Origin of the sequence: Pseudomonas sp. AKS31 (assembly GCF_023634765.1) — a bacterium.
GTDB lineage: Bacteria > Pseudomonadota > Gammaproteobacteria > Pseudomonadales > Pseudomonadaceae > Aquipseudomonas.
In genome coordinates this window covers 263178-378520 of sequence record NZ_JAMLFX010000003.1, presented here as the reverse complement: position 1 = coordinate 378520, position 115343 = coordinate 263178, and the positions used below count along the sequence as shown (strand labels likewise).

The following is a 115343-nucleotide window of genomic DNA, read 5'->3' as shown; positions in this document are numbered from 1 at the left end:
TGGAGGTGGCGGCGATTCAGTCAGTTGCCAGTGGCGCGCCGCTGACCCATTGGCCCCAGCGCCCCTTCCGTCAACCGCACCACTCCGCATCCGGGCCGGCGTTGGTCGGCGGCAGCTCGAAACCGCAACCCGGAGAGATCACCCTCGCCCATCACGGCGTGCTGTTTCTCGACGAACTGCCGGAGTTTGATCGCAAGGTATTGGAAGTTTTACGCGAGCCTTTGGAGTCCGGACATATCGTCATCGCGCGAGCCAAGGATCGCGTACGTTTTCCCGCACGGTTCCAGTTAGTGGCAGCAATGAACCCCTGCCCCTGTGGATATCTTGGCGAACCGAGCGGCAAGTGTTCGTGCACGCCGGACATGGTGCAGCGCTATCGCAACAAGTTGTCAGGGCCGCTGCTGGATCGGATCGATTTGCACCTGACAGTGGCGCGAGAAGCGACAGCGTTGAACCCGCAGGTCAAGCCGGGAGAGGACAGCGCCAGCGCCGCAGCCTTGGTGGCCGAGGCACGCGAGCGCCAGCAAAAGCGCCAAGGCTGCGCCAATGCGTTTCTTGATCTGCCGGGGTTGAAGCGGCACTGCAAATTATCCACAGCCGATGAGGCATGGCTGGAATCGGCGTGTGAGCGGTTGACCTTGTCGCTGCGCTCAGCGCATCGCCTGCTCAAAGTCGCCCGGACGCTGGCAGATCTTGAGCAAGTCGATGCAATCAAGCGTGAGCATTTGGCCGAAGCGCTGCAATACCGGCCGGCGACACCTTAATGTTCGGTCAGATCAACCAGCGGCGTCTGCCGCACTTCAGTTTCGCGTCCGGCCTGAATCTCGGTCACGCGCTTCAAGGCGTTATCCACAGCGCCTTTGTCTGCGAGCAGGCTGTAGCTGATCTGGAACTGTTTGTGTTCCTTGGATGCGATGGTCGGCACCAGATTCAGCGGGCGCTGATAGCGACGGTTGTAGGAAAAGCTGGTGCCCGGCTCCAGCCCGGTGACGTAGCCCTGGCCTTGAGTGTCGGTATTTTTCCACAGGGAGAACACCGGCAACTGCTGGGTATTGAAGCCAACAGAAACACCGAGGCTGCCGGCCTTATTGTGCAAAACAGTCAGGGTTTCGCCTTTGGCGTCGGCATAGGGCACGACGTTGTAGACGGTTTCGTCGTAGTCCTTGGTCGGCGCGCGGTAAGTCTGCCAGTCAGCCAGATCACCCTTGGCCTTGTCGTTGAACGGCGACACCTGTTTTACCGGCGCAGCGAATCGTGCGCCTTGCTCGAGGAACGGCGTACTGAAGTTGCTGTGATACAGCGCCTGGTATTCCTTCGGATAATCGCCGTTGTTGGTCAGCGTATCGTTGAGGGCAAAGCGCACGCTGCCGGGCTCGGTGACCAGCTCAGTGACGACCGAGAAGTCGACTTTCTTGAACGCTTGCTCTTTCAGCTCGCCGCGCAGGCTGATGGCGTAGGGCGGCTTTTCGTCGATGTGCAGCGTGACCGTACTAGCCGGGATGTTGGCGGCGCGTCCGTGCAAGGTCAGCAACTCACCATTGTCCATACCGGGATGGCCGACCCACTCGTAACCGCAGCGGGTCACCAGCTCGTTGAAACCTTCCAGCCAGCCCAGCCCACCGCGTCCGTTAAGTTCAATGAACGCCGGGTTGACCACTTCCTTGACCGGCGAATCCCAACCCATGCGTACATTGCCAACAGAAGCTTGCAAGACATTCATGCCTCGGGTCGGCACCACCGAGAGTTTCATCGTGCCGTTATCGATATCCACGATGCTGACACCTTCCTGCCGCCCACCGTGCAAGGTACGCAGGCTCACAGAGAAGGGTTTGTCGGTTTTCACACCGAGCTGCGCACTGGTGATGGTCCAGTTTTGCGCGGGCTTGTTGGCATCGAGCAGCACGTAATCCCAAGCCATGGCGTGGGAAGCAGCAGTGAATGCGCCGAGGGCGACGGCGAGTTTGAGCGGGGTCATGGCAGCAGCCTTTATTGGAGTTGTGCCATTTTTATAGCGCTGCGGAAACGTTTCAGCAAGTGTATTAGATTGATCGATGGCATGTCCTGCCGGAGATCTTCATTGATGCATTCGCGAGCAGGCTCGCTCACACAGGGAATCCGGGTCTTCACAAAATCTGTGATTTGCACCGGAATCTGTAGGAGCGCGCCTGCTCGCGAAAGCTATATCAAGGCTGTATCAACGGAAGCGATCAACCTCGGAACGCAGATCCGCCGCCAGCTTCTCCAGTTCTTTAGCCGTAACAGCCAGGTTCGACACAACCTCACGCTGCTCACTGTTGGCCAACGCAATGCTCTGCAAATTGCTGCTCAACAACGTCGCGGTGCTGCTCTGCTCCTGAGTCGCCGTGGTAATCGCAGCAAACTGCTGCCCCGCCGAACGGCTCTGCTCATCAATGCGCGCGAGTGCCGAAGCGACATTGGCGTTGCGCGACAAGCCTTCCTGCATCAGCACATTGCCCTGTTCCATGGTGCTGATCGCGTTGCCGGTCTCCTGCTGGATGCTGTGGATCATGCTGGAAATTTCGTCGGTCGCCTGGCGGGTACGCGAGGCCAGGCTGCGCACCTCATCGGCCACTACGGCAAAGCCACGCCCCTGCTCACCGGCACGGGCGGCTTCGATCGCAGCGTTAAGTGCCAGAAGGTTGGTCTGCTCGGCAATCGAGGTAATCACACCCACGATGCCGCCGATTTCCTGCGAGCGCTGACCGAGGGTGTTGATCACAGTGGCGGTGCTGTTCAAGGCACCAGCGATTTGCTCCAGCGAGGACGACGCTTCTTCCATCGAGCTGCGGCCAATCTGGGTTTGCTGGGCATTTTCCTGCGCCAGACGCTGGGTTGCGCCCATGTTGTCGGCAATGTTCAGCGAGGTCGCGCTGAACTCTTCCACCGCGCCGGCCATGCTGGTGATTTCACCGGACTGTTGCTCCATGCCTTCGTAGGCACCGCCGGACAAACCGGACAGGGCCTGGGCACGGCTGTTGACCTCTGCCGAGGAGCGGCGGATGTGCTCGACCATGGTCGACAGCGCCTGGCTCATCTGGTTGAACGCACGGGACAGCTGACCGATTTCGTCGTTGCTCGACACATTCAACCGAACGCTCAGATCACCGGCGCCCAAGGCCTCGGCCTGACGCACCAGATCGCCCAGAGGCGCCAGTTTGCTGCGCAGCAGCCAGACCACCGATCCGACCGCCAGCAGCATCGCCAACAGACTGCCAATGGCCAGTTGCGTACCGACGCTCCAGGTCACCGCACGGATCTCGGCTTTCGGCATGCTCGCCACCACCGACCATGGCCCGCCATCGAACGGCACGGCAATGCTGTAGAAATCTTCCGAGGTGTCGCTCCAGAACTCACCCTTGCCCGGTTTCGCCGCCAAACCTTTGATCACCGGAACGGCTTGATCCAGCGCCTGCACCCCCGCCGGCGCAACCAACCATTTGTTTTGCTCGTCGAGCAACGCCAGCGAACCGCTCTGGCCGATGCGGAAGCGCTTGAGGTTGTCGAACTGGATGTTCTGCGCGTCGGTGTAATCGAAACCGACGAACAGCACCGCAATCACCTTGCCGCTGCCATCGCGCACCGGGGTGTATTGGGTCATGTAGGAGCGATCGAACAGCAAGGCGCGACCGACGTAGCCCTGCCCCGCCATCAACTTCGCGTAGGCCGGGTGCGCATGATCGAGCAAGGTGCCGATGGCGCGCGTGCCATCCTGCTTGGTCAGCGAGGTACTGACCCGGACAAAGTCTTCGCCGCTGCGCACAAACAACGTGGCGACGCCCGCAGTCATCTGCTTGAACTCGTCGACTTCCTTAAAGTTGTTGTTCAGCACTTCGCTGCCCAGGTGCAGGCCTGGAGTCTGGGTGCCGGCGACTGTCACCGGCTCATCCGGATAAATGCTCAGGCCCGCGCTGAAGCGCTTCTCGAACAACCCGCTCAGGCGCTGGGTGCTTTCACGCAACGTGCCGTGAAACGTGCTCAGTTGGTCGGCCAGCAGCCGCGCCTCACTGGCCAGATGCTCTTCACGGGTGGCGAGGTTGGCGGAGTCCAGCGAACGCAAGGCGAACACCGTACTGCCACTGATAACTATCGCCAGTATTACAGCGAGCGCGAGGCCCAGCTGCGAGGCGATCCGAGCGCGAGGTTGAGACATGGACAGCTCCTGGCCGAGCCACGGGATCCTCCTTGATCTCGACTCGGAAATTTTTCTGGTTGTGGGGGTGAATCGTGGGTACCGGCACGACGGTTCCACAAGCACGTATTCGGCGGTGGATCCAAATACTTGAGCGGAAAACAAGGTTATGGCACAAGGCCGGCATTGTGGCGGCTCGAACGTTTCAGCTCAAGCGCGCAACCGCCGGCAGTTCCATGGCGCGGACCTCGCTTTGCAGAAAGTCGCTGAGACGGCGCAAACGTTCGCCTCCCGGGCGGGTCTTTGGCCACACGAGGTAGTAATTCAAGCCGCTGGCGACCGCGGTTGGCCACGGCAGGCTCAGCCTTCCTTGCGCCACATCTTCGGCGACCATCAACAGATCGCCCATCGACACACCGTAACCGCGCGCCGCCGCGATCATGCCCAGTTCGAGGGTATCGAACACCTGCCCACCCTTGAGTGACACCTGATCAGACAACCCCATGTGTTCCAGCCAACTGCGCCAATCGCGACGATCGGGGGTCGGGTGGAGTAATTCGGTGCAGGCCAGTCGAGCCACATCCCACGGCTGATCATTCAGCAGGTTGGGCGCCCCCACCGGAATCAACTCTTCAGGAAAGAGCAGGCTGGCCTCCCAGTCCGGCGGAAAATGCCCGTCACTCAACAGCACCGCGCAGTCGAACGGCTCATCGTTGAAGTCCACCGAATCGACGTCCATCCAGGCGCTGGTCAGTTGCACTTCGTTGCCCGGCTGCAAATGACGGAAGCGGCTAAGCCGCGCCAACAGCCAGCGCATGGTCAAGGTCGATGGGGCCTTCATGCGCAAGATGTCGTCCTCGGCACGCAAGGTATTGCAAGCCCGCTCCAGCGCACTGAAGCCTTCGCGGATGCCGGGCAGCAGTAACCGCGCAGCTTCAGTCAGTTGCAGATTGCGCCCGCTGCGATGAAACAGCCGACAGGCGAAGTGATCTTCGAGGGTACGAATATGCCGACTCACCGCACTCTGAGTGATCGACAGTTCCTCGGCAGCACGGGTGAACGAACTGTGTCGCGCCGCCGCTTCAAATGCGCGCAGGGCATACAAGGGAGGAAGACGACGAGACATGCAGAAAGCTCCTGTAGCGGGATGCAGCCGGCCCCAAAGATTTTACTCAAGATGAGTTTTAGTCATGCCACCCATCCTTTTTATCCCTTTGTGCAAAGCCTGCCAAGCGCCGAGAATCGACGCTCTTCTGTTCCCTCTTAAATTGAGTGGTGATGACCATGCAGCATCCTGTGCGTACCGAACTCTGGGCCATCCTGCGGCTGGCAGGGCCGTTGATTGCTTCACAGTTGGCGCACATGTTGATGGTGCTGACCGACACCCTGATGATGGCGCGCCTGAGTCCCGAAGCGCTCGCAGGTGGCGGACTGGGAGCAGCAACCTATTCGTTCGTATCGATTTTCTGCATCGGCGTGATTGCGGCGGTCGGCACGCTGGTGGCGATTCGCAAGGGCGCCGGCGACATCATCGGTGCTGCGCGCCTGACCCAGGCCGGGTTGTGGCTGGCGTGGCTGATGGCGCTGGGCGCCGGGTTGCTGTTGTGGAACCTGAAACCGGTGTTGCTCCTGTTCGGTCAGACCGAAACCAACGTCAACGCGGCCGGGCAATTCCTGATCGCCCTGCCCTTCGCCCTGCCTGGCTACCTCAGTTTCATGGCCCTGCGCGGTTTCACCAGTGCAATCGGCCGGGCGACGCCGGTGATGGTCATCAGCCTCGCCGGCACGGTGGCCAATTTCCTGCTCAATTACGCGCTGATCACTGGCATGTTCGGTCTGCCGAAAATGGGCCTGACGGGCATCGGCCTGGTCACGGCGATTGTCGCCAACTGTATGGCGTTGGCGCTGGCCTGGCACATCCGTCGGCATCCGGCTTATGACGCTTATCCATTGCGCGCAGGTTTATCGCGGCCGAATCGGCAATATCTCAAAGAGTTGTGGCGGCTCGGCCTGCCAATCGGTGGCACCTACGCGGTAGAAGTCGGTTTGTTCGCCTTTGCGGCGCTGTGCATGGGCACCATGGGCAGCACGCAGTTGGGCGCGCACCAGATTGCTCTGCAAATCGTCTCGGTGGCGTTCATGGTGCCGGCGGGGATGTCATACGCGATCACCATGCGCGTCGGCCAGCATTACGGCGCCGGGCAATTGAGCGATGCGCGGATGTCCGGGCGGGTCGGGATCGTCTTTGGCGCGGTGGTGATGCTGGGTTTCGCCATGGTGTTCTGGTTGCTGCCGAATCAGTTGGTCGGGTTGTTCCTCGATCACAATGATCCGGCATTTGCCGAGGTGATTCGTCTGGCGGTGAGCCTGCTGGCGGTGGCAGCATGGTTCGAGCTGTTCGACGGCACGCAGACGATTGCCATGGGCTGCATTCGTGGGCTCAAGGATGCGAAAACCACGTTTCTGGTCGGGCTCGGCTGTTACTGGCTGATCGGCGCGCCGGCGGCATGGTGGATGGCGTTCCATTTGAACTGGGGGCCGACAGGCGTCTGGTGGGGATTGGCGCTGGGCCTGGCGTGTGCGGCGGTGAGTTTGACGCTGGCATTCGAGTGGAAGATGAAGCGGATGATTCGGCTGGAGCCGCAATCTCGGGGCTTCAACATCCCTCAGCCTGAATGAGATTGCCCTTGTGGGAGCGAGCCGGCTCCGGGCGGCGTTCCGACGAATGAGATCGATCAGTCAAATCATCTTTGCCTGACACACCGCTTTCGCGAGCAGGCTCGCTACCACAGGGGTTTACGCCTAACCCGGAGATTGTGTTCAGCTGACGATTTCGAGGGCTGGCTGTTGGCTTGAGCCGAAGGTGAGATATTCAACCAGCTCCGCCAACGGCAGTGGCCGGCTGATCAGATAGCCCTGCACCTGATCGCAGCCAAACCCGCGCAGCAGCTCCAGTTGCTCCGGGGTTTCCACCCCTTCCGCTACCACTTCCAGATGCAGGTTGTGCGCAAGATTGATCATCGCGTGCACCAGTTTGCGGTTCTCTTCGCGCTGCTCCATGCCGCCGACAAAGCTCTTGTCGATCTTCAGCAAGGTGATCGGCAGGCTGTTGAGGTGCACGAACGACGAGAACCCGGTGCCAAAGTCATCCAGCGAAAAGCGCACACCGAGACGCCCCAGAGCATCCATGGTCTGTTTGACCAGATCGCTGCGGCGCATCACCGCGGTTTCGGTCAGTTCGAACTCCAGCCATTGCGCTTCAACACCACGTTCGGCGATCAAGCGGCTGAGCGTCGGCAACAACTGACTGTCCTGAAACTGGCGGAACGACAGGTTGATCGCCATGTGCAGCGCCGGCAGCCCGCGCTCGCGCAACGCCTGCATGTCGCGCAAGGCTCGGGAAATCACCCAGTAACCCAGCGGCACGATCAAACCGCTCTGCTCGGCCAAAGGCACAAATTCACTCGGCGGCAGCAGACCGCGCTCGCCATGGCGCCAGCGCACCAAGGCTTCGAGGCCGACAATCTGGCCGTCCGCAAGATTCAGGCGTGGCTGGTAATGCAGCTCGAGCTCATCGCGACGCAACGCCCGACGCAGCTCGCTTTCGAGGTCGGCCATGCTTCGAGCATTGCGATTGATGCGTTCGTTGAAGATATGGAAGGTGCAGCCCTGGGTGCTCTTGGCCTGCTGCATGGCGATGTGGGCGTGCCACATCAGCGGATCGGCGCCGCCCTGCGCGCGGGCATGGGCGATGCCGAGACTGGAGCCGATCAGCAGGCTTTCGCCATCGACCCAATACGGTTCGGCGAGTGCTTCGGTGATGCGTTCGGCCATCCACTCGGCGCGCTGCGGTGCACGGCGGGTGTCGATCAGCAGGGCAAACTCGTCGCTGCCCAGCCGCGCCAGTTGATCACCTGCCTCCAGCTGACTTTTCAGCCGCGCGACAACCTGCAGGATCAAGCGATCGCCCGCCTGATGGCCAAGCGCGTCGTTGGCGTGGCGGAAGTTGTCGAGATCGAGATGCCCGAGGGCCAGGCCGCGACCGTCGTTTTCCGCGAGGCGCGCAGCGAGCAAGGTCTGAAAACCCTGGCGATTGGCGATGCCGGTCAGCGGATCCTGTTCGGCGAGGCGTTGCAGGGTGTTTTCGAGAACGCCGCGTTCGCGCACATGGCGCAGGCAACGCCGGAGCATGCCGGCGTCGAGGGCGTCGAACACCAGCCAGTCACTGACGCCAACCGGCGCGGTGTCCGGTTCATGTTCCAGCAGCAAGACCGTCGGCAGGCTGCAACGGCCCGGTGCCGGTTGCAATGCCGGAATGGTCAACAACACCGCGTGGCGGTTGTCTTCGAACAAACTGCTGACCGACTCCCAGCTCGGCGCGCTGATCAGCACCGCCGCGCTCCCCATCGGAGCCAGACACTCGCGCAATAACGCTGTCCACGCCGGCTCTTCGGCCAGTAGCAGCAAACGCAAGGGTTCGACAGGCGTAGACAAGCTAGCTCCCTAGACTCTGCAATGATGTGGGCGGGGCATTATGCCGTTGCGCCGTTCAATGACCAAATGACAACGGTTATCAAAACGTTATTTTGTGTCACGAATGAGTACATTAGCCGCAAAATCACCGCGCATCCTCCGCGAAAGTAACAAAAGCGGCAAATTTGAATCGCGTGGTACGTCACAAGTCGGAGAGAGCAGCACAAATCTCTGAGCCTGTTAAAATGCCGGCCCATTTCGTCAACGACTCCCGAATTTTCGTATGTCCCGACTCAATCCCCGGCAGCAAGAAGCCGTGAACTACGTCGGCGGCCCTCTATTGGTGCTCGCCGGTGCTGGCTCCGGCAAGACCAGCGTGATCACCCGCAAAATCGCGCACTTGATCCAGAACTGCGGCATCCGTGCCCAGTACATCGTCGCCATGACCTTTACCAACAAGGCCGCGCGCGAGATGAAAGAGCGGGTCGGCACCCTGCTGCGCGCTGGCGAAGGTCGCGGCCTGACCGTCTGCACGTTCCACAACCTCGGTCTGAACATCATCCGCAAGGAACACGTGCGGTTGGGCTACAAACCCGGTTTCTCGATCTTCGACGAGACCGACGTCAAAGCCCTGATGACCGACATCATGCAGAAGGAATACGCAGGCGACGACGGCGTCGACGAGATCAAGAACATGATCGGCGCCTGGAAAAACGACCTGATCCTGCCGGCCCAGGCCCTGGAAAACGCGCGCAATCCCAAAGAACAGACCGCTGCCATCGTCTACACCCACTATCAGCGCACGCTCAAGGCGTTCAACGCGGTGGACTTCGACGACCTGATCCTGCTGCCGGTAAAACTCTTCGAAGAGCACGCCGACATCCTCGAAAAGTGGCAGAACAAGGTGCGTTACCTGCTCGTCGACGAATACCAGGACACCAACGCCAGCCAATACCTGCTGGTAAAAATGCTCATCGGCAAGCGCAACCAGTTCACCGTGGTCGGCGACGACGACCAGTCGATCTACGCCTGGCGCGGCGCGCGGCCGGAAAACCTGATGCTGCTCAAGGACGACTATCCGTCCCTGAAAGTGGTGATGCTCGAGCAGAACTACCGCTCCACCAGCCGCATCCTGCGCTGCGCCAACGTGCTGATCTCGAACAACCCGCACGAATTCGAAAAACAGCTGTGGAGTGAGATGGGCCACGGTGACGAGATCCGTGTGATCCGCTGCCGCAACGAGGACGCCGAAGCCGAGCGCGTGGCCATGGAAATCCTCAGCCTGCACTTGCGCACCGACCGTCCGTACAGCGATTTCGCGATCCTCTATCGCGGTAACTACCAGGCCAAGCTGATCGAATTGAAACTGCAGCACCACCAGGTGCCGTACCGTCTGAGCGGCGGCAACAGCTTCTTCGGCCGCCAGGAAGTGAAAGACCTGATGGCCTACTTCCGCCTGATCGTGAACCCGGATGACGACAACGCTTTCCTGCGGGTAATTAACGTGCCGCGCCGGGAAATCGGCTCGACCACCCTGGAAAAACTCGGCAACTACGCCACCGAACGCAAGATCTCCATGTACGCCGCCACCGACGAAATCGGTCTCGGCGAACACCTGGACAGCCGCTTCACCGATCGTCTGTCGCGCTTCAAGCGCTTCATGGACAAGGTCCGCGAGCAATGCGCCGGCGAGGATCCGATCTCGGCGCTGCGCAGCATGGTCATGGACATCGACTACGAGAACTGGCTGCGCACCAACAGCTCCAGCGACAAGGCTGCCGACTACCGGATGGGCAACGTCTGGTTCCTCATCGAGGCGTTGAAAAACACCCTCGAGAAGGACGAAGAAGGCGAGATGACCGTCGAGGACGCGATCGGCAAACTGGTCCTGCGCGACATGCTTGAGCGTCAGCAGGAAGAAGAGGATGGCGCCGAAGGCGTGCAGATGATGACCTTGCACGCCTCCAAGGGTCTGGAATTCCCCTACGTGTTCATCATGGGCATGGAAGAGGAAATCCTCCCGCACCGCTCCAGCATCGAAGCCGACACCATCGAAGAAGAACGCCGCCTGGCCTACGTGGGCATCACCCGCGCGCGCCAGACCCTGGCCTTCACCTTCGCCGCCAAGCGCAAGCAGTACGGCGAGATCATCGACTGCGCGCCGAGCCGCTTCCTCGATGAGCTGCCGCCGGACGATCTGGCCTGGGAAGGCAACGATGACACACCGACCGAAGTCAAAGCCGTGCGCGGCAACAACGCATTGGCCGATATACGCGCGATGTTAAAGCGCTAGAATTGACCCCTTTTTACTAGACCTTCGGCGCACAAAGCGCCAAATGAGGACAGCTTCATGGAAGCATTGCAGCAGAAAATCCGCGAACAAGGCATTGTGCTTTCCGACCAGGTCCTGAAGGTCGACGCCTTCCTGAACCACCAGATCGACCCGGCCCTGATGAAGCTGATCGGCGACGAATTCGCCTCGCTGTTCAAGGACTCGGGCATCACCAAGATCGTCACCATCGAAGCCTCCGGCATCGCCCCGGCGATCATGACCGGTCTGAACCTCGGCGTACCGGTGATCTTCGCCCGCAAACAACAGTCCCTGACCCTGACCGAAAACCTGCTGTCGGCGACCGTTTACTCGTTCACCAAGAAGACCGAGAGCACCGTGGCCATCTCCCCGCGTCACCTGACCAGCAGCGACCGCGTGCTGATCATCGACGACTTCCTGGCCAACGGTAAGGCCTCGCAAGCGCTGATCTCGATCATCAAGCAGGCCGGCGCCACCGTTGCCGGTCTGGGCATCGTCATCGAGAAGTCGTTCCAGGGCGGCCGTGCCGAACTGGATTCGCAGGGCTACCGCGTTGAGTCGCTGGCTCGCGTGAAATCGCTGAAGGATGGCGTCGTTACCTTCATCGAATAACAGCTGAAAGCCGCAAGCACATTGCAATACCTGTGGGAGCTGGCTTGCCAGCGATGGGGCACTATCCTTCAACATCCAAGTTGACTGATACACCGCCATCGCGGGCAAGCCCGCTCCCACAGGTTTTTTTGTCGTTTTTTATTGCGCAGTGACCTTCAGGCCAGTGAGCAGCAGGCGCTGGAACAAATCTTCCTTCAGGCCTTCCGGGTTGGTCAGTTGCATCCGCTCCAGATGCTCGGGATACAGCGATGCCTCCGGTGCATCCAGCGCAGCCTTGCCCAGTTCCAGAATCTCGGTCAGCTTGAACTTACTCTTCAGCCAGTTCAGCGCGCGCAGCAAATCCCGTTCGATCGCGGTGAAATCACAGCCCAGCGGATATTCCGGAAACAGGTTCGGATGCCGGGCGGCAATCGCTTGCAGACGCTGCGGTGTGTTGTCGGCAAAACGTGGGTCGAGGCGGAAATCCTTGGGCAGTTTGCCGACTTTTTGCGCTTGTTCGATCAGGCCCTGCTGGAAACGGGAATCGCTGATGTTCAGCAGCGACTCGATCACCACCGCATCGGACTTGCCACGCAAATCGGCGATGCCGTACTCGGTGACCACAATGTCACGCAAATGCCGTGGGATCGTGCAGTGGCCGTATTCCCAAACGATGTTGGAACTGACATCCCCGCCGGACTCACGCCAACTGCGCAGAATCAGAATCGACCTCGCATCGTGCAGCGCATGCCCCTGGGCCACGAAGTTGTACTGCCCACCGACGCCACTGAGCACCCGCCCGTCTTCCAGTTGATCCGCGACGCCCGCACCCAGCAACGTCATGGTGAACACGGTGTTGATGAACCGTGCATCAAGGCGCTGCAAGCGCTTCAATTCTTCCTGTCCGTAAAGCTCGTTGATGTAGCTGATGCGGGTCATGTTGAATTCGAGGCGTTTACTCTGCGGTAACTCGCGCAGGCGCTCGTAAAAACTGCGCGGGCCAAGGAAAAAACCGCCATGCACCGAGATACCGTCAGTCTGCGCGGCCTCATCGAGAGTGCCTGCGTTGGCCTGTTCCTGCGTCTGCACGTCGGGATAGACCTTGCGCCGGATGATGCCGGCATCCGCCAGCACCAGCAGACCGTTGACGAACATTTCGCTGCAGCCGTACAGGCCTTTGGCAAACGGCGCGGTCCCGCCTTCGCGTTCGATCAACTGCGCCCACTGACTGACGTTGATGTCATCAAGTAACGCTGTGTATCCGGCGTTATCTGCCTGACGTGCAAGCAGTGCGGCGGTCAGCGCATCGCCCATCGAGCCGATGCCGATCTGCAACGTACCGCCGTCGCGAACCAGCGTACTCGCGTGCAGGCCAATGAAATGATCTTGGAACCCCACCGGCATGTTCGGCGTGGAAAACAGCGTGCTGCTGTCCTTCGCGTCGATCAGCAGGTCGAAGGTGTCGATGTCGACTTCAGCGTCGCCGGGCATGTACGGCAGATCGGTATGCACCTGACCGACCAGCAAAATGGTTTCCCCGGCGTCGCGGCGCTTGGCGATCATCGGCAACAGGTCGAGGGTAATGTCCGGGTTGCAGCTCAGGCTCAGGCGATCCGGGTGTTCGCTGCTGCTGGCCAGCAGTTGCGCCACCAGGTTCAGCCCGGCGGCGTTGATGTCACGGGCGGCATGGCTGTAATTGCTGCTGACGTAATCCTGCTGGGCCGGCGCGCTGTTGAGCAGGCTGCCGGGCTGCATGAAAAACTGCTCGATACGGATGTTGGCGGGCAGGCTGTCACGGTGCAGGTCGGCGAGGAAATCAAATTCCGGGTAATCACCGAAGACGCGCTCGACGAAGGGTTCGATAAAGCGCTTCTGCAAACCATCGCCCAGATTCGGACGGCCAAGGCACAGGGCTGTGTAGATCGTCAGCTGCCGCTCGGGAAGGCCTTTGATCCGCCGGTACAGCGCGTTGACGAAGTGATTGGGTTTGCCCAGGCCCAGCGGCATGCCCATGTGGATATGCGCCGGCAACCGCGCCAGCACGTCGTCCACTGCTTGTTCGATCGAACACAACTGCACCATCTGAAGCCTCCTGCCCGTTCCGTGAATAGGGGTAGACCGAGCTTGCCGGGGATTTACTTCCGAGGGAAGGCAATTAATGCGAAAAAAACGTGAAGTAGGCGAGTGCAGTGCTTGGCGCAACCACACCCAGAGAACTTTCAACAATAACAACGAATTAACAACACCAAAAGAATCATCGCACAAGCCCGTGACTTCTTTCCTACATTGGCTCGAATTTAATCACGCAGAACTTCAGGAAACTTCTGAATTGAAGTTATTTGAGTCACAGCTAGCATAAAAAACGTAACACTTCATTAGCAATCAATACATTTAGGCCAAACATAAACTTATAAGGAAAAATCATGGAAATCGACTTCTTAGTAATCCGTAGTGCGAGGGCACGCATTCTAAATTCAAGCGCACCTATTTCAACGCTGGCAATTCAAGCATTCAGCAACTTAAGCGCAGCCAGCAGCGGTTCGCGCCCATGCACTAGTTGTTGCTCACAATGTTGGCAAGGATGCTGCTACGCGACTTACATGTAGTTATGAGCCAGGGGCTGGTTAATCCGTGCCGCCCCTCTCACTTACTTTAGGATTTTTACATTGAAAACGCCGATCGAGTTTTTAACTGAACCCTTGAGCTCCCACCGAAGACTGACCACAGACTGCCCGCTATGGCCATACCTGTCTTACTATATCTACCATATCGAAAATAAACTTCCAAAAGCATCCGGAAGCGCCCTGAAAACTCAATCAGTTATTATCAGCGGTTTCGCAACAAACCTGGCAGCGAGAATTACCAACGCAGCTAGTAACGTTTTAATCACCGAAAAACAAATATTTGAAAAATCCATCATCGGCAGAGAGATGGAAACCTCCTCTTACTACAAGTTAGTTAGCGAAAATAAAAGCTATCTCACCGACATCATTAAAGCTTATCCAGAGCTAGATCGAGTCCTCACCAAAATATCACAAAATCTTGTCGAATTTACATTACAGTTTTTTACTCATTTGATAGAAGACAGACAGGAGATTAACGAAGTATTCAATATTGGGTCTGACGTCAACCTCTCCGCAATTGATGTCTCGGCTAGCGAAACGCATTATGGATCCAGGACCGTTTGGAACGTTACCCAAACAAGTATTCTTCCGAATTGGACTTGGAAAGGCACCGATGGTATCGGTGTAGACTTGAGTGCGCTGGGTAGATTATCAGAGCAATATGTCAGTCTAAACCTGTATCAACACTTAGAAGACGAAACTGGTCACAGTCAATTTGGCATGGACGGAGTTAAAATATTTCCAAATCAGAATGTTTTATATCTTAACGGGAAACCGGCGCAGCCGTGGGACTACGAAAATCAAATCATTGATGGCCTAACCACTCTATTTTCTATATTGAACAATGCGCAACCGTCAATTATCGAAACAATTAAATCTTTTAGAGGCCGACAAAACAGGTATATCCCCAGACCGACCGCGACATATCACTACGCCATTCAATGTTCCCTGCATGCAACCTTAATGCGTTGCACTGACAAACGAACGGCCTTCCTGGAAAATATCCTTAATAACGACACAGCTCCCGCGATAGGCTTTCTCAACGCGGAGGTCTCAGCCTGCTTGGATCTGGACATACCTTTTGCTCGAGGACAAGCCGGTGCTCTTGAGTTCTACGAACCCGGTTACAGCGGTTCAGGGCACCTCGATAGTAAAGATTATATAAACGGAATAGACAACAGTATCCAATACATCAAAACCTTGGACAAAAACAGAATTGCATTTGAAGAGAAACTAACTTCAAACACCCTTTTAGCAATGAAAAACATGTATGAACACGGAAATAAACTCACGGACCACTCCTTCAAACAACACGACGACTTGAGAGACCCCCGTTATTCAAATACAGACGAGATCATTAACAAAATCAGGACATCATCGGAAATCAACGCATGCTTGATCAATGAACTGTTACGCACCGAAATTTCGAGTAATGGGCTCTGGCTAGGATTTCACTCATCACCAGGTGGCTATATGGAGTTCTCGGAGTTAGGAGATGACTTCTACTACGGATTGTCTGGTATTCTTTATGGCTGCGTAGTGGCGGCCAGTCATAGCAGCGCCATAGATAAAGCTCTGGTAACTGAACTACTAAATCATTGCCACAGTAGAACAGTTAAAAAACTGACAAATAAGGGCACGCACTTAGGGGGCTTTCACTTCGGTCTATCGTCCGCAATCGTTCCGCTCCTGACAGGCTTAAATTATTTCGACGATGAAAGGCAAAGCCAACTACTACAGCTGTATAAAAAATATGTTGAAGACGTACTGGGAGAACCATGGTGGCAAAAATATTTTTGGGGCTCTGACTTTCTTTCTGGAATGTTCGGCACTCTAAATGTACTCACGCTGTTATTCGATCTCACTAAAGATTTATCGTTTTCCGATTTAGCCAACTCCTTATACAAAAAAATAGAGACCGAACTCACCTTTATATCTGGAAGCAAACTACCCACATTCGACAATGCAATCACAACGAGAAGCGACGCTTTATTGAGTGGCCTGTCTCACGGAATAATGGGGTGCGCATACTCATTATTTTATTTTAATAAACTTATCGCAAAAAAAGATTCAATCCACGAATTATTCCTAGGCTTTTTGTCTTGGGAGCTTAACGAATATGATGAGTCAATTGAAAATTGGCGCGACTACAGAAAACGCTCGAAATCAAGCGCCGGTGAGTTTGCGTGGAGCCACGGTTTACCTGGTAATTATTTGGCGATCAGTTATTTCGCAAACAATGGAGTACAGCCTGCGCTAGATTTCTTGGAAAAGCACCCACCAAAAGCCGCATTCTCATATTCAAATCTCGAAAAACGAAAGAGACCCGTCAATGACTCTTTATGTCATGGCGCTTATGGGATTCTGAATATCATGAAAAAGATCTCACCGGAATCGTTGCTCGACCCACAAGTTTTTCTATGGTCGAATATCGTTAACTTAAGTGAACAAAATTCGAGAACCTTGAGAACAAAAACTGCCGATCCATTAGGATTATGGATCGGACGCGTGGGATCACTACTTGGCTCTATTGGTTTGATTGACCGTAACTACGAGTTTCCATTTCTTCCGCACCAAATGGAATTTATCAAACCATGAAAAGCAACCTAATACTTTGCTGCTTTGGCCTGGGCATCTCAGTTCTAACAAGCGCATCGCCCTACCTAATCGGCAATTCAATTAATTTTTACCTATCCCAAGACCGCTTATATTTATATGCACTCGCAGGCGCTTCGCTTCTTATCATCGCGACGCCTCCCTTGAAACTAGCAGCCAACATTTATCTACAAAGGACTGCTGCCAAGACAAGATATATCCTGAAAAGGACAATTCTAACGCACCTGAGAAGCAGGGTACCCACATATAAGGGAAACCCAGGTGAGCAGATCGAACTTATCGACGGTGATGTTGACGGCTCGATATATCTATACCATTCGGTATTCTTTGACACTTCACTCAACTTCAGCATCATAATCTTCGCGCTGATTATAACGGCTCAGTATCATCCTCTTCTGGCGCTCGCCCCCCTTAGCGGCCTGCTATATGCCTCAGCTGCATATTTTATAACCCGGAGAAAGAGCGACACCCTTTTTGAAGAATACGTCCAAGAAAACACCGTTATAATCGGGGCAATCTGTGCGCATGTATACGATGCCAAACCGTACAACGACAGAGTCAAGCTGGACATCAAAAAAATTGAGCGCCTCGCTTTTCGTTCAAACCTGAAGACATCTTTTTTCGAATCAATTTCAGGCACATGTTACTTGGTAGCGATAGTTGTCTTGTTCTTGATATCCGCTCATTTAATAAGTGAAAGCGCTCTGACAACAGGCGCTATCTTTGCCTCAGCCATCTACCTTGAGCGTGTGCTCAGCCCAACAATGTCACTTATATCCATTTACTACTCAAGCAGAGAGGCCTCTTATCGCCGTAATCGAATTCTGAGCTATAAACTACAGCACGGGGGGCGTTGAATGATGCTTATGTGCTTGCGAAAAAACGGGGCATTATTTTTGTTTTCAACAGTATGCCTGAGTTTAGCAGCTGCATGTCAGTTGCTAATACCTTCGATCGTGGCAGAGGGACTTACAGCTCTCGGTAGTGGTGCTGTCAGCAATAATCTGTATTTCCTTCTCACCGCTATTTTTTTATCCAAACTCGCGACTCAAACTCTGGGCAGCTCAATGGCGGCGCTCATGGAAGCGAAATCTCGCTTCTCACTCATCAATTTCATTGTGCATGATGAAAGACCTCTCCCGTTAAGCTCTCGCGTGACGATGATCAAAGAAGATGCCGAGAAAATTGCTTCAGTCCTTCATGACTTAATTCATCTGGCAGGATCTTGTATTTTGACATCTGCCACAGCCTATATCTTACTTCGTGAAAACGCTTACTTTCTCATCCCCTTGATATTTATTACGACATTGACTTGTGTGCAGTTGAAATTTGCAAAATTACAAATCCAGAGTCTGTATAAAGACGAAATGAGCAATGAAGACCTGTACAAGGAATCGTTAATCAGCACTTTCAGCTCACCCACAATTGATGAGCAAAGTTTTCAATCACTTATCAGCAATAGTAATGGATGTTTGAGCAACACAATACAAGCACGTTACAAATATCAAAAAGCCAACGCCATTCTGTACTTCTGGCCGGAAATGGCTATCTCGGCCGGGACAGTATCAGTCATCATTTTTAGCGCCACTGCTACGCCGGAGTTATTCGGCGAGCGTCTTATTGCTTATCTCGGTTACGTCGGAATTTTTACCATGGCCAGCACGAGTTCGATAAGACTTGGTATAACAATGATTGGAGTAAAGGTATCCGTCGGTAGAGTATTCAGGGGGCACCATTATGAATGATTTATTCATCCAGCAGATACGCCTTAAGTCAGACAGAGTTGTGGCTCATTTTCTACGCAGCCTTTTTCCGCTTCAATTCAATAACAGAATTACCGTATTTATCGGAGAAAACGGTTCTGGAAAATCCACCCTGCTTGAAGCACTTGCCATTAAATTGGGATGCAATCCAGAAGGCGGTGGGAAAAACTTCAATTTCTCGACTGAGAACACCCACTCGAAACTGCACGAAACCCTGACGCTTTCAAAAGGCTACCGAAGGGAGAAGGACGTTTTTTTCTACAGAGCAGAAACCTTCTATAACTTGAACACTGCGATCCGCAAGCTTGATGCAGAGGGGAGCTTTGATCCCGAAATAAAGACATATTACGGCGGCGTGGATATGCATTGCATGTCGCACGGTGAAGCAATGGAGGCGCTGTTTCAAAACCGATTCAAAGCCCAGGGACTGTACGTTCTCGATGAACCGGAAGCGTCGTTATCCCCATTGAGGCAATTAGTGTTTATCAACCGAATGATGGAGCTGGCACGCAAGGGCGCACAGTTCATCATCGCCACTCACTCACCTCTCATTATGTCGATCCCGGGATGCGATCTGAGACAGATATCGGAAGGGCGCTCCGAACCAATAACTCCGGCAGATACTGATGCTTATGCTGTGTACAAAGCCGTACTTAATTCTTCCGGTGCCTTTATCGCGAAAAGCATGCAGTGATGCTGCAGACACAAAAAAACCGTCCGAAGACGGTTTTTTTCATCAGAAACACGCCTTACTTCAGGCCGGACATCTTCTGGATTGCGCCTTTCAACTCGTCATCCGAGCAATCGGCGCAGGTGCCTTTCGGTGGCATCGAGTTGATACCGGTGATGGCCTTGGCCAGGATGCCGTCGAGGCCACCTTGATGATCAGCGCGCTCTTGCCAAGCCGCCTTGTCACCAATTTTTGGTGCGCCCAGCAGGCCAGTGCCGTGGCAAGCATTGCAGTGCTTGGCAATCACGTCATCAGGGGACTTCGCCCCGCCACCACCGCCTGCGGAAGCGGCAACTTCCATCCCCTTGCATTCCTGACCTTGCACACACACCTGGCCGACCGGCTCGAGGCGTTTGGCAATGTCGTCATTCGTCGCAGCTTGAGCGCTGACAGCCCAGAGGGCCAGTACGGTTGCTGGTGCGGCCAGCATTTTCATAATTAGGTTCACGCGTTCACCCTCAATGGTGGCTATTCACGCCTGCGGCCACGGTTCGCAGGCGGGCGGAAGTATAGCGGGTAGCCCGCCACACTGAAACAACCCCATAGTCGAAGGGGTTATACCGCACGGTAGATAAACGGTCCGGATGCCTTTGCCATCATGGCTTGGCACCTCTTTGTTAAAAATTCGCCGGCGTGGCTGCGCTGATTAGTCGCGCAGGCGCGTCGAACGGATTACGAAAACGGTGCGGTTTGGTACTTTCAAAATAGTAGCTGTCGCCGGCTTCGAGAATAAAAGTTTCCAGACCCACCACCAGTTCCAGACGACCTTCCACCAGAATCCCGGTTTCTTCGCCTTCATGGGTGAGCATTTCTTCGCCGGTGTCGGCGCCCGGTGGGTAGATTTCGTTGAGGAAGGCGATGGCGCGGCTGGGGTGCGCGCGGCCGACCAGTTTCATGGTCACGGCGCCGTCGGAGATGTCGATCAGCTCGTTGGCCTTATAGACGATCTGGGTCGGGACTTCCTGCAGGATTTCTTCGGAAAAGAACTCGACCATGGACATGGGAATGCCGCCCAGTACCTTTCTCAGCGAACTGATCGAAGGGCTGACGCTGTTCTTTTCGATCATCGAAATGGTGCTGTTGGTGACGCCCGCGCGTTTGGCGAGTTCACGCTGGGAAAGCCCTTTGAGCTTGCGGATCGATTGCAGTCGTTCACCGACGTCCAAGGCGGGAGCCTCCAGATGTTGTAAGAATATTGAGCGTTATCATGGCGACAGCGTTCAGTATTTACAACACTTGGCCCCCGCAGCGGCGTTAACCCTCGGAATAGAGCCTTGGCACCCGACGCAGGTTGCAGAAGATCTGGTAGGGGATGGTGTCGGCCCACTGCGCCACTTCGCTGGCGAGGATGTTTTTGCCCCACAACTCGACAGTCGAACCGAGGTCGGCTTGCGGCACGTCGGTGAGGTCAATGCAAAGCATGTCCATCGACACGCGACCGAGAATGCGGCTGCGTTTGCCGGCCACCAGCACCGGCGTGCCGGTCGGCGCCTGACGCGGGTAGCCGTCGGCGTAACCCATGGCAACCACACCGACGCGCATCGGCTTGTCAGTAATGAATTTGGCACCGTAGCCGATCGGCTCGCCGGCGGGCAGCTCACGGACGCAGATGACTTTCGACTCCAGGGTCATCACCGGCTGCAGACGATCGGCCACGGTGTTGGCCTCTTCGAACGGCGTTGCACCGTAGAGCATGATGCCCGGGCGCACCCAATCGCTGTGAATCTGCGGCCAACCGAGCACGGCGGGCGAGTTGCGCAGGCTGACTTCCGCCGCCAAACCCTGACGCGCCGCTTCAAACACCGCAACCTGCTCGGTGCTGCTCTGCGCGTGCAGCTCATCGGCGCGGGCGAAGTGGCTCATCAAGACGATCTTCGCCACTTTGCCGCTGGCCAGCAGCCGTTGGTAGGCTGCCGGGTAATCCTTGGGATGCAGACCGACGCGGTGCATGCCCGAATCAAGCTTCAGCCACACGGTAATCGGCTTGCTCAGTGTTGCCTGCTCGATCGCTTCGAGCTGCCACAGCGAGTGCACCACGGTCCAGAAATCATGCTCGACGATCAGCGCCAGTTCATCGGCTTCGAAGATGCCTTCGAGCAACAACACCGGGGCCTTGATGCCGGCCGCGCGTAACTCCAGCGCTTCTTCGATGCAGGCGACGGCAAAACCGTCGGCTTCGGCTTCAAGCGCCTGGGCGCAGCGCACCGCGCCGTGGCCGTAGGCATCGGCCTTGATCACCGCAAGCGCCTTGGCGCCGGTGACTTCGCGGGCAATTCGGTAGTTGTGACGCAGGGCTTGAAGGTCGATCAGGGCACGGGCAGGACGCATGGCGGCAAACTTCTAGGCGGTCATGGGAAGAAAAACCGGCGCCGACTGACGACGTGAACCGCCAACAGCGCCGGGAGAGGGATCTTTGAAACTGTTACGGCAGCGCGGCGACGATGGAAATCTCCACCAGAATGCTCGGCTTGGCCATTTTCGCTTCGACGGTGGCACGGGCCGGGGCGGCGCCTTTGGGCAACCACTGGTCCCACACCGAGTTCATTCCGGCGAAGTGCGCTTCGATGTCGTTCAGGTAGATCGTTGCCGACAACAGATGCTGTTTGTCAGTGCCGGCCAGATCAAGCAAACGCTCGATATTGGCGAGGACGTCGCGGGTCTGCTGTTCAATCCCGGCGTCGAAGTCGTCGCCGACCTGCCCGGCCAGATATACGGTGCCGTTGTGGCTGACGATCTGACTCATGCGCTCATTGGTGAGCTGGCGCTGGATTGCCATGTTTTGCGGACTCCTGGGTCTTGTTGCCGTAACGGGAAATATCGAGGCCTTCGGCGCTGATCTGTGGCTTTTTCTTCGCCATCAGATCGGCCAGCAAACGACCGGAACCGCACGCCATGGTCCAACCGAGCGTGCCGTGACCGGTGTTGAGAAACAGGTTCTTGAACGGTGTGGCACCCACGATCGGCGTGCCGTCCGGGGTGGTCGGACGCAGGCCGGTCCAGAAACTTGCCTCGGCCAGATTGCCGCCCTGAGGATAAAGGTCGTTGACGATCATCTCCAGGGTTTCGCGGCGGCGCGGGTTCAACGACAGGTCAAAACCGGCGATTTCGGCCATGCCGCCAACGCGGATGCGGTTGTCGAAACGGGTGATCGCGACCTTGTAGGTCTCGTCGAGAATGGTCGAGGTCGGGGCCATTGCCGGGTTGGTGATCGGTACAGTCAGCGAGTAACCCTTGAGCGGATACACCGGGGCCTTGATGCCCAGCGGTTTGAGCAGTTGCGGCGAGTAGCTGCCGAGCGCCAGCACGTAGCGGTCAGCGGTTTCCAGCTTGCCGTCGATCCACACACCGTTGATGCGATCACCGGCGAAGTCGAGTTTCTGAATGTCCTGGCCGAAGCGGAATTCGACGCCGAGTTTCACTGCCATTTCGGCGAGACGGGTAGTGAAGATCTGGCAGTCGCCAGTCTGGTCGTTCGGCAGGCGCAGGGCACCGGCGAGGATGTCAGTGACGCCCGCCAGGGCCGGTTCGACGCGGGCAATGCCGGCGCGGTCGAGGACCTCAAACGGCACGCCGGATTCTTTCAGCACGGCAATGTCTTTGGCGGCGTTATCCAGTTGTGCCTGGGTGCGGAACAATTGTGTCGTGCCGAGGCTGCGGCCTTCGTAGGCGATGCCGGTTTCAGCGCGCAGTTCGTCGAGGCAGTCGCGGCTGTACTCGGACAGACGCACCATGCGCTCCTTGTTCACCGCGTAACGGCTGGCGGTGCAGTTGCGCAGCATCTGCGCCATCCACAAGTACTGGTCGATGTCAGCGGTGGCCTTGATCGCGAGAGGGGCGTGGCGTTGCAGCAGCCACTTGATCGCCTTCAGCGGTACGCCCGGCGCAGCCCACGGCGATGCGTAGCCCGGCGAGACCTGGCCGGCGTTGGCGAAACTGGTCTCCATGGCTGCGGCTGGCTGCCGGTCGACCACCACCACTTCAAACCCGGCACGGGCCAGATAGTAAGCACTGGCGGTACCGATGACGCCGCTACCCAAGACCATAACGCGCATTTTGTTTCCCTCATCGCGGCTTTTTGCCGAGCTGTGTTGTTAGAGCAATGATGGGCGCAGTGTAAAAAAGAAATGCCAGTGCTTTTCACTATATAAGCGCCTATATTTGGCGACAATTCTCGGCAAAAACCCTTTTCACGGAGGCGCATCCCCTATGCGTACCAACACTCAGACCAAACGTGAGCTGGACAAGATCGACCGCAACATCTTGCGGATCCTGCAAGCGGACGGGCGGATTTCCTTTACCGAGCTCGGCGAAAAGGTTGGCCTCTCCACTACGCCGTGTACCGAGCGGGTGCGGCGTCTGGAGCGCGAAGGAATCATCATGGGCTACAACGCCCGGCTGAATCCGCAGCATTTGAAGGGTAGCTTGCTGGTGTTCGTCGAGATCAGTCTCGACTACAAATCCGGCGACACTTTCGAAGAGTTCCGACGCGCGGTGCTGAAACTGCCACATGTGCTGGAGTGCCACCTGGTGTCAGGGGATTTCGACTATCTGGTGAAGGCGCGGATTTCCGAGATGGCCTCGTACCGCAAGCTGCTGGGCGACATTCTGCTGAAGCTGCCGCATGTGCGTGAGTCGAAGAGTTATATCGTGATGGAAGAGGTGAAGGAGAGCCTGAGCTTACCTATTCCGGATTGAATTTTTGAAGATCAAAAGATCGCAGCCTTCGGCAGCTCCTACATGGGAATGCATATCTCTGTAGGAGCTGCCGAAGGCTGCGATCTTTTAAACCAACACCTGCCGATTTGACGCCATGTACTCGAATATCTGCTTCTCCACCCGAGGATGAATCAGCTCGACCGGCCGTCGCTCATTCGGGCAAGGCAAGGTCTTGGTCGTCCCGAACAACCGGCAAATCAACGGCCGCTCTTCATACACCGTGCAGCCATTCGGCCCCAGATGCACGCAGTTCAGTTCTTCCATCGCCGCATCCTGCTCGGCGCGACTCTTGCGCGGCAGGCGCGCCATTTCTTCCGGCGAGGTGGTTACCGGGCCGCAGCAATCGTGACAGCCGGGCACGCACTCGAATGAGGGAATCTGCTGGCGCAAGGTGCGGATTTTCTGGCTGTTGCAGCTCATCGAAGCGGTGACCAAGGTGAAATAGACGGCAATTGTGCCGCAAAAGCCGCGATCCAGACACCGCAGGCCGACCAGTGTTGCCCACGTTCGGGCGTGCGGCTTATGCTCCGTCAAATTTTCTCGACACTTAGCCGTTGGATGACGCCCATGACTGCCCGCGCCTTCACCTCCGCGAGCCAACCCCACGTTGCCTCTTATTACGCCGCCAGCAGCCTGCCGCAGCCCGATCACCCGGTGTTGCAAGGTGACATGCTGGCCGACGTCTGTGTGGTCGGCGGCGGTTTTTCCGGGTTGAACACGGCGCTGGAACTGGCTGAACGCGGCCTCAGCGTGGTGTTGCTGGAAGCGCACAAGATCGGTTGGGGCGCCAGTGGCCGCAACGGCGGGCAGCTTATTCGCGGGGTCGGTCACGGTCTCGATCAGTTCGCCAACGTCATCGGTGCCGACGGCGTGCGCGAGATGAAACTGATGGGCCTGGAAGCGGTGGAAATCGTTCGCCAGCGCGTCGAGCGTTTTCAGATTGCCTGCGACCTGACCTGGGGCTACTGCGACCTCGCCAACAAACCGTCCGACCTCGAAGGTTTTGCCGAAGACGCCGAAGAACTGCGCAGTCTTGGCTATCGCTATGAAACCCGCTTGCTGCAAGCCAACGAAATGCACACGGTGGTCGGTTCCAAACGCTACGTCGGCGGCTTGATCGACATGGGTTCCGGCCATCTGCACCCGCTGAACCTGGCTTTGGGCGAAGCGGCAGCGGCGCAGCAGTTGGGTGTGAAGCTGTTCGAACATTCGGCAGTAACCCGTATCGACTACGGCCCCGAAGTGCAGGTGCATACAGCCCAAGGCTCGGTGCGCGCGAAGACGCTGGTGCTTGGCTGCAATGCCTATCTCAACGATCTGAACCCGCAGCTCAGCGGCAAAGTCCTGCCTGCCGGCAGCTACATCATCGCCACCGAGCCGTTGAGCGAGGTGCAGGCGCACAACCTGCTGCCGCAAAACATGGCGGTCTGCGACCAGCGTGTGGCGCTGGATTACTACCGACTCTCGGCGGATCGCCGCTTGTTGTTCGGCGGTGCCTGCCATTACTCGGGACGCGACCCGAAAGACATCGCGGCATATATGCAGCCGAAGATGCTGGAAGTATTCCCGCAACTGGCTGGCGTGAAGATCGATTATCAGTGGGGCGGCATGATCGGCATCGGCGCCAATCGCTTGCCGCAGATCGGCCGCCTCGCGGATCAACCGAATGTGTATTACGCCCAGGCGTACTCCGGGCACGGGGTGAATGCCACACACCTGGCGGGCAAGTTGCTCGCCGAGGCGATCAGCGGGCAGCACAGCGGTGGCTTTGATCTGTTTGCCAAGGTGCCGCACATCACCTTCCCGGGCGGCAAGCATTTGCGTTCGCCGTTGTTGGCGTTGGGGATGTTGTGGCATCGCCTGAAAGAATTGGTCTGATTGATCGGGGAGCGTCCGGGGCGGCGTTCCCACGCACAGCGTGGGAACGATCAGTGGTTATCAGATCCGCCAGAACGGCTTCAACCCCTCCTCCAGCGCCTGCTCACGGGTCAGCCCGATGTCCTTGAGCTGATCCGCCGTCAACGCCAGCAACGCCTTGCGCGTGTGCAGACGATGCCAGAACAGATCCCAGCGACTCAGGCCGGACGGCGCATTGCGCATGAGATTGCGCGCACTGTCCTTCTGCCCTGCCGCCAGTTCCTGACTGTGTAACGTCAGCCGCACATCGCTCAAGCCGTTCATTTTCAATGCTCCTGTTTACTTGGGTAGCCAGAGATTCCATGATGCGCGGGCGAGCAAAACCATTACAGATCCAAAGTTACTGTATTAACTCCATACAGAATTGCCGCTATACCGACTGAATTGCCGGTTTTTGCTGCATCTGTACTGGTTTATCGAATCACCGCACCGAGGCAGCGCCATGACCCTTTATGTAAATCTCGCCGAATTGCTCGGCACGCGGATCGAAAACGGCTTCTATCGCCCAGGTGACCGGCTGCCATCGGTGCGCGCCTTGAGCGTCGAACACGGGGTCAGCCTGAGCACGGTGCAGCAGGCCTATCGCATGCTCGAAGACAGCGGCCTGGCCACGCCGAAGCCCAAGTCAGGCTACTTCGTGCCGGTCGGCCGCGAGCTGCCGGAGCTGCCCGCCGTAGGCCGTCCGGCGCAGCGCCCGGTGGAGATTTCGCAGTGGGATCAAGTGCTGGAGTTGATTCGCGCGGTGCCGCGCAAGGATGTCGTGCAACTGGGCCGCGGCATGCCGGACATCAGCTCGCCGACGATGAAGCCATTGCTGCGTGGGCTGGCGCGAATCAGCCGCCGTCAGGACATGCCCGGTCTGTATTACGACAACATTCACGGTACCCTCGAACTGCGCGAACAGATCGCTCGACTGATGCTCGACTCCGGCTGCCAGTTGAGCGCCAGCGATCTGGTAATCACCACCGGCTGCCATGAGGCGCTGTCCACCAGCATCCACGCGATCTGCGAGCCGGGGGATATTGTCGCGGTGGACTCGCCAAGTTTTCACGGCGCCATGCAGACCCTCAAAGGCCTGGGCATGAAAGCCCTGGAAATCCCCACCGACCCGCTCACCGGGATCAGCCTGGAAGCGCTGGAACTGGCACTCGAACAATGGCCGATCAAGGTCATCCAGCTCACCCCCAACTGCAATAACCCGCTCGGCTACATCATGCCCGAGTCACGCAAACGCGCCCTGCTCAATCTCGCGCAGCGCTTCGACGTGGCGATCATCGAGGACGATGTGTATGGCGAACTGTCCTACACCTACCCGCGCCCTCGCACGATCAAATCCTTCGACGAAGACGGCCGCGTGCTGTTGTGCAGTTCGTTTTCCAAGACCCTGGCGCCGGGGCTGCGCATTGGCTGGGTAGCGCCAGGTCGATACCTCGAGCGCGTGCTGCACATGAAATACATCAGCACCGGATCGACCGCGCCGCAGCCGCAGATCGCCATCGCCGAATTTCTCAAGGCCGGTCATTTCGAACCGCACTTGCGGCGCATGCGCACGCAATACCAGCGCAGTCGCGACCTGATGATCGACTGGGTGACCCGCTATTTCCCGGCGGGCACCCGCGCCAGCCGGCCGCAAGGCAGCTTCATGTTGTGGGTCGAGTTGCCGGAAGGTTTCGATACCCTGAAGCTCAATCGTGAGTTGCACGACCAAGGCGTACAGATTGCCGTCGGCAGCATCTTTTCCGCTTCAGGCAAGTACCGCAATTGCCTGCGGATGAACTACGCTGCCAAACCGACAGCGCAGATCGAAGAAGCGGTGCGCAAGGTCGGCGCGACGGCCATCAGATTATTGGCCGAAGCCGACTGACTTTTTTCCAGAGAACCGCGTCCATATGCCGACCCTTGCCGCCAACCGGAATGATCCTACGTGAGCTTCAGACAGCCTCTACTCGCTTTGCTGTTACTCGCCTCGTTCCTCAGCGGCTGTGCCAGTCTCGATGTTCCGCGTGAGCCCAGCCAGGCGCTACCGGCGTCCGATTCCAGCTTCGGCCGGTCGATTCAGGCGCAAGCGGCGCCCTACCAAGGTCGCTCGGGTTTTCGCCTGCTGTCCAACAGCAGCGAAGCGTTCACTGCTCGCGCCGAGCTGATCCGCAACGCCCAGACCAGTCTCGATCTGCAGTACTACATCGTCCACGACGGCATCAGCACGCGGATGCTGGTGGAAGAACTGCTCAAGGCGGCCGATCGTGGCGTGCGTGTACGCATCTTGCTCGACGACACCACCAGCGACGGTCTGGACCAGATCATCGCCACCCTGGCGGCGCATCCGCAGATCCAGATCCGTCTGTTCAACCCGCTGCATCTGGGCCGCAGTACCGGCGTCACCCGCGCAGCAGGCCGCTTGTTCAATCTGTCGCTGCAGCATCGGCGCATGCACAACAAGCTGTGGCTGGCGGACAACAGCGTGGCCATCGTTGGCGGGCGCAATCTCGGTGACGAGTATTTCGATGCCGAGCCGAACCTGAATTTCACCGACATCGACATGCTCAGTGTCGGGCCGGTGGCCGAGCAGCTCGGGCACAGTTTCGACCAGTACTGGAACAGCGCCCTGAGCAAACCGATCGACGAATTTCTCTCCACCCGACCGACCGCCAAGGACCTGCAGAACACCCGTACACGCCTGGAAGAGTCGCTGGAAGACACGCGCAAACAGAATCACGCGCTGTATCAGCAGTTGATGACATTCAAGACCGCACCGCGCATGGATATCTGGCGCAAAGAGCTGATCTGGGCGTGGAATCAGGCGCTGTGGGACGCGCCGAGCAAAGTGTTGGCCAAGGATGAGCCGGATCCGCAGTTGCTGCTGACCACGCAATTAGGGCCGGAGCTGCGCGGCGTCAGCAAAGAGCTGATCATGATTTCGGCGTATTTCGTACCGGGCCAACCGGGCTTGGTGTACCTGACCGGCCGTGCCGATGCAGGGGTATCAGTGAGCTTGCTGACCAACTCGCTGGAAGCCACCGATGTTCCAGCGGTTCACGGCGGCTATGCGCCGTATCGCAAAGCGTTGCTGGAGCATGGCGTGAAGCTGTATGAACTGCGCCGTCAGCCTGGGGATAACTACGGCAGCGGTCCGCATGTGTTTTACAGCAAGTCGTTTCGCGGTTCCGATTCAAGCCTGCACAGCAAGGCGATGATCTTTGATCGGCAGAAATCGTTTATCGGCTCGTTCAACTTCGACCCGCGCTCGGTTCTGTGGAACACCGAAGTCGGGGTCTTGGTCGACAGCCCTGAGCTGGCCGAACATGTACGTGAGCTGGCATTGCAGGGCATGGCGCCGGCGCTGAGTTACCAGGCGAAACTGGAGAACGGGCATATAGTCTGGGTGACCGAGGATAACGGCCAGATGCATACGCTGAGCAAAGAACCGGGGAGCTGGTGGCGGCGGTTCAACGCGTGGTTCAGCACCACTGTCGGGCTTGAGCGAATGCTTTAAAAAAGCAAATGATCGCAGCCTTCGGCAGCTCCTACAGTTGAAATGCATTCCTCCTGTAGGAGCTGCCGAAGGCTGCGATCTTTTGATCTTAGGCAGGCTCGGTTATCGGTCCGAATGCCCCTTGGCGCAAGAGCAGAATCACCAATCCAAACGCCCCGATCGCCATCAACAACGGCAACGCATGCCCGTTGATCCACTGACTGCCCGCGCCCGCCGCGAGCGGCCCGACCAGACACCCAATACCCCACAACTGTGCGATGTGCGCATTCGCACGCACCAGCGCATCGTCGCGATAACGCTCGCCGATCAGAATCAGCGACAGGGTGAACAAGCCACCAGCACTCGCCCCGAACAACACCCACAGTGGCCAGATCAGCAACGTATCGAGCAACAGCGGAATCGCCAGACTCGACAACATCAACACCAGCGCGCAACCGGCGAACAACGTACGCCTCGACAGGTAATCGGCCAACGCGCCAATCGGCAATTGCAGCAATGCATCGCCCACCACTACGGTGCTGACCATGGCCAGGGCGATCTCGGCAGTGAAGCCCTGCTGCAGGCAATAAACCGGCAGCAACGTCAGGATCATCGCCTCGAACGCGGCGAACAACGACACCGCCCAGGCAATCGCCGGCAACTCGCGGGCGAAGCCCCACAACTCGCGGAACGTTACGCTGCTCGCCTCACTGCTCGGCGCACCACTGCGGCCCAATAGCAGCAATGGCGACAGCAACAGCAAAGCGACACCGACCCAAAAACCATAATCATGCTCGGTGCCCAGCGCGCCCAACAGCAACGGACCCGACAGTTGGCTCAACGCATAGCTGCTGCCATACAGCGCCACCAGTCGCCCGCGCCAGTTCTCGACCACCAGTTGATTGATCCAGCTCTCGCCGAGGATGAACACGATGGTCAGGATCACCCCGATCATCAGCCGTAACACTAACCAGATCGGGTAGCTCGGCAGCAACGCCAACAGACCGATCGACAGCGCCCCTGCCCACAGGCACAGGCGCATCAGATTTGCCGTGCCGAAACGTGCCGCCAGATGGCTGGAAATCTTCGCGCCCAGCAGCACGCCAATCGCCGGCATCGCCGCCATCACGCCGATGGCGAAGGCGCCGTAGCCCCAACTTTCGAGGCGCAACGACACCAACGGCATGCTGACCCCCAGGGCCAGGCCGACACTCAAGACAGACGCCAACACGGCGAAATACGTCGCCCACCGCATGTTCCACGCTCCTGTGGATAATTATTTTTAGAGGCCACATCAAACAAATGTGGGAGCGAGCCTGCTCGCGAATACGGCTGCACATTCAGCACATGGGCTGACTGATACACCGCTTTCGCGAGCAGGCTCGCTCCCACAGGGGATCTGCTTGGCCTGGAGGATCTGCTCTCGCGAACAGACCCTCCTAACGACTTACAGCTTGATCCACGTCGCTTTCAGCTCGGTGTACTTGTCAAACGCGTGCAGCGACTTGTCGCGACCGTTACCCGACTGCTTGAAGCCGCCAAACGGTGCGGTCATGTCGCCGCCGTCGTACTGGTTGACCCACACGCTGCCGGCGCGCAGCGCCTTGGCGGTCAAGTGCGCCTTGGAGATGTCCTGGGTCCATACCGCAGCGGCCAGGCCATACGGCGTGTCGTTGGCGATCTGGATCGCTTCTTCAGCCGTATCGAAAGCGATGACCGACAGCACTGGGCCGAAGATCTCTTCCTGAGCGATCTTCATCGCGTTGCTCACGCCGTCGAAAATAGTCGGCTCAACATAGGTGCCACCGGTTTCCTGCAGAATGCGCTTGCCGCCGGCGACCAGTTTGGCGCCATCGCTATGACCGGATTCGATGTACGACAGCACAGTGTTCATCTGCTGGGTATCGACCAGCGCACCGACGTTGGTCGCCGGGTCCAGCGGGTTGCCCGGCTTCCAGGTTTTCAGTGCCTCGATCACCATCGGCAGGAATGTGTCCTTGATCGAACGCTCGACCAGCAGACGCGAACCGGCGGTGCAGACTTCGCCCTGGTTGAAGGCGATGGCGCTGGCGGCAGATTCAGCCGCAGCCTGCAGATCCGGCGCATCGGCAAAGACGATGTTCGGGCTCTTGCCGCCGGCTTCCAGCCAGACGCGTTTCATGTTCGATTCGCCAGAGTAGATCATCAGTTGCTTGGCGATCTTGGTCGAACCGGTGAACACCAGTGTGTCGACATCGTTGTGCAAAGCCAGCGCCTTGCCGACGGTGTGACCGTAACCCGGCAGCACGTTGAGCACGCCTTTCGGAATGCCGGCCTCAACAGCCAGCGCAGCGATGCGGATGGCGGTCAGCGGGGATTTTTCCGATGGTTTGAGGATCACCGAGTTACCGGTCGACAGCGCCGGGCCGAGTTTCCAGCAAGCCATCATCAGCGGGAAGTTCCACGGCACGATAGCGCCGACCACACCCACTGGCTCGCGGGTCACCAGACCCAGTTGGTCGTGGGGCGTGGCCGCCACTTCGTCGTAGATCTTGTCGATCGCCTCACCGCTCCAGCTCAGCGCCTGCGCCGCGCCCGGAACGTCGATGTACAGCGAATCGCTGATCGGCTTGCCCATATCGAGGGTTTCGAGCAGGGCCAGTTCTTCGGCGTGCTGCTTGAGCAGGCCGGCAAATCGGATCATGGTGGCTTTGCGTTTGGTCGGCGCCAGGCGCGACCAGACGCCGGAATTGAACGTGGCGCGAGCGTTTTCTACAGCGCGCTGGGCGTCGGCGGCGTCACAGCTGGCGATCTTGCCGAGCAGGCGGCCATCGACCGGACTGATGCACTCGAAAGTCTCGCCGGAGACGGCGTCGGTGTATTCGCCATTGAGGTAGGCGCGGCCCTCGATTTTCAGGTCGCGGGCGCGTTGTTCCCAGTCGGCACGAGTCAGGGTGGTCATTTGAGTGTCCTCCTCTTGTTCAATACGAGCGCCGCGCGATCGTCGCCAGCGTCCTCAAAAATTCTGCCCGGCCAGCCTGCATTTCGGCCCGAGGCACCCGCCACCCTAAACCAGCGGCCGGGGTTGTTTCAATATATTTGACATAAGCCGGCTATACGGCCTTGCGGTGTTCATTTTAATAAACATAGACTTCCGTCAATTCCAACCATCGCGCCGTCATCACGGGAGAAAACAACAATGAACATCCAGAACGTCGTCGACATCAGCCTGACCAGCAGCGAAGCCGAACGCTATCGCCCGGACCCGGCCAAAGTGCTCAAGGGTGATCCTGAACAAGCGGTGTTTCATCAATACGAAAGCCCTTGTGGGCAGATGGGCGTCGGCGTGTGGGAAGGTGCGGTGGGTCAGTGGACGGTGAATTACACCGAGCATGAATACTGCGAAATCCTGCAGGGGATTTCGGTGCTGCGTGACAGCGATGGCAATGCCAAGACGTTGCGCGTTGGCGACCGCTTTGTGATTCCGGCGGGGTTTCGTGGCACTTGGGAAGTGCTCGAAGCTTGCCGCAAGATCTATGTGATTTTCGAACAGAAGGCTTGAGGATTTTCGCCGACTGACCTGGCCCTATCGCTGGCAAGCCAGCTCCCACAGGGATAATTGGCGTTCACAAGATTTGTGCACACCGCCGAAACTGTGGGAGCTGACCTTGCCAGCGATGAGGCCCGACCAGACACCACAGAAACCGAGGCAACAAAAAAGGCCCGTATCGTGAGATACGGGCCTTTTTCGTAAGTCGGGAAAAATCAATTACTTGATTTTGCCTTCCTTGTAGATCACGTGCTTGCGAACAACCGGATCATATTTCTTGATCTCGATTTTGTCCGGGGTAGTACGCTTGTTCTTGTCGGTAGTGTAGAAGTGACCAGTACCGGCGCTCGAGATCAAACGAATCAATTCACGCATGATTAGCTCCCTTAAATCTTGCCATCGCGGCGAAGTTCGGCGAGCACGACAGTGATGCCACGCTTGTCGATGATACGCATGCCTTTGGCAGATACGCGCAGACGCACAAAACGTTTCTCTTCTTCAACCCAGAAGCGGTGATGCTGCAGGTTCGGCAGGAAACGACGACGGGTTTTGTTGTTTGCGTGGGAAATGTTATTCCCAGTCACCGGACCCTTACCGGTAACTTGACATACTCTCGACATGCCTCAGCCCTCTAAAACCACATGCCCAACCCGGCATGGGTTGGCCGCTTAATCTCTCAGTCATTTGGCGCCAGGCGCCGCGTTTCTTTAGAGGTCTTACCGGCTACACCTACAGTGAAGGAACCGGGCCCCTAGAAAAGAGCGCTGCTTTATACCAGAAAGACTTCGCAGCAACAACAATCGGTGTGCAATCAATCGGCAAAAAGGCGCTTTTTCAGCCTGCGAACGCTTTGGATAAAGGCTGGCATTGATTTTTACCACTCGTCGCAGAAAATCGTCCCTACGGACGATTCAGACTTTTTACCGCGCGCCGCGGTCTGAAAAACCGCCATCACTGTGCCCCGAAAATGCAAAAAGGGGATAGTCATTTGTAATCCAGACCTCTAGGGTAGGCCTTTTCCAGACTGCGCTTGCAGATGGGCCTTCGATCTGTAAAAGGAAACCGACCATGCGCCTCGCTGCCCTACCCCTCTTGCTCGCCCCGCTCCTGCTGAGCCCCCTGGCCCAGGCCGCCGCGCTGAGCGTCTGCACCGAGGCCAGCCCTGAAGGGTTCGACGTGGTGCAGTACAACTCGCTGACCACCACCAATGCCTCGGCCGATGTGCTGATGAACCGTCTGGTGGATTTTGACACTGCCAGCGGCAAAGTCGTGCCGAGCCTGGCCGACAGCTGGGAAGTCAGTACCGATGGCCTGACGTACGTCTTCAAGCTACACCCACAGGTGAAGTTTCATACGACTGACTACTTCAAGCCAAGCCGTGAACTGACCGCAGAAGATGTCAAATTCAGCTTCGACCGCATGCTCGACCCGGCCAACCCGTGGCACAAGGTCGCGCAGAGCGGCTTCCCGCACGCACAGTCGATGCAATTGCCTGCACTGATCAAGAAAATCGACGCGCTCGATCCGCTGACCGTACGTTTCACCCTCGATCATCCGGATTCGACATTCCTCGCCACCCTGAGCATGGGCTTCGCTTCGATCTACTCCGCCGAATACGCCGACAAACTCATGAAGGCCAATGCCACGGACAAGCTCAACAGCCAACCGATCGGTACCGGCCCGTTTGTGTTCAACCGCTTCCAGAAAGACGCGGCGATTCGCTACAAGGCCAACCCGGATTACTTCGGCGGCAAGCCTTCGGTCGACCCGTTGATCTTCGCCATCACCCCGGACGCCAACGTGCGCCTGCAAAAACTGCGACGTAACGAATGCCAGATCGCCCTGTCGCCAAAACCATTGGACGTACAAGCCGCGCTGAAAGAGCCGACGCTGAAAGTCGAAAAGACTGACGCCTTCATGACCGCTTTCGTTGGCATCAACAGTCAGCACCCACCGCTGGACAAGCCTGAAGTGCGCCAGGCCATCAACCTTGCCTTCGACAAGGCCAACTACATCAAGGCCGTGTTCGAAGACACCGCCGAAGCGGCCAACGGCCCTTACCCGCCGAACACCTGGAGCTACGCGAAGAACCTGCCGGGATACCCGCACGACGTGGCCAAAGCCAAGGCATTGCTGGCCAAGGCCGGTTTGAAGGACGGTTTCCAGACCACAATCTGGACGCGCCCATCGGGCAGCCTGCTCAACCCAAACCCAAGCCTCGGTGCACAGCTGTTGCAATCGGATCTGGCAGAAATCGGCATTCAGGCGGAAATCCGCGTGATCGAGTGGGGCGAACTGATTCGCCGCGCCAAGGCCGGGGAACATGATCTGCTGTTCATGGGCTGGGCCGGCGATAACGGCGACCCGGACAATTTCCTCACGCCACAGTTTTCCTGCGCAGCGGTCAAATCGGGCACCAACTTTGCGCGCTACTGCAACGCCGATCTGGACAAGCTGATCAGCGCCGGCAAGACCACCAGCGAACAAGGCGTGCGCACCAAATTGTACGAGCAGGCGCAGACGCAGATTCAACAGCAGGCGTTGTGGCTGCCTCTCGCACATCCGACGGCCTACGCACTGACGCGTAAAGACGTGCAGGGTTACTCCGTGAGCCCGTTTGGCCGGCAGGACTATTCGAAGGTAAACCTGAAATAACCTGCCCTGCACAGTTCCCAATGTGGGAGCGAGCCTGCTCGCGAAAGCGGTCTGTCAGCAACAAAAATGCTGACTGATACACCGCCTTCGCGAGCAGGCTCACTCCTACAGGGGTTCAGTGTTTGTCCTTGAGAGTTACATCCAGCCACATTCCGCCATCGACAGCGGCTCGCCGTCACCGATGATGAAGTGATCCAGCACCCGCACATCAATCAGCTCCAGCGCCTTTTGCAGACGCTTGGTCAGCAACCGATCGGCCTGGCTCGGATCGGTGTTCCCCGATGGATGGTTGTGGCAGAGGATCACCGCTGCGGCGTTGTTGGCCAACGCACGCTTCACCACTTCCCGAGGATGCACGCTGGTGTTGTCGATCGAACCGCGAAACAGCGCTTCGAAGGTCAACACTTGATGTTTGGAGTCGAGAAACAGGCAACCAAACACCTCGTGCGGCTCGTGACGCAGCATCGCTTTCAGGTAATCGCGCACGACCTGAGGGCTTTCCAGTGCCGGTTTTTGCCGCGATCGCTCGGCCAGATGGCGCTTGCTCATTTCCTGAGCTGCTTGCAGTTGCGCAAACTTTGCGGGGCCGAGCCCCAATTGTTTACTGAATGCGTTCTGATCGGCTTCAAGCAGCAATCGCAGGCTGCCGAATTGTGCCAACAGGTGTCGCGCCAGATCCACGGCGCTTTTCCCAGGCAACCCGGTGCGCAGAAAAATCGCCAGTAATTCAGCGTCCGAAAGGCTCGCTGCGCCGTGTTCCAATAACCTTTCCCGCGGCCGTTCCGCCGCAGGCCAATCGCGAATACTCATACACATTCCCTGTCTGTGGGCGCCGCTGTTCCGTAGCGGTCGCTGTGATATCGTAGCCCATCTTTTTTGCGGGCGAATTCACCCTGGGGAGGGGGGTTCGCCACGTATGTCACCCACGAAATGAAAGGCAGACCTATGCAGCGGCTGTATCGGAAACGCATCGTTCTGGGCGTCGGCGGCGGCATCGCGGCCTACAAGAGCGCCGATCTGGTTCGTCGCCTGATCGACCAGGGCGCCGAAGTGCGCGTGGTCATGACCCATGGCGGCGCCGAGTTCATCACCCCGCTGACCATGCAAGCGCTGTCCGGCCACCCGGTGCACCTCGACCTGCTCGACCCGGCTGCCGAAGCCGCGATGGGCCACATCGAACTGGCGAAATGGGCCGACCTGGTGCTGATTGCCCCAGCCACCGCCGACCTGCTCGCCCGCCTGGCCCAAGGCATCGCCAACGATTTGCTGACCACCCTGGTGCTGGCCACCGACGCCGTTGTGGCAGTCGCGCCGGCAATGAATCAGGCGATGTGGCGCGATCCGGCGACCCAGGCCAACCTGCAACTCCTGGAAAGCCGTGGCCTGAAGACATTCGGCCCGGCCTCGGGCAGCCAGGCCTGCGGCGACGTCGGCATGGGCCGGATGATGGAAGCCACCGACCTCGCACAATGCGCGGCAGACTGCTTCCAGCGCCAGGCGCTGACTGGCAAACACGTCGTCATCACCGCCGGCCCGACTCAGGAAAACATCGACCCGGTGCGCTACATCACCAACCACAGCTCCGGCAAAATGGGCTTTGCCCTCGCCGAAGCAGCGGTGGAAGCCGGCGCCCGCGTCACGCTGATCAGCGGCCCGGTGCACCTGCCGACGCCGGATCGCGTCACGCGCATCGACGTGGTCAGCGCCCGCGACATGCTCGCGGCCTGTGAGTCGGCGATCCCGTGCGACGTATTTATCGCCTCGGCAGCAGTCGCGGACTACCGCCCGGAAGTGGTTGCCCCGCAAAAACTCAAGAAAGATCCTACGAGCGGTGACGGCTTCGTCCTGCAAATGGTGCGCAACCCGGACATCCTGGCCACCATCGCGACCCGTCCTGACCGCCCGTTCAGTGTCGGCTTCGCCGCCGAGACCGAACACCTGCTCGACTACGCTGCACGCAAGCTGAAGGACAAGAATCTCGATCTGATCGTCGCCAACGACGTCGCCAACCCGAGCATCGGTTTCAACAGCGAAGAAAACGCCTGCAGCGTAATTGACCGTGCGCTACACGCCACTGTTTTCGCCCAGACCAGCAAGAGCAAGATCGCTCGCCAACTGGTCACTTTTATCGCCGAACGTCTGAACCAGGTTTAATTTACATGCACGCTTTGCAAGCCAAGATCCTCGACCCACGCATCGGTACCGAATTCCCGCTGCCGCAATACGCCACGCCAGGCTCCGCCGGCCTCGACCTGCGCGCCATGCTGGAACAGGACATCGTGATCAAACCGGGTGAAACCGTGCTGATCCCCACCGGGCTGTCGGTTTACATCGGTGATCCGAATCTCGCCGCGCTGATCCTGCCGCGCTCGGGCATGGGCCACAAACACGGCATCGTGCTCGGCAACCTGGTCGGGCTGATCGACTCCGATTATCAGGGCCCGCTGATGGTGTCCTGCTGGAACCGTGGCCAGACCGATTTCACCATGACAGTCGGCGAACGTCTGGCGCAACTGGTGCTGGTGCCGGTGGTGCAGGCGCACTTCGAAATGGTTGAAGAGTTCGTCGAAACCGAACGCGGCACTGGCGGGTTTGGCCACACCGGCACCAAGTAACCGGATGAATCTCCTGTAGGAGCTGCCGCAGGCTGCGATCTCTTGATCTTGATCTTAAAAAACAAAGTCAAAGGATCGCAGCCTTCGGCAGCCCCTGCAGGGGAAATTTGTGCATTTTCAACGACAGGTTTTAACACCGTAAATCAAGGTTTTGCCGGCCGAAAGCCACGCCCGCCGAGGCATCATGGCCCTTTCATACCACGAACTCTCCGTGGAAAACGCCGTCATACCCTTCAGTTTGAGCCTGCCGTCGAACGATTCGTCGGTCTGTCCCGCCACTTTCGAGATGGAGCATTTCCGTAGATGAGCACCCCAGCCAAGATCGCCCCGAAGCTGCCTGACAGCATTTTCCGCGCCTATGACATTCGCGGCACCGTGCCGGAATTCCTCAATGCCGAAACCGCTTACTGGATTGGCCGCGCCATCGGTTCGCAGAGCCTGGCCCAAGGCGAGCCGAATGTATCCGTCGGCCGGGATGGCCGCTTGTCCGGTCCTGAGCTGGTCGCAGAACTGATCCGCGGAATCGCCGAAAGCGGCTGCCACGTCAGCGATGTCGGCCTGGTGCCGACGCCGGCGCTGTACTACGCCGCCAACGTGTTGGCCGGCAAGTCCGGGGTGATGCTCACCGGCAGCCATAACCCGTCGAACTACAACGGTTTCAAGATCGTCATCGCCGGCGACACCCTCGCCAACGAACAAATCCAGGCCCTGCACGAGCGCCTCAAGACCAACAACCTGAGCAGCGGCACGGGCAGTGTCACCCAGGTCGAGATCCTCGACCGCTACAACACCGAAATCGTCCAGGACATCAAACTGGCGCGGCGCATGAAGGTCGTGGTCGACTGCGGCAACGGCGCGGCCGGCGTGATCGCCCCGCAACTGATCGAAGCGCTGAACTGCGAAGTCATCCCGCTGTTCTGCGAAGTCGACGGCAACTTTCCGAACCACCACCCGGATCCGGGCAAGCCTGAGAACCTTGTCGACCTGATCGCCAAGGTCAAGGAAACTAACGCCGATATCGGTCTGGCTTTCGACGGCGACGGTGACCGCGTCGGTGTGGTGACCAACACCGGCAGTATCGTTTACCCCGACCGCCTGCTGATGCTGTTCGCCCGCGACGTGGTGGCGCGCAACCCGGACGCGGAAATCATCTTCGACGTCAAATGCACCCGCCGCCTGGTGCCGTTGATCAAGGAATACGGTGGTCGTCCGCTCATGTGGAAGACTGGTCATTCGTTGATCAAAAAGAAAATGAAACAATCCGGTGCTCTATTGGCCGGTGAGATGAGCGGGCACATCTTCTTCAAGGAGCGCTGGTTCGGTTTCGACGACGGCATCTACAGCGCCGCACGGCTGCTGGAGATCCTCAGCAAGGAAAAATCCACCGCGGAAGAGCTGTTTGCGACCTTCCCGAACGATATTTCTACGCCGGAAATCAATATCCATGTGACCGAGGAGAGCAAATTCAGCATCATTGATGCACTGCACGACGCGCAGTGGGGCCCAGGCGCTGACCTGACCACCATTGACGGCGTGCGAGTCGATTACGCCAAAGGCTGGGGCCTGGTGCGCGCATCCAACACCACTCCGGTGCTGGTGCTGCGTTTCGAGGCCGATGACGAGGCTGAATTGCAGCGCATCAAGGATGTGTTCCACGCCCAACTGAAACGCGTTGCACCTGATCTCCAACTACCGTTCTGATTCACCCGGAGCCCTGAATGACCCTCGAACGCGAAGCCGCCGCCCACACCGCCCAGGTCCTGTCCGAAGCGTTGCCTTACATCCGACGTTATGTCGGCAAGACTCTGGTGATCAAATACGGCGGCAACGCGATGGAAAGCGAGGAGCTGAAGACCGGCTTTGCGCGCGACATCGTCTTGATGAAAGCCGTGGGCATCAACCCGGTGGTCGTTCACGGCGGCGGCCCGCAGATCGGCGATCTGCTCAAGCGCCTGTCGATCGAAAGCCACTTCGTCGATGGCATGCGCGTCACCGACGCCGCGACCATGGATGTGGTGGAAATGGTCCTCGGCGGCCAGGTCAACAAAAGCATCGTCAACCTGATCAACCGTCACGGCGGCAGCGCTATCGGCCTGACCGGTAAAGATGCCGGGCTGATTCGTGCGAAGAAGCTCACGGTGACTCGCCAGACCCCGGAGATGACCCAACCGGAAATCATCGACATCGGCCAGGTAGGCGAAGTGGTCGGTATCAACACCGAGCTGCTGAACCTGCTGGTCAAAGGCAACTTCATCCCGGTGATTGCACCGATCGGCGTCGGTGAAAACGGCGAGTCGTACAACATCAACGCTGACCTGGTGGCCGGCAAGGTTGCCGAAGCGCTGAAAGCCGAGAAGCTGATGCTGCTGACCAACATCGCCGGCCTGATGGACAAGTCGGGCACCGTGTTGACGGGTCTGAGCACGCAGCAGGTCGACGACCTGATCGCCGACGGCACCATCTACGGCGGCATGCTGCCGAAGATCCGTTGCGCACTGGAAGCGGTTCAGGGCGGTGTGGGTAGCTCGTTGATCATCGACGGTCGTGTGCCGAACGCGATCCTGCTGGAAATCTTCACCGATACCGGTGTGGGCACGCTGATCAGCAATCGCAAGCGTCCGTAAGCGCAGACGCGAACAAAAAGACCCCGCTCAGCCAGGCTGAGCGGGGTCTTTTTTTGCACTGCAATTCCTGTGGGAGCGAGCCTGCTCGCGAAAGCGGTCTCTGCATCACATCAATATTGAATGTGAAGGCCTTCCACAGTGCTCCGCCGTTAAACGCCGAACTGTGCGCGGTAGGCTTCCACGGCTGGCAGGTGCTGCTTGAGCTGCGGATCGTCAGCCAAGAACTCCAGCACCTGATTCAACGAAACAATGCTGATCACCGGAATGCCGAAGTCGCGCTCGACTTCCTGGATCGCCGACAACTCACCGTTGCCACGCTCCTGACGGTTCAGCGCGATCAGCACACCGGCCGCCTTGGCGCCGTCCTGAGCCGCGATGATCTGCATCACTTCGCGGATTGCCGTGCCGGCGGTGATCACGTCATCGATGATCAGCACGTCGCCAGTCAACGGCGCCCCGACCAGACTGCCACCCTCGCCGTGGGCCTTGGCTTCCTTGCGGTTGAAACACCATGGCAAATCACGGTCGTGATGCTCGGCCAGCGCGACAGCTGTGGTCGCTGCCAACGGGATGCCTTTGTAGGCCGGGCCAAACAGAACGTCGAAGGGGATGCCGCTCTCGACAATGGCTGCAGCGTAGAAACGCCCCAGCTGCGCGAGGGCCGAACCCGAGTTGAACAGGCCGGCATTGAAGAAGTAAGGACTGGTGCGCCCGGACTTCAGGGTGAACTCACCGAAGCGCAAAACGCCGCGATCGATGGCAAAACGAATGAAATCGCGCTGATACGCTTGCATGAAAAAAACCCCAAATACCACGGATTTAGCTAATTAGCTTGACGCCGTGTATCATACACGCACGCGATTTTTGGGGCCATTTATGCGGATCATCAGTGTGAACGTCAATGGTATTCAGGCTGCAGTCGAGCGTGGTTTGCTCAGTTGGCTGCAAGCACAGAATGCCGACGTCATCTGCCTGCAGGACACCCGTGCCTCCGCCTTTGAACTGGATGACCCAGCCTTCCAACTGGATGGCTACTTCCTTTATGCCTGCGATGCTGAAGTCCCTGCCCAAGGCGGCGTGGCTTTGTACTCGCGGTTGCAACCGAAGGCTGTCATCAGCGGTCTCGGTTTCGAGACGGCCGACCGCTACGGGCGCTACCTGCAAGCAGATTTCGACAAAGTCAGTATTGCCACCTTGCTGCTCCCTTCGGGGATGAACGGCGATGAGGACTTGAACCAGAAGTTCAAGCTCATGGACGACTTCGGCAAGTACCTGGACAAACAGCGGCGCAAACGTCGCGAGTACATTTATTGTGGCTCGCTGTACGTGGCGCAGCAGAAGCTCGACATCAAGAACTGGCGCGACAGCCAGCAATCCCCGGGCTTCCTGGCGCCAGAACGCGCCTGGATGGACGAGATTGTCGGCAACATGGGCTACGTTGATGCGCTGCGCGAAGTCAGCCGCGAAGGCGACCAGTACAGCTGGTGGCCGGACAACGAACAGGCCGAGATGCTCAATCTGGGCTGGCGCTTCGACTATCAGATCCTGACCCCAGGCCTGCGGCGCTTCGTGCGCAGTGCGCGCCTGCCACGTCAGCCACGGTTCTCGCAGCACGCGCCGCTGATCGTCGACTACGACTGGACGCTGACCATCTAAGCGTCGATTCGAACGTTAAAAAATGCCCGTATCGCGAGATACGGGCATTTTTTGTGCCTGCGCTCGAAGCGAATCGAACTCAGACTGCGACGAAGAAAGGCAGCATCAGGTACAGCTTGATCACGATGACATTAATAATGTCGATGAAAAACGCTCCGACCATCGGCACCACCAGAAACGCAATCTGCGAAGGACCATAGCGCTGCGTCACCGCTTGCATGTTGGCAATGGCGGTCGGCGTCGCACCCAAACCGAAACCGCAATGTCCCGCGGCCAGCACGGCTGCATCGTAGTTGCGACCCATCACCCGGAATGTCACGAAAATCGCGAACAACGCCATAACCAGCGCCTGCACTGCCAGGATGATGAAGATCGGCAACGCCAATGCCGCCAGGTCCCACAACTTGAGTGACATCAGGGCGATTGCCAGAAACAGCGAGAGACTGACATTCCCCAGCACCGAAACCTCACGTTCAAACACTTGATACAAACCCAGCGCTGAAAGGCTGTTGCGCAGCACCACGCCGACGAACAAGACGCAGACGAATGTCGGCAGTTCGAACGCAGTCCCTTGCAGCAAGCCATTCAACAGATTGCCGGCCAGCAAGCTCACTGCAATCAACGCGAGGGTTTCAACAAACGAAAATGGCGTGATGGAGCGCTCCTTGTTCGGCTGCTCAAAACCTTTTGGCAAACGTGGCGCATCCTCTTGCTGGCAACCCGGCACTTCCACACGCTTGATCAGCAACCGCGCGACCGGTCCGCCAATCAAACCGCCCAGCACCAGGCCAAACGTCGCAGAAGCCATCGCCAGTTCGGACGCCGAGGCCAGACCGTACTTCTCGCTGAATACCGTACCCCACGCAGCACCGGTGCCATGACCGCCCGCCAGGGTGATCGATCCGGTCAGCAGGCCCATCAAAGGGTCAAGCCCGAGCATTGTTGCCAGGCCAATACCCATCGCATTCTGCACGACCAACAACCCGGCGACCGCCAGAAGAAATATCCCCACTATCCGGCCACCTTTCTTCAGACTGGCAAAGTCTGCACTCAAACCAATGGTGGCGAAAAAGGCCAGCATCAACGGTGTCTGAAGAGAAGTATCAAAGCGAACTTCAATATCGAATGTTCGCAGCAGCAATAAGATCATGGCAACTACCAGGCCGCCCGCTACAGGCTCGGGGATATTGTAACTGCGCATGAACCCAACACGCCTGACCAGCCCGCGCCCCAGTAGAAGCACTAAAGACGCGGCCACAAGCGTTCCGTAAAAATCGAGCTGAATCATTGGAATTATTCTTGACTATATATTCAGAGGCGAACTTTTTACCTGCATCCGCCCATGAACCGGCTGATTGTCTCAACACTGATTGCTGTGGAATTCAAGAACCTTCGATGGCTTGAATATATCTTAATATTTCAAGAGAAGTATTAACCCGGCAACTTTAACAATCACCCACTCTGATTCCAAGGATATAGACCCTAACCAAGGCAGTGCAGTTGTGACTAAAAGTGTAATCAGACCATTAATATAAAATGTTACTTGTCACTCATCGCAAACAGATTATCCCTACATACGGCGAAACTTAATTTTGCTGCACAAACAAAAATGCCCTGACATGTCAGGGCATTTTTTAAACGTTGTGAGATGTTTATTTGATCAACCGCCAGGTGAATGGATAACGGTATGGAAAACCTTCATTGGCCTTCACCCCTGCAATGATCGTCAAAACCAACGCGCCGATAGCCAGTATCCCCAACAGAAAAAACCCGATGATCAGCACCATCAGCAGGAAGCAGATCAACGAAGCAATGGCGACGGTGATCTGAAAATTCAGCGCCTCCTTGCCTTGAGCGTCGATGAACGGGTCCGTTTCACGCTTCATTTGCCAGAGGATCAGTGGCCCGATCAGATTGCCGAAAGGAATCCAGATCCCCAGCAAGGCGGACAAGTGACAAAACATTGCCCATTGGCGAACTTGCTGGCTCGGCTTGGGCAGCAATTCTTGCTCTTCACTCATCGCGTCCTCCTTGCGGTTAACAACCTGCTCAGTCGGCCAGTGCAGCCTTTTGCAGTTCGAAGATTTCGTTCATGCCTTGCTTGGCCAGCTCCAGCATGGCGTTCAAGTCTTCAGGCTGGAACGGCGCGCCTTCGGCCGTGCCCTGCACCTCGATGAAACCACCGGTGCTGGTCATCACTACGTTGAGGTCAGTCTCGGCGGCGGAATCTTCAAGATAGTCCAGATCCAGCACAGCCTCGCCCTGATACATACCGACCGATACGGCACCGATCATTTGCTTGAGCGGATCGCCGCCCTTCAGGCCGCCACGTTTCTTGATCACTTTAAGCGCATCAACCAGTGCAACCATGGCGCCGGTGATCGAAGCCGTGCGCGTACCACCGTCAGCCTGGATCACGTCGCAGTCGACGTACAGAGTCACGTCGCCCAGCTTGGACATGTCCAGCGCAGCGCGCAGGGAACGGCCGATCAGACGCTGGATTTCGAGGGTGCGACCGCCCTGTTTGCCACGGCTCGCTTCACGCTGGTTACGTTCGCCGGTAGCACGCGGCAGCATGCCGTACTCGGCGGTCAACCAACCCTGACCCTGGCCCTTGAGGAAGCGCGGCACGCCGTTTTCGACGCTGACGGTGCAGATGACTTTGGTATCACCGAATTCGACCAGTACGGATCCCTCGGCGTGTTTGGTGTAGTTGCGGGTAATGCGGATCGAGCGGAGCTGATCGGCAGCGCGACCACTTGGACGTTTCATAGGAGATACCTGTACTGGGGACGGAAAACTGCCGAGCATTATAGAGCGCTGCACCGCGCCTGGGCACTCGTTAAAAACCCGAGCGACGACCGAAGGCCTTGCAACACCCATTACCGACGGGCTGCAGCCCTTTGTCACACCGTGTGTTTGGGCGCATTCGCCGCACTGCGCTACAATCCTGCGCCTTTGCTGCCAGTCGGCTTAAATTCATTGATATCGAGCCTGCGGAACATCCTGCTGCGCCGATCTGCATTGCGAGGTCACCGCCATGGTGCACAGCATGACCGCCTTCGCCCGCGTCGAAAAAGCCGGCGCACAGGGCACCCTGAGCTGGGAGCTGCGCTCGGTCAACAGCCGCTACCTTGAACCTCACCTGCGTTTGCCCGAGTCGTTTCGCGACCTTGAAGGCGCGGTGCGTGAAGCGCTGCGTCAAGGCCTGTCACGGGGCAAACTGGAATGCACCCTGCGTTTCACCGAAGAAAGCACCGGCAAAACCCTGCAAGTCGATCGCGAGCGCGCCGCGCAACTGGTCGCTGCGGCCGAGACCGTTGCCGGCCTGATCAAGAACCCTGGCGCCCTCAATCCACTGGAAGTGCTGGCCTGGCCCGGCGTACTGGTGGGCGATGCAACCGACCCGCAGGCGCTGAATGCCGACGCACTGGCGCTGTTCAATCAAGGCCTGAAAGACTTGAAGGCCGGCCGCGAGCGCGAAGGCGCGGAGCTGGCACGGCTGATCAACGAGCGCCTGACCTCCATTGAAGAAGACGTCGTGACCCTGCGTGAACTGGTACCGCAGATGCTCGCCACCCAGCGCCAGAAAGTCCTCGATCGTTTCACCGACATGAAGGCCGAGCTGGATCCGCAGCGTCTCGAACAGGAAATGGTCATTCTCGCGCAAAAAAGCGACGTGGCCGAAGAACTGGATCGCCTGAGCACTCACATCATCGAAGTGCGCCGGGTGCTCAAGTCCGGCGGGGCCGCCGGTCGGCGCCTGGACTTCCTGATGCAGGAACTCAACCGCGAAGCCAACACACTGGGCTCCAAGGCCTTCGACCCGCGCAGCACCCAAGCCGCCGTCAACCTCAAGGTGTTGATCGAGCAGATGCGCGAACAAGTGCAGAATATTGAGTAAGGCTACCCCGACATGACCCACAGCACCGGCACCCTGTACATCATTTCCGCGCCTTCGGGCGCAGGCAAGAGCAGCCTCGTCAAGGCGTTGACCGACACCAATCCGGAGATCCGCGTTTCGATCTCCCACACCACCCGCGCGATGCGTCCGGGTGAAGTGGACGGCGTGAACTACCACTTCGTGACCCGTGAAGAGTTCGTGAAGATGGGCGAGCACGGCGACTTCCTTGAACGCGCCGAAGTCTTCGGCAACTTCTACGGCACCTCGCAAAGCCGCCTGCAGCACACGCTGGACGAAGGTCACGACCTGATTCTGGAAATCGACTGGCAAGGCGCCGAGCAAGTACGCAAGCTGATGCCGCAAGCACGCTCGATCTTCATCCTGCCGCCGTCGCTGCAGGCCCTGCACCAGCGTCTGACCAATCGTGGCCAGGACAGCGACGAGATCATCGACGGGCGGATGCGCGAAGCCGTCAGCGAGATGAGCCATTACGTCGAATACGACTACCTGATCATCAACGACGATTTTGCTCATGCACTGGACGATCTGAAGGCGATTTTTCGCGCCAATCAACTCCAGCAGAAACGCCAGCAAGTACGTTTCGGCAAGTTGCTGGCCGAATTGCTCGGATAATCAGCACTTCCCAAAACAGCTGCAAGCGCTTTACATTGGTGCTTGCAGCGCGTTGAAGGGCTTGGTCAAAAAATCAGCGCTTCCCTAATCGCTGGTGATTTTTTAAACTGTTGAGTCCGCTCGCCCAACCGGGCAGCGCGCATATTGCATTCGCTCCGAGGAATACCATGGCCCGCGTAACCGTTGAAGACTGCCTAGAACACGTGGAAAACCGCTTTGAGCTGGTCATGCTCTCTACCAAGCGTGCCCGTCAACTGGCCACCGGCGGCAAAGAGCCACTGGTCCAGTGGGAAAACGACAAGCCGACTGTTGTCGCCTTGCGTGAAATCGCTGAAGGCCTGATGAGCTACGAGTTCATCGCCGAGCAGGAAATCGTCCACGAAGACCCGATCTTCGCTTCGTTCGAGGACGAGTCCAACGAGGCCGTCTAAGCCTATGCCTGGTCGACGTAGCACGGCGCGGGATCACAGCTTGCGGCAGGATTTATCATGCCGAGCATAGACGCCCTCGCCGATCGCTTATCGACCTACCTCGGCAACGACCAGGTCAACCTGGTCCGCCGAGCGTATTTCTACGCCGAACAAGCCCATGACGGTCAGCGCCGTCGCAGCGGCGAGGCGTATGTCACGCATCCTCTTGCCGTGGCCAATATTCTTGCCGACATGCACATGGACCATCAAAGCCTGATGGCCGCAATGCTGCATGACGTGATCGAAGACACCGGTATCGCCAAAGAAGCACTGCAAGCGCAGTTCGGTGAAACCGTGGCCGAACTGGTCGACGGGGTCAGCAAACTGACCCAGATGAACTTCGAGACCAAGGCCGAAGCCCAAGCCGAAAACTTCCAGAAAATGGCCATGGCCATGGCGCGCGACATTCGCGTGATCCTGGTCAAACTCGCCGACCGCCTGCACAACATGCGCACGCTGGAAGTGCTGTCCGGGGAAAAACGCCGCCGGATCGCCAAGGAAACTCTCGAAATCTACGCGCCCATCGCCAACCGGCTGGGCATGCATGCGATCCGCATCGAATTCGAAGACCTCGGCTTCAAGGCCATGCACCCGATGCGTTCCGCGCGGATCTACCAGGCGGTCAAGCGCGCCCGGGGCAACCGCAAGGAAATCGTCAACAAAATCGAAGAGTCCCTCGGCCATTGCCTCGCTATCGATGGCATCCAGGGCGAAGTCAGCGGTCGCCAGAAACACCTCTACGGCATCTACAAGAAAATGCGCGGCAAGCGTCGGGCCTTCAACGAGATCATGGACGTCTACGCGTTCCGGATCATCGTCGACAAGGTCGATACCTGCTACCGCGTGCTGGGCGCTGTACATAATTTGTACAAACCGCTGCCGGGTCGCTTCAAGGATTACATCGCGATCCCCAAGGCCAACGGCTATCAATCGCTGCACACCACGCTGTTCGGCATGCACGGCGTACCGATCGAGATCCAGATCCGCACCCGCGAAATGGAGGAGATGGCCAACAACGGCATCGCCGCCCATTGGCTGTACAAGTCCAGCGGTGACGAACAGCCGAAAGGCACCCATGCCCGCGCCCGCCAGTGGGTCAAAGGCGTGCTGGAAATGCAGCAACGTGCCGGCAACTCGCTGGAATTCATCGAGAGCGTGAAGATCGACCTGTTCCCGGACGAGGTCTACGTGTTCACGCCCAAGGGCCGGATCATGGAGCTGCCGAAAGGCTCCACGGCGGTCGACTTTGCCTACGCGGTGCACACCGACGTCGGCAACAGCTGCATTGCCTGCCGGATCAACCGTCGTCTCGCACCGTTGTCCGAACCGCTGCAAAGCGGCTCCACAGTGGAGATCGTCAGCGCCCCCGGCGCACGGCCGAATCCGGCGTGGCTGAATTTCGTGGTGACCGGCAAGGCGCGCACGCACATCCGCCACGCGCTGAAACTGCAACGTCGCTCCGAGTCCATCAGCCTCGGCGAACGCTTGCTGAACAAAGTGCTCAACGGTTTCGACAGCGCGCTGGAGAAAATCCCGGCCGAACGCGTCAAAGCCATGCTCACCGAGTACCGCCTCGAACTGATCGAAGACCTGCTCGAAGACATTGGCCTGGGTAACCGCATGGCCTATGTGGTCGCCCGCCGCCTGCTTGGCGAAGGCGAACAGTTGCCAAGCCCGGAAGGCCCACTGGCGATTCGCGGCACCGAAGGCCTGGTACTCAGCTACGCCAAGTGCTGCACGCCGATCCCGGGCGACCCGATCGTCGGGCACCTGTCGGCGGGCAAAGGCATGGTCGTGCACCTGGACAACTGCCGCAACATCAGCGAAATCAGGCACAACCCGGAAAAATGCATCCAGCTCTCGTGGGCCAAGGATGTCACCGGCGAATTCAACGTCGAACTGCGCGTCGAGCTGGAACACCAGCGCGGCCTGATCGCCCTGCTGGCCAGCAGCGTCAACGCAGCCGACGGCAATATCGAGAAAATCAGCATGGACGAACGCGATGGTCGCATCAGCGTGGTCCAGTTGGTGGTCAGCGTCCACGACCGTGTGCACCTGGCCCGCGTGATCAAGAAGCTGCGCGCCTTGACCGGAGTGATCCGCATCACCCGCATGCGTGCATAACCTGCCTATTACAAGGAGTCATATATGACCAAAACCGTAATCACCAGCGACAAGGCCCCGGCCGCCATCGGTACTTACTCCCAGGCGATCAAGGCAGGCAACACCGTTTACATGTCGGGTCAGATTCCTCTGGACCCAAAAACCATGGAACTGGTTGAAGGCTTCGAAGCCCAGACCGTCCAGGTGTTCGAGAACCTCAAAGCCGTCGCCGAAGCCGCTGGCGGTTCGTTCAAGGACATCGTCAAACTGAACATCTTCCTCACCGACCTGAGCCACTTCGCCAAGGTCAACGAGATCATGGGCAAATACTTCGACCAGCCATACCCGGCCCGTGCCGCCATCGGCGTGGCTGCCCTGCCGAAGGGTTCGCAGGTTGAAATGGATGCCATTCTGGTCATCGAGTGATGCGCACGGCGCGGCCTTCAAACGCCGCGCCGACTGCTCAGCAAGAAAAGGTTTTGAAAGGATTCCACCATGCGCAAAGCGCTAGCTCTCCCGCTGCTCGCCATTTTCCTCGGCGGCTGCGCCAGCAACCCTGCCGACCGTGACATCAGCGGCACCTGGATCAACCAGGTGGCAATCGATGCCGCAGCCAAGGGCGGCCCGCTGCGCGAAGCGCTTCAGGCTTACGGCCCGAACCTTGAGTGGGACGTCAACACCAAGGCCGGCCAGGCCCGCTACACCAACGGTTTTGAGAACGTCGAAGGACGGCTGCTGGGTGAGGAATCCGGCGCCTGGAAAGTCGACTTCTATGGCAGCTCCGCCAGTGAGCTGAAACGCGACGGCGGGCAACTGCAGCAAGCCGCCAGCGAGAACGAACCCGAGCAGGTCTTCGACCGTGCGCAGATTCCGGTGCCGGAAGGCGCACCGATCGGCGCCAGTTTCGAACGTGCGCTGTATTCCGCCTACATGGGCGGCAACTGGACAATCGCCAGCGGTCAGGGCGAAGGCGGCACCGTGCAGTTCCAGGCTGACGGTCAAGTATCCGGCCTGCCGGGCGCCGACCGTTATGCCTTGTGTCTGGCGGGCGATTGCGCGTCGATGAGCAGCACCAACGACAACATGTGGTTGCAGCTCAACGGTCAGGGCAATGCCTATATCTTTGCGCGCAAGGGCAAGGAACTGGAGATTTTCCAGGCAGTGAACACGGCGCTGGCGGATGAAATGCCGCAATACACGCCGGGCGAGCGCAAGTGGTTGCTGGAGAAGCAGTAACCCGCTTCTGAAACCACTGAAGATCAAATGTGGGAGCGAGGCTGCTCGCGAAAGCAGTGTGTCAGTCAAAGTAATATTGCCTGATACACCGCTTTCGCGAGCAGGCTCGCTCCCACAGTTGTTTTTGTGTTGTTAAAAAGTCAGCATTTACCTTCGAGGATCGCGGCATAGCCCTCGCGATAGCTTGGGTACATTGGCGTCCAGCCCAACGCTCTAGCCCGGGCATTGCTGCAACGCTTGCTGCCGGTGCGCCGAACGCTGGCGTCTTCCGCCCATTCGGTTACGCCCAGGTACTCACGCAACCAGGCCACCACTTCGGCCAACGGCGCCGGTGCATCGTCGACACCGATGTAAATCTGCTCCAATTGCACGCCCTGTCGCGACTTTTCCAGCAGAAACGCCAGCAATCCCGCCGCGTCATCAGCGTGAATCCGGTTGCCATACAGCGGCGGATCAACCGCCACGCGATAGCCGCGACGCACTTGGGTCAGCAGCCATTCGCGGCCCGGGCCGTAAATCCCGGTCAGGCGCAGGACGCTCGCCGGGATGCCGCTGTTGAGCGCCACCTGCTCCGCCTCCAGCATCAAGCGCCCGGAATAACCGGCAGCGACGGTCTCTGATTTCTCATCCACCCACGCACCATCCTGCTGCCCATACACACTGCTGCTGGACACAAAGAGCAGCCGCTCAGGCACCTGACCATAATCCTCCAGCCAGCTCAGGACATTCTGCAAACCCTGCACATAAGCGGCGCGATAACCGGCTTCATCGTGATCGGTGGCTGCCGCGCAATACACCAGATAGTCCACGGCACCCACTGGCCAGGTCGCCGGGCAGTCCTCATTGAACAGGTCGCCGGCAACGCCGATCACCCCCTCAGGCAGCTTCGAAACATCCCGGCGCAAGCCATGAACTTCCCAGCCAGCCGCCAGCAATTGCTTGGCCAGACGACTGCCGACATCACCACAACCGGCAATCAAAACAGAAGGCGCGGACATCAAAAAACTCCTATCGGAAAGACACAGACTAGCGCTGGCAAAGGACGGACGGCTAGCAATGAAGGAAAAAAAGATACTCTATTACTTTTGTTAACAAGAATTACTTGCAATAATGCACGCCACTTTTGTTCTCGGCCTTACGAGGCCTGGAAGAGCATCAACGTTTTTCTATCTCAGGTCCGGCCAGCATGACACGCAATCAAATCCCCGCTTCGCCAACCAATCGACCTCGCGCCTGGAGCGCAGTGGCGGCTCTGCTGCTCAGCCTGATGCTGGCACCGACCGCCGCTTTCGCCGACGCTCAAGCACCCGCCACTCCAGCCGCCACCGAGCAAAGCGCACCGGCCGCCACTCCGGCTGCCCCGGCCGCTACCGATCCGGTACAGGCTGTCGATGCTGCCGACGTCCCTGAAGTCCTCGAAGCCGACAACTCCCTGGGCATGGCCCACGACCTGTCGCCGTGGGGCATGTACCAGAACGCCGACATCATTGTGAAAATCGTGATGATCGGTCTGGCCATCGCGTCCATCATCACCTGGACCATCTGGATTGCCAAAGGCTTCGAGCTGATGGGCGCCAAGCGTCGCCTGCGTGGCGAAATCGCTGCTCTGAAAAAAGCCACCACCCTTAAAGAAGCCAGCACCACGGCGGCGAAGGAAGGCACCCTCGCCAACCTGCTGGTGCACGACGCGCTCGAAGAGATGCGCCTGTCGGTCAACAGCCGCGAGAAAGAAGGCATCAAGGAGCGCGTCAGCTTCCGTCTCGAGCGCCTCGTAGCAGCCTGCGGTCGCAACATGAGCAGCGGCACCGGCGTCCTCGCCACCATCGGTTCCACCGCGCCGTTCGTGGGCCTGTTCGGAACCGTGTGGGGCATCATGAACTCCTTCATCGGCATCGCCAAAACCCAGACCACCAACCTTGCCGTTGTGGCCCCCGGTATCGCCGAAGCACTGCTGGCCACCGCACTGGGTCTGGTTGCAGCGATTCCAGCCGTGGTGATCTACAACGTCTTCGCCCGCTCCATCGCCGGTTACAAGGCGCAGGTTTCCGATGCCTCGGCAGAAGTTCTGCTGCTGGTCAGCCGCGACCTCGATCACCAGCCTGAGCGCAGCTCGCAACCGCACATGGTGAAAGTGGGGTAATCGGCCATGGGCCTGCATTTGAAAGAAGGCGCAGACGACGATCTGGCCGAGAACCACGAAATCAACGTCACGCCCTTCATCGACGTGATGCTGGTGCTGTTGATCATCTTCATGGTGGCCGCTCCATTGGCCACCGTGGACATCAAAGTCGACCTGCCGGCCTCGACCGCCAAACCGGCACCGCGGCCAGAGAAACCGGTGTTCCTCAGCGTCAAGGCTGACCAGCGCCTGTACATCGGCGACGACGAAGTAAAAGCCGAAACCCTTGGCGCCGTGCTCGACGCCAAGACCCAGGGCAAGAAAGACACCACCATCTTCTTCCAGGCTGATAAAGGCGTGGACTACGGTGATCTGATGAGCGTGATGGACAAACTGCGCTCCGCCGGTTACCTGAAGGTCGGTCTGGTCGGACTTGAGACGGCAGCCAAGAAATGATCACGACGCGCCATAAGCTGACGCGTTACAGCGGTAGCCTGGCCGTGGTGCTGGGCGTGCATGCGCTGGCCATCGCGCTGGCGCTGAACTGGACTGCCCGCCCGCCCATCGAATTGCCACCGCAGGCAATGATGGTCGAGCTGGCCCCGGTTCCGGCCCCGCCACCGCCTGCTCCGCCGAAAGTCGTCACACCGCCGCAACCACCGGCTCCGGTTGAAGAATTGCCGATTCCGAAGCTGGCCGAAGCACCGAAAGCTGAGATCGCGGTGCAGAAACCCAAACCGAAGCCAAAGCCTAAACCGCCGAAGCCGGTCGAGAAGAAGCTGCCTGATCCGCCGAAGGAAAAACCTTCCGAGGAGAAACCGGCCGACACGCCACCGACTCCAGCGCCGACGGAGAAATCCGCTGCACCGGCGCCCGGCCCGTCGCCGGCACAGTTGGCAGCCAAGGCCAGTTGGCAAGGCACCCTGCTCGCGCATTTGGCCAAGTACAAAAAGTACCCGCAAAGTGCACAGGCACGCGGCAAGGAAGGCTTGAACCGCCTGCGCTTTGTTGTGGATGCCGAAGGTAACGTATTGTCGTTCGAACTGGTGGGCCGCTCCGGCAACGCCGATCTGGACCGGGCCACCCTGGAAATGATCCGCCGCGCACAGCCGCTGCCCAAGCCACCGGCCGATATGCTCAACAACGGCTCGATCGAAATTGTTGCGCCGTTTGTGTACTCACTCGAGCGCCGCCGCTAAGCAACACCGCAATACCTGTGGGAGCTGGCTTGCCAGCTCCCACAAGGTTCTCCGCCAGCCGAGAGAGCCAAGCCAAAAAGGCACCGAAAGGTGCCTTTTGCATATCTGGCAACGGCAAACTCACATTGCCCGGTGTCACATTCCACACTCAGTCTGATAACGTGCGTCTATCGATTGCAGCCGGTATGCTTGGCCCGCATCTTCATGGACGCTTGCTATGACCCTCACAGAATTACGCTACATCGTTACCCTCGCCCAAGAGCAGCATTTCGGCCACGCCGCCGAACGTTGCCACGTCAGCCAGCCGACCTTGTCGGTGGGCGTGAAGAAACTTGAAGACGAACTCGGTGTGCTGATTTTCGAGCGCAGCAAAAGCGCCGTGCGCCTGACCCCGGTCGGCGAAGGCATCGTCGCCCAGGCGCAGAAAGTCCTGGAGCAGGCGCAAGGCATCCGCGAACTGGCCCAGGCCGGCAAGAACCAGCTGACCGCGCCGCTGAAAGTCGGCGCGATCTACACCGTCGGCCCGTACCTGTTCCCGCACCTGATTCCGCAACTGCACCGGGTCGCCCCGCAGATGCCGTTGTACATCGAAGAAAACTTCACCCACGTGCTGCGCGACAAACTGCGCAACGGCGAGCTCGACGCGATCATCATCGCCCTGCCGTTCAACGAAGCCGATGTGCTGACCCTGCCGCTCTACGACGAGCCCTTCTACGTCTTGATGCCGGCGCAGCACCCGTGGACGCAAAAAGAAACCATCGACGCCGGCCTGCTCAACGACAAGAGCCTGCTGCTGCTAGGCGAAGGCCACTGCTTCCGCGATCAAGTTCTCGAAGCCTGCCCGACCCTGACCAAAGGCAACGACGGCGCCAAGCACACCACGGTCGAATCCAGCTCACTGGAAACCATCCGCCACATGGTCGCGTCCGGTCTGGGCATCTCGATCCTGCCGCTGTCGGCCGTCGACAGCCATCACTACGCCCCAGGCGTGATCGAAGTGCGGCCACTGTCGCCGCCGGTGCCGTTCCGCACCGTGGCGATCGCCTGGCGCGCGAGTTTCCCGCGGCCGAAAGCCATCGAGATCCTCGCCGATTCCATTCGCCTGTGCTCGGTTGCCAAACCTGCAGCACCGGTCACCGCCGGTTAAGCGAGCGTCATGACGGAGCTGTCGCAAGTGTCGGTGACGGCACTCAAGGGTGTCGGCGAAGCCATGGCCGAGAAATTGGCCAAGGTCGGCCTGGAGAATCTGCAAGACGTGCTGTTTCACCTGCCGCTGCGTTATCAGGATCGCACCCGCGTGGTGCCGATCGGCGCACTTCGGCCGGGACAGGACGCCGTGGTCGAAGGCACCGTCAGCGGTGCCGATGTGGTCATGGGCCGCCGCCGCAGCCTCGTCGTGCGCTTGCAGGACGGCACCGGCGGTCTGAGTCTGCGCTTCTACCATTTCAGCAACGCCCAGAAAGAAGGCCTCAAGCGCGGCACACGGGTTCGCTGCTACGGCGAAGCCCGGCCCGGCGCGTCAGGCCTGGAGATCTACCACCCGGAATACCGCGCCATCACCGGTGACGAACCGCCGCCAGTGGATGAAACCCTGACCCCGGTCTACCCGCTCACCGAAGGCCTGACCCAGGCGCGTCTGCGTCAGTTGTGCATGCAGACACTGACCATGCTCAAGCCAGACACCCTGCCCGACTGGCTGCCGACCGAACTGGCGCGCGACTATCAACTGGCGCCGTTGGCCGATGCGATCCGCTACCTGCACAACCCGCCCGCTGACGCCGACGTCGACGAACTCGCGCTCGGTCATCACTGGGCCCAGCATCGTCTGGCCTTCGAAGAACTTCTGACCCATCAACTGTCGCAACAGCGTCTGCGCGAAAGCATGCGTTCGCTACGCGCGCCAGCGATGCCGAAAGCAACCAAGTTGCCGCCGAAATACCTGGCCAACCTCGGCTTCAATCCGACCGGCGCGCAACAGCGCGTCGGCAACGAAATCGCCTACGACCTCAGCCAGCACGAACCGATGCTGCGGCTGATTCAGGGCGACGTGGGCGCCGGTAAAACCGTGGTCGCCGCCCTCGCTGCGCTGCAAGCACTGGAGGCCGGTTATCAGGTCGCGCTGATGGCGCCGACCGAGATCCTCGCCGAACAGCACTTCATCACCTTCAAGCGCTGGCTCGAACCGTTGGGCATTGATGTCGCGTGGCTGGCCGGCAAGCTCAAAGGCAAAAACCGTGTCGCCGCGCTGGAGCAGATCGCCAGCGGCACACCAATGGTGGTCGGCACCCACGCGCTGTTTCAGGACGAAGTGCAGTTCAAGAACCTCGCGCTGGTGATCATCGACGAGCAGCACCGCTTCGGCGTGCAGCAGCGTCTGGCGTTGCGGCAGAAAGGCGTCGGCGGGCGCATGTGCCCGCATCAACTGATCATGACCGCCACGCCGATTCCACGCACACTGGCGATGAGCGCCTACGCCGACCTCGACACCTCGATCCTCGATGAACTGCCGCCGGGTCGAACCCCGGTCAATACCGTGCTGGTCACCGACACCCGCCGCGTCGAAGTCATCGAACGAGTGCGCAGTGCCTGCGCCGAAGGCCGTCAGGCCTATTGGGTGTGCACGCTGATTGAAGAGTCGGAAGAGCTGACCTGTCAGGCCGCCGAAACCACGTTTGAAGACCTCACCCTCGCCCTCGGCGAACTGAAAGTCGGGCTGATCCACGGGCGCATGAAGCCTGCCGAAAAAGCCGCCGTCATGGCCGAATTCAAGGCCGGCAACCTGCAACTACTGGTCGCCACCACAGTGATCGAAGTCGGCGTCGACGTGCCCAACGCCAGCCTGATGATCATCGAAAACCCTGAACGCCTGGGCCTCGCGCAACTGCACCAGTTGCGCGGCCGCGTCGGCCGGGGCAGCGCGGTCAGCCATTGCGTGCTGCTCTACCATCCGCCGCTGTCGCAGATCGGTCGCCAGCGCCTGGGCATCATGCGCGAGACCAACGACGGTTTCGTCATTGCCGAAAAAGACCTCGAACTGCGTGGCCCCGGGGAAATGCTCGGCACCCGCCAGACCGGCCTGCTGCAATTCAAGGTCGCCGACCTGATGCGCGACGCCGACCTGCTGCCCGCCGTACGCGACGCTGCGCAAGCGCTACTGGAACGCTGGCCGACCCACGTCAGCCCATTGCTCGACCGCTGGCTGCGTCACGGGCAGCAATACGGCCAAGTGTGAGCACCGTCGCAGTTTGTGCAGGATCGTTCCTACAGAGCTGGTTATACTCCTGCCATTGTTTCAAAAACGGATACAGACCATGACTGACGCAGCTCTCGCCCCCGAACTCCCGCACGCGCCGTCTGTAATTCGGCTGCTGCTCGGCAAGCTGGGTATCGCCTACGAAGAAGTGCTCGACCACCACGGCCTCAATGCCTCGCGCAAGGTACAAGCCGTGTTGCTGGACGACGCCGTCGGCGCGCTGATGGTGCTGTTTCCGCAGAGCCAGTTGCTGGATCTCAATCGCCTCGCCGAACTGACGGGCCGTCGCCTGACCGCCGTATCCACCGAGCGCCTGGAAAAGATGCTCGGCAAACACAGCCTGAGCCTGCTGCCAGGCCTGCCGGCGCTGACCAGTTCGCCGTGCCTTTACGAAGAAAGCCTGCTGCGCGAACCGAAGCTGCTGATCAACTCCGGCGAGCCGGGCCTGCTGCTGGAAATCACCAGCGAAGCCTTCAAGAGCATGCTGACCAAGGCCAGCGCCGCCAACTTTGGCGAAGCCCTGAGCAGCATCCGCCCGAACCTCGACCGCCCGGACGATGACCGCGAGGAAATCACCCAGGCCGTGCAGGCGTTCACCGCGCGGCGCATTCAGCAGCGTCTGGAAGCGACCATCGAGATTCCACCGCTGGCCGAAACTGCACAAAAAATCATCAAGCTGCGCGTCGACCCCAATGCCACCATCGACGACATCACCGGCGTGGTCGAAACCGACCCGGCGCTGGCGGCGCAAGTGGTGAGCTGGGCGGCGTCGCCGTATTACGCCTCGCCGGGCAAGATTCGTTCGGTGGAAGACGCCATCGTTCGCGTGCTGGGTTTCGATCTGGTGATCAACCTGGCGCTGGGCCTGGCCCTCGGCAAGACCCTGAGCCTGCCCAAAGACCACCCGCAACACACCACGCCGTACTGGCAGCAGTCGATCTACACCGCCGCCGTCATCGAAGGTCTGACCCGCGCCATGCCGCGCGCCCAGCGTCCGGAAGCCGGCCTGACCTATCTGGCCGGTCTGCTGCACAACTTCGGTTATCTGCTGCTGGCCCACGTCTTCCCGCCGCACTTCTCGCTGATCTGCCGCCACCTGGAGGTCAACCCGCACCTGTGCCACAGCTACATCGAGCAACACCTGCTCGGTATCAGCCGTGAACAGATCGGCTCGTGGCTGATGCGCTACTGGGACATGCCCGATGAACTGGCCACCGCCCTGCGCTTCCAGCACGACCCAAGCTACGACGGCGCCTATGCCGAATACCCGAACCTCGTCTGCCTGGCCGTGCGCCTGTTGCGCAGCCGCGGGATTGGCTCCGGGCCGGATGAAGACATTCCGGATGCGTTGCTGGAGCGCGTGGGTTTGACTCGCGACAAAGCCAATGACGTGGTCAGCAAAGTGCTTGAGGCTGAAGTGCTGCTGCGCGAACTGGCATCGCAGTTCAGCCAGGGTTGAAAGCAAAACGGGCAAGCGATCTCCAGTTGGAGCGACGCTTGCCCGCGATGTGCCAATCTGCGGCCTAAGCCGACTTGTCCAGGTAACGGATCACCCAGCCTTTCTCATACCCCGAGTCCGTGAAAAACACTCCGCCCACTACGATTCGACCATCGTCCATCACGGCCATACCATGAGGGTATTCGAAACCATCGCTTTCATTGAAAACGGTAAATCCCGTATCAAAGAAAGAGGGGTCCGGAGAACCGTCAGCCAAAAAGCGTGCGGTAACCGCGCTGAGACTCTCATCAAACGTGCCGGGGCCACTGCCGCCGCAAACGATGACTGAACCGTCCGTACGCGGCACACAATGCAACCATCTGACGCCTTGGGACACAGGTAAAGAAAACAGTGGCTGACCACCATTGAACACCCGGTTGTAGGAGCCGCTGAAATTGAGCACCGCAATCAAGCCCTGAGGGACACCCTCCACCACCGCACCGCCGGCCACAACGATTTTGTCGTCGACGATTGCCGCAACGTCCAGGCTGATCCATTGATCGTGGGGTACGACCACCGCTCCGTTGCTTCCAAAGCCTGTGTCAACCTTGCCCGTAACGTCGAAACGAGTAACGAAGGCACCCTGCGCACTGACCGCGAGGTAAGTGCCGCAGATCACCACGGCGCCGTCAGGCTGGGTCGCGGCCGCTAGCGCAACAGTGTCCGAAGACGAAATACCTGCAAGCTCTACAAACGCAAAGCCAGTGCCGTTGAAGGTCATATCGGGAGAGCCATTCGGCTCGAACCTCAGAGCGATGCCTTTTGTCCGTCCGGCAGCATCCATGACATTACTGACCACGACGATTTTTTCGTTCAGTTGTTGCGCGACCACCCCTGCTGCGCCAGCCTCTGCGGCTCCGCTGGCAGACGCGTGCGCCACCCCGGTATATCCGCCACCGCCCATCTTCTCGTAGGGAAGATAAAGCACACCTTGTTCCCCAAAGGACGTCTGCAGTTGTCCGTCATCGCGTTGTCTGACCAGCACCAGGCCCGTCGAATTATTTGCGCCTTCGTCCGTGTACTGAGCACGAACCAGCCAGCCGCCATCACTCAGCGGTGTGAACCCGAGAATCCGGCTCATGTAAAAATTTTCTTTCAGCCTGATCTCGACGTAGCCTGAGTCTTCTCCACCGAAGGCTGAGTCGAGAGCACCGTCTTCAAGCAGACGAGCGATCCGCGTTGGCGCACCGGGCGTTGAAAGGCGGACGGCAACCAGCAATTTGTTTTGCGGCAGCGCCAGCAGCGCCCTGACGTCATATCCCGAAAATCCGGGGAACGGAAACCTGAGGACGCCACCGTCGCCAAAAGTCGGATCGTTATTTAAAGACGGCACGCCCGCCAGATAGCGCACGATACGGCCAGGGATTTTGGAAGGATCAGCGTAGACGGAGAGCTCAATGCAAACCACGATCCGGCCGTCCGTCATACCGGCGACACCTCGCGCATAGGCAGCCCCTGCGCTGTCTTCAAACAACGCATGACCCGTACCGTTGAAAGCCGTATCCGGTTTTCCATCAGCAAGGAAACGCGCCGTCACCATGGCTGTTTCACCCTGACCAACAACAACGATCGAACCCCCCACCTGCGAGGTATGCGTCCACGCCAACCCTTTTATTAACGGCGAAAACAGCGGCTTGCCCCCATTGAACACAAGGTTGGACGCGCCGCTGGTCGTGAATGCAGCGATCAACCCACCTTGGAGGCCACTGCGAAAGGCTCGGCCCGCGACAATAATCCTGCCATCGCCTTCACGTACCGAAATCGATTGCGGAAAATTCTCGCCTTCATCATTGGGAATCAACAACGGCAGGCCGTTGTTGAATTGCCTGTCCAGTGCGCCACTTGTGTCCAGACGCGCCAGAAAAAACCCACGGCCTCCCGATCCGTCCAGGTATGAACCGCAGACCAGCACCTTGCCATCGGCTTGAACGGCGATACCGGAGACGTTATTCGATGTGGCGACATTCACAACCACATAGCCCGAACCGTTGAACGATCGATCGAGGGAGCCATCCGCTTGCAGACGTATCACAACTCCCACTGGCAATGGTGCATCATCAAAAAACACGAAATGGAGCAGGACGGTTTTGCCGTCAACCTGGGAAGCCGTTGACCGTAATGAAGCGTGCGCAGTCTGAGAGGATCTGCCGGTCGGGCGACTGGTCTTGCGCGGCACGCTAGCGGGGTCGGGGTTGCCATAATGGGAAATAAACAGCATGCCATTGGTGCCAAACGTTTCGTTCAGTTCACCGGTTTTTTTCAGGCGGACCAGTGCGAGGCCGACGTCATCGGAGGTAGTCGAGAAATACTGAAGGTGTATCAGCCAACCATCATCCTCAAGCGCATCGAGACCGGAGACATAGCTGATCCGAGCACCCTCCAACGCTATTTCAACGAAACCTCTGCGCGCCGGACCGAAGGTCTCGTCCAGAGAACCGTCGTGATCCAGCCTCGCAATGGCAACCGGGGCATTCGCTCCCGTTAAGGGTATCGCCACGAGAAATTTTGAATCGGGGAGCGCCAGGACCGCCGCCGCTTCGTCGCCCGCGATGCCGGGTATCGGTAAGGTCAGCACGCCATCCTGAGCAAATGTCGGATCGAGAGACCCAGGGATCGAAATACTGTGCGTCTGCGTCATGAGCTTGTTCCATCAAGTCGGTGAAGTCCCTTAATGCCGGAACTGGAACTTGAGTAGAGCATCGCGACGGTACACAAAACACCTGATAGAAATGACAGTTCGGCTGTCTTTGCGAGCCTGAGTAATGGCCTTGCAAGACAAGCACACCGTTATTCAGTGCGCTGCATGGATTGATTGGAATTGGCCTCACAGTTCAGTCAGGCATAAAAAACCCGCTCTCACGAGATCATTCTTACTCGTGAGAGCGGGCAATTAGAGCGTTGTTTATTGATCAGGCAATAAAGCGTGCTATCCATCCGCTTGTAGCAAGACTCAACCGGTCTTTCCAAGACTCACCGCAGATGACGATTTTATTTTGCGCAGTGACGTGCAGATCCAAACTATTTTCCAGTTTCTCAGCCTGATCAAAAGTTACCCACCCACTACCGTTGAACGTCGAATCGAGCTCGCCGGTAAGGCGATAACGTGCACAGACGGCGTGCATCTCATCAGTAGCAAACCCTCCACCACTGGTGCCGGCGACAATCAACTTGCTTTCATCCAAGTCGCCAAAGGCGCAGCTCGACCAATTTTGGCCAATCTCAGGCACAACTTTGGTACATAACGGTTGGCCATTGTTGAACATAGGGTGAGGTGAGCCATCCGCACTGAGTACGACAATCACCCCTTCACCCTCAAGGAAGCCGTCACCGGCCTGGCCTCCTATCAACGCAATCATTCCGTCCTTTTTCCTCACGGCAATATCGCGAAAAATCGGCAGCCGATCAGAGGACACAATGGCTGTCTTGAACTTGTCGTCGCGCATTCCATCTTTTGTGAAGCGCACGGCATAGGTACCGAAGGTGCCTTCATCATGAAAGTCGCCATACACCACCAAGCCACCGTCCGCTTGCACAGCCACTCCACGGGCGGCGTTATCACCTGCCGGGCTCAACTCAGCCAATTCGACAGTGGCTGAACCGATCTTGTTGAAGGTGTCGTCAAAAGAACCATCAGGATTGAGTCGCATGACCAAGCCTTTGGTTTGCTGTGCCACATGATCAAAGCCAAAGAAGACCAACGCTATTTTGCCGTCTGGCAACTCGATACCGGACGCTCCAGAATTGGCGCTGCTCTGAACAGCGGGCTTCACATTCCGAGCGACATTCTGGCGCGCGCGCGCATTCCTTGCCGTTGCGCTTAGCGTGACGGGCATTGAACCGTACGGGAACGTGACCACACCGCCTTCACCAAACTTATCGTTGAGCCGACCGTCCGGCAGCAACTGGATGGCAACGAAACCACTTTCATAACTCGGTGGCCCCATCATGTAATCGACCGTAATCAGCAAGCCATCATTACTCAGCAAGCTTGCGCCCAACTTTCCTGATAAAAGCTTTTCCCCGGTCAAAATCCGCGCAAAACCTTGCTGGTTCTCGCCAAACCCGGTGCCTACATCAAGCTGCCCCTTTTCAGTAAGCCGCGCGACTACGAAGCCAGGGAACACACCTGACTCATTTGCCACGACCAGCAGCCGACCGTCAGCCAGAGGAAGGACCACTTGCGGGGCAATGCTGACAAACTCAGGAAACTCCCAATTGAGTTTGCCGTCATTGGCGAATGTGGAATCAAGTTCGCCTGCTTGTACGGTCATGTTGATAACTCTCCAATCCGGATAAGTCCCTTTACTGCTGGACGATCCCTATGAGGCCTCAACATCCAAACAAAAACACCTGTCACTTCTGACAGGTGTTCGTGGTACTACGAGCCAATTGAGCGACTTACCGAGCCAAACCAATTACCCACCGGGTTCTAAAAAATGGCGCTTCACGCCTTAGGCTTGGCCTTCCTCGGCTTCAAATATTTCATCAAACCCTGAAACCACATCACCAGCGCCGGGTTGCCCTTGAGCTGGATCGACTTGTCCTGAATGCCCTGCATGAACGCCAACTGCTTGTTCTTCGCCTGCATGGTGGCAAAGCCATAACCCGCATCTTTAAACGCAATCGCGAACGCCGGCTCTGCCACGGTTCCGGACTTGCTGGTGATGCGCTGATTCTTCACCACGAAATGCCGCGCCACTTTCCCATCCAGCGTCTGCAGCTGAAACACCAGATCCTTGTCACCCAACTGCTGCTGGAACGCAGGATTTGTCCGGCTGGCCTTACCCATCAACAAACCCATCATCCACAGAAGAAAACGAAATTTCATGCGCACAGCCTCAAAAGGAAAATGAACGGCCGGGGCAGTGTAAGGGATTCGGACGATAACGCCAGTATCTGACGCTGTTGGAAGATGATGCAGACCAATTCCTGCACGATGACCGCCAAGTCACGATTCCGCAGGCAACGTCCTACACCAGTTGAAACACATCCCTGTAGGAGCTGGCGAAGCCTGCGATCTTTTGATCTTCCGGCCCGCGAATCTATGGGAAATGTCCTGCAAAGTGTGGTGCTGTCCATGAACTAGGCGAGTTGGCTGGCTATCGATAGGCTCTGTTTGTCGCCGCAAAATCGGTGGCCGGATGTGCAAGTCCGAACTCGGGGAGATCAACTAACTGCTCAGGATTTACACCGATGACCGATGAAACATTCAGCACTGAAGCAATCTCGCCCTACGAATCCCCCAATTCGAAGAAATTCCACGAAGCCGCCGAGCGCGCCCTCGACCACCATTTCAAACCAGCCGTCGAACCACATCCCAAACGCGAGAACGGCCTCTTCAAACTCTCCCCCGGCACCGACGCCGAAGCCCTCATGGCCAACGCCTCCGAAGACCTCCTGTCCATCAGCGTCATCGCCTGCGACCTCGCCGACGACCTCCACGGCTCCCGCCGCTCGGTAGCGCTTGCCCTGAGCAGAATGGCGGACGGCGTGAGATTGATGGTGGAAGGGACGCTCGACCAGATTGAAGTGCGAAGCGTGGCGGCCAAGCCGTAGCGAGATTTGCGGATGAAAAAAGGGGACGTTAAGTCCCCTTTCTTGAAGATTTCATCCCCACTGACAACCCGTCTCCGGAGAGGCTTCGATACTGAAGTCCTCGTCGAACGAATACTGCTTGCCGGATTTGTAATTCGTGTAGCGCATCGAGTTCACCCGAGCGCCTTGCGTTGCAATGACATACTGCCCCGTCACTGCACCGTCTGAAACTTCCACCCAAGTCGTCGTGAATTCGTAGGGCCCGCTCTCCGTCATGACGTACTCTTCGGTTCGGTGATGAACCAAAGCAATAGCTTTCTTCGACTTGCTGTACCTGACACTTGCGCCGCTCCATTTGGCAACCACGTCGTAATAGGTTCTGAACTCAAAATTGATGTTTTTGCCTTCCAGCGAGTGGAAGCACCTTACCTGTGTAGAAACTTCGCTGTGGGCCGCCAACGGCAACACCAACAACAGCACTGAAAATAACTTCTTCACAAATCCCTCTGAACCCGTTCTGTTGAATGCGCTTATGCCGATGAACGCCGGCGTTTCTAAAGCGAATAATCCGCCACTTCTTCCAGCCGCCAACACTGCCCACGAACAAACCGATATTCGAAGACATAGTCGGTATCCGGCTTCTGCAGGATCGCGATCGCTTTTTTGTCCCGCGCTTCCTTGACGGTCAACGTCAGGCCCTGGGCCTCTCGCTTTGCTTGATCCGGAATGACAGGAAACTTAAGTTGATCGCCGCTGAGACTGCGCTTTTCCATCTCGGGTTCGGGATCGCCGGCCACGGTCGTGACCATTTTCAGCGGTTGTTGTACGAAGGCTTTTTGCACATCTGCGCGTTCGGAGAAAGCTGAGAGGAACGCTGAAAAGTCGGTCGAAGGGCAAGCAACATTGGACGTATCAACCTCGGCTTTGAGTGGATTCTGGCCGATGTCCTGATGCAGTTTTGAATCCGCAATTATCTTTGCATCCAAGTCTGCCAAGCGCTTTTTAATGCTGGTCGCATCCTTGTAAGCACATTCGACCTTTACATCATCCGCCAGATTTAGACCGTCGAGGCAGTTCTCAAGCTCGGGATCTGGTGGGTCGCCGCTAAAAAACCGCAAGGCCAACTGATCGCCGTCCTTCACCAAAGGCAATTCCAGCACCGAATAGGAATCACCTTCGAATTGACTGTGCGAGACTTTTTGTTTTGTCAGAACAAACATGGACTTCCCCGCTTGCTCCGGAAATTTGCGCTCGAAGAAGAACACCGAGGCGATCTGCTCACCTTCGACCTTCCACACATAATTCAGCGAAGGCTTCACGGCGTTCATTGAGGTGTAGAAGATCTCAGCGTAAGGAACATGTCCTTCCTTTACCTGACCTTTGAGGTTGTTCTTCAAAAAGAACACTGTGATCTTTTGATCACCGAGCGATGCAACCACAGGCGGATGCAGCTCACCGATGGTTTGTGGGTCACTCGCTAATGCCTGCTGAGCCAACAAGGCAACCATGAATCCGAGCGCACTCATACAACTTAAGAGCTTGGCCAATTCCACTCACTTCCCTGTTGATCAATCTTCGAATGTTAATGCTGATGGTTTCACGATGATTCAGGTGCGTCACATTTAAGGCTGGCCATAGACGATCCTCTTCACCGCCGGGCTTTCTGACATTAACTGTCTCTTCGTAACGCCATAGGCCTTGATCAGCTCTTCCCGAGATCCCTTCGAGCCAAAAGAGCGTTGGTTATTATCGAAGCTGTATTGCTCCAATCGCCCTGCTGTCGAGTAATACCCATGCCACTCCGCGCAGGCACCACAACCGCCATATCCGCCTATGGAAACAAGGCTGCCATGGGTGCCTTCCACGCAATCCATCGCCACAACAACATTGCTCAACATGTTCGTCTTCGCACCGTCGGAAGTGAGTTGTGAAACTTTGTTGATATCGCGACGAAGCACTTTGCCGCCGATGTTGATGGTTTGGTCAGAGCAAACCGGGATGACGTGGGTTTGCGCACCATCCACCGTCACCGATCGGCAGGACGACACCAACACCACTTCAACACCGCCGCACTGCATGACATCGCGTTGGGTGTAAGCATCCGTCGGCGTGGCGAAGGCTGGGGAAGAGAACAACCATGCCAGGCTCCCGGCGAACAAAAGCTGATTCATTTAGAAATCCTTTTCGCCGTTAGCCGGCCTGTTGTTCCGCCAAGCACTTCGCATAGCCGTCCGCAAACTTGGCATCGAATGACAATGCCACCGGCTTCTCCAACTCCGCCGAGCTATTGAGCAATACACGGGTAGCCAGGGTGTATTTGATCCAGCCGATCGTGCCGGTGCCGTCGGTATCGAAAAACAGCTGAGCGCGCACTACTTCACCGTCGTCCTCGTCGATCAGCAAATTGACCTTGTCCTTGCCGACATAACGAAACGGAAAATCGCTGCTCCTGACAAGCTCAGTAAGGTAGCCGTAGCAACTCCCTTCGCTGGCAGTCGCGGGCAGTGAATGAGATAAAAGCGAAAGCGCAATCAGCACCGACCGAATGAAAAACCAGTTCATCCACTCACTCCTCATCCATCGGCGACGATTCCACGTCGGTCATGCTCAGCAGCCGGAATTCGTTGTTCACAAATTCGTAGTAACGGTCCCGGTTACCACTTTCCAACGCATTCCCCTGTACATCTTCTTCACCGTCGAGCGTGATGCCGGAGACGATGATCAAGCGGCTGTCGGGCTGGTAAACCATACCGAAGGTGCTGCCGTCGTAAGCATTCGGTAGACCGCCAACCACTTCACCGGTCTGAGCGTCCAGCACTTCGCCGCAAATGGCGCTGCCGCCACAGCCGAGCCTGTGCAGGATGTAATGGCCGGCGAAGTTGACCTTGCCTTTCAGGGCTTGCACCCGTGCCTGATCCATCATTGGGCTGCTGTTTTCTTGCGGCACCAGCTTATGGTTAGAGCCGGTGAAAACTGGCGTGACGGCGTAATCCTTGAAGGTTGGATCGGCAGCGAATGCCATGGACGCGGCAGCCAATATCAAGCTGCCGAGAACAATCGAAAATCCTTTCACGTAATAACTCCGTAAATGCCGTGGGGACCGTCGGCTTACTCAGCCTGCCCTTCGTAACGCTGTGTCTGCGGGTCGAATTGCCACAGATGTGGCCGGGTCATGGCCTTTTCACCCTTGTAGCGAATCCGCCCGCGCTTATCCCTGATGTAGGAGTAGATCTCGATGTCCTTGAACTCACCTCCCCCCTTGGCTGGGCCGTCCAGAACTTTGACCCCGGCGAAGTAACCGCCGCCCGAATACCTCAAATAACCACGGCACTGGATCAGGAAGGCGAATGTGCTATCCATTGATGAGCCAATACCGACGCGGGAATTGAAGATGAAGTCTTCGATGCCATCGCCATTTAGATCGCCGCGAAAAACCACGTGGCCCGGATCGATAGAAAACTCTTTTCCATCGAGACTGGAAAGTATGTCTTCCGGATGTTCACTGCTCTGCGACCATTGCGATAAGAAATATTTTGAGTCAGCTTCCTGATTGCAAACACTTGCCGCCATAACCGCTATCGGGAACCAGCTCACACATAACACCAGCAATCGTTTCACTTCGTATCCTTCGAATTAATCAATTGCAACTCACCATCCCGATACAACACCTCACACCCCACCCACGCCGAATCCACCTGCGGCATCACCGCCGACGGTTTGCGCAATTCGCGCAACAACGTCGAGCCATGGGACAAGCGCCCGCCCATTCGCGCAATCACCGCCCGCGCTGTTTGATAGTGCGCATGTCGCCCCGGATCGAGGGTGTCTTCGAGCAGAATGTCGGCGCCGAGGATGCCTTGCACCTGCCCCGGATAAATCATGAACCCGGTGGCCTGTTCCGCACCTTCGCGACCGTCCTGCCAGAAGCTGCCATCGCGGGTGCGCACGTCGGGATGCGGCGCAAACCAGTGTTCGCGATCCGCCAGCGGCATGGCGTGGTGCAGACGAAAGAAGATTCGCATGAGGTTGTCGCGATACCACTCGCGTACTTGCAGGTAGTAGCCGCGCAAGCCCGGCAGGCCGCTCGAATGGGCGAGGCGGATCAGACCTGGCCATTGCGGGAATGGCTGTAGCGGCAGTTCGCTCGACGCGGGTCGAGGGGTGGCCGGATCGGTTTCCCAAGGCAATCGATGCGGACTGTTTTCAAGGTTGTCGTAAGCGGTTGGCGGGCGGCCCAGCCAGTCACCGCCGCTGCTGGCCAGCGCTGTAGCGATGCACAGATTGCCTTGCACCACGAACACGTAAAACCGGGTGAACCAGTCCGCGAGTTGTTGGCCATCGGCAGCTTGGGCGACGAGTTCGGCCAGTTCCCGATCGAAGCGCTGCAAGCCGTTTTCAAGATTCAGCAAATGACCGCGAGCCTTGCGTTGCATAAGCAAAAACAGCGGCAACGAACGCAGCATCTTCAGCGGTTGCCACGGCAGATGCGGCGTCGCACCGCCGACTTCACCGGCGTAGTTAGCGGCGCTGATTCCCCAGTCGGCCAGCCTTGCGAGGAACAAATCATTGTTGATGTAGGACGCGCCGCCGAACACCGCGGTGAACGGCTCGTTGTCCTGCAGCACCCGCGCATCCCAACGCGCCATGATCGCCGGAATACTCGCGGCGGCTCGGCGTTGGGCGTATTCCACCAACACGCTCGGTTGCGGCGGCAGGATCTCGGCGATGTTGGCGGCGGTGAGGTGCCGGCGCCAGCCGTAGTCGCTGATCGGCCGGTATTGCAGCAACCACAATTGCGCGCCATCCCAGGCCCATTCGACATCGCCGGGCACGTAGTGGAACACGCGCAGCACCTCTTGCAGAAAGCGCCAGAGCAGGTCTTCGGTCAAGCCGTGGAATGGCGTGAACGTGCCGCTGCGCCAGGCATCGCTGAGTCGTGAAAGCGTTGCCCGCGCGGGGCTGACGTGACCGTCGGCCAGCGATTCGAGATGGCCTTCAACCCACTCCAGTTCTACCGAGAGATGTCGCACAAAAGCGATCCCGGACACTACCGGGGTGATGAAGCGCTGTACCACCACTTCCTCGACACCTTCGGCCGTGAGTTCGGCGATGCGTTTCGGCACATTGGCGGACGGCTCGCGCAGATAGGTCGTGCTCAAACCGGCATTCGCCGAATCGGCCTGATCCTCGCCATAACTGGAGGAGCGCACCGCCCAGGTCACATCAGGTTGAGCAGCGAGAAATGCCGGCAGACGCGGATCGGTGCAATCGTTGAGCGTCAGCGCTGCCGGTACCGCTTGCCGGGCCAGTTCAGCCAGGCGCAAACGCCCACCCTTGGTGTGCGCGACAAACCCGCGCTCGCCCGACTCCAGCCACTGCGCGAACTGCGCAGGCGAGTCGATCCACGGGTAATGACCCCAACCAGATTTGAGGCTGATGGTCAGATCAGCGCGCGCAAGAATCGCCGACCACGCCGCCGCTTGCTCGATGCCGAGCACCGCGTCCTGATCGCCCCAAACCAGCTCGACCGGATCGGTGATCCACTCCAGCAGTGGCAACGCGGTGTCGGCGCGAATCAGATCCCAGTGCGGCACGAACGCACGGCAGCGCGCATAACCGGCGCCCATGCGCAGGTACTGCGGGGGCGTCCAGGTCTGGGTGGAAAACTTGCGCGCGAACACCGTGGGTTTGTTCGACAGCAGCCAGTGGATGGTCTTGCGGATCGGCAGCGGTGACATCAGCGCCGGCAATCGACGCTGCCACAAAAATGCCCCAACCGGCGCCAACAGAACACTGCGCGAAAAGTGCCCGGGCCGACGCTGCAACGCGTGCAGCACCAGCAACGCATTGACCCCGACTGCCATGATCGCACTGCCCTTCTGCGTCATCGCCAACAAGGTCTGCGCGTAGTCCGCCAGATCCTCGCAGGGTGGCAGCGGATTGGCGCCGAAGCCCGGCAACTCCAGCGGCACCACGTCGTAGCGCTGAAAGTGCGGCAGTGCGTCATCCCACCAATCGGCAGCGCTGCCGTTGCCGGCCAGCAGGTACATCAACGGCTTGCTCATGAGCGATCCTCAGGTCAGATCGCGCAGAGCGGCGTCGAGGGTTGGGTAGCGGAATGTGTAGCCGGCCTCGGTCAAACGCTGCGGCACCACGCGCTGACCATCGAAAAACAGCTGCGCCATCTCCCCCGCCATTGCACGCACTGGCGCGGCGGGAATGTGCAACCATACCGGACGCTTGAGGACCTTGCCGGCCTGCTCGGCGAACGCTGCCTGACTGACCGTTTCGGGCGCGACCATGTTGTAGGTGCCACGCAGAGTGTCGTCGTTGAAAGCCCGCGCGATCACCTGAAGCACATCGTCACGATGCACCCAGCTCATGATCTGCTGGCCGTCACCCATCCGCCCGCCGAAACCCAGACGGAACGGCAGCAGCAACGGCGTCAACGCACCGCCGGGGCCGAAGACCACGCCAAGGCGCAGCACCACCTGACGCACGCCAAACTCCGTGGCCGGTTGCGCGGCGGCTTCCCAGCGCGCACAGAGTTCGGCCATGAAACCGTCGCCCTTGCTGGCGTGTTCGTCGAGGCTTTCGCTGGCATCGCGCACGCCGTAGAAGCCGATGGCCGAGGCTTGAATCCATAGCGTGGGTTTGTGCTTGGTGTTCTTCAGCCAGGTCATCAACGCTTCGGTGGTGCCGACTCGGCTGGCGAGCAATTGCGCCTGACGTTTGGGAGTCCAGCGTGGGCCGGCGACGGGTGCTCCGGCGAGATTGATCACTACGTCGAAGGCTTCGTCGTGGCTGAGTTCGCTGAGCGAATGCACACAGCGAACGCGGCCGTTGAACAGATTGGCCGCGTTCAACGGATCGCGCGTTAGAACGCTGACCGAATGGCCCGCGTCGAGTAATTGATTGACCAAGGCTTGACCGATGAACCCGGTACCGCCAGTGATCAGCACACGCTTGAAAGCGCCGCCGGCAAACGGGCTGGATTGGCTCGGTGCCTTTACTGAAGTAGCCTTCCGGCGGTCATGCCGATACAGCCAGAACAACGGAGGCAACAACACCAGCAACGCAAAACCGTCGAGCCACAGGTGCGACCAGACCTGTTGTTGCGCCGAGAGCCACATGTCCTGCGGCGCCCATAACAGGATGCCGGCGCTCAACCAGCCCCACACTGCCGGGGTTTTCAAGCGATTGCCCAAATGCACCAGCGCGAGCATGTACAGCGAATAACTCTGCAGCGTCGCGCCGAACAGCGCGAGCCACCAGACTTGTTGTTCGTGGCCGGCAGCGGGTACTGCGTCGGCGCCCCAGAACGCGAGTTCGAGAACTTCAAGATAGCCGTCGAGTAAACCGGAATGACCAGCCCAGGTCAGGGTGAGGCCGGCGAGTATGTGCACGATTGCGGCGGCGTATAGCCAGAGCACGAATGCTGGGCGAAGCGAAGTCGAGGGGGCTGGCATTCCGTGTCCTGAGCGCATTCCTTGGGGGTGGGGAGTTTAAAGGAAAATCGCGGTCGTCAGATGCTCAAGAATTAAACCTTTAAGCGCTGCGGATTCTGGCTCAGCGCATATGAAAACGCGTTAGCCATGATGGCGGAACGCGTTTGATCACATCGAGGTGAAAAGGCGTCGGGCGCTGTAAACGCCCTTTTTCACTTAACCGCGCTAAAAGCAGCTGCTGGCCACTATCGGTTCGGCCACTTCGGACTGAAGTCGCTTAATCGCATTGATGCCCGAGTCGTTACCTTTGTCGGCAGCAAGCTGATAACAGGCCAAGGCGCGAGGAGTATCTTTCTTTCCTAGATCGCCGCTTTTCCAATAATCGCCTAACGAAACGAATGCATGCGTTGATCCCATGGTGGTAGCACGAATCAACTCTTTTTCAACGTCCAGCGGACGCTGGCAGGGTCCTGAACCGGCCAATTCATTGCCAAAACAATAGAAGCCAGCCAACGACTCAGCACCGCTCGGTGAATCAACGGCTGCTGCTTTGAAAAGAGCCTCAACTTTGCCGTATTCCAATTGCGGGGCCATACCCGACAGACTTAGCCCGGCCGCAGCCGAACTAGATATAGGATCGCCTGAAGCGGCCGCGCACAGGTAATTTTCCAAAGTCGCCTCAAAAAGTTCTCCTGTCAGCCGGTATTGCTCAAGGCCGCCCAAGCCAGCAAATCCTTGTCCGCGCTGCCAACAGAAATTCTCCGCACGACTCATTTTCCGCGTACTGGCTACAGAAAGCTCTTTATCAGGAATCGACCAGTCCTCAACCCCATCAAGCGTCCAGCAGGACTTCCGCGAAAAGTTGAAAATCTTGATATTGCTGTTGCCGGCGCGTTTATCCACAACGTTAACGTGGCGGTCATCCACCTTCTCGACTTCTATTCCTTCGACTTTCCCATCTGGCACCGCAGCCATTAAGGGAAACGCCATCTCGCGCCCCACCACTGCAGTGACGTGAGTCACTATCCGTCCTATATCCGACGTCCCCTTCAACACCAATAGCTTCACGGCCTGCGCAGTTAGTCGCTTCTGCGATTCGGCATTAGCGGAGAATGCTGGAAGAAACTGTGCAAAGTCTTGCGTAGGGCACGAGCCACGTCCAATTGTCGGGCCACTCCCGGTATCGGACGCGATATTGTCCAAAAACACTGAACGGTCACGACTCATACTGGCGATGCAATTGTTCACCGCTGCCACATGCGCCGAAGAGCCCGGTTCCGTCTCCAACGCATCGACCTGGCAATCGGTATCGCGCAGTTTGATCCAGGCGCGCTGAGCCTCCTGAACCGTTGCCTTTTGGCTCGCCGCAAGAACTGGATCAGTTTGATACCCACCCTCGAGCCGAACCATCAGTTCTTGATAACTGGTATTCAACTGCTTATCTGCAGCAACCTTGGCACTCACAGAACATCTTTCCCTCTGAGAGCTCGTAGTGATATCGGCACATGCATCGTCAGCAAATGCATGTCCCCCCAACAGAGATAAACCACCAATCAGCACGGCGGGCAGCACCGGAATAAGATATTTACTCAAGGCAAATTCCAACAATATTTTGCGAAAGTGTATTTTTAAGTCGTGCCTATTCTTCAAGGGAGATAGCCATTTTCAGAGTAGATCCATTCAGATAAACGACAGCTTCGCGCCCATTAATATCGACAGGGGTAGGATTCTGGATCATTCCTTCATCACTAGCCTTCGCAATTTTTGTTAACGTCTTATCCGCAACATTGGCACGCCAAATAGTTTCATCACCGTTCTTGAAATAAAACGTCGGCCGTGACTTGCTCCAAATCGGAGCATATATATTCCAACCGGCCTCGGGCCGACCAGCCTGCGCTATCGTTTCATACCCTGAGGTGTGCGAGTAGTACGCTTGCAATTTTCCATAATCACCACCCCAACCGAATGTCAAACCACTAACAGCATTTTCATCAGTATTTGGCCACTGCTGGAACAGCAAACTGCTTTCCAATGGCGGAGATTTTGAACCGAGCTTATAAACCATCCCCCGCAGCTGATTCTTGGAGAGCTGCTGTCGATAGTAAAACGCCCCATCCAAGATTCCCGCGAATCTTTTCCCTTCGTCGTTTGAACCCAAACTCAAAGCACCGTCAAAACCGATATCTTTCGCAATCGTGTGCAATATTGGCCTGTCGTTGCGATCAACGTACTCATATAGATTACCCCGGTACGCAATCATTGCCGCATCAAAATGCCCTTCAAACACGATGACATGCAACATGCCTGAAGTTGTTTCAGCGGAGATCAAAAATCGTTCGACAGCCCCTTTTTCATTGGGAAGCCATGCTAAATCAATGACCTTCCATGAGCGCTCAAACTGTGTGTACGGCTTATCACCCAACATTAACTTAATATCTTTCTGAGTTGGTCTAGGCGCAATAGAAACCGGTGTGAGAAAGCTTATCTGCTGAACATAAGCTTCCTCTAAACACTCTACTGACTCACAAGAATTACGCTCCGACTCAAGCCAGTCACTTTCGATTAATTGAAAAACCCGCCGACTTTTTATCGACTTGAAGACTTCACTTAGCTTTTCATCCATTGCGGACAAGGAAGGAGAACGACAAATTTTCCTCTCTACTTCCGTCGAAGCTTTGCCACAGTCGAAACTCGCAGAAAATGCGACCGAACTGAATAGCAAAAAGGTTAACGATAAAAAGCAAGGGAGCGAATGTAAATTTTTCATTGAATCAGCCATCAAAGAAATTTTCCCACCATCGAAACGGATACGTTTACGCTCCGCCTCAAAATCAAATAATTTTGGCGCAACAAATAAATCCGTCCCCTCTCACAAGCGTCGAGCCTTCGAGAACCACCGTTGCATCGACGCCTTTGGCTGGACTGAACGTAGTGGCTTCGGCCACCCCCCGGGATCGTCCACATCAGCCCGAGCAGTAATACAGCCAGAATTTTTAACTGCATTTGCTCGCCCTTACTCCCACTTGCATCCGGACTCTGGAGAGGAGTCGATGCTAGTGTTGATTCTGAAGCTGTACACCTTGCCGTTGGACTGCTTTGTGTAAGACATCGAGACGATCTGCGAGCCTTGAGTCATAAATTGATAAGTCCCCGTGACCTTCAAACGCTCTATTTCACTGCTTGCTCTTGTTGTCCGGAGCCATAGCCAATTGACGCGCTCGCTCTATCGTCGCGCGGATCAAGCAGGAGTTCGACCATTCCCCAAACACCGATTTATACGATTTCGCCTCAGGCAAGCACTCCGCATCGCGAAACTTCATCCAGGCTCTTTGGGTTTCTCTCAGCTCTTTCTGTGCTTTTTCGTCCAACCGCTCCATGCGCTCCCGGTAAACCAGGTTGAGCAGTGCATCCGTATCCGTCACGACCAGATCAAGCGTCCCACTCGGCAAAGTTGGCCACACAACGTCCGCCAATGCCTGCTTGGTTTCGTTGTTCCAATTGTAGAAACCGTTCTCTTCAATTTTCAGCCGGGCAGACCGCCCATAGTGATTGGTCGGATCGCTCTCGCTGACTTCCGATTGGTAAACAATTTCCAGATAGATCGGGTCACTTGAGCGCTGAGGATCATTCAGCAGCGTTTGTCGAACAATGGCGCGTTGCTTTTTGCTCTCGGTTATTTCAATCGAAAAGCAAGGATCCGGGCCGGGACGGTCAGACGATTTCACCCTCGCCAGACAATCTTTACGAAGGGCCATGGACGGAGCATCCGGCCCCCATCCTACGTCTACAACCCTCACGAGCAGTCGTATTTCCGGATCTTTGGAAAAATCCGCCTGAAGCACCGTTGCGATCATCGTGCCTTCCGCATGGGCGAGGGACGATAGCAAGGACAGTAAAAAAACGACGCCGAATCTGAAAATCTTCATTCCCTGGTTTCCTTGAAAAACTATAAAAGTCTGCAATTCACACGATCTGAATTTGACCCACTCAACCTCAGAATCAGATACAGGTGTCCTGCTGTAAGACCCTTCCACTTTCTGACGCAAACGCTTAAACAGAACTTACGATCCTCCGATCTTCTGCTAAACGGATGTCATGTTTGTCGGACATTTCCCGCAAGACACCGAGCCATCCATGAACTATCCGACCTCTCCGTTCGCCGCTAACCTTGATTTGTCACCGCAAAAAACGGTGACACGGACGTGCAAGTCCGGGTAAAAGACGACGCGCAACGTCATTGGTCGCTGATCAGGCATATCCCTGCTCGCGGTATCGACTCTATGGCGGCTGTGCGTGGGAGATCCTTCTTTCGAGAGCGATCTGCCGGGTCCGTCTGCCCGGTCTTGCACACCTGCGCACAGCTGCCACCTTATTTGCGTGCAAGCGAACGGTGGTGGCTCCTTACCTACAGACGGAGATACGCCCATGTTCAAAGTAACGCCCAACCCGCCAGAAAGTACTGGTGCCCCCGCCGAAGAATCCCTCGACACTGCGACGCTCGACAAAGAAGCCGCCGACCGCGCCTTCGCCCACTACTTCCCGCCCCCCAACGACAAACAGTCCAAACGCCGCAAAGGCATACTCTTCACCGTCGCCAATGACATCGACTCGGAAGCCCTCCTGGCCAACGCCTCCGAAGACATGCTGTCCATCAGCGCCATCGCTGCCAAATTAGCCGACGATGTCGAAGGCTCAAACCGCTCGGTGGCATTGGCACTGAGTCGAATTGCCGATGGTGCGCAGCTCATGGTGGAACGTGCGTTGGATCATCTGGAAGAGTTGATAGCGGCGCGGCAGGAAGCGAAAACGTAAACGGAACGAGGGGGACGGATTAAATTGACAGTTCGTCCCCCTACCCCCCTGTATCTACTAATTTTTGCTCGGTGTCATAGCCTCAAATGAAGATCTAATATCAGATAACTTAGGATCACTTTTCAGGTTCGACCTAGGCACACATGCAGAAAACTTGACAGTTGCATCTTTCACGCCTTTTAACCCATAGAAACAGTCGAACCACAGCCCCTTTTTTCTCACCGAGTACTTACTCTCAGCTGCAGCTCTGTCTTTTTCAGAGTCCCAAAGCATAAAAGGGGACATTAATACTCTGACTGCGGCGGAGCCCGACGCTGACGAATGAGCAAGATCCACCTCTCCCGTTTCTGACCCTTGTTGCAAAGCGTCATCAGCAGCATAGCTGTATTTATATTTACCATTGCTATCAAAGCGGCCAGATGCAGCCAGGCTTTTCTCAAACTCCACAGGCTCAATTAAAAAAACATTCTCCTCTGTCAAAATATCTGGCCTTAAGCTTACGTTCGAGACCAGTTCTCCATAGCAAATACCATCTTCAAGTTTAACGTTCAATTTAAAACCTGGGATATCTGGGATTGAAACTCCACATATATTTGAAGGCTGTGACTGAGCCATCGAAAAAACCGACATTAAAAATAATCCAAAAGCAAAAATAGGGATAGACCATGATTCACTGTCCAACACTAAAACGTAGTCTGCCCCTGTATCACTCATTACCTATCCACCTTCATATTCAACATGATAAGTTTTTGAGCCTTTAAGTAACGACAACATACGCTTTCTGGTAGTTTTAACATCTTCTTCGTCGCCACAGGCCTCTATCATAAAAACATGATCAGTGCCAGCCTCCAATACGGCAGTAAAGCAGTATGAGTTAGAATAATATATTCCTTCCCAGCCGGACCAATTAACCCCAGAAACACGACTAGCCTTTGACAGCGGCTGCATTCCCGTACCAATCTTCAATCCGTCGGCCTCCTGTACAAAGCCGCTAGCTACCGCGTCTGGAAAACTCATCGCTACGCAGTTCATCTGTACATTTTCTGTTCTACCATCTTTATATTTGTACTTAACAAATGAAATATCATCATCAGTCTTGAAAAACAAAACACCAGGAGATTCATTTACCTCCATGACACAACCTTTACTTTGCACAACTACGCTATCACTAGCATGCACAAACAAAAACGAACTTAACAGATACAAAAAAATAAATTTATTCATTTTTTCTGCCTTTTTACAAATGATGGCATTGGCAACAACTCTTCTCCAGCATCAGCGTTTTCATATAATAGATTCATAACTACAGCTTGAACATTAGTAAAAACGTCTCTGCGCGCGGGAAGTCCGTTCATTTTTTTTGTCGATGTAGGACTTCCAGCATTGATATGTAGCCCAACTCGGTCTAGTGTCGGATTGCTAAACCGCGTTTCAGTACTTAGTGCGCTATTACATTTTTTTGCTTTCCAATCATAATCGTTGCACACATCAAGCTGCAATTTCTTATTATCGGCAACTGGATCACTTGTTCTATTAGCACCGTTATCCGCCCACCAAAATCCCGCACTTTCGGCTCTATCATACGACTCCACTCCAACTTTATCTCTCCAAACTACATTCTGAGCTTCATTATTAGTCTGCCGCCCTCTATGCTTGAAGTACTTTATATAAGCATCCTTATGAGTTATCTGAATAATACCCCGCCCATACCAATCACCATATGGCTTTCCTTTTCCCGCCCCATCTTCTGCAAACTTTGAAAAGTATCCTGACTCAGCAAGCCCGTTCGCTACAAACTGACTCACACGCTGCCCGGTAACAATTAAATATTTCCGCATCACTTTATTGAGCGAGACTTTTATAAGCGAAGCCCTTGCAAAAGCATTTACATAAGTAATACTTGATCGAGCTAGAATTTTACTTTTATGGTCCTCTTCAATAAAAGATCGAGGGATACATTGCACCAACTCATTATCACTTAACCACAGGCACTTACCGAAAGCCTCCACAAATTCCTTAGGTGGAAAATGCCAGTGTTTTGACCCGATTCCCGTCAATCCTGCCTCTTCCCAGAAAGCCATGGCTTCTTGGTGAGCCTTAAGCTTCTCGTAATCTCCCTTTGGCATCGGAGGCCCTAATTCTGAATCCTGCAACAACCATCCGTAGCGGACTTCAAAATCACTCTTGCCCCATTCGCTTGGAAACTTGAATATGCACCTCTTAAGTTTCCGCTTGGAGCTATCTTTTTCAATAATCTCTTGATTATTCTTTTTAATACGATAACTTTTGCTTAAAACATGTTCCTCCTCAGGTTTAGCGGGAGTGTATTTTAAGTCAGGAGACTTGGATGCTTCGAAAATACCTTTGGATGGAGGGAACAACGGATCCTCATCCAGTTTTAACAACTTACGTAAATACGGTGACTGACAATGACTGTCTTCATCGGTATCGTCGTCGATTAGTTTCCAACCCTGCCACTGAGGGAAATCGGCATCACTAAAACAAGTAACAGTACTGCTATTTAAATTAAACCATCCCACACCGTCAGGGAATGCAACCTTACGCCAATGTGCGGCGTTAGCCGGCACTAGCTGATCAGGCCCAAGAACACGACCAAAACGAAGTAACTCATAGCCTGCACTTGGGCAATCAGCAAAACGAGCCATTGCTTTTTTATAGAGGTCGTACTCGAAATCTTTTTCTTCTTTTTGCTCACCGATGCATTCACCATCGAGTGTGTACGTTCTCAGTATGCATTGCCCTTGGCTATAACTCATACGTACAAACAGATCCTCTGCGGGACGACGCACACAACTCGACTTATTATTCGTATCTGCCCATAAACCAGGTCGATCTGAATAACCTATGACTTCTGGAGGCAAATAAAAATACATATCACCCCAGCAACTATCTTTTCGTCCAGGTATCGTTTGATATGACAGCTCTCTGTCGGTCCGACCTATAAGATTCTTAACGTGGATATCATCTGCAATAATTTCAAAATGAATTTTATTTCCAGCGCCGTAGATTTGCCCTGCTTCACCAATCGCTTCCTTACGATAAACCTGCATTCCCTTTTTCGGATCTTTCACCGTTATTTTTGAAAGATGCATATAGATTGAGAAGAAAACCACCTTCGAACTTGCACCCTCCCCAATCTCGGTTTCGTGCCGAAGAACAATGCAACCATTGTCCGTCCAACCGCTGTAATTCAGAGGAGCATCTTCACTGGTGTCCACAGGTGCTGGCTCGCGAAAGTAGGCCAGCGTTCCATCCGCAATCGCGCGTACCGGCAGGGCACGCCCAGCCTCTTTAGGCGCTTTCAGGTGAGTACCACCATGCCAGTTCAAATCAAAGCTAATCGGGAAAAAGCCATCACCCGGCTCTCCGCACAGCATTGCTCGATTCAAATACGCTTCGTCAGTCTCTCCGGCCGTCGGAGCTGGAAGAAATGGAGGGCTAATCAACATAGGTGTGATCCATATTTAATAAATTCTTCAAATCCATTGAGCGCTGACGTCACAGCGATAACAGGTACTTTGTTTTAGGTTTTGGCTCTTCTGGTGCATTCGCCAACGCCTGATCCATCAAACTCCCCGCCTTATCCTTATCCGCCGCCCCCGGCAGCACCGGCGGTTTAATCCCGATCCCGGTGCCGGAGCCAGCCGAGCCCCCCGCATTGATCTTGATCACCGGCCCAACCACCGTAACCCCACCCCCATCAAGCTTGATAAAGCTCCCACCCCCAAGAATGGTCAGCTCCGTCCCCGCCTCGATAACAATCTTGTCCCCAGCCTTGAGATGAATCTCTTTCCCCACACTGGTCAATTGCGCAGTCCCCAGCTTCACATGCTGGTTCTGCCCAATCGTCAGGTGATCATCCAGCTTCGCTTCAATCTTGCGGTCGGCAATCGTGGTGCGGTGTTCCTCAGCCTTCAGCTCGGTGTAGGTGTTCTTCACCACCGTGTCGTGACGTTCATTGCCGACCCGAATCTTCTGGTCGTGCTCAACGTTTTCATCCCAATCGCGCTGCGCATGGATGTAGATCTGCTCTGCACCTTTCTTGTCTTCAATGCGCAGCTCGTTATAGCCACCGCCCCCCGGCGAGCTAAGCGTTTTGAACACGCTGCGAGTCTTGTTCGCCGGCAAGGCGTACGGCACCGGGTTTTCCTTGTGGTACAGGCAGCCGGTCACCAGCGGTTGGTCGGGGTCGCCTTCGAGGAAGGTGACGAGGACTTCCATGCCGATGCGCGGGATGCTGATCGCACCGTAGCGGTCGCCGGCCCAGGAGCTGGAGACGCGCAGCCAGCAGCTGGTTTTGTCGTCGGCCTGGCCTTCGCGGTCCCAGTGGAACTGGACTTTGATGCGGCCGTACTGGTCGCAGTGGATTTCTTCGCCTTTGGGGCCGGTGACCATGGCGGTCTGGCTGCCGAGTACGCGTGGTTTCGGGTGTTCGAGGGCCGGGCGGTAGAACACGTCCCACGGGGTGGCGAGGAAGGTGTTGCGGTAGCCCTGGTGGAAGTCGTCCTTGTTGTCGGTGGTGTCGCTGGTCACGCCTTCTTCGAGGACTTGCGGCTGTTTGCCTTCGTGGAAGATTTCGGTGAGCAGCCACAGGTCGTTCCACTCGCTGCGCGGGTGGTCGGACATGGCCATGAAGTGGCCGCTGACCAGTTTGGTCTGGTCGCCGCGGCCTTCGGCCTGGCGGTAGTCGGCGCGGTGGCGTTCGAGGGCGCGCTGGCTGAGGAACTTGCCGCGCGCGCGGTCGATGAAGCGGCCGGGGTAGTCGTAGTCTTCCAGATCCGGCTCGGTGCTCTCGCCTTCAGGTTTGTACGCCGCTTCCATTTGCAGGCGCGGTTTTTCGAAGTCGTAGTCGCGGCGCGTGGTGCGGCTGGTGCGGGTTTCGAGGCGCAGTTTGAAGCCTTTGATCACCGGTTCTTCGGCGACCATGCCGCTGCCTTGCACGTACGCGGTCGGCTGGCCGAGGTCGGGGAACACGGTCTGATCGTCGCCGAACACCAGCAGGTGGCCTTTTTCGCTGTGCTGGAAGTGGTAGTGAATACCTTCCTCTTCGCACAGACGCTGGACGAAGTGCAGGTCGGTTTCGTCGTACTGCACGCAGTAGTCGCGATCCGGGCACGGCTGGCTGAGCTGGAAGCTGTAGGCGTTGCCCTTGATCCCGTGTTCGTCGAGGATCAGCGCGATGATTTTCGGCGCCGACATCTGTTGGTAAATGCGCTGGTTAGTGCGGTGATGCAGGTATTGCAGTTGCGGCACCATCGACACTTTGTAGCGGGTCAGGCGCTTGCCGGCATCACCTTGGGCGACGCGGTAGATCTGGCCGTGAATGCCTGAGCCTTGTGGATCGAATGCGAGAAAGGCTTGCTTGTGCAGCAGTTGTTCGAGGTCCAGGTCAGGGTTTTCGCTGACCAGTTCGAGGTCGAAGCGATACGGCTGGCTGATGCCTTCGGTGCCGGTGAACGACAGTACTTGCAGGTCGCCGACGTAGTCTTCGACCTTGAGGCTGAAGTGGGTTTCGTTAGCTGGGTTGAACATAAAGTGCTCCCTGTTCGAATGTCATCCGTTACGCCCGAAGTCGCAACCGTTGCAGCCAGGACGAAGTGGCGCCCAAGGCGTCACGCAATTGTTGGGCAGTGATGGTGCGTTCTGCCGGGTCGAAGCTCAGCGCGGTTCGCAGCGCTGGCCAGCCGTGTTTCGGTAAATTCGCCGGGGCTTGCAGCTCAAGCTCCAGGTGCTCGTCGCGGGCCTGGGTCGAGGGCAAGCGGCGGAACGGGTGTTTACCGCCCGCCAGTTCATAGATCACGCAGGCCACGCCGTACACGTCCGCGCTGGCCGACAATGGTTGGCCCTCAAGCAGTTCGGGGGCGGCGTAGCCCGGGGTCCAGGCGTTGAAGCGTTCGCGGCTCAGGTGCGGCAGGCCGGGCAACACGCCCTCCTCTGCCTGACCGAGACCGAAGTCGAACAAGCGCAAGCCATCTTCGCTGAGCATGACGTTGCTCGGTTTCATGTCACCGTGCAGCACGCCGCGACCGTGGGCGTAGGCCAGCGTGTCGAGCAGCGGCAGGACGATGTCGCGCAGTTCTTGCCACGGCAGGCCGAGGGGCCGCTCGCAGAGCAATTTGTCCAGGGTCAGGCCACGCATGTATTCCATGGTGATGAAGGCCCGCTGGCAGTCGGTGTCGACTTCAAAGGTGTGTGCACGCACGACGTTGTCGTGGCGCAGGCGTCGGGTCAGGGCGAACTCGCTGTAGAGCAAGGCACTGGCGTCCGGCGATTCGGCAAATTCTTCGCTGAGGATTTTCAGCGCGATGTAAGGGTCGGGATCGCCGAACTGTTCGTGCAGCAGATCCCGCGCCCGGTAAACGGCGCCCATGCCACCGGCCCCGAGCAGACGCTCGAGGTGGTAGCGACCGGCGAGTACATCCGGCAGTGCTCCGATGCTGGCCTTGGTCGGCGCCAGCAACGGCTCTGCTTTGTTTTCCTTGGCGAAGGCGAAGTAGGTCAGGTTGTTGGCCTGTTCTTCGCTCATCAGCAAGTCATCGATGGGTGATTCGATTTTGGTCATTGGCGGATCACCACGGCTGTCAGGTTGTCGCGCGCGGCGCCACGCAGGGCGCCGTCGAACAAACGTTCCAGCGCCACGTGCGGCGCGCTGAGGCTGAGGGCGTTGCCGAGGGCATCGCTGCTCAGGCCTTGATACAAACCATCGCTGCAGAGCAAAAACGCATCGCCCGGATAGACCTCGAGTTCCAGTACATCCAGGGTCAGTGTTTCGGCCGCGCCAACAGCTCGGGTCAAGGCCTGAGCCGCTGGGTGCGCTGCCGCTTGTTCGACGCTCATTTGCTGTTCGTCGATCAATTGCTGCTGCAACGAATGATCCTTGGACAGCTGATACAGCCGCTGCCCGCGCCACATGTAGCAACGGCTGTCGCCGGCCCAGATGCAGGCCGCGCGATTGCCTTCCACCAGCAGCGCCACAACGGTGCTGCCCATGATGCTGTCGTGACGGCCGGCGGTGACGGTCAACTCCTGCCCCAAACGCCGGTTCAGCCAGTGCAGGCACTGGCGAATGGCTTTGAGGCGTTCGTCGAAGTCTTCGTGTTGCGGCAGTTCAGCCAGGCTGGCGACGATCAACTGGCTGGCGATGTCGCCCCCCTGATGACCGCCCATGCCGTCCGCGACCACCCACAGCCCCTGCTGTGGCGAGTCGAGGAAGGCATCTTCGTTGCGCGCCCGCACCTTGCCCGGGTCGGTACGCGCCGCGCTGCGCCAGGCACTGGCCACCAGCATCAGAGCTGCACCGGCATACGGAAGGTGCGCAGCACGCCCATGTCGAACGGGTTCGGTGTGCGCTGGCTGGTCAGCAGGTAGTTGGCGCGCAGGCCACCTACGTCGGCTTTGAGCACCAGCACGTCGCGACCGGTCAGGTACTCGGTCTGCATCAGGTCGAACAGACGGAACAGCGACCATGGGCCGGAGTTCTTCTCGATACCGATCGGACGACCGGCCATTTTGTCCATGACCAGACTGGTGCGACCGTCTTCAGCATCGGTCGGCCATTTGAACGACATTGGCAGGATCGGACCGTGGCGGTATTCCATGGTCTTGTCGCCGAACTTGAACTCGGAACGGCTGACCGCCGGATCGAGGGTGTACGGCTCAAGCTTGAACTGCACGGTCGGCTCGGCCGGGTTGATCGAGAAGAAGCTCTGACGAATCGTCAGCGCCGCCGCCATCTGGTCGAGATACATCTTCGATACCGGCAGGCTGTGACCGTCGACGCTGCGCATCCGGTAGTTACCCGGATCACCGCTGACGAACGGACGCAGGTAGCTGTCGAAGAAGCGGTCGACGGTGCCTTGAGCGCGGAAGAACTCGCGGAAATCGCTGATCGCCACGTCGCTGGTGCTGCTGGCGCTGAACGGGTAACGCTTGCTGATGGTTTTGCCATACACGCTGTACAGCTCGTTCTGATAACGACCGTTCAGGTATTGGTAGGCATCGTTGAGCACCAGACGCCAGGAGTCTTCGGCCAGCACGTTGAACCACACGCTGAGCGGACGCGGCAGACGGCTAGACGCATTGCGCAGGTTGGTCAGCGCATCACGCTGGCCGCTCATGCGGGTTTTCGCCATTTCGAACGCGGCTTGTTCCGGCGTGCTGGAACGGGCCAGACCGGCCAGTTGCAGTTGCAGGTCGTTGAGCGCGCTCAGTGCAGGGGTCAGATCTGCAGCCGGGCCGTTGTTGTCATCGAGCAAACGATGCAGCGGTTCGAAGCGACGTTGCAGCGATTTCTTCGCGGTGTCTGGCAGGGTCTTCGCCACGTTCAGGGCCGAAGCTTTGTCCGCTGCGGCGGCTGCAAGTTTGCCAACCTTACCCAGTTTGCCTTTCTGCCCAGCCAGCGCATCAGCAGCGTCGCCAGCTTCTTCGACAGGGTCTGCAGCAGCCTGGAAGCGCGTGTTCTCGCGTACTTCGGTGAGCAATGCCAGCACCGGCGAGTTGGCCGAGGTCAGACCCGCAAGTTGCTCGGCGCCTTCACCGGCGTCGCTGATCGGCGGCAATGCAACCTGGCCGACGGCTTCACTCCAGTAGTTGGCGTAGTCGCGGAAGTACAGCTGCTCCAGCTCGACCATCAGGCGACGCAAGTCCATGTCGCTGATGCCCGCGCCTTCACCCAGCACCCAGTTGTCACGCAGGATGTCGGTGACCAGCGCCGAACCCTGTACCGAGAAATACTGCTGATAACCGGATTGCGTGTAGAAGCCCGGGATCACGTATTCGGTGCCGATAAACAGCGAGCCTTGTGGGCCGAGGTGTTGGCTGAAACGATAGTCCGGCAGGTTGCGCGCTTGCTCACGGAGCATGCGGTAAACCACGGTGGCCAACGATTCGCTGCGCAGTACCTGACGCGCCTGAGTGACCAACTGGTCGTTCAGCGGGTAGATAAACGGCTGCTTCAGCAGGCGATCGAGGTGCGCATTCAGACCATTCTGTACGGCGGTGTTGCCGGTGTAGCGCGTCGACCAGTCAGTGGCGACCCAGTCCTTGAGCCACGCGGCATCGCGACGGTCTTTCATGTTCAACATCAGGTACGCGCGCAGGCTGTTGAGCAGGCGGTCGCGGTCCTTCATGTTGGCGCGGATCTGCCCTTCGAGCATGGTTGCAACCCGTGGCAGCAGTTGCTTTTCAAGCTCGCGCTCGTAAGCCTCTTTGACCACTGGATTGACGTCTTCGCCCTGATACAGACCGCCACGCTCGTGATACGAAACGTCGCCCTTCTTCGGGAACACCTGGGTCGCGGCGTAGCTGGTGTCGAGGGTTTTCAGTACACCCATGGCGTCGTCACGCGGCGACAATGCCGTGCGTTGCTGCGACCAGTTCTGCGCCAGATTGCGCAGGTTTTCCAGACGCTCGTAGTTCGCCGAGAAACCGCCCGCCCAGAGCATGCCAAACAGTGCCAGCGAGGCCAGTGCGCCGACATACAGCGCACGCTGGCCCCAATGGATGCGGCTGCGTTCACGCTTGTCCAGACCGGCCAGATCGGCTTCGGGGAAAATCACTTGGCTGAACAAGTGATGGATGAACCGCGAACGACCGCTGCGCAGGGTCGGCAGCACGCCGGCGCTCATGCCGAGGCTGGCGCCGATGCCGGCGGTGGTCGCATCCATCTCTTGGGTCAGGTGCGGCGCGCTGGTCAGGTAGAAACCACGCAATTGCGTGGCACGCTGATAACGGTTGCCAGTGAAAGCCATGTCGACGAACAGGCACAGGCGCTCGCCGATCTGCCCCAGTTGATGCGGGAAGTCGAGGATGCGGCCACGGCGCTGAGTGTCGCGCTCGGAGTGCATGCGCATGATCACTTGGCTGTTGAGACGACGCAGCAGTTCTTCGAACTCGTTGCGCAGCACAGCGACGTCAGTGCCGACCTGTTCCTTGCGGAAACTGGTGCCGAGCACTTGATCGCTTTCTTCGCGGGTCAGTTGATCGAAGAACTCGTCGAAGCCCAGCAGCTTGTCAGCCTTGCTCAGGACCAGATACACCGGCACGTCGACGTGCAGTTTCTGATGCACGTCTTGCAGACGGCCGCGAACCTGACGTGCGAGGGTGTCGATGTCCTGCTCACTGCCGCCGAGCAGGGTTTCCACCGGAATGGTCACCAGCACGCCGTTCAATGGACGGCCACGACGACGCTTGCGCAGCAGTTCCAGGAGTGTCGTCCAGGCGCTGCCGTCGACTTCCGCGTCAGGCTGGGTCATGTAGCGCCCGGCGGTGTCGATCAGCACACCATGGTCGGCGAAGTACCAGTCGCAATGGCGGGTGCCGAGGGTATCGCGGGTCAGCTTGCGGTCGATCTTGTTGATCGGGAATTCCAGACCGGAAAAGTCCAGCAGACTGGTCTTGCCCGAGGCCTGCGGACCGATCAGCAGGTACCACGGCAAGTCACTGCGCCAGCGCTCGCTGCGGCCGCGATACAGGCTCGAGGTCTTCAGGGTTTTCAGCGCGTCTTTGAAGCGCGCCTTCAACTCTTTCTGTTCTTCGTCGATCAGCTCTTCGCGACGAATGCGGTCCTGGCCGTCCTCGCTTTCTTCCTCGGCTTTCTTGCGGATACCCGCGCGCCAGCTGACGAAGACCATGGTCAGGCCCCAGATCAGGAACAGCACGCTGATGGTCAGCAGACGCGAGGTCGCGCTCTCCCAGAACTTGTAATCATCAACCGCCAACAACGGGCCGACGAACCACACCAGCAGCGCCACGAACAGCACCAGCAGCAAGGTCCAGACCCAGGTCTGGCGCAGGAAGGCGCCGACTTTCTTGAAAAACTTTTTCATCACACGTCCCTGTTTACGGCTGCGACTGCGGTTGCACCGCGGCCGGATCAAGCGGCTGATAAGGTTGCAGAACGGTGTCGCGCTGCTCGCCCAAGACCCAGGCGAACCCCGAATACATCACCACCAGGCAGACGAGAGTGAACAACACCACCATCCACGCCGGCACGATGCGCACCAGATTGCGACGCTGATCGTTGAGACCTTCCCAATGCGGCGACAACTCGCGCGGCACGTCGCCACGCAACTGACGGATCTGCCGGTACAAGGCGTCACGGATGCCTTCGAGTTCGAGCATGCCGCGCGCCTGTACGCGGTACTTGCCCTCGAAACCGAGGGACAGGCACAGGTACATCAGCTCAAGCATCGGCAGGTGCTTGACCGGGTTCTTCGACAGGCGATCGAGCAACTGGAAGAACTTCTCGCCACCGAAGGTTTCGTTGTGGAAGCTGCTCAGCAGGCTCATCTGCGACCATTCGCTTTCGTTGCCCCACGGCGTGGTCACGACGGCTTCGTCGACCACGGTGCAAAGCACGTAACGCGCGGCCATCACCTGGCTGCTTTCGGCACCGTTATGCAGGGCGCGTACTTCAAACAATTTCAGCCCGGCAGTCAGGCGCTCGTTGAGTGCGTACAAGTCTTCGCGGGTTTCGCTGTGCTTGAGACGCACCACTTCCGAAAGCAGCTCGGACGAGGCGGCGACCAGCGAATTGAGGCTGATGTTGAACGCTTCCGCCGGGCGCAGGCGCGCGGCGTAGATCATGCGCTCTTCCAGTTGCTCGAAACGCGGCGGTGCGGCGAAGTCGGTCAGCGGACTCGATGCCGGTCCGTGGCCTTGACGATCGAGCAGGACGGTTTTGTCGTCCTGGTTGTAATCCGTTTCCTTGATCATGTCGGTCAGTTCCTGATGGCCCAGAATTTCAGTTCAAGCTCGGCGAATTCGCCGGACACGTGGAACGCGAAACCGCCGGAGCGCTCGAGTTGTGCCAGGTCTTCGGAACTGAGTTCGAGGATGAAATAGGTTTTGTTCGAATGGAACGCAATCTGCCGCGGGGCCACCGGCAACGGTTTGACCTTGATCCCCGGCAAGTGCAGGTTGACCAGTTGGCGGATGCGCTCCACCGGGCCGACCTTGAGGTGCGCCGGCAAGCGGTGGCGCAGTTCTTCGGAGTCGCAGTTGGCACTGGCTGCCAGCACGAACGACGCCGAGCCGAGCAGTTTGTGGTCGTGCAACGGCGAGACGATGATGCCGTACTGACGTGCTTGCAGGATCAGTTCGATGGCGTGCTGTTCGAGCACCATCGACAGCACCTGACGAATCGCTTCCATCAGTTTGCGGAAGCTGCCGCCCTGGTCGGCGTGGGAGTAGCGGCTGTCCAGACGCGGGCGTTTGCTCTCGCCGGAGAAGGTCGCCAGATCGCCGAGCATGGTCAGCAGCGTGCGGTACAACTCTTCCGGATGTACCTGTTCCAGACCGAGGTAGTGACGCAGCAGCAGCTCGGTGCGGTTGATCAGTTGCAGCATCATGAAGTCGCCGACTTCGGCACCGCCGACCTTGCCGTTGGAGCGGATGCGCTCGGCGATGGTGTCGCCACGGTGGCTGAGCATGCTGATGACTTCTTTCAGGCACGACAGCAGATAGCTGGAGGCGTGGGCCTGAATGTAGGTCGGCACGAAATCCGGGTCGAGGCTGATCACGCCGTCGGGCGTGGTGTCGAGTACGTCGCAGATCTTCAGCTTCACGTAGGCCTGATCGCTCTGCTGCTCGCCGAGCAACAGTTTGAAGTCCGGGCGACCGCAGCTGACCTGACTGGCGGAATCGTCGCCGGCGTTGGAGTCGGCCACTTCGGCGTCGTACGCGGTGTAACGCGCGAGCACATCGGACTGCTCCGGACGGCGCGACTCGATGTGGTTACCGGTGACCAGTGGCAGCGCCAGGTAGATCGGTGTGTTGCCGGTGTTCGGCGGTACGTCCAGCGCCAGCGGCTCGGTGTTGCCACCGAGTTCGAACAGGCTGCCGTCCGGCAGAATTCCCGAGGCTTCACTGATCACCAGTTTGCCCATGTTGAGGAACTGCAAGTCGATCTCCAGATTGAGGAAACCCCAGGTGTAACCACCCAACAATTGCGTGCGGGTTTTCATCTGGTGATCGTAATAGCGATCGTTGTGCTGGAAGTGCTGCGGACGCAGCAGCATGCCTTCCTGCCAAATGACTTTATGGGTATTCATGATCAGTCATCCGCCTTGGCGAGCACTTGATTGGTGTTGCGGATGCCGGTCTGGTCCAGAGTCAGATCGACTTCGGTGACTTCCAGCGGAGTGATCTGAACGGTGTGGCGCCATTGGGTGTCCGGCAAGTCGCGGTAAGCGGCGAGAACGCCCACATAAAGGCTGCCCTCTTCCACCTTGAGCTTCATCTCCACGGTTTCACCCGGGCGCAGTTCGAGTTCTTCGCTGGCCACCAGATCCGGGTTGAGGGATTCCTTGGCGCGTTCGTACAGGCTGAAGAAATCAGCGTTCTCGAAGGTCACCGGGTGCTTGAGTTCGAACAGGCGCACGACGATCGGCGACGGCCGACCGTTGAGGTCCGGGTTGAGCTGATCGCTGCCGGTCAGCTTCAGGTTGATCTTGGTCACTTTCGAGTACGGCGACAGCGACGAGCAACCGGCGAGCAGCACCAGCACGGTGAGCGCAGTCAGCGTCTTGAAAAAAGCGGTCGAGCGGCGAGACATGCGCATCATCCTTGGTGGTCGGTGTGGAGGGTGGAGATCAGGCGGATCTGTTCTTCGTAAGCCTGGGCGAAGTCGCGGGCCAGCAGACGCTCGCTCCAGTCATCGTCCTGACGCAGCGCCTGGTGATAGCGGCCGAACGCTCTCCAGCGCCCGCCCGATGTCGCGATCAACGGCTTGTTGTCACGTTCGAAACGCAGGGTCAGCTGCTCCGGCGAGAAGTGCTCCAGCGTACCGCGCACTGCGGCGCGGCTGGCAGTCAGCAGCGCCACCTGATGCGCCTGCAGATCGCGGAACGCGCGGGAGATGGCTTGCTCGGCCGGCAGATGGCCGGGCTTGCTTGGCTGCAACAGAATCTGCAGCGCTTCGCTCGGATCGACGGCGAATTTCAGCGGGTTCTTGTTGGTGCCTTGCACGGTGGTCTGGGCCAGACGCAATTCGTTTTTCAGCTCCGAGCGGGTACGCAGGCTCTGCTGCAGACCGCCGATGCTTTGGCGCAGCAAACGCGCCGCGTTCAGCGCCAGGGCTTCGCGTTCGTCGTGGCTGAGGCCTTTGACGTCGACACCCAGCGCCGCACCGAAGTGCTCCCAGAAACCTTCGCTCTGACGCTCAACGGCTTTCGGTGCCGGAGCGGGCTCGGGTTCGGCGGGTGCTGCAATCAGCTCCGGCACCATCAGGCTTTCCATGTCGATGCGCGCGTAGTCGGCACGCTGACGGGAATCCTCAGGCTTGGTGTTCGGCGCCAGCAGTTCGTCGATTTCCGAGTACACACGCTCTTGCTGTTCGAGGGCATTGAGCGGGTCGAGATCGAGGAACGCGTCGTCCGGGATGATGCTGCCGGCAGCGCGCGGACGGCCGACTTCACCGTCGAAGGTCGCCGGGTCGCGCACCAGGCGCGCGCGAATTTCGAAGTCACCCAGCACGTAGGTGCTGCCGTGCTCGATACGCACCGGTTCGCCTTTGTGCAGACGTGCGCCGCTGTCACCATCCTGGACACCGTTGCTGCTGGTGTCGGTGAGGAAAAACGTGCCCTCGCGGTAGCTGACAATCGCGTGGTGATTGGACAGGTGACGCTTGCGGTCAGGGATGATCCAGTCGCAGTCCTCGCCTCGCCCGATTACGCCGCCGGCCTGTTTAAAGGTCTTCTGGCACAACTCGGTGGGCACGAACTGCTTGGTGTTCAGCATTTCGAAAACCAATTCCATGTTTGATGCTCCTTGCGGTCACTTGCCGCGATTGACCGCTTGCGGATCACCCAACGGGCGATAGTCGTTGTCGTTGAATTTGTAATTGCCGCTACAGCCGCCAAGGCCGCATAGAACGACGAGGGTCAGCAGGACAGCGTGCCAGTGACGAACAGACATCAGAGGGTCTCCAGGTGTAGACAAAGCACAAAGCGCCGACCCTTGCGGGCGGCGCTGAAATGGGGTTTTGCGGGAAAATCGAGGATGTTTTGCCTACCCATCGAAATCTCCCAGATTGATATTCAGACGGCCGAGCCGATACAGCAGCGTGCGCCTCGGCAGCCCGAGCTCGCGGGCGGCGAGGGTCTGGTTGCCGTCGTTCTTGCGCAGGCAATCGAGCAACAAAGTGCGTTCGACCTGCTCCAGGCGTTCGCGCAGATTGAGGTGGCTGTTGTCTTCCGGCATCGGCTCCATGCGCAGGGAGAAATGCTCGGCGAGCAACTCGCCGCCTTCGCACAACAGCACTGCGCGCTCGACCAAGGCCTTGAGTTCACGCACGTTGCCGGGGAAGTTGTAGCCGGACAGGTGTTCCAGCGCCGCGCTCGACCAGCGCACCGGATCGCGTTGCAGATACGTGCAGGTCTTCTCGGCGAAGTGCTCGGCCAGTTCAAGGATGTCGCCGTCGCGCTGACGCAGCGCCGGCAGCTCGATCGGGAATTGCGCGAGGCGGTAATACAAGTCCTCGCGGAATTTGCCTTCGCTGACCAGCGTCGACAGATCGCGGTGCGTCGCAGCGATGATGCGTACGTCGATCTTGTGGGTGTCGTTGGAACCCAGCGGACGAATCTCGCCTTCCTGCAACACGCGCAAAATCTTCGCTTGCAACGACAGCGGCATGTCGCCGATCTCGTCGAGCAACAGCGTGCCGCCATTGGCCGCATCGAACAGGCCAGCGCGGTCGCGGTCGGCACCGGTGAAGGCGCCTTTGCGATAGCCGAACAACTCGCTTTCCAGCAGGTTTTCCGGGACCGCCGCGCAGTTCTGCACGATGAACGCCTGGGAACGGCGCGGGCCGCAGTCGTGAATCGCCCGGGCGACGACTTCCTTGCCGGTGCCGGTTTCGCCGCGCAACAGCACGGTGTACGGGCTGTGCAGGACTTTGCTGATCAGCGAATGAGTCTGGCGCATCGCCGCGCTTTTGCCGATCAAGCCATAACCACTGATGCTCGGCACGCTGCGCACAACCGTTGCCGACTCTGCCAACGGCTGACGCAGGCGTTGCAGCAAATGCAATTGGCCGAGCACGAACGAGCCGAGCTGGCCGAGGGAGTCGGCGAAGCCTTGCAGGTGGGTGCGACGACGGCTGGCGCACAGCAGCAGGCCTTCGACAGCCTTGTGCTGATTGACCAGCGGCACACACAGCAGCGACTGCCATGGCGAAGCCGCCGCCGGCAGAAAACTGGTTTCGTGCAGGCTGCCACTCAAGTCGTCGAGGCACACCACGCGGTTCTGGCACAGGGCGAATTGCAGCAGTTGCTCACCGTTGTAATCCGCCGGCAGGCTCGCCGCTTCACGCGGTTGCAACGCGCCGTCGAGGCATTCGGCGTTCATTCCCAGGCACGTGTGGGTCGCGTCGAGCAAATACAGCTGCGTCAATTCGCAACCGCTCAGCTCGGCCAGACCGCGCACGAAGTCACCCAGCAGCGCAGCACCGTCCGCCGCCCGCGACAGACTGGCGAACTGCGCCAGCAACGCTTCGGCATAGACCAATGGCTGCGGCACCTGAGTGAACATCACACCCACCTCAGGCGAACTCGCAGGTCACACTGGCTTCGCCGTCGAGCGTGGCATGCACACGCTTGAGGCTTTCGCCGGTGGCCATGGCGTCGAGCAAGCGGTCAGCCACCAGCGGCAACACGTGTTGGTCGAGCAGATGGTCGATCAGACGTGCGCCGCTTTCGCTCTGCGTGCAACGCTCGGACAGGTGATCGACAAGGCTCTGGCACCAGCTGAAATCCAGCTGACGACGGTTCAGGCGTTCGCCGAGACGACCGAGTTTGATCTCGATCAGCTCGCGCAGCACGGGGCCACCGACCGGGTAGTACGGCACCACTTTCATCCGCGCCAGCAGCGCCGGTTTGAAGTGCTTGCTGAGTACCGGGCGAATGGTTTCTTCGAGGACTTCAGCGGTCGGCCGTGCGCCGTTTTCGCAGAGGTCGCTGATCTTGTCGCTACCGAGGTTCGAGGTCATCAGGATCAGCGTGTTGCGGAAGTCGATCTCGCGACCTTCGCCGTCGTTGGCCACGCCCTTGTCGAAGATTTGGTAGAACAGGTTGAGCACGTCCGGGTCAGCCTTCTCGACTTCATCGAGCAGGACTACCGAATACGGTTTCTGGCGTACGGCTTCGGTGAGCATGCCGCCTTCGCCGTAACCGACGTAGCCTGGCGGTGCACCGATCAGGCGCGAAACAGTGTGCTTCTCCTGGAACTCGGACATGTTGATGGTGGTGATGAAACGATCGCCGCCGTACAGCAGGTCAGCGAGGGCCAGAGCGGTTTCGGTTTTACCGACGCCGCTCGGGCCGACCAGCAAGAACACGCCAACCGGTGCGTCAGGTTTGTTCAGGCCGGCAGCGGTGGCGCGCATCGAGCGATCCAGTGCGTGCACAGCCTGTTCCTGACCACGAATGCGCGTGCGCAGGTCGGTGGCGAAACTGGCGACTTTGGCGTTGTGCTCACGGGCCAGTTGCGCCAATGGCACGCCGGTCCAGGCGCTGATCACTTCGGCGACCAGACGCGGGCACACTTCGAAGCTGACCAGACGCTCTTTGACTTGGGCAGCGGTCAAGGCGCTGTGGGTTTCGTTGAGCTGGGCTTCCAGCGCTTCGACGCTTTGGCCTTCCTCGACCTCGGCAGCGATGGTTTCGATCACGGTGCCTTCGGCGTCTTCTTCAACACTGACGGTCGGCTCGACGGCGGCGGCTTCACGGGCCTTGGCCAGTTGCTGACGCAGTTCCAGCAGGCGCTCAGCCAGTTGCTTTTGCTCAGTCCACAGGGTTTCCAGCGCAACCATTTCAGTTTCGGCTTCGTCCAGACGCGCTTCCAGTGCCTCCAGCGCTTCGTGGTCGATCAGCAGACCGGCCTCGGCATCGCGACGCAGCGCCTGACGCTGACGACCACCTTCGGCCAGTTCGCCACGCAGGCGCTCAAGGCTTTCCGGAGCGGCAGCGAGGCTGATGCGTACGCGGGCGCAAGCGGTGTCGAGCACATCGACGGCTTTGTCCGGCAGTTGCCGACCGGCCAGATAACGTGCGGACAGTTCAGCCGCCGAGACCACCGCGTCATCACGCAGATAGATGCCGTGGCTCTTCTCGTAAACCTGGGCCAGACCACGGAGGATGGTCACCGCTTCGCTGACGGTCGGTTCGTGCAATTGCACCGGTTGGAAACGACGGGCCAACGCCGGGTCTTTCTCGAAGTATTTCTTGTACTCGGCCCAAGTGGTCGCGGCGATGGTGCGCAGTTCGCCACGGGCCAGTGCCGGTTTCAGCAGGTTGGCCGCGTCGGAACCGCCCGCGTTGCCGCCCGCACCGATCAGGGTGTGGGCTTCGTCGATGAACAGAATGATCGGTTTTGGCGAGGCTTTGACTTCGTCGATCACGCCTTTGAGGCGACGCTCGAACTCACCTTTGACGCTGGCACCGGCCTGCAACAGACCCATGTCCAGCGACAGCAGCTCAACGCCTTTGAGCACTTGTGGCACTTCACCGGCGGCGATGCGCGAAGCCAGGCCTTCGACGATAGCCGTCTTACCCACGCCAGCTTCACCGACGACGATCGGGTTGTTCTTGCGGCGACGGGCGAGGATATCGACCATCTGGCGGATCGCGCCGTCACGGCACAGCACCGGGTCGAGTTTGCCGTCGCGGGCCTGTTGGGTCAGGTTGTGGGTGAAGCGCTGCAACAGCGATTCGCCCTGCGCGGCCGGTTTGCCATTGGCCGCCGGTTGCTCCTGTTGCGACAGGGCAAATTCTTTCAGGCGATCGATGTTCAGCTTGGCGAGCAGCGGCTGATAACGGCTGCCGGCGTAGCGCATCGGATTGCGCAGCAGGGCGAGGATCAGCGCCGCGTCTTCGACCTGGGTCTGACCGAGTTCGAGGTTGGCCACCAGCAGCGCATCTTGCAGCCACTGAACCAGTTCCGGGGCAAACACCGGGTTGCGCGATGCACTGTGCTCGACGCGCGATTGCAGCGCGGCGCTGAGTTCACCGGCGTCGACGTCTGCATCCTGCAGGGCACGCGACAGCAAGCCGTTCGGACGCTCGAGAAGGCCGAGCAGCAAGTCTTCGACGAGGATCTTGCTGCCGCCACGGGCCACGCAACGCTCGGCGGAACGTTCCAGATCACGACGGGTTTCGGCGTCCAGCGCCTGGATGAGTTGTTGCAGGTCTACGTTGATCATGGCTCACGTCCTTAATGAATTTTGCTGCCCAGGGTCACCACGCCGTCCGCTTTTTCGCGGCCCAGCCAACTGGTCCAACCGAGGCGACAGGCGTTCTGCTCACCGATGCGCAGTTCGCGGATTTCTTCCTGGCGCAGGACCAGGCGGATGTCGTAATCGAGCGGGTCACGCAAGGTGAACCGCACCAGCGCGCAGAGCGGCTGGTAACCGAAACCGATCGGCAGGAATTCATGGAATCGCTGCCAGTCGAGTTCGGTGATGTGAATGCGGAATTTGCCGCTGCGGTCGCGCACGTGTTCGCCGAGCACCAGGTCTTCACCGAGCAGGCTGTTGGCGCGGCCCAAACGATTGCGCTGCTCTTCGAGAATTTCCACGCGGCGCTCGATGCATTGCTCGATGACCAGGTCTTCGTGCTTGAAGTAGTAACGCAGCACGGCTTCGATCAGCGCCGCCGAGTGCGCCCGCAAGCTGAGCAGGCCGAGGTACGGCAGCAGGCGTTTCCAGTTGAGTTCCTTGGCCTTGCGGATCTCGTCGCCGCCCAGACCGATCAGGGCGAACAGCTGCGAGGAGAACGGGTCGATCGCGCCGCTCTGGAAGCTTGCGCGATAACGGTACTTGCGCCAGATCGGCAGCATCAGCCGTTGCAGGCGGTGGTGGAACAGGTCGAGGAAATTGCGTGTCGGGTTGCCGTCCTCGCTGTCGCCCAGGGCTTGTTCGCCGTAGAACGCCGGCAACGGCGAGCCAGAACCGACCAGGCCGATCAGGTTGAAACGCATGCGCGCGCGCATCTGCCCGTGCTCTTCGAAAAACTCCACGCGATCGACGTCGCTGCGCGGAAAGCCCAGGCTCGGGTTGGCCTGGAACTCCACGTGGTCGTACAGATCGTCTTCGCTCAGGTACGGGTGTGCCTCGCGCAGCCGGTCGATCACCAGCAGCACGGCCTGAAACAGCGAGTACTCGCGTATTACCTTGGTCAGCCCGCTTAAAGCAGGGGCTGCAGGCCCATACGTGGTGTCCATTGGTACACCTCTCCCTGTGTGCTTTTTACGCGCAGCTCATGGAATGAATTGAGACTGGCGTAAAGCGCGAAAAACTCGTTAAGAACCGAAGCGAAAACGAACAGGTCGCCTTCGCCGATGTACCCTTCCGGGTCGATGGTCAGTTCGGTGCGCAGACCGCGCACCGGCAACCCACGGTGCAAGCGGTCAACGTGGTGATGTTTGATGTGCTTGAGGCCGCCGAGCAGGCGTTTGCTGACCTTCTCCGCATGCTGGTCGTAGTAGCGCGGCAAGTCGTAGGTTTCGAGAATCACCTTCAACGCATTGACGTCGGCCAGCGACAGATAGTTAAGCGACATGTTGCTGATCAGCTTCCACAGGAAGTCACGGTTCAGCGGCGGCGCGAAGCTGGAAGTGGCCGGGGTGATGTTGCGGAAACTGAGGAACTCCGGCGTCTCTTCACAGGCCATGCAGATGTCGCCGAGCTTGAGCTTGCGCGGCAGGTTCTGGTTGGTGCACATCAGCTCGATCGACAGGGTTTCGTGGGCTTCGGTGTGGCGAATGCCGAAGCTCAGGTAGGTGTCGAGGCCGTCGTGCAGCAAGGACGAACGCTGGCGGATGCTGTAATGCGGACGGCTGTTGGGCACATCGAAACTCGGGTCGTGTTCGAAGGATTCGAACGGCACGTATTCCTGATAACCGAGACCGCCGGGCTTCCAGCCGGTCACGGTTTCCACCGAGAACACGCCGCAGTTTTCCAGATCGTATTCCGCCGGCAGCAGCAGGTATTCGTCCTGCTTGCCGTCGAGGCGGATCGGCAGCGCGTCGTGGGCGAACAGGTTGGCAATCGGCGTGCAGAACAGCTTCACGTTGTCCAGAGTCGGCCGCATGCGCATGATGCCGCTCTTGCGGATATCGAAGCGCAATTCGAGGCCGCGCATCTGCTTGAGGGTGTCTTCCGGCAGCGCGTTGAGGATGTCCAGGCCGTTGACGTCGACGAACAGGAACTTGTCCTGGAAGGCGAAGTATTCCTGCAGGTAGCGATAACCACGGAAGGTGTTCAGCGGATACGGGATCAACGCTTCTTCTTCGGCAAAGCCCACCGGTTTGACCCGATCACCGGGAATCTTGAACGCCATCGGCTTGCCGCTGACGCCATCGATCGGTTTGCCGGCACCGTCGAGCGGGATCAGTTCGATGCCTTCGAGATTGCGCAGCAGGCTCAGGTAGAGCATCTGGCTGATGTAGCGCTCGCCGGCAAAGTGCAGACGCAGTTTGCTCAGCTCCAGCTCACCAAGGTGGCCGTCGGCGCTCATTTCCAGACGCAGGCTGAGCAGCGAGCCGTCGCCCTTCACCGAGTAATTCAGCGCGGCCAGATCCAGCGGCAGCACGTCAGTCGGGTAGCAAGTACGGAAGCGGCAACGCACGTCTTCGATCGGCTTGCTTTCAATCGGCGTATCGCGCTCGACGCGCAACGCCGGCCCGGAACGCTTGAGCGGATCGAACTGCAAAATGCTGAACGCCGGCAGCGGGCGCATGTAGTTCGGCCACAGCAGCTGCATCAGCGAATGGCTGAGTTCCGGCAGCTCGTCATCAAGCTTCTGGCGCAGACGCCCAGTCAGAAACGCAAAGCCTTCGAGCAATCGCTCCACATCCGGATCCCGCCCTGCCTGGCCCAGATACGGCGCCAACGCCGGACTACGCTCGGCGAAACGGCGACCGAGTTGGCGCAGTGCGGTGAGTTCGCTTTGGTAGTAGTGGTTAAAGGACACGGGTTACCTGCCTGCTAGTGGAACTCATCAAAAAAATATCCTGTAGAGCGCGACCGTCAGACCGGCACAGAAGTAACCGGCGATCAGGAGGTAGGGCACGAGCAGGATCCATCCGTAGGCCATGAAAGCATTGTCGAATGGCCCGGCGACCAGGCTGCACAAGCCATAAAGCATCCAGGGCACCGCGTAGAAAGGGATGATTTTCAACGGCGCCAGCCAGACCATTCGCAGCGCCTGCTGCTCATTGCGGCTCTTCGCGGCCCGCGAGCCCCATAGCGCAAACAACAGCAACCCGGGCATGCCGAACCACAACAGATACACCCAGTGGGTCTCGGACGAGTCGAATGTCGAATACTCGCCAATCCACAGGCCATAGGATGAAAACGCCAGCATGGCCAAGAATGGCGTCCACAAGGCTCCCATGAAGAAACTGAGTTGCGCGCGACTGAGCAGGGCCATCTCGTTCGATACACCTATCACGGGCAAGCCTCCATCCTCGAAAACACACGCATCCATTGCGTCACGATGCATACCGTGTGTTTTCTGCATGAGAGAGCTTCTGGCGATCAGGCGCATTCCGGCACCCACCAGTCTTCGTAGCCTTGCGTGCCGGGATACAGCACTGTCGAGCCGTTGAATTCGGGAGCAACCGCAAAAAATTCAGTCACCCGGAAATTCCATTCCGAGGATTCGAGCAACGCGCCGTCCTTGGTGTACACCCGAAAAAAGTACCCGCTGCTGAACATCCCAAACACTTGCCCGATCAATCCCAGCTTGGGATAACCGGGTGCGTATGTGATGAGGTAGCACTCGCCCGACTCGCTCGAGTGTCGCGCCAAGGCCTGCGCCGTTAAGCCACCGAAAATCTTCAACCCCAGCAAGACGGTGCATATGGACACACCGGTCAGCGCCGGAGCCAGCAACAGTCGCGGCAATGCTCGACGTTTCTGAGCCTCCAGCGGTTGCAGTGCCGCGTGCTTGCGCCAGCGGGTGTAAGCCGTGTGGATGACGTTGGTCAGCAGGATGGCGCAAACCGTCAAACCACCTGTAAGCGCGCAATAGGCCAAGCCACGAATGGGGTACTGCGGCAGCAGATAAAACAGAATCGTCAACATCATCAAAACTACCAGGCCAAACTGGATGGCTTGACGCTGGATGAAGACCAAAATCAAATTCATGAAAACGAAAAAATAGAAAATCAGATACATCGCCATGCCGATGGCGACACCGTGCGAGGTCAATCCACCGACCAGTTGTTTATAGGCGGGAACCGCATAGCCATTCATAACGATATAAATCACACAGGCTAGCGAGTGCACAGCCAGACCGATGGCGTGACGGCTATTCATGTGCAACTCCGGTCATGGCTTTATCGGCACTCTGGAATGAGGACGTGCCTTCAGCCCCAAAAAAACCTATTACCGACATTGTGGAATTATCCAACTTTCCCAGCCTTCAGAACCCGGATACAAGATCATCTCGCCATGAAATTCCGGGGCAGCCCCTGGATCTCCCTCTCGCATCCATAGATACCACTCAGATGTTTTTAGAAGTTCCCCATCCATTGAATAGACCCGATAGAAGGATTGACTGCTGAAAAGTTCTAACAAACTTCCTGCGATTCCCAAAAATCCATAATCAGCTGCATATCTGGCGATGTAGCATTTACCAGATTCACTCACATAAGTTTTTAATGGCTTTGCAACCAGAGAACTGTGAACTTTTAGCGCGAGAAGCATCGCCAGAAGCAATGACACAGCCAGCAGCAGATAAACGCCTCGTTTTCTGTTAGCACTGATCATGACGCTACCATCGGCTTTGCCCTCGCCACGAACTCACCGAAATCGGCACTCATGAAACGAAAGTCAATGGATGTTGGCAACTTCTTCACGGTTGAATAAACAAACAAATCGCCACCTTTACCATGTAGAGCACGGTACTGATTGAAGCTATCGTTAGTTACCTTGTGATATAACTGACCATCGGCCTCAAATGTATCTCGACCCAACGCACTAAATCCTTTCACGCCACTTTCAAAGCTCCAGTATCCAAGCGGCTGATTATTACTGCTGTCATTCAAAAACTCATACGTATCACGTATGTAGCAACCAATTTCTTCGATATGCAAAGTGGCCGGTGTTTTTTTGGTTTTCGAAACCGTTGAAAATTTGGTAACAGCAAACTTTACGGAAAACCCACCCAACGTTCCGTAAACATCATCCAGTGGATCAGTAATTCTTGCCCACTTATCAGTTCCGATAGACCTGCGATTGTACTGCGATGTTACTTCCAACTCTTGGGCGCTCATAGAACTGAAATCATATTCGCCTGTTTTCAGATCCATGCTTGCCTGATCAAGAATCCCGAGATCTCTCAGACGCGTCATAAACTGCAAAAGACCAGGCGCCAGTTGATTCAATCCTTTGGCACGCCCGATCAGCTCGTTGTACTGACTGGCATACGCTGCTTTTTCGAGCAACGCTTTTACATCTTCACCTGTGTGCGGTGACGCACTGTTCAACCAATCGAACTCCAGATCATCAAACAGTTTTTCTGGAGTGAGTTGTTTAACGTCAAGACGCCCTTCTTTTTCGTCGATAGTCATTTCGTAAGGCTTGCCATCGAACCAGCGCTGCATCAGTCGAGCGGCCTGCACCCAGCCCATTTTCCTCATGGCGCCAGGAATATCTGTGATCTGGAATTCGTCCACAGGCACTTCTACTGGCGTCTTGTCAGAAGAAGGCGTGAGCTGGGTCGTGAGTGGTGCCGGTGCGGTCATGTCATAAACCCTATGCAATCACGAGCGAAGACTGCGGTTCGAAGGTAAGCGTGACGCTTTCAGCCAAATTGGAAGCAATCGGCGCCGTTTTACCCTGTGCATCAGTAACGCCCTTGATTTCTTTGCCAGAGGCCGTTCTCAGGGTGTAGGCACGGTTTGCGACCGGAGCACCGGTTCTCGGATTGCGTGCGACGAAGTGCTGGGTAAAAGGCCAACTGAGCTCCACCGGCAACGGCGGCACAAACGGGGCTGGTGAATGCGAATTGCCGATAATCACCGTCCCGGAACCGGCGGTGACTTTGTTGCCGTGGGAGCCTATGGAATCAACAGTGACAGCAGACTTGCCGTTGATTTTTACCGTCGTGGCCAAGCCGCCGACCATCGCACCACCACACGCGGAGGCATCACCTTCGCGGGCGGCCGCGAGGCCGTCGAAGAACACGTCGCCGGAACCGGCGGCGATCGGGTTGGTACCGTGGCCTGGAAGTGGGCAAGCGGTGGGGTCGGATACGCGTGCTGCGGGTTTGCCAGACATCGGGGATCTCCTTAGGTGACCTTCACTTGACCGCTGCCATCCAGGCGCGCGGAAAAACTGACCTGACGCTTGAACCCTTCAACTTCCAGCAAGCCTTCGATACTGAAGGCCAGGCGCAGTTGATCGTGGTCACGCGGCAGGGAAATGACACGCACATTGCTCAGGCGCGGCTCGTAGGCTTCGATGAAGTTTTCGATGGCCAGACGGGCCTGACTCAGGGAGTCGTGCAGGCTCAGGCGCATGTCATTGAGATCGGGCAACCCGTAGTCGGACAGCGTTTGCACGCTGCCGGCCCGGGTGCTGAGCATTTTGGCCAGATGGGCAGCCACTGACGCCATGGCACAAGCCTCAAGGCTGTTGCCCTTGCGTAGTTGCGCGTCGCCGTTGAGGCGTTCGAACAGGCTGCCGTATCCGTCCATGAGTCGCTCTTACTCTTTGTCCAGCTTGCCAACCAGCGACAGGGTGAAATCGGCACCCATGTACTTGAAGTGCGGACGCACGTTCAAGCTCACGCGGTACCAGCCCGGCTCGCCTTCAACGTCGCTGACGATCACTTGCGCAGCGCGCAGCGGACGACGGCCACGCACTTCGGCGCTCGGGTTTTCCTGGTCGGCAACGTACTGACGGATCCACTTGTTCAGTTCCAGCTCGAGGTCGGTACGTTCTTTCCACGAACCGAGTTGCTCGCGCTGCAGCACTTTCAAGTAGTGAGCCAGACGGTTGACGATCATCATGTACGGCAGTTGGGTGCCGAGCTTGTAGTTCAGCTCTGCAGCCTTGCCTTCTGCGCTGATGCCGAAGAACTTCGGCTTCTGCACCGAGCTTGCGGAGAAGAACGCCGCGTTGTCGGAGCCTTTACGCATGGTCAGGGAGATGAAGCCTTCCTCGGCCAGTTCGTATTCACGACGGTCGGAAACCAGAACCTCGGTAGGGATCTTGGTTTCGATTTCGCCCATGCTTTCGAAATGGTGCAGAGGCAGATCTTCAACCGCGCCACCGCTCTGCGGGCCGATGATGTTCGGGCACCAGCGGAATTTGGCGAAGCTGTCGGTCAGCTTGGTGCCGAACGCGTAAGCGGTGTTGCCCCACAGGTAGTGCTCGTGGCTGTTGGCAACGGTTTCCTTGTACACGAACGATTTGACCGGGTTTTCTTCCGGATCGTACGGGTTACGCAGCAGGAAACGCGGCACGGTCAGACCAACATAACGGGAGTCTTCCGAGGTACGGAAGCTCTGCCATTTGGCGAATTGCGGGCCTTCGAAGTGGTCTTTCAGATCTTTCAGATCCGGCAGGCCGGTGAAGCTTTCCAGACCGAAGAATTTCGGGCCGGCCGCAGCGATGAACGGCGCGTGGGACATGCACGAAACGCTGGCGACGTACTGCATCAGCTTGACGTCTGGCGAGCTTGGCGACATGTAGTAGTTAGCGATGATCGCGCCCACAGGCTGACCACCGAACTGGCCGTATTCAGCGGTGTAGATGTGCTTGTACAGGCCCGACTGCATGACTTCCGGCGAATCTTCGAAATCGTCCAGCAGGTCTTCTTTCGAGACGTTGAGGATTTCGATCTTGATGTTTTCGCGGAAGTTGGTGCGGTCGACCAGCAACTGCAGACCACGCCACGACGATTCCAGAGCCTGGAAGTCCGGGTGGTGCAGGATTTCGTCCATCTGACGGCTGAGCTTGGCATCGATCTCGGCGATCATGCGGTCAACCATGGCCTTCTTGACCGGCTCACCGTTGTTCTGCGGCTTGAGCAGCTCTTCGATGAACGCCGACACACCGCGCTTGGCGATGTCGTAGGCTTCGTCGTCCGGAGTCAGACGGGTTTCGGCGATGATGCTGTCGAGAATGCTGTACTCGCCGTTGCCGGCGCTCTTCTCTTGTGCTGCGCTAGTGCTCATTGTGTTGGCTTCCTTGGCTGGAGTCTCAGGCGTCCGGGGCTGCGGCGTTCAGGCCCAGCTCACCGAGTACGCGACCGCGGGATTCGTCGTCGGCGAGCACGCCTTCGATCGCTTTACGGAACGCAGGTGCGTTACCCAGCGGGCCTTTGAGGGCCACCAGCGCATCGCGCAGTTCCATCAGTTTTTTCAGCTCAGGCACTTGCTCGACCAGGCTGGCCGGGTTGAAGTCCTTCATCGAATTGACGCGCAGTTGCACAGCCAGCTCGTCGGCCTCGCCATCTTCCTGCAGACGGTTCGGCACGCTCAGCGTCAGACCCAGTTCTTGCTTGGCCAACACTTCGTCGAAGGTCATCTTGTCGATGCTGATCGGCTTGCGATCTTCGATTTTGCGATCGTCCTTGCGGTGGGTGTAGTCACCGATTGCCAGCAGCTTCAGCGGCAGTTCAATCTCTTCCTGAGCACCGCCGGTGGCGGGTTTGAAGGTGACGTTGATGCGTTCCTTGGGGGCTACCGAGCCTTCTTTGGCCATGGCTTTTCTCCTTGCGGTTGTGGCCCTGGGGCCTATTCGAGTACCACTTCGAGGTCGAGGTGGCACAGCCTGCGATAAATCTCTTCCTTGCGTTCACGTACGGCATGGTTCTGCGGCAACAACTCGCAGCAACTGTGCAGCAGGTGCAGCACTTCCAATGCAAGATCGGGCTCCCAGGCGTGCAGGCCTGAGTCCTGTAATGTCTGATCGAGGGTTTCCAGCTGGTTCTTGGCCAGTTCGTACTTCTTGGCCATGAAGCACAGGCGTGCGAGGGCGAACTGCCAGAAGAAGCGCTCGCGGCCACCGTGGGCCGACTGCAAACCCTGCTTGAGAATCTGCACGGCGGGCTTCAGGCCTTCCTTGCGCAGCAACGGCAGGACTTCTTCAAGGGCCTTTTCCCAGGCCGGCTGGGTTTCGACGTTTTCGCTTTCGACCTTGCGCGGCGCGCTGGCGCTTTGCAGGTGCGGCATGACGTTGGCGGCGATCCACGCCCGAGTGGACGGATCGGCAAAAGGCGCGCCGTCATGGAAGCGCAACTCGACAATGCCGGGCAGGCGTTGAACCAAAAGCGCGAAGTGGATTTCCACTTCGCGCATTGCCAATTCGGCGTTGAGGTTCTGGAGACATTCCCAGACCATCCTCTGGCCATCGAACCAGAACGGCGCCTTCGCCAGGCTCGCCTCCAGTTCCACTAGCAGGTCGGCGTATTTGCCCTGATCGAAGCGGTCCTGGTAGAGCTTGAGCTTTTCCAGCGGCAGGCCGCGCAACACGGTGATCTGTTCGGCATTGCGCTCGGGTACTGCGTCGATGGTCATCCACAGCAGCGTGCGGTTCAGGCGCAGGGCGCGCAGGTCGGTGGCCTTCTGCTTGAGCCACCAGGCGCACAACGGTCGGGCGCTTTCCTGTTGCGCGCGCAGGGCTTTGTGCGCGTCTCGTTCGTTATCGATCGGTGCGCCTGGGGTGAGCAACTGGCTCGCGGCCTGCTTGACCTGCGCCACTGCTGCACCGACCACACCGGGGGCCGGTTGATTGTCGGCGGCGCGCTGGATCATGGTTTTCAGGCGACGAGAGATCGGCAGCAGCAGCGGCGAATCATCGCCCAGATGCTCAGCACATGCCGCTTCAAGGCCGGACAGGTGCTCGGAGAGCTGCCGGAACATCGGCAACTGCTCTTTGATCGCAATGTTTTCGGTGATGACCTGCTCGAGACGCGGCACCAGCCAGCCGATGGCGGCGGCTCGGGTGCGGGGTTTGAGCGGGTGAACGTCGGCCCAATTATTTTCCGACAGATGGTGCAGCAGACCGAGGCCGGCCAGCAGCCCGGGGAAGGATTCGCGCTGGTAAAGCGACCAGGTCAGCCAGGCGCCGACACGCAAATCCTTGGATTGGGTACGCAGCAGATTTTCGCTGTTTTCGCGAATTTTCAGCCAGTCGATCTGCCCGCTTTCGTGCATCGACGAGGCTTTGGCCAACTCACTTTCCAAGGCCTCGAATTCGCTCGAAAAACGAACGTCTTCGCCCGCGAAATTCTCTTTGGAAACAGAGACTTTTGCGAGTTCGAGGTAATGGGCGGAAAGTTTGCTTGAGTAGGACATCCATGGCCTTTATTAAGGATTACAGTCAGGCGCCTATTGGAGTTACCGCGGCGCGGGACAGTATCGAAGAGCGGTGCAGCGACTCATCCAATTGAGATGTGCTCTTTCAAGTGGGCGCATCGTAATCACTATGATGGCCACTAGCAAGCATCTGATTAAACAACAAGACGAAGTGTTCTTTGTTTGTTGTAGGAGTTTTCCCTATATTCCGTCAGGGAATCCCCGATCCTCTGTTTATATTCAGATACCCGTACAAAATGCCTGGAACGCTTGATTTAGAGCGATCGTCCCAAGTGTCGCCGATCGCCGTAAACGGGGGCCGACGAGCATGGTGGGGGAGCATGCCGGGTTTTAAAAAATTCGGATGTAGGATGATTCCGAAAGACCTTGGTGTTGTTTCAACAATTCACAGCGAGACATCCAACAATCGTAAAAGTGCCATCACTATGATGGCTTTTATATATAGGGTAATGATTTAAGTGTGAGGCAGATCGATAGCCAACAAATGCAATCACTTACGCGGCGTTTATTATTGCTGTACGCCATTACCAATAGGCAGGCATAAAAAATGGGCACCCGACCGCAATCGGTGTGCCCATTTTTCTACACTGTTCTCCTCGTTATTCGAGAAGTTCGCCGCAATTAAGGATTAACGCTGTCTTTCAACGATTTGCCTGGCTTGAATGCCACGGTGTTGCTGGCCTTGATTTTAACCGGCTCGCCGGTCTGCGGGTTTTTGCCGGTGCGAGCGCCGCGGTGGCGTTGCAGGAAGGTGCCGAAGCCGACCAGCGTCACGCTGTCCTTGCGGTGCAGAGCGCCGGTGATTTCTTCTAGAACGGCGTTGAGTACGCGGTTGGCCTGCTCTTTGGTCAGGTCTGCTTTTTCAGCGATTGCAGCGGCGAGTTCTGGTTTACGCATTAGTGAAGCCCCTTTGACGGTTTTTTGTTGTTATGTCCGTGCTGTTCTCGTTGGAACAGCGCCCAAGGCGCCGCAGGCTCTACTCTGCGGCAGACGGGAGTGAGAATGGCACGCGGATACCGGCGGCGCCAGTCTCCCCGCGACCTTTGTAGGGGCAAAAGCGGGGTGATTCCGACAGAACGACCGGTATTTACGCCAGCAGGGCCGGAAGCTGTTTGTTCAGGGCGAGTTTTTCCATTACCGCCGCACCGGTCAGTGCATAACCGAGCAACTGCCCGTCGGCGCTGTGGCACAGGGCCTTGATTTCGGCGCCCTGCCCTTCAACCGTCCAGACGCCTTCGCTGCCCCGTGGCGGCGGCGAAACCACCAGCGGGCACACCGGGGTTTTCACGGTGATCGGCATCGGGCCGTAGCTCACGGCGGTAGGGTTTCCGGCGAGGGTTTGTGCCAGCGCTCGCGCACAGCTCATGAGAGGCATCACGTACAGCAGATTCAGCCCGTCGACCTCGGCGCAGTCGCCCAAGGCGTAGATATTGGCGTGGGAGGTTTTCAGGTAGCGGTCGACCACCACACCGCGATTGACCTGTACGCCGGCAGCCGCCGCCAGATCGATGCGTGGGCGCAGGCCAATGGCCGAAACCACCACGTCGCAAGGAATGACCTGGCCGTCGGACAGATGCGCTTCCAGGCCATCGGCAACTTTTTGCAGTCGGGTCAGCACCGGGCCGAGGTGGAATTTCGCACCGAGGCTTTCCAGCCCGGCCTGCACCGCTGCCGCAGCAGCCGGGTGCAGCAGCATCGGCATGACCTGTTCGCACGGCGCCACCAGTTGCACTTCGTAGCCACCGAGGATCAGGTCGTTGGCGAACTCGCAGCCAATCAGGCCGGCGCCGAGCAGCAGCACCCGGCGCTTGCCGGCCGCCGCTGCGCGAAAGCGCGCGTAGTCTTCAAGATCATTGATCGGGAACACCTGATCGCCGCCATCGCCTTCGATTGGCACGCGCACGGTTTCTGCGCCCCAGGCGAGGATCAGATCGCGGTAGTAAACCGCTTCTTCGCCGATCCACAGGCGCTTATGGCCGGCGTCGATGCCGCTGATGCGCGTGTGGGTGCGCACTTCGGCATTCAATTGCTCGGCCATCGCACCCGGTTCAGCCATGCACAGGCCGTCGGCGTCCTTGTTCTTGCCGAAACCGGTGGAGAGCATCGGCTTGGAGTAAGAACGGCCGTCATCAGCCGTGATCAGCAGCAGCGGGGTTTCGCTGTCGAGCTTGCGAAACTCGCGGGCCAGGTTGTAGCCCGCCAGGCCGGTGCCAATGATGACGACAGGTGCGCTCATGCCTTACTCCTTGTTTGTGCTTAGTTGATTTCGATCATTTCGAAGTCCATCTTGCCGACGCCGCAGTCGGGGCACAGCCAGTCTTCCGGCACATCCTGCCAAGCGGTGCCCGGCGCAATGCCGTCATCCGGCCAACCGTCGGCTTCGTTGTAGATCAGGCCGCAGACCACACATTGCCACTTTTTCATTCAAGTACTTCCTCAGGGTTCAGGCTTATTGCCGGCGCGGACGGTCGATGGGTGTTGCGCTGCCATCCGGCTCAGGGCGTTTTGTACTGATGGTGCCGGGCAGATGCAAGCCTGTTCGGCGCAACGGCGACCCGGATCAATCAATATCGCAGCTCGCCATGGTAAGCTCGCGGCCTCATTTGCGGCCAATAATGACTCATTGTGCAACATTCAAATGCCTGCCCGGCCCCGCTCTGGCTGACCCGAAGCCGACTGACGCCCCTCCCCGATTCGTTAACCCTCGACTGGTTGTTCGACGAAGGCTCCCTCACCCGCCGCCTGACCCGGCTGTCCAATGATGGCTTCAGCGTCACGCCGTTGTTCGAAGGCTGGAACACTCTGCGCGCCGACGAATGCGCGGCGCTGGATCTGGCCGAGGGCAGCGAAGGCTGGGTGCGCGAGGTGTATTTGCGCGGTCACGGCGAGGCCTGGGTGTTTGCCCGCAGCGTCGCTTCGCGCGCCGCCTTACAGGGTGACGGCCTGCACATGGATGAACTGGGCAGCCGCTCGCTGGGCGAATTGCTGTTTTGCGATCAGGCGTTCCAGCGCCGCGCCCTCGAAGTTTGCCACTACCCTGAACAATGGTTGCCGTCAGACGTGAAAGCGCCTGAGCTGTGGGGCCGACGTTCGCGTTTCGACCGTGGCGCGTTGAGCGTGCTGGTCGCGGAAATCTTCCTGCCGAGCCTGTGGCGCGCCGCCCGCGCCCATCCGGAGAACTGCTGATGTATCAGAGCCTGCTCAAGTCCCTGAACCGCTTGAACCCGCGCGCCTGGGATTTCATTCAGTTGACCCGGATGGACAAGCCGATCGGCATTTACCTGCTGCTGTGGCCGACCCTGTGGGCATTGTGGATTGCCGGCAAAGGCTCGCCATCGCTGGCCAACGTGGTGATTTTCGTTCTCGGCGTGGTACTGACCCGCGCCGGTGGCTGCGTAATCAACGACTGGGCCGATCGCAAGGTCGACGGCCACGTCAAACGCACCGCGCAACGACCGCTGGCCAGCGGCAAGATCAGTTCGAAAGAAGCCTTGGTGTTTTTCGCCCTGTTGATGGGCGTGAGTTTCCTGCTGGTGCTGTGCACCAATGCGCCGACGATCTGGCTGTCGCTGGGTGGTCTGGCGTTGGCCTTCACTTATCCGTTCATGAAGCGCTACACCTATTACCCGCAAGTGGTGCTGGGTGCGGCGTTCTCGTGGGGGATGCCGATGGCATTTACTGCCGAGACCGGTGAGTTGCCGGCGGCAGCGTGGCTGCTGTGGATCGCCAATCTGCTGTGGACGGTGGGTTACGACACCTATTACGCGATGACCGATCGGGATGACGATTTGAAGATTGGCGTGAAATCCACGGCAATTCTGTTTGGCGAGGCGGACCGGGTGATCATCCTGAGCCTGCAGGCGTTGTCGCTGGGCTGCCTGCTGCTGGCGGGGTCGAAGTTCGAGTTGGGGATCTGGTTCCATCTCGGCTTGCTGGTGGCTGCCGGGTGTTATGCGTGGGAATTCTGGTACACCCGCGATCGTGACCGCATGCGCTGCTTCAAGGCGTTTTTGCACAATCATTGGGCCGGGTTGGCGATTTTCGTCGGGATCGTGCTGGATTACGCGTTGCGCTGATCCGCAAACCTGTAGGAACGAGCTTGCTCGCTCCCACAGGGACGCAGTTGCTGCAGGACTCAGTGTTTCGGCATGTGCCACATGTCCTTGAAGCCTTCCCCCTTCATGTCGCCTGGTTTTTCATCCATTTTGAAGGTGTAAAGCGGCTTGCCGTCATATGCCCATTGCATCATGCCGTCATCACGTTTGATGGGGGTGAATTTGCCTTCAGCCTTGGCACCCGCCGGCGCCATCATCGGCGGCCAGTTCTTCGCGCAATCGCCGTTGCACATCGATTTGCCGCCCGTGTCCTTGTCGAAGGTGTACACGGTCATGCCTTTGTGGTCGGTCATCATGCCGTCTTTCATCATGACCGGATCAGCGGCGAAGGCCATCGACGGTAATGCAACGGCAGCGGCAAGCAGCAGTGCTTTGAAAGAAACAGTCATTTGAGTCATGGAAACCTTCTTTTGTGGTTGTCAGGATTCGGACTTAGAGCTTAGTTCAGCATTCGCACAATCGCCGCCGGACTAAAATACTGTCACACGACTGCAATAATTCCGTTATCTAATGCGGCGCAAGACAGTTAAATGACAAGAGGATTAAGGCATGGTTGGCAGGAGCATTCTGATCGTCGACGACGAAGCGCCCATTCGCGAAATGATCGCCGTTGCGTTGGAAATGGCCGGCTATGACTGCCTTGAGGCGGAGAACTCGCAGCAGGCACACGCCATCATCGTCGACCGTAAACCGGACCTGATCCTGCTCGACTGGATGCTGCCCGGCACCTCCGGCATCGAGTTGGCCCGTCGTCTGAAACGTGATGAGCTGACCGGGGACATCCCGATCATCATGCTCACCGCCAAGGGCGAGGAGGACAACAAGATCCAGGGGCTTGAAGTCGGCGCCGACGACTACATCACCAAACCGTTTTCCCCGCGCGAACTGGTCGCACGCCTCAAAGCCGTGCTGCGCCGCGCCGGACCGACCGACGGTGAAGCGCCGATCGAAGTCGGCGGCCTGCTGCTCGACCCGATCAGCCACCGCGTGACCATCGACGGCAAACCGGCCGAGATGGGCCCGACCGAATACCGCCTGCTGCAATTCTTCATGACCCACCAGGAGCGCGCCTACACCCGTGGCCAGTTGCTGGATCAGGTCTGGGGTGGCAACGTTTATGTTGAAGAGCGCACCGTCGACGTGCACATCCGGCGCCTGCGCAAGGCCCTCGGCGACGCCTACGAAAATCTGGTACAAACCGTGCGCGGCACCGGCTACCGGTTCTCCACAAAAGCATAAAAACAGCTGCAAGCTTCTAGCTACAAGCGGCAATAAACAGAGAGCCGCTCTGACTTGTAGTTTGCAGCTTGAAACTTGACGCTGCGGCTAAGGACGCCCCCCGTGAATCAAAACTGGCATGGCACCCTGATTCGCCACATGCTGCTGCTGGTCACCGCCTGCCTGGTGATCGGCCTGATCACCGGCTATTACGGCTGGAGCCTCGCGGCGGGCCTGGGGATTTATCTGGCCTGGACGCTCAAGCAATTGCTGCGTCTGCATGAATGGCTGCGCCAGCATCAACCCGACGAAGCACCGCCCGATGGCTATGGCCTGTGGGGCGAAGTGTTCGACAGCATCTACCACCTGCAACGCCGCGACCAACGCGTGCGCGGGCGCCTGCAAGCGGTGATCGACCGGGTTCAGGAGTCCACCGCCGCGCTGAAAGACGCGGTGATCATGCTCGACAGCGACGGCAATCTGGAGTGGTGGAACCGCGCCGCCGAAACCCTGCTCGGTCTCAAGACCCCACAGGACAGCGGCCAACCGGTGACCAACCTGGTGCGCCATCCGCGCTTCAAGGAGTACTTCGAGCAGGAGAGCTACGCCGAGCCGCTGGAAATCCCCTCGCCGACCAACGATCGCGTGCGCATTCAGCTGTACCTGACCCGCTACGGCAACAACGAACACTTGATGCTGGTGCGCGATGTCACGCGCATTCATCAGCTGGAACAGATGCGCAAAGACTTCATCGCCAACGTCTCCCACGAACTGCGCACACCGCTGACGGTGATCTGTGGCTATCTGGAAACCCTGCTCGACAACGTCGAAGAAGTGAACCCACGCTGGAGCCGCGCCCTGCAGCAGATGCAGCAACAGGGCGGGCGCATGCAGACGCTGCTCAACGATTTGTTGTTGCTGGCGAAACTGGAGGCCACCGATTACCCGTCGGACAACCAGCCGGTGCAGATCGACAGCCTGCTGCAGTCGATCAAGAGCGATGCGCAACAATTGTCCGGCGCGAAGAACCAGCGCATCACCCTGGAAGCTGACCCCCGCCTGTGGCTCAAGGGCAGCGAGGCGGAGTTGCGCAGTGCGTTTTCCAACCTGGTGTTCAACGCAGTGAAGTACACCCCGGCCGAGGGCAACATCCGCGTTCGCTGGTGGAGCGACGATCAGGGCGCGCACCTGAGCGTGCAGGATTCCGGGATCGGCATCGACAGCAAACACCTGCCACGCCTGACCGAACGCTTCTACCGCGTCGACTCCAGCCGCAACTCCAACACCGGCGGCACCGGGCTGGGCCTGGCCATCGTCAAGCACGTGTTGCTGCGCCACCGCGCACGCATGGAGATCAGCAGCGTGCCCGGTCACGGCAGCACGTTCACCTGCCATTTCGCCCCGGCCCAAGTGGCCCAGGCACGGGCGATCAGCGCCGCTGAGTAATGTCGCACTAGGCAATCGCCAGGTCAGCCGCTACATTGGCTGACTTGTGCCTGCCTTTCAGGCGCGACTTTTCTCTTTCTTGAATCACACGGAACCCGCAAAACTCCATCATGGACCCTTCCCCTGGCTTGTCCCTCGCAACAATATTCGCCGATTTCGGCATGATTCTTTTTGCTCTGATCCTGGTTTTGCTCAACGGCTTTTTCGTTGCGGCGGAATTCGCCATGGTCAAACTGCGCTCGACCCGGGTCGAGGCCATCGCTGATCAGAACGGCTGGCGCGGACACATCCTGCGCACCGTACACAGTCAGCTCGATGCGTACCTCTCGGCCTGTCAGCTCGGTATCACCCTCGCCTCCCTTGGCCTCGGCTGGGTCGGTGAGCCGGCGTTCGCGCACATTCTCGAGCCGCTGCTGAGCGCGGTCGGCGTGCAGTCGCCGGAAATCGTCAAAGGTGTGTCGTTCTTCACCGCGTTCTTCATTATTTCGTACCTGCACATCGTGGTCGGCGAACTGGCCCCTAAATCGTGGGCGATCCGCAAACCCGAGCTGCTGTCGCTGTGGACGGCGGTGCCGTTGTACCTGTTCTACTGGGCAATGTACCCGGCGATCTACCTGCTCAACGCCAGCGCCAACGCGATTCTGCGCATCGCCGGCCAGGGCGAACCCGGCCCGCACCACGAACACCATTACAGCCGCGAAGAACTGAAACTGATCCTGCACTCCAGCCGTGGTCAGGACCCGAGCGACCAAGGCATGCGCGTGCTGGCCTCGGCGGTGGAAATGGGCGAGCTGGAAGTGGTCGACTGGGCCAACTCCCGGGAAGACCTGATCACCCTCGAATTCAACGCGCCGCTGAAAGAAATCCTGGCGATGTTCCGTCGCCACAAGTTCAGTCGTTATCCGGTGTACGACAGCGAGCGCCAGGAGTTCGTCGGCCTGCTGCACATCAAGGATCTGCTGCTGGAACTGGCAGCGCTGGACCATATTCCCGAGTCGTTCAACCTGGCTGAGTTGACCCGCCCGCTCGAGCGCGTGTCGCGGCACATGCCGCTGTCGCAGTTGCTGGAGCAGTTCCGCAAGGGCGGCTCGCACTTCGCCGTGGTCGAGGAGGCTGACGGCAACATCATCGGCTACCTGACCATGGAAGACGTGCTGGAAGTGCTGGTTGGCGATATTCAGGACGAACACCGCAAAGCTGAGCGCGGGATCCTCGCCTATCAGCCGGGCAAGCTCTTGGTGCGTGGTGACACGCCGCTGTTCAAGGTCGAGCGCCTGCTGGGCATCGACCTCGATCACATCGAAGCCGAGACCCTTGCCGGGCTGGTCTACGAAACCCTGAAACGGGTGCCGGAAGAGGAAGAAGTGCTGGAAGTCGAAGGCCTGCGGATCATCATCAAGAAGATGAAAGGGCCGAAGATTGTACTGGCGAAGGTGTTGATGCTGGATTGAGTGCAATGCGGGAAACCGCATTGCCTGCTAAAAGATCGCAGCCTGCGGCAGCGCCTACACAGGAATGCGATCCTGTAGGCGCTGCCGCAGGCTGCGATCTTTTTTGCTTTATTGCTTGCCCAACGCAAAGTTGGGCAACGCCCCCAGCGGCTGGACGAACTGATACGGAATCGACACCAGCCCCTCGCCGGTATTGCGCTGCACCACAAAGTGCAGATGCGGGCCACTGCTGTTGCCGGTATTGCCCGACAGGGCCAGCGGACTGCCCACCGCCACCCGTTGCCCTTCGCGCACGCTCACCGAACCTTGCTTGAGGTGCAGGTACACGCCCATGGTGCCGTCATCGTGCAGCACCCGCACGAAATTGCCGGACGCATCCGAGCCGCGACCGCTCTGTGAATTTTCGATCTTCACCACCACCCCGGCCCGCGCGGCAATGATCGGCGTGCCCACCGGCATGGCGATGTCCATCGCATAGCGATTCTTCGGCCCGTAGTGGCTGTATTGGCCGTTGGCGCCCTGACTCAGACGAAACGGCCCACCCCGCCATGGCAGCGGATAGCGATAGCCCTGCGCGATACCAGTGGGGTCACCAAGGGAATAGTGGAACTGCGGCGTATACACCAGCGGCTGCTTGCCGGATATCGCCGTCAGCAACGCCAACCGCGTATTGCTGCGCGCCGGCAGCACCCGGTGGATGGTTTGCGCCGGCGCACCGCGCACATTGCTCAGCCCGGTGAATGCCAAGGCAATTTTGACCGGCGCATACAGATCGTTGCGCACGAAGACCACGTCAGTGCCCTTCTGCTTTTTGATATCGAGGTAAACCTGCCGCTCCAGGCGCTCGACCATGCGGTCCTGAAACACGAACACCTGCGAGCCTTTGCTCGGCCGGTCGCTGTACGACACCACGCCGTTGGCATCAGTGGATTTGTAGATGGTCATGGCCACAACCGAAGTGGAGGCCATGAAAAGACCATAGAAAAACAGCAGGCGCGCGAGCATGGGCAAAAGTCTGTCGAAAGGAAGGCCTGGAAATGAGCCTAGCAGGTGAAGCAGACCAGGCTAGTCGACAGATGTTTCAAATTGGCCAGTCTGGGAGATTGGTG

The 115343-nt window shown here is 58.2% G+C and carries 103 protein-coding genes and 1 pseudogene (1 of these 104 only partly in view); 38 read left to right on the top strand and 66 right to left on the bottom strand.

Annotated features, from left to right (window positions below; all coding sequences use genetic code 11):
- A protein-coding gene (locus M9827_RS12685; RefSeq protein WP_250605695.1) for a YifB family Mg chelatase-like AAA ATPase crosses the window boundary here: on the top strand, positions 1-764 show its 3' portion. The gene continues 730 nt to the left of window position 1, outside the view; 764 of the gene's 1494 nt are visible here — the last part of the coding sequence; the start codon falls outside the window, past its left edge; it ends in the stop codon at positions 762-764.
- Here the strand turns inward: M9827_RS12685 and M9827_RS12680 are convergent.
- From M9827_RS12680 to M9827_RS12670, 3 genes are all read right to left on the bottom strand, one after another.
- Positions 761-1975 carry an aldose 1-epimerase family protein gene (locus M9827_RS12680; RefSeq protein WP_250605694.1) on the bottom strand — a complete coding sequence of 405 codons (1215 nt, stop codon included), beginning with the start codon at positions 1973-1975 and terminating at the stop codon, positions 761-763. The two genes, M9827_RS12685 and M9827_RS12680, sit on opposite strands and share 4 nt — an antisense overlap.
- 219 nt (positions 1976-2194) lie before the next feature.
- Positions 2195-4171 (bottom strand): methyl-accepting chemotaxis protein, encoded by a 1977-nt coding sequence (locus M9827_RS12675; RefSeq protein WP_250605693.1) that lies wholly within the window; start codon positions 4169-4171, stop codon positions 2195-2197.
- 184 nt (positions 4172-4355) lie between these two features.
- Entirely contained in the window at positions 4356-5276 is a 921-nt protein-coding gene (locus M9827_RS12670; RefSeq protein WP_250605692.1) for a LysR substrate-binding domain-containing protein, read from the bottom strand.
- Positions 5277-5434: 158 nt separating this feature from the next.
- Here M9827_RS12670 and M9827_RS12665 point away from each other — a divergent pair, with 158 nt between their 5' ends.
- A complete protein-coding gene (locus M9827_RS12665) occupies positions 5435-6829 on the top strand; it encodes a NorM family multidrug efflux MATE transporter (protein ID WP_250605691.1) in 1395 nt (464 codons plus the stop codon).
- 141 nt (positions 6830-6970) lie between these two features.
- Here M9827_RS12665 and M9827_RS12660 read toward each other — a convergent pair whose 3' ends face one another.
- A complete protein-coding gene (locus M9827_RS12660) occupies positions 6971-8644 on the bottom strand; it encodes a putative bifunctional diguanylate cyclase/phosphodiesterase (protein WP_250605690.1) in 1674 nt (557 codons plus the stop codon).
- 262 nt (positions 8645-8906) lie between these two features.
- On the opposite strand from M9827_RS12660, the gene rep reads away from it, so the two are divergent.
- Together rep and M9827_RS12650 are read left to right on the top strand one after the other, a co-directional pair.
- Positions 8907-10916 carry a DNA helicase Rep gene (gene rep, locus M9827_RS12655; RefSeq protein ID WP_123454601.1) on the top strand — a complete coding sequence of 670 codons (2010 nt, stop codon included), beginning with the start codon at positions 8907-8909 and terminating at the stop codon, positions 10914-10916.
- Positions 10917-10973: 57 nt separating this feature from the next.
- Positions 10974-11546 carry a xanthine phosphoribosyltransferase gene (locus tag M9827_RS12650; RefSeq protein ID WP_122842209.1) on the top strand — a complete coding sequence of 191 codons (573 nt, stop codon included), beginning with the start codon at positions 10974-10976 and terminating at the stop codon, positions 11544-11546.
- A gap of 138 nt (positions 11547-11684) precedes the next feature.
- Here the strand turns inward: M9827_RS12650 and M9827_RS12645 are convergent, their stop codons facing one another.
- Positions 11685-13607 (bottom strand): acetyl-CoA hydrolase/transferase C-terminal domain-containing protein, encoded by a 1923-nt coding sequence (locus M9827_RS12645; RefSeq protein ID WP_250605689.1) that lies wholly within the window; start codon positions 13605-13607, stop codon positions 11685-11687.
- 584 nt (positions 13608-14191) lie between these two features.
- Here M9827_RS12645 and M9827_RS12640 point away from each other — a divergent pair.
- From M9827_RS12640 to M9827_RS12625, 4 genes are read left to right on the top strand one after another with little or no spacing between them, the layout of a single operon-like run.
- Positions 14192-16747 (top strand): DUF4135 domain-containing protein, encoded by a 2556-nt coding sequence (locus tag M9827_RS12640; RefSeq protein ID WP_250605688.1) that lies wholly within the window; start codon positions 14192-14194, stop codon positions 16745-16747.
- On the top strand, positions 16744-17622 hold the full coding sequence (locus tag M9827_RS12635) for an ABC transporter ATP-binding protein (protein WP_250605687.1): 879 nt from the start codon (positions 16744-16746) through the stop codon (positions 17620-17622). The genes M9827_RS12640 and M9827_RS12635 overlap by 4 nt, the downstream gene beginning before the upstream one ends.
- Positions 17623-18510 (top strand): 6TM ABC transporter family protein, encoded by an 888-nt coding sequence (locus M9827_RS12630; RefSeq protein ID WP_250605686.1) that lies wholly within the window; start codon positions 17623-17625, stop codon positions 18508-18510. It begins immediately after the preceding gene.
- Positions 18503-19222: an AAA family ATPase gene (locus tag M9827_RS12625; RefSeq protein WP_250605685.1), complete on the top strand. Its 720-nt coding sequence runs from the start codon at positions 18503-18505 to the stop codon at positions 19220-19222. Before M9827_RS12630 ends, M9827_RS12625 begins: the two co-directional genes overlap by 8 nt.
- Positions 19223-19277: 55 nt before the next feature.
- Here the strand turns inward: M9827_RS12625 and M9827_RS12620 are convergent, their stop codons facing one another.
- The 5 genes from M9827_RS12620 to dadA all read right to left on the bottom strand — a co-directional run bounded on the left by M9827_RS12620 (position 19278) and on the right by dadA (position 23310).
- A complete protein-coding gene (locus tag M9827_RS12620) occupies positions 19278-19694 on the bottom strand; it encodes a c-type cytochrome (RefSeq protein WP_350310006.1) in 417 nt (138 codons plus the stop codon).
- Between the two features lie 181 nt (positions 19695-19875).
- Positions 19876-20424 carry a cupin domain-containing protein gene (locus M9827_RS12615; RefSeq protein ID WP_007920393.1) on the bottom strand — a complete coding sequence of 183 codons (549 nt, stop codon included), beginning with the start codon at positions 20422-20424 and terminating at the stop codon, positions 19876-19878.
- Positions 20425-20512: 88 nt separating this feature from the next.
- A complete protein-coding gene (gene alr / locus M9827_RS12610) occupies positions 20513-21586 on the bottom strand; it encodes an alanine racemase (RefSeq protein ID WP_250605684.1) in 1074 nt (357 codons plus the stop codon).
- A gap of 94 nt (positions 21587-21680) precedes the next feature.
- Positions 21681-22034, bottom strand: a complete 354-nt coding sequence (locus M9827_RS12605; protein ID WP_038359209.1) for a RidA family protein — start codon at positions 22032-22034, stop codon at positions 21681-21683.
- The gene (dadA, locus tag M9827_RS12600) at positions 22006-23310 is read right to left on the bottom strand and encodes a D-amino acid dehydrogenase (protein WP_250605683.1); all 1305 of its coding nucleotides are present in this window, start codon (positions 23308-23310) and stop codon (positions 22006-22008) included. The genes M9827_RS12605 and dadA overlap by 29 nt, the downstream gene beginning before the upstream one ends.
- 154 nt (positions 23311-23464) lie before the next feature.
- On the opposite strand from dadA, the gene M9827_RS12595 reads away from it, so the two are divergent.
- A complete protein-coding gene (locus M9827_RS12595; RefSeq protein WP_003177284.1) occupies positions 23465-23953 on the top strand; it encodes an Lrp/AsnC ligand binding domain-containing protein in 489 nt (162 codons plus the stop codon).
- 87 nt (positions 23954-24040) lie between these two features.
- Here the strand turns inward: M9827_RS12595 and M9827_RS12590 are convergent, their stop codons facing one another.
- Complete coding sequence (locus tag M9827_RS12590) at positions 24041-24394, bottom strand: YkgJ family cysteine cluster protein (RefSeq protein WP_250605901.1); 354 nt, start codon at positions 24392-24394, stop codon at positions 24041-24043.
- A 147-nt stretch (positions 24395-24541) separates the two neighbouring features.
- On the opposite strand from M9827_RS12590, the gene M9827_RS12585 reads away from it, so the two are divergent.
- A complete protein-coding gene (locus tag M9827_RS12585) occupies positions 24542-25852 on the top strand; it encodes an NAD(P)/FAD-dependent oxidoreductase (protein ID WP_250605682.1) in 1311 nt (436 codons plus the stop codon).
- Positions 25853-25912: 60 nt separating this feature from the next.
- On the opposite strand, the gene M9827_RS12580 is transcribed toward M9827_RS12585, so the two are convergent.
- The gene (locus M9827_RS12580; protein WP_250605681.1) at positions 25913-26155 is read right to left on the bottom strand and encodes a DUF1127 domain-containing protein; all 243 of its coding nucleotides are present in this window, start codon (positions 26153-26155) and stop codon (positions 25913-25915) included.
- Between the two features lie 178 nt (positions 26156-26333).
- On the opposite strand from M9827_RS12580, the gene M9827_RS12575 reads away from it, so the two are divergent.
- Together M9827_RS12575 and M9827_RS12570 are read left to right on the top strand one after the other, a co-directional pair.
- Positions 26334-27755, top strand: a complete 1422-nt coding sequence (locus M9827_RS12575) for an aminotransferase-like domain-containing protein (RefSeq protein ID WP_250605680.1) — start codon at positions 26334-26336, stop codon at positions 27753-27755.
- A 60-nt stretch (positions 27756-27815) separates the two neighbouring features.
- A complete protein-coding gene (locus tag M9827_RS12570) occupies positions 27816-29384 on the top strand; it encodes a phospholipase D family protein (protein ID WP_250605679.1) in 1569 nt (522 codons plus the stop codon).
- Between the two features lie 88 nt (positions 29385-29472).
- On the opposite strand, the gene M9827_RS12565 is transcribed toward M9827_RS12570, so the two are convergent.
- Both M9827_RS12565 and M9827_RS12560 read right to left on the bottom strand, forming a co-directional pair.
- Positions 29473-30618 (bottom strand): MFS transporter, encoded by a 1146-nt coding sequence (locus tag M9827_RS12565; RefSeq protein WP_250605678.1) that lies wholly within the window; start codon positions 30616-30618, stop codon positions 29473-29475.
- A gap of 192 nt (positions 30619-30810) precedes the next feature.
- Positions 30811-32304 carry an aldehyde dehydrogenase gene (locus M9827_RS12560; RefSeq protein ID WP_038359230.1) on the bottom strand — a complete coding sequence of 498 codons (1494 nt, stop codon included), beginning with the start codon at positions 32302-32304 and terminating at the stop codon, positions 30811-30813.
- 237 nt (positions 32305-32541) lie between these two features.
- Between M9827_RS12560 and M9827_RS12555 the strand changes: the two genes are divergently transcribed.
- Positions 32542-32904, top strand: a complete 363-nt coding sequence (locus M9827_RS12555; protein WP_250605677.1) for a cupin domain-containing protein — start codon at positions 32542-32544, stop codon at positions 32902-32904.
- Between the two features lie 207 nt (positions 32905-33111).
- Here M9827_RS12555 and rpmG read toward each other — a convergent pair whose 3' ends face one another.
- Together rpmG and rpmB are read right to left on the bottom strand one after the other, a co-directional pair.
- On the bottom strand, positions 33112-33267 hold the full coding sequence (gene rpmG / locus M9827_RS12550; protein WP_003177274.1) for a 50S ribosomal protein L33: 156 nt from the start codon (positions 33265-33267) through the stop codon (positions 33112-33114).
- Between the two features lie 11 nt (positions 33268-33278).
- Complete coding sequence (rpmB, locus tag M9827_RS12545; protein ID WP_007920377.1) at positions 33279-33512, bottom strand: 50S ribosomal protein L28; 234 nt, start codon at positions 33510-33512, stop codon at positions 33279-33281.
- A 448-nt stretch (positions 33513-33960) separates the two neighbouring features.
- On the opposite strand from rpmB, the gene M9827_RS12540 reads away from it, so the two are divergent.
- Positions 33961-35547, top strand: a complete 1587-nt coding sequence (locus tag M9827_RS12540; protein ID WP_250605676.1) for an ABC transporter substrate-binding protein — start codon at positions 33961-33963, stop codon at positions 35545-35547.
- A 135-nt stretch (positions 35548-35682) separates the two neighbouring features.
- On the opposite strand, the gene radC is transcribed toward M9827_RS12540, so the two are convergent.
- Positions 35683-36357, bottom strand: coding sequence for a RadC family protein (gene radC / locus M9827_RS12535; RefSeq protein WP_250605675.1), 675 nt, complete (start codon positions 36355-36357; stop codon positions 35683-35685).
- Positions 36358-36492: 135 nt separating this feature from the next.
- On the opposite strand from radC, the gene coaBC reads away from it, so the two are divergent.
- The 4 genes and pseudogenes from coaBC to argB all read left to right on the top strand — a co-directional run bounded on the left by coaBC (position 36493) and on the right by argB (position 40786).
- On the top strand, positions 36493-37701 hold the full coding sequence (coaBC, locus tag M9827_RS12530) for a bifunctional phosphopantothenoylcysteine decarboxylase/phosphopantothenate--cysteine ligase CoaBC (RefSeq protein WP_095119812.1): 1209 nt from the start codon (positions 36493-36495) through the stop codon (positions 37699-37701).
- 5 nt (positions 37702-37706) lie between these two features.
- Positions 37707-38162 carry a dUTP diphosphatase gene (gene dut, locus M9827_RS12525; RefSeq protein WP_016985816.1) on the top strand — a complete coding sequence of 152 codons (456 nt, stop codon included), beginning with the start codon at positions 37707-37709 and terminating at the stop codon, positions 38160-38162.
- Between the two features lie 324 nt (positions 38163-38486).
- Positions 38487-39863 (top strand): annotated as a pseudogene (locus tag M9827_RS12520) (phosphomannomutase/phosphoglucomutase); the annotation flags it as partial.
- A gap of 17 nt (positions 39864-39880) precedes the next feature.
- The gene (gene argB, locus M9827_RS12515; protein WP_003229488.1) at positions 39881-40786 is read left to right on the top strand and encodes an acetylglutamate kinase; all 906 of its coding nucleotides are present in this window, start codon (positions 39881-39883) and stop codon (positions 40784-40786) included.
- A 149-nt stretch (positions 40787-40935) separates the two neighbouring features.
- Here argB and pyrE read toward each other — a convergent pair whose 3' ends face one another.
- Positions 40936-41580, bottom strand: a complete 645-nt coding sequence (gene pyrE / locus M9827_RS12510; protein ID WP_250605674.1) for an orotate phosphoribosyltransferase — start codon at positions 41578-41580, stop codon at positions 40936-40938.
- 82 nt (positions 41581-41662) lie between these two features.
- On the opposite strand from pyrE, the gene crc reads away from it, so the two are divergent.
- Positions 41663-42442: a catabolite repression control protein Crc gene (gene crc, locus M9827_RS12505; protein WP_007920349.1), complete on the top strand. Its 780-nt coding sequence runs from the start codon at positions 41663-41665 to the stop codon at positions 42440-42442.
- Between the two features lie 79 nt (positions 42443-42521).
- Here crc and gltS read toward each other — a convergent pair whose 3' ends face one another.
- From gltS to rph, 3 genes are all read right to left on the bottom strand, one after another.
- Positions 42522-43730, bottom strand: a complete 1209-nt coding sequence (gene gltS / locus M9827_RS12500) for a sodium/glutamate symporter (RefSeq protein ID WP_250605673.1) — start codon at positions 43728-43730, stop codon at positions 42522-42524.
- 364 nt (positions 43731-44094) lie between these two features.
- Positions 44095-44463 (bottom strand): DUF4870 domain-containing protein, encoded by a 369-nt coding sequence (locus M9827_RS12495; RefSeq protein WP_250605672.1) that lies wholly within the window; start codon positions 44461-44463, stop codon positions 44095-44097.
- A gap of 28 nt (positions 44464-44491) precedes the next feature.
- Positions 44492-45214 (bottom strand): ribonuclease PH, encoded by a 723-nt coding sequence (gene rph / locus M9827_RS12490; RefSeq protein ID WP_016985814.1) that lies wholly within the window; start codon positions 45212-45214, stop codon positions 44492-44494.
- 268 nt (positions 45215-45482) lie between these two features.
- On the opposite strand from rph, the gene M9827_RS12485 reads away from it, so the two are divergent.
- From M9827_RS12485 to M9827_RS12460, 6 genes are all read left to right on the top strand, one after another.
- Positions 45483-46346 (top strand): YicC/YloC family endoribonuclease, encoded by an 864-nt coding sequence (locus M9827_RS12485; protein ID WP_250605671.1) that lies wholly within the window; start codon positions 45483-45485, stop codon positions 46344-46346.
- 12 nt (positions 46347-46358) lie between these two features.
- The gene (gmk, locus tag M9827_RS12480) at positions 46359-46979 is read left to right on the top strand and encodes a guanylate kinase (protein WP_102669403.1); all 621 of its coding nucleotides are present in this window, start codon (positions 46359-46361) and stop codon (positions 46977-46979) included.
- 167 nt (positions 46980-47146) lie between these two features.
- Positions 47147-47410 carry a DNA-directed RNA polymerase subunit omega gene (gene rpoZ, locus M9827_RS12475; RefSeq protein WP_250605670.1) on the top strand — a complete coding sequence of 88 codons (264 nt, stop codon included), beginning with the start codon at positions 47147-47149 and terminating at the stop codon, positions 47408-47410.
- 57 nt (positions 47411-47467) lie between these two features.
- Entirely contained in the window at positions 47468-49573 is a 2106-nt protein-coding gene (gene spoT / locus M9827_RS12470; RefSeq protein WP_064589822.1) for a bifunctional GTP diphosphokinase/guanosine-3',5'-bis pyrophosphate 3'-pyrophosphohydrolase, read from the top strand.
- Between the two features lie 24 nt (positions 49574-49597).
- Positions 49598-49978: a deaminase RidA gene (gene ridA / locus M9827_RS12465; RefSeq protein WP_003229509.1), complete on the top strand. Its 381-nt coding sequence runs from the start codon at positions 49598-49600 to the stop codon at positions 49976-49978.
- A gap of 69 nt (positions 49979-50047) precedes the next feature.
- Positions 50048-50788, top strand: a complete 741-nt coding sequence (locus M9827_RS12460) for a putative periplasmic lipoprotein (RefSeq protein WP_250605669.1) — start codon at positions 50048-50050, stop codon at positions 50786-50788.
- 140 nt (positions 50789-50928) lie between these two features.
- On the opposite strand, the gene M9827_RS12455 is transcribed toward M9827_RS12460, so the two are convergent.
- The gene (locus tag M9827_RS12455) at positions 50929-51786 is read right to left on the bottom strand and encodes an SDR family oxidoreductase (RefSeq protein ID WP_250605668.1); all 858 of its coding nucleotides are present in this window, start codon (positions 51784-51786) and stop codon (positions 50929-50931) included.
- Between the two features lie 188 nt (positions 51787-51974).
- Here M9827_RS12455 and exbB point away from each other — a divergent pair, with 188 nt between their 5' ends.
- The 6 genes from exbB (at position 51975) to M9827_RS12425 (ending at position 58818) form a co-directional block, all read left to right on the top strand.
- Positions 51975-52928 carry a tonB-system energizer ExbB gene (gene exbB / locus M9827_RS12450; protein WP_123454657.1) on the top strand — a complete coding sequence of 318 codons (954 nt, stop codon included), beginning with the start codon at positions 51975-51977 and terminating at the stop codon, positions 52926-52928.
- 6 nt (positions 52929-52934) lie between these two features.
- Positions 52935-53363, top strand: coding sequence for a TonB system transport protein ExbD (gene exbD, locus M9827_RS12445; RefSeq protein ID WP_007920333.1), 429 nt, complete (start codon positions 52935-52937; stop codon positions 53361-53363).
- Entirely contained in the window at positions 53360-54106 is a 747-nt protein-coding gene (locus M9827_RS12440; protein ID WP_007920332.1) for an energy transducer TonB family protein, read from the top strand. The genes exbD and M9827_RS12440 overlap by 4 nt, the downstream gene beginning before the upstream one ends.
- Before the next feature lie 217 nt (positions 54107-54323).
- Positions 54324-55253: a hydrogen peroxide-inducible genes activator gene (locus M9827_RS12435; RefSeq protein ID WP_007920331.1), complete on the top strand. Its 930-nt coding sequence runs from the start codon at positions 54324-54326 to the stop codon at positions 55251-55253.
- 9 nt (positions 55254-55262) lie between these two features.
- Positions 55263-57338: an ATP-dependent DNA helicase RecG gene (gene recG, locus M9827_RS12430; protein WP_250605667.1), complete on the top strand. Its 2076-nt coding sequence runs from the start codon at positions 55263-55265 to the stop codon at positions 57336-57338.
- A gap of 79 nt (positions 57339-57417) precedes the next feature.
- Entirely contained in the window at positions 57418-58818 is a 1401-nt protein-coding gene (locus M9827_RS12425) for an aminoacyl-tRNA deacylase and HDOD domain-containing protein (protein ID WP_250605666.1), read from the top strand.
- A gap of 64 nt (positions 58819-58882) precedes the next feature.
- On the opposite strand, the gene M9827_RS12420 is transcribed toward M9827_RS12425, so the two are convergent.
- From M9827_RS12420 to M9827_RS12410, 3 genes are all read right to left on the bottom strand, one after another.
- Positions 58883-61495, bottom strand: coding sequence for a hypothetical protein (locus M9827_RS12420; protein ID WP_250605665.1), 2613 nt, complete (start codon positions 61493-61495; stop codon positions 58883-58885).
- A 271-nt stretch (positions 61496-61766) separates the two neighbouring features.
- Positions 61767-63128: an NHL repeat-containing protein gene (locus tag M9827_RS12415; protein WP_250605664.1), complete on the bottom strand. Its 1362-nt coding sequence runs from the start codon at positions 63126-63128 to the stop codon at positions 61767-61769.
- Between the two features lie 173 nt (positions 63129-63301).
- Entirely contained in the window at positions 63302-63685 is a 384-nt protein-coding gene (locus M9827_RS12410) for an SCP2 sterol-binding domain-containing protein (RefSeq protein WP_250605663.1), read from the bottom strand.
- 365 nt (positions 63686-64050) lie between these two features.
- On the opposite strand from M9827_RS12410, the gene M9827_RS12405 reads away from it, so the two are divergent.
- Positions 64051-64413 (top strand): DUF6124 family protein, encoded by a 363-nt coding sequence (locus M9827_RS12405; RefSeq protein ID WP_250605662.1) that lies wholly within the window; start codon positions 64051-64053, stop codon positions 64411-64413.
- Positions 64414-64464: 51 nt separating this feature from the next.
- Here the strand turns inward: M9827_RS12405 and M9827_RS12400 are convergent, their stop codons facing one another.
- From M9827_RS12400 to M9827_RS12350, 11 genes are all read right to left on the bottom strand, one after another.
- On the bottom strand, positions 64465-64890 hold the full coding sequence (locus M9827_RS12400; RefSeq protein ID WP_250605661.1) for a hypothetical protein: 426 nt from the start codon (positions 64888-64890) through the stop codon (positions 64465-64467).
- A 56-nt stretch (positions 64891-64946) separates the two neighbouring features.
- Positions 64947-65945: a hypothetical protein gene (locus M9827_RS12395; protein WP_250605660.1), complete on the bottom strand. Its 999-nt coding sequence runs from the start codon at positions 65943-65945 to the stop codon at positions 64947-64949.
- 69 nt (positions 65946-66014) lie between these two features.
- Positions 66015-66563, bottom strand: coding sequence for a hypothetical protein (locus M9827_RS12390; RefSeq protein ID WP_250605659.1), 549 nt, complete (start codon positions 66561-66563; stop codon positions 66015-66017).
- 19 nt (positions 66564-66582) lie between these two features.
- Entirely contained in the window at positions 66583-66954 is a 372-nt protein-coding gene (locus tag M9827_RS12385; protein WP_250605658.1) for a hypothetical protein, read from the bottom strand.
- 4 nt (positions 66955-66958) lie between these two features.
- On the bottom strand, positions 66959-67414 hold the full coding sequence (locus M9827_RS12380) for a hypothetical protein (protein ID WP_250605900.1): 456 nt from the start codon (positions 67412-67414) through the stop codon (positions 66959-66961).
- Between the two features lie 86 nt (positions 67415-67500).
- The gene (locus M9827_RS12375; protein ID WP_110718131.1) at positions 67501-68010 is read right to left on the bottom strand and encodes a hypothetical protein; all 510 of its coding nucleotides are present in this window, start codon (positions 68008-68010) and stop codon (positions 67501-67503) included.
- Entirely contained in the window at positions 68007-70457 is a 2451-nt protein-coding gene (locus M9827_RS12370; protein WP_250605657.1) for an alpha/beta hydrolase, read from the bottom strand. Before M9827_RS12370 ends, M9827_RS12375 begins: the two co-directional genes overlap by 4 nt.
- A gap of 9 nt (positions 70458-70466) precedes the next feature.
- Positions 70467-71861: a TIGR01777 family oxidoreductase gene (locus M9827_RS12365; RefSeq protein ID WP_250605656.1), complete on the bottom strand. Its 1395-nt coding sequence runs from the start codon at positions 71859-71861 to the stop codon at positions 70467-70469.
- A 204-nt stretch (positions 71862-72065) separates the two neighbouring features.
- Positions 72066-73433, bottom strand: a complete 1368-nt coding sequence (locus M9827_RS12360) for a lysozyme inhibitor LprI family protein (protein WP_250605655.1) — start codon at positions 73431-73433, stop codon at positions 72066-72068.
- Between the two features lie 46 nt (positions 73434-73479).
- Positions 73480-74619, bottom strand: a complete 1140-nt coding sequence (locus M9827_RS12355) for a lysozyme inhibitor LprI family protein (protein ID WP_250605654.1) — start codon at positions 74617-74619, stop codon at positions 73480-73482.
- A gap of 394 nt (positions 74620-75013) precedes the next feature.
- A complete protein-coding gene (locus M9827_RS12350; RefSeq protein ID WP_250605653.1) occupies positions 75014-75766 on the bottom strand; it encodes a lysozyme inhibitor LprI family protein in 753 nt (250 codons plus the stop codon).
- 499 nt (positions 75767-76265) lie between these two features.
- On the opposite strand from M9827_RS12350, the gene M9827_RS12345 reads away from it, so the two are divergent.
- Positions 76266-76652, top strand: a complete 387-nt coding sequence (locus tag M9827_RS12345) for a DUF6124 family protein (RefSeq protein ID WP_250605652.1) — start codon at positions 76266-76268, stop codon at positions 76650-76652.
- A 57-nt stretch (positions 76653-76709) separates the two neighbouring features.
- On the opposite strand, the gene M9827_RS12340 is transcribed toward M9827_RS12345, so the two are convergent.
- From M9827_RS12340 to M9827_RS12205, 28 genes are all read right to left on the bottom strand, one after another.
- The gene (locus M9827_RS12340) at positions 76710-77366 is read right to left on the bottom strand and encodes a hypothetical protein (protein ID WP_250605651.1); all 657 of its coding nucleotides are present in this window, start codon (positions 77364-77366) and stop codon (positions 76710-76712) included.
- Positions 77367-77369: 3 nt separating this feature from the next.
- Complete coding sequence (locus M9827_RS12335) at positions 77370-77876, bottom strand: hypothetical protein (RefSeq protein WP_250605650.1); 507 nt, start codon at positions 77874-77876, stop codon at positions 77370-77372.
- On the bottom strand, positions 77873-80122 hold the full coding sequence (locus M9827_RS12330; protein WP_250605649.1) for a M23 family metallopeptidase: 2250 nt from the start codon (positions 80120-80122) through the stop codon (positions 77873-77875). Before M9827_RS12330 ends, M9827_RS12335 begins: the two co-directional genes overlap by 4 nt.
- Before the next feature lie 49 nt (positions 80123-80171).
- Complete coding sequence (locus M9827_RS12325; protein WP_250605648.1) at positions 80172-82205, bottom strand: type VI secretion system Vgr family protein; 2034 nt, start codon at positions 82203-82205, stop codon at positions 80172-80174.
- Positions 82206-82233: 28 nt separating this feature from the next.
- Positions 82234-83235 carry a serine/threonine-protein kinase gene (locus M9827_RS12320; RefSeq protein ID WP_250605647.1) on the bottom strand — a complete coding sequence of 334 codons (1002 nt, stop codon included), beginning with the start codon at positions 83233-83235 and terminating at the stop codon, positions 82234-82236.
- Complete coding sequence (locus M9827_RS12315; RefSeq protein WP_007920303.1) at positions 83232-83960, bottom strand: PP2C family protein-serine/threonine phosphatase; 729 nt, start codon at positions 83958-83960, stop codon at positions 83232-83234. The genes M9827_RS12320 and M9827_RS12315 overlap by 4 nt, the downstream gene beginning before the upstream one ends.
- Positions 83960-87499 carry a type VI secretion system membrane subunit TssM gene (gene tssM / locus M9827_RS12310; protein WP_250605646.1) on the bottom strand — a complete coding sequence of 1180 codons (3540 nt, stop codon included), beginning with the start codon at positions 87497-87499 and terminating at the stop codon, positions 83960-83962. Before tssM ends, M9827_RS12315 begins: the two co-directional genes overlap by 1 nt.
- 13 nt (positions 87500-87512) lie before the next feature.
- Positions 87513-88388 (bottom strand): type IVB secretion system protein IcmH/DotU, encoded by an 876-nt coding sequence (gene icmH, locus M9827_RS12305; RefSeq protein WP_007920301.1) that lies wholly within the window; start codon positions 88386-88388, stop codon positions 87513-87515.
- A 5-nt stretch (positions 88389-88393) separates the two neighbouring features.
- Positions 88394-89725: a type VI secretion system baseplate subunit TssK gene (gene tssK / locus M9827_RS12300; protein ID WP_064389585.1), complete on the bottom strand. Its 1332-nt coding sequence runs from the start codon at positions 89723-89725 to the stop codon at positions 88394-88396.
- A gap of 2 nt (positions 89726-89727) precedes the next feature.
- Entirely contained in the window at positions 89728-90228 is a 501-nt protein-coding gene (gene tssJ / locus M9827_RS12295) for a type VI secretion system lipoprotein TssJ (RefSeq protein ID WP_007920299.1), read from the bottom strand.
- A gap of 5 nt (positions 90229-90233) precedes the next feature.
- Positions 90234-91430, bottom strand: coding sequence for a type VI secretion system-associated FHA domain protein TagH (tagH, locus tag M9827_RS12290; RefSeq protein WP_250605645.1), 1197 nt, complete (start codon positions 91428-91430; stop codon positions 90234-90236).
- An 18-nt stretch (positions 91431-91448) separates the two neighbouring features.
- A complete protein-coding gene (locus tag M9827_RS12285; RefSeq protein WP_003229566.1) occupies positions 91449-91589 on the bottom strand; it encodes a hypothetical protein in 141 nt (46 codons plus the stop codon).
- Between the two features lie 93 nt (positions 91590-91682).
- The gene (locus M9827_RS12280; protein ID WP_250605644.1) at positions 91683-93203 is read right to left on the bottom strand and encodes a sigma-54 interaction domain-containing protein; all 1521 of its coding nucleotides are present in this window, start codon (positions 93201-93203) and stop codon (positions 91683-91685) included.
- A 10-nt stretch (positions 93204-93213) separates the two neighbouring features.
- Positions 93214-95871 carry a type VI secretion system ATPase TssH gene (gene tssH, locus M9827_RS12275; protein ID WP_250605643.1) on the bottom strand — a complete coding sequence of 886 codons (2658 nt, stop codon included), beginning with the start codon at positions 95869-95871 and terminating at the stop codon, positions 93214-93216.
- A gap of 11 nt (positions 95872-95882) precedes the next feature.
- The gene (tssG, locus tag M9827_RS12270; protein WP_123454698.1) at positions 95883-96890 is read right to left on the bottom strand and encodes a type VI secretion system baseplate subunit TssG; all 1008 of its coding nucleotides are present in this window, start codon (positions 96888-96890) and stop codon (positions 95883-95885) included.
- Positions 96854-98641 carry a type VI secretion system baseplate subunit TssF gene (gene tssF / locus M9827_RS12265; RefSeq protein WP_250605642.1) on the bottom strand — a complete coding sequence of 596 codons (1788 nt, stop codon included), beginning with the start codon at positions 98639-98641 and terminating at the stop codon, positions 96854-96856. The genes tssG and tssF overlap by 37 nt, the downstream gene beginning before the upstream one ends.
- Positions 98642-98668: 27 nt before the next feature.
- Complete coding sequence (locus M9827_RS12260; protein WP_186620433.1) at positions 98669-99100, bottom strand: hypothetical protein; 432 nt, start codon at positions 99098-99100, stop codon at positions 98669-98671.
- A gap of 107 nt (positions 99101-99207) precedes the next feature.
- Complete coding sequence (locus M9827_RS12255) at positions 99208-99990, bottom strand: hypothetical protein (RefSeq protein ID WP_250605641.1); 783 nt, start codon at positions 99988-99990, stop codon at positions 99208-99210.
- Between the two features lie 69 nt (positions 99991-100059).
- On the bottom strand, positions 100060-100443 hold the full coding sequence (locus M9827_RS12250; RefSeq protein WP_250605640.1) for a hypothetical protein: 384 nt from the start codon (positions 100441-100443) through the stop codon (positions 100060-100062).
- Positions 100440-101420, bottom strand: coding sequence for a DUF6402 family protein (locus M9827_RS12245; RefSeq protein WP_122842178.1), 981 nt, complete (start codon positions 101418-101420; stop codon positions 100440-100442). The genes M9827_RS12250 and M9827_RS12245 overlap by 4 nt, the downstream gene beginning before the upstream one ends.
- A gap of 10 nt (positions 101421-101430) precedes the next feature.
- Positions 101431-101955, bottom strand: coding sequence for a PAAR domain-containing protein (locus M9827_RS12240; protein WP_122842177.1), 525 nt, complete (start codon positions 101953-101955; stop codon positions 101431-101433).
- An 11-nt stretch (positions 101956-101966) separates the two neighbouring features.
- Positions 101967-102374: a type VI secretion system baseplate subunit TssE gene (gene tssE, locus M9827_RS12235; RefSeq protein ID WP_123454704.1), complete on the bottom strand. Its 408-nt coding sequence runs from the start codon at positions 102372-102374 to the stop codon at positions 101967-101969.
- 9 nt (positions 102375-102383) lie between these two features.
- Complete coding sequence (gene tssC / locus M9827_RS12230) at positions 102384-103859, bottom strand: type VI secretion system contractile sheath large subunit (RefSeq protein WP_007920272.1); 1476 nt, start codon at positions 103857-103859, stop codon at positions 102384-102386.
- A gap of 25 nt (positions 103860-103884) precedes the next feature.
- A complete protein-coding gene (tssB, locus tag M9827_RS12225) occupies positions 103885-104388 on the bottom strand; it encodes a type VI secretion system contractile sheath small subunit (protein WP_003229587.1) in 504 nt (167 codons plus the stop codon).
- Positions 104389-104420: 32 nt separating this feature from the next.
- Complete coding sequence (gene tssA / locus M9827_RS12220) at positions 104421-105983, bottom strand: type VI secretion system protein TssA (protein WP_250605639.1); 1563 nt, start codon at positions 105981-105983, stop codon at positions 104421-104423.
- A 642-nt stretch (positions 105984-106625) separates the two neighbouring features.
- A complete protein-coding gene (locus tag M9827_RS12215) occupies positions 106626-106901 on the bottom strand; it encodes an HU family DNA-binding protein (RefSeq protein WP_003213368.1) in 276 nt (91 codons plus the stop codon).
- A 190-nt stretch (positions 106902-107091) separates the two neighbouring features.
- Positions 107092-108240 carry an NAD(P)/FAD-dependent oxidoreductase gene (locus tag M9827_RS12210; RefSeq protein ID WP_250605638.1) on the bottom strand — a complete coding sequence of 383 codons (1149 nt, stop codon included), beginning with the start codon at positions 108238-108240 and terminating at the stop codon, positions 107092-107094.
- Positions 108241-108260: 20 nt separating this feature from the next.
- Complete coding sequence (locus tag M9827_RS12205; protein WP_084317722.1) at positions 108261-108428, bottom strand: rubredoxin; 168 nt, start codon at positions 108426-108428, stop codon at positions 108261-108263.
- Between the two features lie 201 nt (positions 108429-108629).
- On the opposite strand from M9827_RS12205, the gene M9827_RS12200 reads away from it, so the two are divergent.
- Together M9827_RS12200 and ubiA are read left to right on the top strand one after the other, a co-directional pair.
- Positions 108630-109190 (top strand): chorismate--pyruvate lyase family protein, encoded by a 561-nt coding sequence (locus M9827_RS12200; protein ID WP_250605637.1) that lies wholly within the window; start codon positions 108630-108632, stop codon positions 109188-109190.
- Positions 109190-110080 carry a 4-hydroxybenzoate octaprenyltransferase gene (gene ubiA, locus M9827_RS12195; RefSeq protein ID WP_123376079.1) on the top strand — a complete coding sequence of 297 codons (891 nt, stop codon included), beginning with the start codon at positions 109190-109192 and terminating at the stop codon, positions 110078-110080. The genes M9827_RS12200 and ubiA overlap by 1 nt, the downstream gene beginning before the upstream one ends.
- A 59-nt stretch (positions 110081-110139) precedes the next feature.
- On the opposite strand, the gene M9827_RS12190 is transcribed toward ubiA, so the two are convergent.
- Positions 110140-110517: a COG4315 family predicted lipoprotein gene (locus M9827_RS12190; RefSeq protein WP_250605636.1), complete on the bottom strand. Its 378-nt coding sequence runs from the start codon at positions 110515-110517 to the stop codon at positions 110140-110142.
- A gap of 151 nt (positions 110518-110668) precedes the next feature.
- Between M9827_RS12190 and phoB the strand changes: the two genes are divergently transcribed.
- The 3 genes from phoB (at position 110669) to M9827_RS12175 (ending at position 114234) form a co-directional block, all read left to right on the top strand.
- Positions 110669-111358, top strand: a complete 690-nt coding sequence (gene phoB / locus M9827_RS12185; protein WP_007896474.1) for a phosphate regulon transcriptional regulator PhoB — start codon at positions 110669-110671, stop codon at positions 111356-111358.
- Between the two features lie 138 nt (positions 111359-111496).
- The gene (phoR, locus tag M9827_RS12180; protein ID WP_250605899.1) at positions 111497-112783 is read left to right on the top strand and encodes a phosphate regulon sensor histidine kinase PhoR; all 1287 of its coding nucleotides are present in this window, start codon (positions 111497-111499) and stop codon (positions 112781-112783) included.
- Positions 112784-112893: 110 nt separating this feature from the next.
- Complete coding sequence (locus M9827_RS12175; protein WP_007920256.1) at positions 112894-114234, top strand: hemolysin family protein; 1341 nt, start codon at positions 112894-112896, stop codon at positions 114232-114234.
- Positions 114235-114342: 108 nt separating this feature from the next.
- On the opposite strand, the gene M9827_RS12170 is transcribed toward M9827_RS12175, so the two are convergent.
- Positions 114343-115239: a peptidoglycan DD-metalloendopeptidase family protein gene (locus tag M9827_RS12170; RefSeq protein ID WP_250605635.1), complete on the bottom strand. Its 897-nt coding sequence runs from the start codon at positions 115237-115239 to the stop codon at positions 114343-114345.
- Positions 115240-115343: the final 104 nt, after the last annotated feature.

Bases quoted from the DNA above. Each gene is read 5' to 3' on its own strand.
- M9827_RS12370 (WP_250605657.1), bottom strand. From the start codon at position 70,457: ATGAGCAAGCCGTTGATGTACCTGCTGGCCGGCAACGGCAGCGCTGCC.
- crc (WP_007920349.1), top strand. From the start codon at position 41,663: ATGCGGATCATCAGTGTGAACGTCAATGGTATTCAGGCTGCAGTCGAG.
- M9827_RS12485 (WP_250605671.1), top strand. From the start codon at position 45,483: ATGGTGCACAGCATGACCGCCTTCGCCCGCGTCGAAAAAGCCGGCGCA.
- exbD (WP_007920333.1), top strand. From the start codon at position 52,935: ATGGGCCTGCATTTGAAAGAAGGCGCAGACGACGATCTGGCCGAGAAC.
- M9827_RS12680 (WP_250605694.1), bottom strand. From the start codon at position 1,975: ATGACCCCGCTCAAACTCGCCGTCGCCCTCGGCGCATTCACTGCTGCT.
- M9827_RS12590 (WP_250605901.1), bottom strand. From the start codon at position 24,394: ATGAGCTGCAACAGCCAGAAAATCCGCACCTTGCGCCAGCAGATTCCC.
- M9827_RS12665 (WP_250605691.1), top strand. From the start codon at position 5,435: ATGCAGCATCCTGTGCGTACCGAACTCTGGGCCATCCTGCGGCTGGCA.
- M9827_RS12670 (WP_250605692.1), bottom strand. From the start codon at position 5,276: ATGTCTCGTCGTCTTCCTCCCTTGTATGCCCTGCGCGCATTTGAAGCG.
- pyrE (WP_250605674.1), bottom strand. From the start codon at position 41,580: ATGCAAGCGTATCAGCGCGATTTCATTCGTTTTGCCATCGATCGCGGC.
- tssK (WP_064389585.1), bottom strand. From the start codon at position 89,725: ATGAATACCCATAAAGTCATTTGGCAGGAAGGCATGCTGCTGCGTCCG.
- M9827_RS12420 (WP_250605665.1), bottom strand. From the start codon at position 61,495: ATGACGCAGACGCACAGTATTTCGATCCCTGGGTCTCTCGATCCGACA.
- M9827_RS12495 (WP_250605672.1), bottom strand. From the start codon at position 44,463: ATGAGTGAAGAGCAAGAATTGCTGCCCAAGCCGAGCCAGCAAGTTCGC.
- M9827_RS12255 (WP_250605641.1), bottom strand. From the start codon at position 99,990: ATGAATAGCCGTCACGCCATCGGTCTGGCTGTGCACTCGCTAGCCTGT.
- M9827_RS12405 (WP_250605662.1), top strand. From the start codon at position 64,051: ATGACCGATGAAACATTCAGCACTGAAGCAATCTCGCCCTACGAATCC.
- tssB (WP_003229587.1), bottom strand. From the start codon at position 104,388: ATGGCCAAAGAAGGCTCGGTAGCCCCCAAGGAACGCATCAACGTCACC.
- recG (WP_250605667.1), top strand. From the start codon at position 55,263: ATGACGGAGCTGTCGCAAGTGTCGGTGACGGCACTCAAGGGTGTCGGC.
- M9827_RS12440 (WP_007920332.1), top strand. From the start codon at position 53,360: ATGATCACGACGCGCCATAAGCTGACGCGTTACAGCGGTAGCCTGGCC.
- tssH (WP_250605643.1), bottom strand. From the start codon at position 95,871: ATGATCAACGTAGACCTGCAACAACTCATCCAGGCGCTGGACGCCGAA.
- alr (WP_250605684.1), bottom strand. From the start codon at position 21,586: ATGCGTCCTGCCCGTGCCCTGATCGACCTTCAAGCCCTGCGTCACAAC.
- M9827_RS12555 (WP_250605677.1), top strand. From the start codon at position 32,542: ATGAACATCCAGAACGTCGTCGACATCAGCCTGACCAGCAGCGAAGCC.
- M9827_RS12425 (WP_250605666.1), top strand. From the start codon at position 57,418: ATGACTGACGCAGCTCTCGCCCCCGAACTCCCGCACGCGCCGTCTGTA.
- M9827_RS12620 (WP_350310006.1), bottom strand. From the start codon at position 19,694: ATGAAAATGCTGGCCGCACCAGCAACCGTACTGGCCCTCTGGGCTGTC.
- M9827_RS12330 (WP_250605649.1), bottom strand. From the start codon at position 80,122: ATGTTGATTAGCCCTCCATTTCTTCCAGCTCCGACGGCCGGAGAGACT.
- M9827_RS12580 (WP_250605681.1), bottom strand. From the start codon at position 26,155: ATGAACGGCTTGAGCGATGTGCGGCTGACGTTACACAGTCAGGAACTG.
- M9827_RS12565 (WP_250605678.1), bottom strand. From the start codon at position 30,618: ATGCGGTGGGCGACGTATTTCGCCGTGTTGGCGTCTGTCTTGAGTGTC.
- M9827_RS12350 (WP_250605653.1), bottom strand. From the start codon at position 75,766: ATGAAGATTTTCAGATTCGGCGTCGTTTTTTTACTGTCCTTGCTATCG.
- M9827_RS12560 (WP_038359230.1), bottom strand. From the start codon at position 32,304: ATGACCACCCTGACTCGTGCCGACTGGGAACAACGCGCCCGCGACCTG.
- icmH (WP_007920301.1), bottom strand. From the start codon at position 88,388: ATGATCAAGGAAACGGATTACAACCAGGACGACAAAACCGTCCTGCTC.
- radC (WP_250605675.1), bottom strand. From the start codon at position 36,357: ATGAGTATTCGCGATTGGCCTGCGGCGGAACGGCCGCGGGAAAGGTTA.
- tssG (WP_123454698.1), bottom strand. From the start codon at position 96,890: ATGGACACCACGTATGGGCCTGCAGCCCCTGCTTTAAGCGGGCTGACC.
- M9827_RS12540 (WP_250605676.1), top strand. From the start codon at position 33,961: ATGCGCCTCGCTGCCCTACCCCTCTTGCTCGCCCCGCTCCTGCTGAGC.
- M9827_RS12380 (WP_250605900.1), bottom strand. From the start codon at position 67,414: ATGGCATTCGCTGCCGATCCAACCTTCAAGGATTACGCCGTCACGCCA.
- M9827_RS12340 (WP_250605651.1), bottom strand. From the start codon at position 77,366: ATGAGTGATACAGGGGCAGACTACGTTTTAGTGTTGGACAGTGAATCA.
- M9827_RS12315 (WP_007920303.1), bottom strand. From the start codon at position 83,960: ATGCTGGTGGCCAGTGCCTGGCGCAGCGCGGCGCGTACCGACCCGGGC.
- tssJ (WP_007920299.1), bottom strand. From the start codon at position 90,228: ATGTCTCGCCGCTCGACCGCTTTTTTCAAGACGCTGACTGCGCTCACC.
- rep (WP_123454601.1), top strand. From the start codon at position 8,907: ATGTCCCGACTCAATCCCCGGCAGCAAGAAGCCGTGAACTACGTCGGC.
- M9827_RS12175 (WP_007920256.1), top strand. From the start codon at position 112,894: ATGGACCCTTCCCCTGGCTTGTCCCTCGCAACAATATTCGCCGATTTC.
- tssC (WP_007920272.1), bottom strand. From the start codon at position 103,859: ATGAGCACTAGCGCAGCACAAGAGAAGAGCGCCGGCAACGGCGAGTAC.
- tssA (WP_250605639.1), bottom strand. From the start codon at position 105,983: ATGTCCTACTCAAGCAAACTTTCCGCCCATTACCTCGAACTCGCAAAA.
- M9827_RS12320 (WP_250605647.1), bottom strand. From the start codon at position 83,235: ATGACCAAAATCGAATCACCCATCGATGACTTGCTGATGAGCGAAGAA.
- gltS (WP_250605673.1), bottom strand. From the start codon at position 43,730: ATGATTCAGCTCGATTTTTACGGAACGCTTGTGGCCGCGTCTTTAGTG.
- dadA (WP_250605683.1), bottom strand. From the start codon at position 23,310: ATGCGCGTTATGGTCTTGGGTAGCGGCGTCATCGGTACCGCCAGTGCT.
- M9827_RS12210 (WP_250605638.1), bottom strand. From the start codon at position 108,240: ATGAGCGCACCTGTCGTCATCATTGGCACCGGCCTGGCGGGCTACAAC.
- phoR (WP_250605899.1), top strand. From the start codon at position 111,497: ATGCTGCTGCTGGTCACCGCCTGCCTGGTGATCGGCCTGATCACCGGC.
- M9827_RS12575 (WP_250605680.1), top strand. From the start codon at position 26,334: ATGACCCTTTATGTAAATCTCGCCGAATTGCTCGGCACGCGGATCGAA.
- M9827_RS12215 (WP_003213368.1), bottom strand. From the start codon at position 106,901: ATGCGTAAACCAGAACTCGCCGCTGCAATCGCTGAAAAAGCAGACCTG.
- M9827_RS12365 (WP_250605656.1), bottom strand. From the start codon at position 71,861: ATGCCAGCCCCCTCGACTTCGCTTCGCCCAGCATTCGTGCTCTGGCTA.
- M9827_RS12460 (WP_250605669.1), top strand. From the start codon at position 50,048: ATGCGCAAAGCGCTAGCTCTCCCGCTGCTCGCCATTTTCCTCGGCGGC.
- rpmG (WP_003177274.1), bottom strand. From the start codon at position 33,267: ATGCGTGAATTGATTCGTTTGATCTCGAGCGCCGGTACTGGTCACTTC.
- M9827_RS12650 (WP_122842209.1), top strand. From the start codon at position 10,974: ATGGAAGCATTGCAGCAGAAAATCCGCGAACAAGGCATTGTGCTTTCC.
- M9827_RS12645 (WP_250605689.1), bottom strand. From the start codon at position 13,607: ATGGTGCAGTTGTGTTCGATCGAACAAGCAGTGGACGACGTGCTGGCG.
- M9827_RS12240 (WP_122842177.1), bottom strand. From the start codon at position 101,955: ATGTCTGGCAAACCCGCAGCACGCGTATCCGACCCCACCGCTTGCCCA.
- M9827_RS12355 (WP_250605654.1), bottom strand. From the start codon at position 74,619: ATGGCTGATTCAATGAAAAATTTACATTCGCTCCCTTGCTTTTTATCG.
- ridA (WP_003229509.1), top strand. From the start codon at position 49,598: ATGACCAAAACCGTAATCACCAGCGACAAGGCCCCGGCCGCCATCGGT.
- M9827_RS12280 (WP_250605644.1), bottom strand. From the start codon at position 93,203: ATGTTCACTCAGGTGCCGCAGCCATTGGTCTATGCCGAAGCGTTGCTG.
- gmk (WP_102669403.1), top strand. From the start codon at position 46,359: ATGACCCACAGCACCGGCACCCTGTACATCATTTCCGCGCCTTCGGGC.
- M9827_RS12325 (WP_250605648.1), bottom strand. From the start codon at position 82,205: ATGTTCAACCCAGCTAACGAAACCCACTTCAGCCTCAAGGTCGAAGAC.
- M9827_RS12595 (WP_003177284.1), top strand. From the start codon at position 23,465: ATGCGTACCAACACTCAGACCAAACGTGAGCTGGACAAGATCGACCGC.
- coaBC (WP_095119812.1), top strand. From the start codon at position 36,493: ATGCAGCGGCTGTATCGGAAACGCATCGTTCTGGGCGTCGGCGGCGGC.
- M9827_RS12415 (WP_250605664.1), bottom strand. From the start codon at position 63,128: ATGACCGTACAAGCAGGCGAACTTGATTCCACATTCGCCAATGACGGC.
- argB (WP_003229488.1), top strand. From the start codon at position 39,881: ATGACCCTCGAACGCGAAGCCGCCGCCCACACCGCCCAGGTCCTGTCC.
- exbB (WP_123454657.1), top strand. From the start codon at position 51,975: ATGACACGCAATCAAATCCCCGCTTCGCCAACCAATCGACCTCGCGCC.
- M9827_RS12635 (WP_250605687.1), top strand. From the start codon at position 16,744: ATGAAAAGCAACCTAATACTTTGCTGCTTTGGCCTGGGCATCTCAGTT.
- M9827_RS12205 (WP_084317722.1), bottom strand. From the start codon at position 108,428: ATGAAAAAGTGGCAATGTGTGGTCTGCGGCCTGATCTACAACGAAGCC.
- rph (WP_016985814.1), bottom strand. From the start codon at position 45,214: ATGAAACGTCCAAGTGGTCGCGCTGCCGATCAGCTCCGCTCGATCCGC.
- tssM (WP_250605646.1), bottom strand. From the start codon at position 87,499: ATGAAAAAGTTTTTCAAGAAAGTCGGCGCCTTCCTGCGCCAGACCTGG.
- M9827_RS12455 (WP_250605668.1), bottom strand. From the start codon at position 51,786: ATGTCCGCGCCTTCTGTTTTGATTGCCGGTTGTGGTGATGTCGGCAGT.
- M9827_RS12190 (WP_250605636.1), bottom strand. From the start codon at position 110,517: ATGACTCAAATGACTGTTTCTTTCAAAGCACTGCTGCTTGCCGCTGCC.
- tagH (WP_250605645.1), bottom strand. From the start codon at position 91,430: ATGGAATTGGTTTTCGAAATGCTGAACACCAAGCAGTTCGTGCCCACC.
- M9827_RS12250 (WP_250605640.1), bottom strand. From the start codon at position 100,443: ATGATCAGTGCTAACAGAAAACGAGGCGTTTATCTGCTGCTGGCTGTG.
- M9827_RS12345 (WP_250605652.1), top strand. From the start codon at position 76,266: ATGTTCAAAGTAACGCCCAACCCGCCAGAAAGTACTGGTGCCCCCGCC.
- rpoZ (WP_250605670.1), top strand. From the start codon at position 47,147: ATGGCCCGCGTAACCGTTGAAGACTGCCTAGAACACGTGGAAAACCGC.
- M9827_RS12410 (WP_250605663.1), bottom strand. From the start codon at position 63,685: ATGAAATTTCGTTTTCTTCTGTGGATGATGGGTTTGTTGATGGGTAAG.
- phoB (WP_007896474.1), top strand. From the start codon at position 110,669: ATGGTTGGCAGGAGCATTCTGATCGTCGACGACGAAGCGCCCATTCGC.
- M9827_RS12630 (WP_250605686.1), top strand. From the start codon at position 17,623: ATGATGCTTATGTGCTTGCGAAAAAACGGGGCATTATTTTTGTTTTCA.
- rpmB (WP_007920377.1), bottom strand. From the start codon at position 33,512: ATGTCGAGAGTATGTCAAGTTACCGGTAAGGGTCCGGTGACTGGGAAT.
- ubiA (WP_123376079.1), top strand. From the start codon at position 109,190: ATGTATCAGAGCCTGCTCAAGTCCCTGAACCGCTTGAACCCGCGCGCC.
- M9827_RS12260 (WP_186620433.1), bottom strand. From the start codon at position 99,100: ATGGCCCTGCTCAGTCGCGCGCAACTCAGTTTCTTCATGGGAGCCTTG.
- M9827_RS12585 (WP_250605682.1), top strand. From the start codon at position 24,542: ATGACTGCCCGCGCCTTCACCTCCGCGAGCCAACCCCACGTTGCCTCT.
- tssE (WP_123454704.1), bottom strand. From the start codon at position 102,374: ATGGACGGATACGGCAGCCTGTTCGAACGCCTCAACGGCGACGCGCAA.
- M9827_RS12285 (WP_003229566.1), bottom strand. From the start codon at position 91,589: ATGTCTGTTCGTCACTGGCACGCTGTCCTGCTGACCCTCGTCGTTCTA.
- M9827_RS12390 (WP_250605659.1), bottom strand. From the start codon at position 66,563: ATGAATCAGCTTTTGTTCGCCGGGAGCCTGGCATGGTTGTTCTCTTCC.
- M9827_RS12170 (WP_250605635.1), bottom strand. From the start codon at position 115,239: ATGCTCGCGCGCCTGCTGTTTTTCTATGGTCTTTTCATGGCCTCCACT.
- dut (WP_016985816.1), top strand. From the start codon at position 37,707: ATGCACGCTTTGCAAGCCAAGATCCTCGACCCACGCATCGGTACCGAA.
- M9827_RS12675 (WP_250605693.1), bottom strand. From the start codon at position 4,171: ATGTCTCAACCTCGCGCTCGGATCGCCTCGCAGCTGGGCCTCGCGCTC.
- spoT (WP_064589822.1), top strand. From the start codon at position 47,468: ATGCCGAGCATAGACGCCCTCGCCGATCGCTTATCGACCTACCTCGGC.
- M9827_RS12245 (WP_122842178.1), bottom strand. From the start codon at position 101,420: ATGACCGCACCGGCACCACTCACGACCCAGCTCACGCCTTCTTCTGAC.
- M9827_RS12605 (WP_038359209.1), bottom strand. From the start codon at position 22,034: ATGGCAATCCAGCGCCAGCTCACCAATGAGCGCATGAGTCAGATCGTC.
- M9827_RS12625 (WP_250605685.1), top strand. From the start codon at position 18,503: ATGAATGATTTATTCATCCAGCAGATACGCCTTAAGTCAGACAGAGTT.
- M9827_RS12435 (WP_007920331.1), top strand. From the start codon at position 54,324: ATGACCCTCACAGAATTACGCTACATCGTTACCCTCGCCCAAGAGCAG.
- M9827_RS12385 (WP_250605658.1), bottom strand. From the start codon at position 66,954: ATGAACTGGTTTTTCATTCGGTCGGTGCTGATTGCGCTTTCGCTTTTA.
- M9827_RS12335 (WP_250605650.1), bottom strand. From the start codon at position 77,876: ATGAATAAATTTATTTTTTTGTATCTGTTAAGTTCGTTTTTGTTTGTG.